Here is a 107,749-nt window from a genome sequence, read left to right on the forward strand (position 1 = left end):
TACTGCAGGGGGGACCCTGTGGGAGAGTAGGACGCCGCCGAACTAATTTTAGGGAAAACCCCCGCACCTTTGGTGCGGGGGTTTTCTGCGTTCAGCACCCTTTTTCAAAAGGCGACGTCCGCGGTTCTCACCACCTCTGCGTCCCGGCCCGGTGCGCTGTGGAATTGCCAGTACAGGTTGGTGTGCGCGATGACCTTGTCCGGGGTCGGGGCGCCGTACTGGGTCAGGTCCTCGGTGGTGTGGGCGTCGGTGATCAGGGTGGTGTCGTAGCCGCGGGTGATCGCGCCGTGCAGGGTCGAGCGGATGCAGATGTCCGTCTGGGCGCCCGCGACGACGATGCGGCCCACCTCGCGGTCCGCGAGGACGGACTCCAGGTCCGTGGCCTCGAAGGAGTCCGGATAGGTCTTGTGGACCAGGGGCTCGTCGTCGTGCCGCTTCAGCTCGGCGACGTACTGCCACTGAGCGCTGTCTCGTGGCATGTCCTCGTCCGAGTGCTGGACCCAGATTACGGGGACGGCCGCGGTGCGGGCCTTGTCGATGAGGGAGTCGATGTTCGCGATCACCTGGTCGCGGTCGTGCGCGTTCGCCATCACGCCGTTCTGCACGTCGACGACGAGCAGCGCGGTGTTCGGGCGGTCGGGGAAAATTGTCATGGAATCACAGTAGGGGCGTATTACCGTGGGCGGCATGGGAGTTGACGTTGGTCAGGGGTATGTCGTCCGGGGTGTGCGGAAGGAGGAGTGGCAGGAGGTGAAGCGGCTGCGGCTGGACGCGCTGCGGGACCCTGTCGCTCATCTCGCGTTCCTGGAGACGTACGAGACGGCCGCCGCCCGGCCGGACGCGTTCTGGAAGGAGCGGGCCGCGCAGGGCGGCGGGGTGCGGCAGTTCGTCGCCGAGGGGCCCGACGGGGAGTGGGTCGGGTCGGTGAGCGTGCTGATGGAGGAGGCCGGGGGTGAGGACTGGGCGGGGAACCCGGTCGAGCGGCGGCAGGGGCATGTCGTCGGGGTGTTCGTGCGGCCCGGTCACCGGGGGAACGGGCTGATCGGGAAGCTGCTCGACGCGGGCGTCGCGTGGGCGTGGGAGCAGGGGGCGGAGCGGGTGCGGCTCTTCGTGCACGCCGACAATCCGCGGGCCCAGGGCGCCTATCTGCGGGCCGGGTTCAAGCCGACCGGGCACGTCGTGTCGTTCTCGAAGAACGAGGACGAGCGGGAGCTGGAGTTCGCGCTAGACCGGTAGTTCCTCGTGCGGCCAGCGGGCGCGGGCCTGTTCGCGGGAGCGGACCAGGGCCAGGGTGGGGAGGCCCTGGGCCGTGCCGGTGGTCAGCAGCTCGGGGAGCCCGGGGACGGGGGCGACCGCGGCCACGTCGTCGAGGACCAGGGTGAGTGGTGGGTCGAGCCGACCGGAGGATGACCGTTCGGCCATGCGCCGGCCGTGCTCGACCACGCTGGAGACGAGGGCCGTCAGCAGGGGCATCGCGCCCGGCCGTGTCCTGGGGTCCTCGATGGGTTCACCGACCACATAGAGCGTGCCCCCCTCGTGGACGAAGGAATCCAGGGCGAGCGTGTCGGTTCGGTGTGGAGTGCACGACTCGCGGATGTTGAGCGTGGCGAGCGCGGACAGCGCCCGGCTCGTCAGTTCCTGTGCGATGTCGCGGCGTTCGGGGTGCGAGGTGAGCGCGGCCTCCAGCTCGCCGGCGGAGCCGGGGGCGGCCTTGGGGTGGGTGCGCAGGGTGCGTACCGCGTCCTGGAGCTGGTTGCCCTGGGCCCAGCGGTGGACGTGCCGGACCGTGCGGCCGTCCAGTGCGGCGGCGTGCAGGTAGCTGCGCAGCAGGGTGGTGGCGGTGTCGGTGACGGCCTGGTCGATGCGGGCCGTGGGCCGGACCGGGGCGAGGAGGGCCGTCGCCCGGGCCAGTGCGGTCGGGCGGTCCTCGCAGCCCGCCGTGGGCGACCAGTGCAGCCGGGCCGGGGTGTCGCAGCGGTGGGTGGGGTCGTAGAGGAGGACGGGGCCGAGCTTGGCCCGCGCGTCCTTGGTGTCCTGCCAGAGGGCCGGGTTCGAGGTGACGACCAGGGCGGGGCCCGGGGCGTCCTGGAGGGCCGTCAGGGCGGAGGCGTAGCGGGTCTCGGGGGTGCCGTAGACCAGGGGGCCCTGGGGGGCCGCAGGCGGGGCGGGTACGTGTTCCACGGGGGGCTGCGGGACCGGGGCCGGGGCCAGCTGTGCGGCGCGGGGTTCCGGGACCTCGTGCCGCTCCGGCTCGGGTGCCTTCGCCGAGGCGTGCTCCGGCTCAGTGACTGGCTTCGGTGCCGGTTCGGGGGGTCGGGTCGTCCGCCGTACCCGGCCCGCGCGCCAGCGGGCGAGGGTGCCGAGGACGAAGACGGTCAGGACGAGCAGGATCAGCAGCTGGCCGATGAACAGGCCCCAGAACAGGCCCCAGCCGGCGAGCTGGTCCGGCGGGGTGTCGGGCCAGGCCCCGGCGAGATCGTGCGGGCTGCCGATGAGGTGGCGTATGGCCAGCGGGGTGCGGGTGAAGGCGAGCGGGGCGGGCCAGGCGCCATGGGAGAAGAGGGCCGCCAGGCCGGTGGCCGTCCACACCAGCACCGTCATGCCGAGGAGGAAGCCGAGCAGGCCGACCAGGAGGCCGTCCGGGACCCCGCCGCCCTGGCCCGCCCCCGGGGAGTCCCGGCCGTCCCGCTGGTCCGCTCGCACGCGCTGTTCTCCCTACGCCACCGTCGACTCGGAGTCGCCCAGATGCTGTTCCACGAAGGCCGCGGCCCGCTGCTCGGCCTCCAGCTCGGCGGCGCGCAGGGCGTCGTCGGCCGCCAGGTCGTCGGAGGACTGGGTCATCGCCCGGTCGGTGAAGACCAGGGCGCGTTCCGTCTCCGTGACCAGGTGTTTGACCACCTGGACGTTGCCGTTGACGTCCCAGACCGCGATGCCCGGGGTGAGCGTCGGGATGATCTCGACGGCCCAGCGCGGCAGGCCGAGGACCCGGCCGGTCGCTCTGGCCTCGTCGGCCTTCTGGGCGTAGATCGTCCTGGTGGAGGCCATCTTGAGGATCGCGGCCGCCTCCTTCGCCGCCGCGCCGTCGACCACGTCGGAGAGGTGGTGGACGACCGCGACGAAGGACAGGCCGAGGCGTCGGCCGAACTTCAGCAGCCGCTGGAACAGCTGGGCCACGAACGGGCTGTTGATGATGTGCCAGGCTTCCTCGACCAGGAAGATGCGCTTCTTGCGGTCGGGCCTGATCCAGGTGTGCTCCAGCCACACGCCGACGATCGCCATCAGGATGGGCATGGCGATGGAGTTGCGGTCGATGTGCGAGAGGTCGAAGACGATCAGCGGGGCGTCCAGGTCGATGCCGACCGTGGTCGGGCCGTCGAACATGCCGCGCAGGTCGCCGTCGACCAGCCGGTCGATGACCAGGGCGACGTCCAGGCCCCAGGCGCGTACGTCGTCTATGGCGACGTTCATCGCCTCGGCGGACTCCGGCTCGGGGTGGCGGAGTTGCTCGACGATGTCCATGAGGACGGGCTGGCGGTCGACGATGGTCTCGTTGACGTAGGAGTGGGCGACCTTGAGGGCGAAGCCCGAGCGTTCGTCCAGGCCGTGGCCGAGCGCGACCTCGATGATCGTGCGGAGCAGCGCGAGCTGGCCCGTGGTGGTGATCGCGGGGTCGAGCGGGTTGAGGCGGATGCCGTGGTTGAGCGCGGCGGTCGGGTCGAGCCGGATGGGGGTTATCCCCAGCTCCTCCGCGATGAGGTTCCATTCGCCGACGCCGTCCTCGCCCTGGGCGTCCAGGACGACGACCTGGCGGTCCTTGAAGCGGAGCTGGCGCAGGACGTACGTCTTCTCCAGCGCCGACTTGCCGTTGCCGGACTCGCCGAGGACCAGCCAGTGCGGGGCGGGGAGCTGCTGGCCGTACAGCTGGAAGGGGTCGTAGATGTAGCCCTTCCCGGAGTAGACCTCGCGGCCGATGATGACGCCGGAGTCGCCGAGGCCGGGGGCGGCCGTCGGCAGGTAGACCGCCTGGGCCTGGCCGGTGGAGGTGCGCACCGGGAGCCGGGTGGTCTCGACCTTCCCGAACAGGAAGGACGTGAAAGCCTCGGTGACGGCGGACAGCGGATCTCGCATGGAGAGCCTCTACCTTCGGATGCCGGTGGCGAACGGGAGGGTGTTCACGAACGCGCGGTGGTGCTCGCGGTCGCACCACTCCAGCTTCAGGTACGACTTGCCCGCCGAGGCGCGGATGGTGCGCTTGTCGCGGTTGAGCGCCTCGGGGGAGCGGGCGGAGACGGTGATGTAGCCGACGAGGTTGACGCCGGCGGCGCCGCTGGCGAGGTCCTCGCCGCGCTGGTCCAGGCGGGAGTTCGCGGCGACGTCGCGCGGGTCGACGGTGCGGTTCATCTTCGCGGCGCGGGACGCCTCGGCCTCGTCGTTGGTCTTCTCCGTCAGCATGCGTTCGATGGCGACCTCGGTGGGTTCGAGGTCCATGGTGACGGCGACGGTGCGGATCACGTCCGGGGTGTGGACGAGGAGGGGGGCGAGGAAGTTGACGCCGACGGGGGTCATCGGCCACTCCTTCACCCAGGCGGTGGCGTGGCACCAGGGGGCGCGGGTGGTGGACTCGCGGGTCTTGGCCTGGAGGTACGTGGGCTCCATGGCGTTCAGCTCGGCCGGCCAGGCGTTGCGCTGGGTCATGGCCTGGATGTGGTCGATGGGGTGGTCCGGGTCGTACATGGAGTGGATCAGGGAGGACAGGCGGCCCTGGCCGAGGGGCTGGCGTACCCGGATGTCGGCTTCCTGGAGGCGGGAGCAGATGTCGGTGAGCTCGCGGGCCATGACGATGGCGAGTCCGGCGTCGCGGTCGAGCTTGCGGCCGGCCTGGGGGCGGGCGGCGCGGGCCATGGCGTGGGCCTCGGCGGCCAGGTCGCGGCTGTAGCTCATACAGGCGACGAGGTAGGCGCGGTGCTGCTCGCTGCTGGTGGAGACCATGGACTGGAGCTGGTCGTAGGAGCTCTGGAGCCACTCGGGGGAGCGGCCGTCGCCGCGCAGGACGACGTCCTTGGCGTGGGCGTCGGGGTCGGCCGGCAGGGTGCGGGCGAGCATCTGCAGGCGGGTGACGAAGCCGTCGCCGTTGGCCACGTGCTTGAGGAGGGTGCCGAAGCGGTCGACGAGGGCTTCCTGGTCCTCGGAGTCGCGCAGGCCGACGCCGGGGCCCTCGATCTCGATGGCGGCGGTGACGGTCTTGCGGTCCGCGTGCAGCAGTACGGCGATCTCGTCGGGCCCGAAGGGGGCGGCGAGCCAGGTGATGCGGCCGATGCCCGGGGGCGGGCCGATCTCGACCTCGCGGCCGTCCATGCGGGTGCCGGACTCCATGACGGGCGAGCGGTAGACGGACGCGCGCTTCACGGTGCGCTTGTAGGAGCGGTTGATCTCGAACCACTTGTAGAAGGTGCGGCGCTTGTACGGCACGTAGACCGCGGCGAGCGCGAGCATCGGGAAGCCGCTCAGGAGCGCGATGCGCAGGGGGAGGGCGGGGACGAGGAGGCCGCACATCATGCCGAGGAACGCGCCGGCGACGATCAGGGCGATCTCACCGGACTCGCGGTTGCGGCCGATGATCGCGTTGGGCCGGGCGCGGCCGATGAGATACGTACGGCGGGGCGTGACCGGATGGGACATGTGGGCCTCGGTCGTCAACGCCCTTCACCTCCAGAGCGGTTGGTGCTGCTGTTGCGGGTGTTGCCGGCGTGCGGGGTGTTGGCAGGGCTGGGCGCGCGGGGCGCCGGGGCCGCGGCGGGGGCGCTCTGGGGGGTGCGGCCGCTGTGGGCGGCGACGCCGCCGGAGGCCGGGTTGGCGGGGCGGGGCTGGCTCGCGCCCTGTCCGCCGCCCGCGTTGCTGTCGGCGCGCGCGCTGTGCGTCTTGATGCCCTGGGCGACGAGGGTGGCGGGGGAGCTGATGACGGCCGCGGCCTTGTTCTCGGCGCCCTGCATGATGCGGTTGTTGCGGGAGCCGGCGATGTCGTCGCCGAAGCCGGGGACGAAGCGGTAGATCATCGCGCTGGCGAAGATGGCGAGCAGGATGATCGACAGGCCGGAGACCACGGCGGAGAAGGCGTCCGGGCCGTTGTCGCCCGCGAGGGCGCCGGCCAGGCCGAGCACGATGACGATGACCGGCTTGACCAGGATGACGGCGATCATGATGCCGGCCCAGCGGCGGACGTGCCCCCACAGGTTCTTGTCGACGAGGCCCGCGTAGACGACGGTGCCGAGGAGGGCGCCGACGTAGAGCAGGGCGGCGCGGATGACGAGTTCGAGCCAGAGGACGCCCGCGGCGAGGATGCTGACCAGGGAGACGATGACCAGCATGATGGGGCCGCCGCCGATGTCGTCGCCCTTCTCCAGGGCGGCGGAGAAGGTGCCGAAGAACGTGTCGGCCTGGTCGCCGGTGGCTTTCGCCAGCACGTCCGTGACGCCGTCCGCGGCGGAGACGACGGTGTAGAGGATCAGGGGGGTGAAGGCGGAGGCCAGCACCGTGAGCCAGAGGAAGCCGACGGCTTCGGAGATGGCGGTGGTGAGGGGGACGCCGCGCACCGCGCGCTTGGCGACGGCGAGGAGCCACAGGACCAGGGTGAGGATGGTGGAGGCGGCGAAGACGACGGCGTACTGCTGGAGGAACTTCTGGTTCGTGAAGTCGACGTTCGCCGTGTCCTTCACCGCGTCGCTCAGCTTCCCGATCGTCCAGGAGGCGGCGTCGGCGCAGCCCTTGGCGAGGGAGGAGAGGGGGTCGAGGGAGGAGGTGAGGGGGTTGTCGGTGAGGCCCTTGCGGGAGGCTCCGCCGTTGTCCTCTTTTTCGCAGAACTGCTTGGCCGCGCCGCGGATCAGGTCGCAGGCGTCGTTGGTCGGGCTAGGTGAGGGGCTGGGCGCTGCGGCGGCGCGGGTGGCCAGCAGCACGGCGGCCGCCTGCATGGTCGTCAGGACCGCCGTGAACCTGAGGATGCGGTGGTTAGCGCGCATACGTGAACCCTCCGAACTCCTCGACGGCCTTCGTCATGTCGTTGGCGGTGGAGGCCCGCTGATCGCGTCCCACGGGGACGGGGCCGTCCTTCTGCCGGAAGTCGTTGATCTTCCAGTCGCCCTCGGTCCACCGCAGCTCGTACGTCGTGGTGTACCAGCTCTCGGTGACAGGGTTCTTCGAGGTCTCGCCGGACAGGCCGAACAGCGAGGTGTACCAGACCTCCACCGTGGCGCTGTCCTGCGCGGACGCGGTGGTCTTGGTGCCGACCGGGATGGTCCGGGAGACGAACGTCTGGCCCTTGGGGGCGCTGCCGTCCTTGGCCAGACCGATATTGGCGAGGAAGCCCTCGTCCGAGTAGGCGCGGTCCATGGCCGACTGTTTGGCCGATGCCGCGTTCGCGGCGTAGACCGTGTCCACGATCTGGTGCCGCCACCCGGTGTCGAACATCTCCGCCGACCCCAGCGCCACCGCATAGTTCGCCGCCGCGCTCTCCGCCCCCTGTTTCGTGTGGGGGAAGTTCGTGGGGATGCCGTTCTGGGTGGTGGGGACCGGGGACTGGCCCGTGGCGGCTGTGGGGGCGGCGGCGTTGTTGTTCGGGGCGCCCTGGGCGGGGGTCTCGTCGGGCGGGGAGTTGTCCCGGTTGGCGAAGGCGATGGCCGCGATGAGCAGGACCACCACGCCGACGACCATGACGAGGCTGCGGGAGGAGGAGCGCGGGCCGCGGCGGGGTGCGCCGCCGTAGGGGTCGCCCTCCGGCAGGTGGGTGCGGGTGTGCCCGGTGTCGGGATAGCCGTGCTCGCCTGAGGTGCTCATGCCGCGTACGCCCTCTCCGCCTCGTGTTCATACGACGGTAGCCGGGCTGGTTCGCGCGCGGGCGCGGTGTGGTGACTCGACATCAGGGAAACGCAACCTCAGCCGGTGGACGCGACGGACGGGTGGGGGACGGGGCGTCAGACGGCCATGCCGTACACGATGGTGAACAGCGTGCCGAGGGAGCCGATGATGAACACCCCGGTGAGACCCGCGATGATGAGTCCCTTGCCCTGTTCCGCGCTGAAGGTGTCCCGCAGCGCGGTGGCGCCGATGCGCTGTTTGGCCGCGCCCCAGATGGCGATTCCGAGGCAGAGCAGGATGGCGACGGCCATCACCACCTCGATCATCACCTTCGCCTCGTTGCCCAGGCTGCCGAAAGGCCCCCAGTCCGGAGCGATCCCGCCGATGATGGTGTTGATGTCTCCCTTGTCGGCCGCAAAGAGCATGTAAGTCACCGCCCCTGGTGGGTAGTTGTGCCGCTCCTCTGCGGTGTGCAGAGGTCAGGACTCATTGTCGCCGACAACGACGCCTTCGTATGTCGACTTGGCGGCATTCACTGGCGGGTCTCGTACATTCGGCGCGTACGGTCACTCTGTGTATCACGGCAGGTCACGCCGGGCAATGACGCGAGAGCGAAACCTGTGGCGTGGTTCCGTCGTTGAGCCCTCTTACGATCCTTCAGTTCCCGGCGCCGGTACCGGAGGCCGGCCGGGTGAGGCGTCGAGACGATGTTCTCACGGGGCGTCAGCGGGGCTTGAGTCCGTGCAGCAGCAGGTGGACGTGGGTGTCGAGCCCGGCGAGGGCCTCCTCGGCGTCCAGGGCGCAGCCGGCGATGAGGGCGGCGAGGCCGTGCAGGCTCGCGGCGGCGACGAGGGTGATGCGCTCGGGGTCGCCCTGGACGATCTCGCCGCGTTCCTGGGCGTCGGTGAAGGCGCGGGTGAGGGAGCCGAGGGTCTGGTCGACGGCGGCGGCGAGCCGGTCGGAGCTGTCGGGGTCGTGCTTGCGCGCGAACATCAGCTCCAGCAGTTCGGGATTGTCGACGGCGAAGCCGAGGTAGGCGCGGGCCAGGGCGGTCATGTGCTGCTGGAAGTCCGCGCCGGGGGCGTCGGCGCCCGCGGCGGCCAGGGCGCGGTCCAGGCGCTGGTAGCCGTCGAGGGCGAGGGCGTCGAGGAGGGCCTGCTTGTCCTTGAAGTGGCGGCCGGGGGCGGCGTGGCTGACGCCGGTCGCGCGGGCCAGCTCGCGCAGGGAGAGGGCGCCGGCGCCCTTCTCGCGCAGGGTGCGTTCCGCGCTCTCCAGCAGGGCGGCGCGCAGGTCGCCGTGGTGGTACGGGCGGCTCGTGGGGATGCGCGGCATGAGTGTCATCGTATCCCGATGTTGTCGGCGCCAGCTTTGTTGGCGGTGGCATCTTTGTTGTCGTTGACATCATTGTTGGCGTTGCCTACATTGTGGGGCATGGCCGAGACGAGCGGAGCGCGCACCGCGCGCCAGTGGAACGTTGACCGGATGCCCGACCTGAGCGGCCGTACGGCCGTGGTGACGGGAGCCAACAGCGGGATCGGCTTCGCCGCCGCCTCCGCGCTGGCGCGGGCCGGGGCGCACGTGGTGTTCGCCGTGCGGGACCTGGCGCGGGGCGCCGCCGCCGCGGGCCGGGCGGGCGGCAGTACCGAGGTGCGCCGCCTGGACCTGGCGGACCTGGACTCGGTGCGGGAGTTCGCCGGGGAGTGGGACCGCCCGCTGGACCTGCTGGTCAACAACGCGGGCGTGATGATGCTCCCCGAGGGGCGGACCAGGCAGGGCTTCGAGACCCAGTTCGGCACCAACCACCTCGGCCACTTCGCCCTGACCAACCTGCTGCTGCCCCAGGTCACCGAGCGCGTGGTGACCGTCTCCTCGGGCCTGCACCGGGGCGGCGACGGCCGGATCAGCTTCGACGACGTCAACCTGCGCGGCCGCTACACCCCGACCCGCGCCTACGCCCAGTCCAAGCTGGCCAACCTGCTGTTCACCCTGGAGCTCCAGCGGCGCCTGGCCGAGGCCGGTTCGCCGGTGCGTGCCCTCGCGGCCCACCCCGGATACGCGGCCACCAACCTCCAGAGCCACGCGGCCAGCCCGCTGGCCCGTGCCTTCATGGGCATCGGCAACAAGGTGTTCGCCCAGGACGACAAGGGCGGCGCGCTGCCCACCCTGTACGCGGCCACCGAGGACCTGCCGGGCGCGTCCTACGTCGGCCCCGGCGGCCTCGGCGAGATGCGCGGCGCCCCCGCCCTGGTCGGCCGCAGCGCGGCGGCGAGCGACCCGGTGGCGGCCCGGCGGCTGTGGACGCTGTCCGAGGAGCTGACCGGGGTGGCCTGGGGGCTCGGGGCGCCCGCGGCCGGGGACGTCGACAGGGTGTGACCGCGGGGCGGGACCGGCGCCGGCGGGGGAGCCCGGTCACCTCGCGGCCCGCTGCTCGGCGTGGTCGGGGTGCTCGGCGGGTACGAGCGGGGCGGCCGGACGGCGGACGTCTCCTGCAGCGTGGTGCTGGGGAGCGGGGCCGCCGCGCTGTACCGGAGGGCCACCGGGTCCTGACGGGGCGTCGGAGGGGCCGTGGATAGGCCGAATTGTTGGCCTGCGGCGCGGGCGCGGGCCGAAAGCGGCCTTGAACCGGCCTGTTATGGGGGAGGGTTGACCCGTGCGCAAAGTATGGGTGGCCGGGGGAGCCGCGATCGGGCTCGGTCTGAGTTTCGTGATGCTGCTCGTCGTCGGGGTGTACATCGTCGCGGGGAACCTCGCCGGCGGGATCGCCGCCGGCGGTGTCGGGCTGGCCAAGGGCGCCGTCCCGGCCGCGTACCAGACCCTGGTGCAGAAGTGGGGCAATCTCTGTCCCGCCATCAACCCCGCCCTGCTGGCGGCGCAGTTGTACCAGGAGAGCGGGTTCAACCCCGGGGCCCGCAGTCCCGCCAAGGCGCAGGGGATAGCGCAGTTCATCCCCGGCACCTGGGCGACGCACGGGGTGGACGGGGACGGTGACGGGGACCGGGACGTGTGGGACCCGGACGACGCGATCCCGTCGGCCGCCTCCTACGACTGCGAACTGGCCAAGTACGTCAAGGACGTTCCCGGTGACGTCTCGGCCAACATGCTGGCCGCCTACAACGCGGGCGCGTACGCGGTCATCCGGTACGGGGGTGTGCCGCCGTACCGGGAGACCCGGAACTACGTGAAGACGATCACGACGCTCTCCAAGAGCTTCGCCGCGCCGGTCGCCCGCGTCGACCCCTCGCGGCAGGCGGCCGGGGCCATCGCCTACGCGCAGAGCAAGCTCGGCACCCCCTACCTGTGGGGCGGCACCGGCACGAGCGCGCAGAACGGGCGCTTCGACTGCTCGGGGCTGACCCAGGCGTCGTACGACAGCGTCGGGATCAAGCTGCCCCGGGTGGCGAACGACCAGTACAACGCGGGACCGCATCCCGCGCGCAGCGAGCTGCTCCCCGGCGACCTGGTGTTCTTCTCGCACGATCCGAACGACTCGCGGGCCATCCACCACGTGGGCATCTACGTCGGCGGCGGTTACATGATCGACGCGCCGCGCACCGGCGCGGTGATCCGGTTCGACCCGATCGACGGTGGTGACTACTTCGGGGCCACCCGGGTCACCGAGGATGGCGCGAAAGCGCTGCCCACCCGGGTGTAGCTGAGCGTCAACCCACCCCCTGAGCTGCGTGTACGGGTATCTCTTCGATAACGTCTGAGTGATCATTCCGTGGAAGGTGGAACGTATTCACAGGTGCTGTGCGTTCCTGTTCACGTAGCCGAGCAGACGTCAGTGCGCCAGTGCACCGGAAGCGGATCTACGAAACACGGGGGGTTGGCGCGACGCACACTGGGTGCGTCCGGTACGACGACGAAGGGGCCGCAGCACCATGGCTGTACTCGCCGAATCCGGATCGAACCCCGACGTCGAGTTGCTCTACGACATCAACGGCCTGGCGAAGGCCGCTCCGCACTGGTTCGACCGGGTCATGGAGTTCGTCGGTGAGTACGGGCTGCCGGTGGCGATGGTCCTGCTGGTCCTGGCGTGCTGGCTGACGGTCAGGCGCAAGGGCGGCCCGGACGCGGTGGCGTCGGTGACCGCGCTGGTGTGGGCGCCGCTCGCGGCGGCCGTGGCCGTGCTGGTGAACGCGCCCATCCGGGGCTTCGTGGAGCGGCCCCGGCCCTTCCTGGACCACCAGGGGCTCGAGGTCCTCATCGCGGGCAAGAGCGACTACTCCTTCGTCAGCGACCACGCGACGATCACCATGGCCCTCGGCGTCGGCCTCTTCGTCGCCAACCGCCGCTTCGGCATCGCCGGTATCGCGCTCGCGCTGCTGGAGGGCTTCTGCCGGGTCTACATGGGCGTGCACTACCCGACCGACGTGATCGGCGGCTTCGCCCTCGGTACGGCGGTCGCGCTGCTGCTGTCCCCGCCCGCGACGGCGCTGCTCACCCCGCTGGTGCGGGCCATCGCCCGGTCCCCGCGCGCGGGATGGCTGGTGAGCGGCCGCCCCGTGGGCGGTGAGCGCGGCGGCGCGCTGTTCTCCGGCGGGCGCGAGCCGGCCGGCGCGGGGGAGAAGGACCTGGCCGCGTAGGCGGCGCACGGAGTTCGGCGGAAGGCCGCGGCGCACGCTCGCCGCGGCCTTCCGGCATGTCAGAGGCCCTGGGCGTACCCGAAGAACCGGTCGGGGTCGTAGCGCCGCTTCACCTCGACGAGCCGGGTGCCCGCGTCGCCGTAGTACGCCCGGCGCCAGTCGGTCAGGGCGGCGTCGGTGTAGTTCTGGTAGGCGGCGCCGGAGGCGTAGGGGCGCATCGCGGTGTGGGCGGAGTCCAGCCAGGAGCGGGCGGCGGTGCCGGAGGTGCCCGCTTCCCAGGAGGCGAGGTACTGGGCCAGCATCCGGGAGCGGCGGTGCACGAAGGCGGTCGCGGTGGGGGAGACGCGGTTGACGGCGCCGCCCAGCGCGGTGAGCGCCACACTGCCCGCGCCGCCGGACATCGCGGCGACCCGCTTCAGCAGCGTCGCCACGCCCGCCTCGGGCAGTGAGCGGTCGAAGAAGCCGGAGCGGGCCGCGTAGGTCTCGCGGCCGAGGGCGCCGCTCGGGGAGCGGCCCGGGGTGGTGCCGGGCAGGTGGCACCGGGCGTCGGTGGCGAAGGCCGAGCAGCCGGCGTAGACCTCCATCGCCTCCTCGTAGCCGCGGCGGCGGACGGTGACCGCCGAGGCGTCGGCGCCCGCGCGGTGGGCGAGGCGGTCCACGGCGTTCTCCAGGTCGTCCCGGCTGCCCAGCGAGAAGCAGGACAGGGAGACGGTCGGGGCGCGTCCCCGGTCGCGTTCGAGGTGCAGCGCGGACCAGATCTCGTCGGGCTGGGCGGGGCCCCACTCCTGCCAGGCCCGGAGCACCGCCGCCGCCCGCGCCCACGGCCAGCGCAGGGAGGCGGTCACCGCCTGCGGGGCGGGGTGCGTGGTGAAGCGCAGCCCGGTGACGACGCCGAAGTTGCCGTTGCCCGCGCCGCGCAGCGCCCAGAACAGGTCGGCGTTCTCGTGGGCGTCGGCGGTGAGGGTGCGGCCGTCCGCCGTGACCAGGGTGGCCTGGGTGAGGTTGTCGCAGGTCAGACCGTAGGCGCGGGAGGCGACGCCGTGGCCGCCGCCGAGGGCCAGGCCGGATATGCCGACGGTGGGGCAGGAGCCGGCCGGTATGGTCACGCCCTTCGCCGCGAGCGTCCGGTAGACGTCGATCAGCTTGGCCCCGGCGCCCACCTCGGCCTGCCCGCCCGAGACGCTCACCCGGTTCAGGGCGGAGACGTCGACGATCAGGCGGCCGTCGCCGGAGGAGTAACCGGCGTAGGAGTGGCCGCCGTTGCGGATGGCCACCTTGATCCGGCGGGCCCGGGCGAAGGCGAGCAGGGTGCGGATGTCGGCGGGGTGGGCGGCGTAGGCGACGGCGGCGGGGCGCAGGGTGTCGAAGCGGGTGTTGTAGAGGCGGCGGGCCGAGGTCCAGGCCGCCTCGCCGGGGCGGACGAGGGTGCCGTCGAGGTCGCGGGCGAGGGCGCCCCAGCCGGCGGCGGCCCGGGCGGACGCGGTACGGGCCGCGGCGGGCCGGGAGACGGCGCCGGAGCCGGTGCCCGGGCCGGAGGGGCCCGGCCGGGCGAGGTCCCCGCCGCCGGCACCGCATCCGGTGAGCGCGGTCAGGGCGGTGGCACCGCCTGTGAGAAACGTCCGCCGGTCCATGTCCCTCGCCGTCCCTCGACTTGTCCCGTACCGGGCCGGGTGGCCCTTCCTGGAGCCAGACGGCGAGCGGGGGGTCCGGGTTCCGGCGGGGGGCGGGAACGCGTCACCGCCGAGACGTCCGTGTGTCCTGGCCGTGAGGGTTCCGTCACCTCACCGGGCCGACGGCAGGGGTTCACCCCTCGTTCACTTCGGGCCATCGGCGGCTTCACCTGTTCTGCCTAATTTCGGCCGTAGCCGGTGCGGAGTGCGGACAGGATGCACTCGCGTACCACCCGACATCGCACGCCGCCCTTCGCGGCGGCTCCTGGAAGGAACTTCCGAACGTGAAGCTTCAGCGCAAGAACCGGCTGCGCGCCCTCTCGCTCGGTGCGGTCGCCGTCTCCGGTGCCCTGGCCCTGACGGCGTGCGGTTCCGACGACACGGGCACGCAGACGACCGGCGGCTCGTCCTCGGCCGCCGCCGGTTCGGTCAAGTGCGACGGTGCCAAGGGGCAGTTGCTGGCCGACGGCTCCTCGGCGCAGAAGAACGCGATCGACGCGTGGGTGAAGAACTTCTCCCAGGCGTGCGGTGTGCAGATCAACTACAAGGGCGCCGGCTCCGGTGCCGGTGTCACCTCGTTCAACCAGGGGCAGATCGCCTTCGCCGGTTCCGACTCCGCTCTGAAGCCGGAGGAGGTCGTCGCCTCCAAGAAGGTCTGCAAGGGCGGCCAGGGCATCGACCTGCCGATGGTCGGCGGCCCGATCGCGCTCGGCTACAACGTGCCCGGCGTGGACGACCTGGTGCTGGACGCCCCGACGCTCGCCAAGATCTTCGACAGCAAGATCCAGAAGTGGAACGACCCGGCCATCAAGAAGCTGAACCCCTCGGCGAAGCTGCCCGACCTGAAGATCCAGGCGTTCCACCGCTCCGAGGACTCCGGCACCACCGACAACTTCACCAAGTACCTGATCGCCACCACCCCGGACAACTGGAAGTACGAGGGCGGCAAGGCGTGGCAGGCCAAGGGCGGCCAGGCGGCCTCCGGGTCGGCCGGTGTGGCCCAGGGCGTCAAGCAGAACCAGGGCGCGATCGGCTACTTCGAGCTGTCCTACGCCAAGGACATGACCACCGTGGCCATCAACACCGGCGCCAAGACCCCGGTGAAGCCCTCCACCGAGTCCGCCACCGCCGACATCGCGGCCGCCAAGGTCATCGGCACCGGCAAGGACCTCGCCCTCCAGCTCGACTACAAGACCAAGGCCGAGGGCGCCTACCCGATCACCCTGGTCACGTACGAGATCGTCTGCGACAAGGGCAACAAGCCCGAGACGCTGGCCGCGACCAAGGCGTTCCTGACCTACCTCGCCAGCGAGGACGGCCAGAAGGTGCTCGTGGAGAACGACTACGCGCCCATCCCCGAGGAGATCATCGCCAAGGTCCGCACGACCGTCGACGGCCTGAGCTGACCTGATTCCGCGTGTGCGCTCCGGCCCCCGTCCGCGGGGCCGGGCGCACCGTCCGGTGCACCGCCGCCCGGAGCCGTACCCCGCGTACGGCTCCCGCGAGCCGCCCCGCGCGGCTCAGCAGACCGGAGAACCCGATGGACATATCGACGACCACCCACGCACCCCCCTCCGCCCCGCGGCCCGGCGCCGACGCGCGGCGGACCGCCCGCGGCGTGACCCGCCCCGGCGACCGGATCTTCCTGGCCCTCTCGCGCGGCTCGGGCATCCTGCTGCTGGTGATCATGGCCGCGATCGCGGTCTTCCTCACCTACCGCGCCTGCCTGGCGATCAGCGCCGACGACGGCAACTTCCTGACCACCTTCGAGTGGAACACCAACACCGACCCGCCGGTCTTCGGCATCGCGGTGCTGGCCTTCGGCACGGTCGTCTCCTCGGTGGTGGCCATGGCGCTGGCGCTGCCGGTCGCGGTCGCCATCGCGCTGTTCCTCACCCACTACGCCCCGCGCCGGCTCAGCGGCCCGATCGCCTACGTGATCGACCTGCTCGCCGCCGTGCCCTCGATCGTCTACGGCCTGTGGGGCGCCCTGATCCTGGTCCCGCACATGCAGGGCCTGTACGGCTGGCTGGACCGGTACCTCGGCTGGACCGGGATCTTCGCCTGGAACGGCGGCGCCCCGCGCGCGATGCTCACCGTCGGCATCCTGCTGGCGATCATGATCCTGCCGATCATCACCAACGTGAGCCGCGAGGTCTTCCGCCAGGTGCCCCGGACGCACGAGGAGGCCGCGCTGGCCCTGGGCGCCACCCGCTGGGAGGTCGTCCGCATGGCGGTGCTGCCCTTCGGGCGCTCCGGAGTCATCTCGGCCGCGATGCTCGGCCTCGGCCGCGCCCTCGGCGAGACGATGGCCGTGGCCACCGTGCTCTCCCCGAGCTACGACATCCAGGCCAGCCTGCTCGACCCCGGCGGCGGCACCTTCGCCCAGAACATCGCCTCCAAGTTCGGTGAGGCGTCCGTGCAGGGCCGGGACGCGCTGATCGCCTCCGGTCTGGTCCTGTTCGTCATCACCCTGCTGGTCAACGGCGCGGCCCGCGCGATCATCGCCCGCCGCAAGGAGTACTCGGGGGCCAACGCATGAGCACCGCACTGAATCCCCGCGACGGCGCCGGTGTGCGGCGCGGCGCCGGGCTGCCGAAGTGGTCCCTTTGGGCCGTCGCGGCCGGGTCGCTCGCCCTGGCCGCGGGCATCGGACTGGTGGCCGGACTCACCAGCCACGTGCAGTGGGGCCTGATCGCCGCGCTGCTGTTCGTCCTCGGCACCTACGTGGCCGCCGCCCGCGCGGAGGGCCGCCGACAGGCCAAGGACCGGGTCGCCACCGCGCTGGTCTGGGTGGCGTTCCTGCTGGCCGTCGTTCCGCTGGTGTCGCTGGTCTGGACGACCGTCTCGCGCGGTGTGAAGGTCCTCGACGGCTACTTCCTCAGCCACTCCATGGGCCTGGTCGCCGACTCCGAGCCCGGCGGCGGCATCTACCACGCCATCCTCGGCAGCCTGGAGCAGGTCGGCCTCGCCACCGCCATCGGCGCCCCCGTCGGTGTGCTCACCGCGATCTACCTGGTGGAGTACGGCCGGGGCCGGCTCGCCCTGGCGGTGACCTTCTTCGTCGACGTGATGACGGGCATCCCGTCCATCGTCGCGGGCCTGTTCATCCTCAGCCTGATGCTGATCCTCGACCTCCAGCCCTTCGGGTTCGCCGGTTCGCTGGCCCTGGCGATCCTGATGATGCCGGTGGTGGTGCGCTCCACCGAGGAGATGCTGAAGCTGGTCCCGAACGAACTGCGCGAGGCGTCCCTGGCGCTCGGCATCCCGAAGTGGCGGACCATCCTCAAGGTGGTCCTGCCGACCTCGCTCGGCGGCATCACGACCGGCGTCATGCTGGCCGTCGCCCGGATCGCGGGCGAGACCGCGCCGGTGCTGCTGCTGGTGTTCGGCAACCCCTTCATCAACGCCAACCCCTTCGAGGGCGCCCAGGCGTCGCTGCCGCTGTACATCTACCAGCAGTACGCGCAGAGCGCGGGCGCGGGCGCGGCCTACGACCGTGCCTGGGCCGCCTCGCTGACGCTGATCGCGTTCGTGATGATCCTCAACCTGGTGGCCCGCGGCATCGCCCGCTGGAAGGCCCCCAGGACCGGTCGCTGACCGCGGCCCCCCTCAGTGACCGACTGGAAGTAGTGAAGCAATGGCCAAGCGAATCGATGTGAGCGGACTCACCGCCTTCTACGGCGCCCACAAGGCGATCGAGGACATCTCGATGACCGTGGAGCCGCGTTCGGTGACGGCGTTCATCGGCCCCTCCGGCTGCGGCAAGTCGACGTTCCTGCGCACCCTGAACCGGATGCACGAGGTGACCCCCGGCGGCCGGGTCGAGGGCAAGGTGCTGCTGGACGACGAGGACCTGTACGGCAGCGGCGTCGACCCGGTGTCGGTGCGGCGCGAGGTCGGCATGGTGTTCCAGCGCCCGAACCCGTTCCCCACCATGTCGATCTTCGAGAACGTGGCGGCGGGCCTGCGCCTGAACGGCGGGTACCGCAAGAGCGAGCTGGACGACGTGGTGGAGAGGTCGCTGCGCGGCGCCAACCTGTGGAACGAGGTCAAGGACCGGCTGAACAAGCCCGGCTCCGGCCTCTCCGGCGGCCAGCAGCAGCGGCTGTGCATCGCGCGGGCCATCGCCGTGGAGCCCCGGGTGCTGCTGATGGACGAGCCCTGCTCCGCGCTCGACCCGATCTCCACCCTCGCGATCGAGGACCTGATCGGCGAGCTGAAGGAACGCTTCACGATCGTCATCGTGACGCACAACATGCAGCAGGCGGCGCGCGTCTCGGACCGTACGGCCTTCTTCAACCTGGCCGGGGTGGGGCAGCCGGGCCGGCTGGTGGAGATCGACGACACCGAGCGGATCTTCGCCAACCCGTCGGTGCAGGCCACGGAGGACTACATCTCGGGCCGCTTCGGCTGAGCCGGTGAGAGCCCCTCGCGGTGTTGCGTGGCGGTGCCGCCGCGAGGAAACGAGAAGGGCCCGCTCCCGGTGTTCCGGGGGCGGGCCCTTGCTCCGTCGGGCGGCCGGGGCCTACAGCACGGCCAGGTTGACCAGCTCGAAGGCGCCCGCCGCGACCAGTGCGGCGGCCGGCATGGTGATGAACCAGCCGAGCACGATGTTCTTGGCCACGCCCCAGCGGACCGCGTTGACCCGCTTGGTCGCGCCCACACCCATGATCGCCGAGGTGATGACGTGGGTGGTGGAGATCGGCGCCTTGAACAGGAACGCCGTGGTGAACATGATCGACGCGCCGGTCGCCTCGGCGGCGAAGCCCTGCGGCGGGTCCAGCTCGATGATCTTGCGGCCCAGGGTGCGCATGATGCGCCAGCCGCCGGCGTAGGTGCCGAGCGACAGCATCAGCGCGCAGGAGATCTTGACCCAGACCGGGATCGGGTCGCCGAAGGTCTCGTTGCCGGAGATCACCAGGGCGAGCACCACGACACCCATGGTCTTCTGCGCGTCCTGGAGACCGTGGCCGAGCGCCATGCCAGCGGCCGAAACCGTCTGGGCTATGCGGAACCCGCGCTTGGCCTTGTGCGGGTTGGCCTTGCGGAAGATCCACAGGATGGCCGTCATCACCAGGTAGCCGCCGATCAGACCGACGACCGGGGAGAGGAACATCGGGATGACGATCTTCTCGACGACGCCGCTCCACAGCACGTCGATGCCGCCCGCCAGCGCCGCGCCCACCATGCCGCCGAACAGCGCGTGGGAGGAGGACGAGGGCAGGCCGAAGTACCAGGTGGCGAGGTTCCAGACGATCGCGCCGATCAGCGCGGCGAAGAGGATGCCCATCCCCCTGGAGCCGTGCGGGGTCTCGATCAGGCCCTCGGAGACGGTCTTGGCGACACCGGAGCCGAGGAAGGCGCCGGCGAGGTTCATCACGGCCGCCATGGCCAGCGCGGCGCGCGGGGTGAGCGCGCGCGTCGACACCGAGGTGGCGATGGCGTTGGCGGAGTCGTGGAAGCCGTTCGTGTACGTGAAGATGAGCGCGACCCCGACGGTCACGATCAGAGCGAAGGTGTCCATCGACGCCTCAGGACTCCTTGACGGCGATGGTCTCCACCGTGTTCGCCACGTGCTCGAACGCGTCCGCCGCCTCCTCGAGCACGTCCACGACCTGCTTGAGCTTCAGCACCTCGATGGCGTCGTACTTGCCGTTGAAGAGCTGGGCGAGCAGCTTGCGGTGGATCTGGTCGGCCTGGTTCTCGAGCCGGTTGACCTCGATCCAGTACTCGGTGAGGTTGGACATGGTGCGCAGGTTCGGCATGGCCTCCGCCGTCAGCACCGCGGCCCGGGCCAGCACCTCGATCTGCTGCTCGACGCCCTTCGGCAGCTCCTCGATGTTGTAGAGGACGACGAGATCGACGGCCTCCTCCATGAAGTCCATGATGTCGTCGAGCGACGAGGCGAGGTTGTAGATGTCCTCGCGGTCGAACGGCGTGATGAAGGAGGAGTTCAGCTGGTGGAAGATCGCGTGCGTGGCGTCGTCACCGGCGTGTTCCGCGGCCCGCATACGCTCTGCGATCTCGGCTCGGGCGGAGGAGTCCGCCCCGAGCAGTTCCATCAGGAGCTTCGAGCCGGTGACGATGTTGTCCGCGGACGCGGCGAACATGTCGTAGAAGCTCGTCTCCCTGGGGGTCAGACGAAAGCGCACGTGTGGTCCTCGGGATGCTTTGGTTTCGGTCAGGCTGATGCTAGGCGCATCATCCGGCCACGGCTATCGGGCCATCCCCCAGTGTCGCCCATCGGGCACAGTGCTCGGCACGGGGGACCTTCGACCGGTCCGCTACCCCGCGAAGTTCGTTACGATATACCCACCAGGGGTATCTGTCCCCGCCCGTCCCGAGATGGAGGCCCGCGATGACGACGACCGAGGCCGGCGCCACGCACGGTTACCACCACCAGAAGGACGAGCACCTCAAGCGGCTGCGCCGGATCGAGGGCCAGATCCGGGGGCTCCAGCGCATGGTGGAGGAGGACACGTACTGCATCGACGTACTCACGCAGGTCTCCGCGTCCACCAAGGCCCTGCAGTCCTTCGCGCTGCAGCTGCTGGAGGAGCACCTGCGGCACTGCGTCGCGGACGCGGCCCTCAAGGGCGGCGACGAGATCGACGCGAAGGTGGACGAGGCGACGAAGGCGATCGGGCGCCTGCTGCGCACCTGAGGCCCAGGCGCGGTGGCCTAGGCGGCCGCCGCGCGCTCCTCGGTGACCCGGAGCACCTCGTCTATGCTCGCCAGGCTCAGCCGGTCCTCGGCGGCCGAGGCGGCGATGATCAGCTCGCCGCACAGTTCTATCTCGGCGAGGGCCACGTGGTCCTGCACCGCCGTACCGCCGACCGGAGCCACGCGCGTCACCTCATTCTGGTCTTCCCTGCCGGTACCGGCTTCCTAGAGTAGGGATCGCGCCACTCGCCGCGCATGGCACGGACGGGCTAGTCCACGCGTGACGGCACGGACTAGTCGGCCGGGACCCCCTCGCCCTCCGCGATCCGGCCCGCGTAGATGTCCGCCGGGCGGGGCAGCTCCACCTCGACCCGGGTGCCGAAACCGTGCAGCAGGGTGGTGGAGGCGACGGCCACGGCCGCGGCCTCAGGGCCGTTGACGAAGCTGAAGCTCTGGCGGAGCTTGCGGACGCGGCCCTCGTCGTCGAGATACGCGTCGAACGGGACCTCGGCGGTGGCGAACCCTTTCGCCGCCGCCGCGAGCGGGCCCCGGTTGTCCGCCGAGGCCGCGCGGGCCGCGCTCGCCAGGTCGGCGGTGCCCCGGTAGTGCCGTACGGAGGTGCCGCCGACGGTCGTGCGGCCCACGAGGACCGCCGTACGCGTCCCGCGCAGCACCTCGGCCGCCGCGTACGGGTCGGTCGCGCCGCCGGTGACCAGATTGCCGTCGGCGACCGTCGCCGTCTCCACCCGGACCCATTTGTCGGCGGGCACGCCCGCGCCCCGGTTCTTCATGAACAGGGCGCCGGGCGCGAGGAGTTCGGTGATGGGCCGGTGTTCCGGGGTGCCGGTGGGGTCGGCCGGGAGCACGACGGTCAGCCGGCCGACGCGGCGCCCGAAGTCGTAGACGCCCTCGCCCCGGATGGTGACCCGGGTGCCGCCCGTCGCCATCTCCATGGAGGTGGCGGCCCGGGCACCGCCGGCCGCGCGCAGGGTGTCGGCGGCCTGCCGGAGCACGGCCACCGGCTCGCCGCCCGCGCCGCTCACCCCCTCGGCGGCGACCCCGCTGCCGGAACACCCCGAGGCGCCCGCCCCGAGCCCGACCGTGAGTCCCATGATCCCCACCGCGACGCCCGTCCTGCCCGCGCGCGTGTGCCGCCGCCCATCCATGGCCCGCCTAACCCCCAGCCGGTTATGTCCGTCACTGGCCCCCTGTCCTTCCGGTTAACGACGGGTAGGGAGTGCCGTCACGCGCCGTCCGGTCCCTGGGGGAGGCGGGAGGGGCTCCGTACGCGCCCCGGCGCGCGGCCGGTAGCGTGGCGCCGTGGCGTCGCAGGAGGGCCCCGAGGGGGCGCGGGAACACCGTACGGAGACGGCCGAGCAGGGGCGTTTCTGCGTGGCCCGGTGCAGTTGCGGCTGGCGCGGGCCCGCGCGGCGGGCGCGCAGCCAGGCGCGGACGGACGCGGAGGGGCACCTCGGGGACGTCTGAACGCCCCGGCGCACGCCCCCGGAGCCCGGTCCGCGCGCTCAGCGGGGTCCGAGGCGCCCGGTGAGCGCGTCGAGCAGGTCCCGGTCGCGGGCGTGGGTCAGCCGGACGCGGGCCGCGGCGAGCGGCAGCCACAGCACGCGGTCCACCTCGGAATTGGGCGCGAACGCCCCGGAGACGGCTTCCGCGGCCCAGTACCGCACCTCCTTGGGGCGTCCGTCGACCGGGTACCGCAGCGTCGGCAGCTCCGCCCCCGTAGCGGCCGCGTAGCCGGTCTCCTCCCGGACCTCCCGCACCGCCGCCGCGAGCGCGCTCTCACCGCGCTTGAGCTTGCCCTTGGGATGCGACCAGTCGTCGTAGCGCGGGCGGTGCACCAGACACACCTCCAGGGCGCCGGTGCCGGGGGCGCGGCGCCACAGGACGCAGCCGGCGGCGCGGACGGTCGTGCGGAGCGCGTCGGGGCCTGTGGGCACGGGATGCTCCTTCAGGGGGTCAGGGGGTGTGCTGCCAGGTCTGCTGGAAGGCGAACCGCGCCGCCTCCACCTCGTGGCGCTGGTCGGCGTGGAGCACGCCGAGGGCGTAGGCGGTGGCCGGGGTGATGCGGGGGGTGCGGGCCGCCTGGGCGGCCTCGGCGGCGGCCTCCGAGGCGTCGCGGTGCCGGGTCAGGGCCTCGGCGGCCGGGCGCAGACGCGGGTCGGCGGGGGCGGCGCCGGGGATCTCGCCCGCGTAGCGGTGCAGGCGCAGAAGCAGGCGGACCTGGTGCCAGGGGCCGTCCTGGGGGTGCGGGGCGGGGTCGGGGGAGAGGCCGTGGACCAGGGCCTGCGCGTTGTAGGGGTCCCCGGCGGTCACCAGGGGGAGGGCGGCCACGGCGCCCGCCAGGCGCTCCGCCGCGGCGTCGGCCTGCGGGCCCAGACCGGTGGCGGAGGCGGCCGGGGTGAGCGGGACGTCGCTGGCGAGCAGCGCGACCCGGTCGGCCACCGCGTGGAAGCGGGCGGAGCCCAGCGCATCCAGCGCGGCGGAGTGGGCGCGGGTACGGGTCAGGGTGAGCCTGCGCTCCAGCAGGGCGCCCGCCTTGGCCGCGCCCACGGTGAGGCTGCCGCGCTCGGCGCCGGGGGAGGGGGCACCCGCGCGGGCGGGACCGGCGTGCGCCACGGCCCGCACCGCCAGCGGAGCGGGCCCCGACAGGCGGTGCAGCGCGAGCAACAGCCGGTCCAGCCGCGCCTCCTGGGAGTGCTCCTGCGCCAGCGTGCCCGACACCCAGGCGAGTTCGGGACGCAGGGCGTCGGCCCAGGCGGGGTCGAGCAGCGCGCGGAAGGTGTGCAGGGCGGCGCTGATCCGGCGGGCCGAGCGGCGCAGGGCGCGGCCCGCGTCGCCGGCACCCTCCGCGCCACTCGGCCCGTTCCCGGTCTCCCGGTGCGAGCGGAGCGCCCGCAGGAACTCCGTCGCCTGCGACCGGAGGTACCCGGCCAGGTCGTCCCCGGTGGGGGCCGGGACCTGGCCCGGGCGGGACCGGTCAGGGTGTTGTGCTGCCACGCCGGCGCCTCCGGGCGTCAATGAGCATCTCCTGGATGTTGCGCAGGGGGTGTCCGTCGGCGTCGGCCGCGTGCCGGGTCCACTCGCCGTCGGGGCCCAGGTGCCAGGAGGCGGTGGTGTCGGACATGCCGTTGTCCAGCAGGCGGTTGAGGGTCGCCCGGTGGCTGGGGTCGGTGACGCGGACCAGGGCCTCGATCCGGCGGTCGAGGTTGCGGTGCATCATGTCGGCGCTGCCGAACCAGACTTCGGGCTCGCCGCCGTTGCCGAAGGCGAAGACGCGGGAGTGCTCCAGGAACCGGCCGAGGATGGAACGGACCCGGATGTTCTCCGAGAGCCCCTCGACACCGGGCCGCACCGCGCAGATGCCGCGCACCCAGACGTCCACCGGCACGCCGGCCTGGGAGGCCCGGTAGCAGGCGTCGATGACGGCCTCGTCGACCATGGAGTTGACCTTGATCTTGACGAAGGCCGGGCGGCCCGCGCGGTGGTGCTGGATCTCCTTGTCGATCCGCGATATCAGGCCGTCCCGCAGGGACTTGGGGGCGACCAGCAGGCGGCGGTAGGTCTCGCGGCGGGAGTATCCGGAGAGCCGGTTGAAGAGGTCGGAGAGGTCGGCGCCGACCTGCGGGTCGGCGGTGAGCAGGCCGAGGTCCTCGTACAGCCGGGCCGTCTTCGGGTGGTAGTTGCCGGTGCCGACGTGGCTGTAGCGGCGCAGGGTGTCGCCCTCCTGGCGGACCACCAGCGACAGCTTGCAGTGGGTCTTCAGGCCGACCAGGCCGTAGACGACGTGGCAGCCGGCCTCCTCCAGCTTGCGCGCCCACTTGATGTTGGCGTGCTCGTCGAAGCGGGCCTTGATCTCGACCAGGACGAGGACCTGCTTGCCGGACTCGGCGGCGTCGATCAGGGCGTCCACTATCGGGGAGTCGCCGGAGGTGCGGTACAGCGTCTGCTTGATCGCCAGCACGTCCGGGTCCTGCGCGGCCTGCTCCAGGAACGCCTGCACGGAGGTGGAGAAGGAGTCGTAGGGGTGGTGCAGCAGCACGTCCCGCTGGCGCAGCGCCGCGAAGATGTCGGGCGCGGAGGCGGACTCCACCTCGGAGAGGTCGCGGTGGGTGCCCGCGACGAACTTGCGGTACTTCAGCTCCGGGCGGTCCAGGCTGTGGATGCGGAACAGGCCGGTGAGGTCGAGCGGCCCGGGCAGCGGGTAGACCTCGGCCTCGGAGATCTTCAGCTCGCGCACCAGGAGGTCCAGCACCTCGCGGTCGATGTCCTCCTCGACCTCCAGGCGCACCGGGGGCCCGAAGCGACGCCGCATGAGTTCCTTCTCCAGCGCCTGGAGCAGGTTCTCCGCGTCGTCCTCCTCGACCTCCAGGTCCTCGTTGCGGGTGAGCCGGAAGGCGTGGTGCTCCAGCACCTCCATGCCGGGGAACAGCTCCTCCAGGTGCGCCCCGATCACGTCCTCCAGCGGGACGAACCGGCCGGGGCTGCTCTCCAGGAAGCGGGACAGCAGCGGGGGCACCTTCACCCGGGCGAAGTGCTTGTGGCCGCTGACCGGGTTGCGCACGACGACGGCCAGGTTCAGCGAGAGGCCGGAGATGTACGGGAAGGGGTGCGCGGGGTCCACGGCGAGCGGGGTCAGCACCGGGAAGATCTGGTGCCGGAACAGCGTGAACAGGCGGGCCTGCTCCTTGTCGGTCAGCTCGCTCCAGCGGACCAGGTGGATGCCCTCCTCCGCGAGCGCGGGGGCGACGTCCTCGTGGTAGCAGGCGGCGTGCCGCGCCATCAGCTCGCGCGAGCGGGACCAGATCATCTCCAGCACCTCGCGGGGCTGGAGACCGGAGGCGGAGCGGGTGGCGACGCCGGTGGCGATACGCCGCTTCAGGCCGGCGACCCGGACCATGAAGAACTCGTCCAGGTTGCTGGCGAAGATGGCCAGGAAGTTGGCGCGCTCCAGCAGCGGGGTGGTGGGGTCCTCGGCCAGCTCCAGCACGCGCTCGTTGAAGGCGAGCCAGCTGCGCTCCCGGTCCAGGAAGCGGCCCTGCGGCAGCGGGGCGCCGTCGGTGGCCCGCTCCTCGTACACGTCCAGATCGGCGTCGAGATCGGGTTCCAGGTCGGAGACGGCCGCCGCGACGGTGTGCGGGCGGTGGGCGGCGATGGAGCCCACGGGGGGCTGCGGCCGCACGGAGGTGTCGGCGGACGGGTGGGCCGGTACCTGGGCTTCTCGCTGGCTCATGAACCCATTCTTCCGCGCCAGGGGCGTTACGGCAGCGTCTGTTTTCAAGTGATCCGCCGGAACGCGCGCACCGCCTCCGGCCCCTTCGGGGCGCGGCTCGGAGCGGGGGTCCACGGGTTCCATCGCCCGAGGGTCGCAAGCGCTTCTGAATCAAGGGTTACGAGCACATGACGTGCGGGAAATCCGGGGGCGGCCCGCAGGGGACCGCCCCGGACGGTCAGCCGGTACGGCGGCGCAGCACCGCGAAGGAGGCGGCGGTGAGCAGCGCGGTCACGACCAGCAGGACCGCGCTGGTGGTGAGCTGGAGGGGCCAGTAGTGGGAGGCGGGGTGGAAGGTCACGTAGAAGTCGGTGCCGCCGTGCTGCTCGTAGATCCGCCGGCAGACGTCCATGCTTCTCGCGTGGCACTCCGGGGTGGGGATGTGCGCTCCGGTGCGGGTGACCACGCCGTGGGACAGCTCGACCCCGGTGTACAGGCCGCGGTAACCGTCCTGGAACCGCGAGACCTCGGTCACGGGTGTCCAGAGGTGGGGCATCAGCCAGTGGGCGGCGGTGAACAGCAGCGCGGTGAGTACGAGGGAGATACCGAGGGCGGGCAGGACGCGGCGCACCACCAGCCCCGTGAGGACCCCTGTCGCCAGCGCGGCCAGGCACAGGGTGACGATGACGGGGCCGTTTCCGTAGAAGGCTCGCAGCTGCCACCAGCGGTCGGCGACGCCGACCCGGCCGTCGGCCACCGACCAGGCGTACCGGTGCAGGGCCACCAGACAGGCCGCGCCCACGGCCACCGGGGCCCCCGCGGCGGCCAGCCGGGACGCCAGCCAGCGGGCGGGGGTGGCCGCCTGAGTCCAGGCCAGTGACGCGGTGCCGGACTCCATGTCCCGGCCGGTCAGCGAGGCGCCCGCCCACCCCGCCACCAGGAACGGCAGCCCCAGCAGGATCTGGCCCAGCAGGTTGGACACGTGCAGGTAGCGCATGAAGGCGCTGTCATCGGCGTCGCACGAGGCCGCACGGCACGTGTCGTACAGCCGCCAGGCGCGTGCCGCCTCGTCCGTCAGCGGCCCCGCCAGCCACAGCAGCAGCCCGATGCCCACGACCACCAGCGCCGCCCACACGATCAGCGCCCACCGGTGCAGGCGGAACGTCCAGCGGGCGGAGGCGGAAAGAGTGCTCACGCGGCGTACTCCTCGGTCGTGCTGAGCGCCGGGGCCCCGGGGCTGCGCAGGTGGGCGAGGACCAGGTCCTCCAGGGTGGGGGTCTCGGTGCTCCAGTCGCCCCGGACCGGACCCGCCGGCCGGATCAGCGCGGAGAGCTGCCGTCCGGTGGTGCGGGACTCGACCACCGTGTGCGCGGCCAGACCCTCGGTCTCGGTGGACCCGGCGACGCGCAGGTGGGCGCCGAGCAGGTCGTCGATGTCTCCGGCCAGCCGCACCCGGCCGGAGCCGACGAGCAGCAGGTGGTCGCAGGACTCCTCCACCTCGGCGACGACGTGGGAGGACATCGCGATGGTGGTGCCGTGCTCGGCGGCCGTGCCCATGAGCACGCCCATCAGGTCGTGCCGGGCCAGCGGGTCGAGGTCGGCCATCGGCTCGTCCAGCAGCAGCAGTTCGGGCCGCTTGCCGAGCGCGAGGGCGAGCGCGACGCGGGTGCGCTGGCCGCCGGAGAGGGACCGTATCCGGGTGCCGGGGTCCAGGTCGCCCGCGGCGATGATGCGCTCCGCGCCGGCCGCGTCCCAGCGGCCCGGGTTGAGGTCGGCGCCCATGCGCAGCGTCTCCGCGACCGTGAGCTGCGGGTACAGCGGCTTGGCCTGGGCGACGTAGCCCACGCGGGGCCGGGCTTCGGCGGGTGTCACACCGAGGACGTGCAACTCACCCTCAGACGGCTGGAGAAGGCCCGCCGCGATGGCGAACAGGGTGCTCTTCCCAGCCCCGTTGGGCCCCACCACGGCACACACGCGCCCGGCGGGCAGCCGGAACGCGCAGTCGCGCAGCGCCCAGTCGCCCCGCCGTCCGTACCGTCTGCCGAGGCCGACCGCCTCGATCGCGGTGTCGCTCATGAACGTTCTCCCTGGAAGCTCTTGTCGAGTACGGCCGTGAAGAGGGCCGCCATGTCGTCCCGGTCCCAGCCGGCCCCGACCGCGCGCCCCGCCCACTCCTCCAGCTCGGCCCGCAGCGGCGAGTCGGCCGGGGCGGCGCCGAGGGAGCGGCGGACGAAGGTGCCGAGGCCGCGCCGCGCCTCCACCAGTCCCTCCCGCTCCAGCTCGCGGTACGCCTTCAGGACGGTGTTGGGGTTGATGGCGGTGGCCTCCACGACCTCGCGGGCCGTGGGCAACTGGTCGCCGGGGCGCAGCAGTCCGAGGCGCAGGGCCTGCTTGGTCTGCTGGACGATCTGGACGTAGGTGGCGACCCCGCTGTGCCGGTCGATGCGGTATTCGACCACGCGCTGAACCACCCTTTCACTAATTGAGTAGTGGAAGGGTGGTGCAGAAGAGGGGCGCCCGTCAAGTCCGGACGCCCCTCAACTCATCGCTGCTCAGGGAAGGTTCACGTCTCCGTGCGGTACATCAGGTCTGTCTCGTGGGTGGTGAAGCCCAGGCGTTCGTAGACCGAGACCGCCGCCTTGTTGTCCGCGTCGACGTAGAGCATCGCGGCCGGCAGGCCCTGGCCGGCCAGGTGGCGCAGGCCGATCGTGGTGAGGGCCTTGCCGAGGCCGCCGCCCTGGCGGCCGGGGCGCACCCCGAGGACGTACACCTCGCCGAGGCCCTCCTCGGCGTGCGTCTTGGTCCAGTGGAAACCGATCAGCTCGCCGTCCTGCTCGGCCAGGAAGAACCCGGCCGGATCGAACCAGCCCGCGGCCTCCCGGTCGTCCAGGTCGCGCCGGGTCAGCGAACCCTGCTCCGGGTGGTGGGCGAACGCGGCGGCGTTGACCGCGAGCCACGCCTCCTCGTCCCGGCCCGGCTCGAAGGCCCGTACCGTCACGCCCTGGGGCAGTACCGGGTCGGGCAGTTCGAGGCCGGTCAACGGCCTTCGCATCTGCCGGAGTTCACGGAACAGGGTCAGCCCGAGCACCTGCGCGAGATGCCGGGCCGCGGGGTGCCCGCCGTGCGCCCACACCCGCAGCCGCTTGCCGGAGGCGGCCAGGAGCGCGGTGCCCAGCGCCCGCCCGTGCCCGCGGCCCCGGTGCGCGGGACGCACCACCAGCTCGGCGGCGGGGGCCTCCACCGGGTCGGTGTCCTCCAGTTGCGCGTAGCCGACCAGGTCGTCCCCGGCGTACAGCAGCAGATGGGAGACGCCCGGGCGGGCGCCGCCGCGCAGCTGCAGCCGGCCCTGCTCGGACACCGGCTGCTGGCCGTCCTCGCGGGCGGCCTCGGCGAGGAGGGCGAGCACGGCCTCGGCCTGGCCCGGCGTGAGTGCGGCGTGCGTCTCGATGGAGCGGGCGGGGAAGGACCGTACGGAGTCGTCGCTGCTCATGCGTACGAGGGTACGGCGCGAGCGCGCGGCGCCGGGTGCTTGGGAATACCGTTTCCGCCCGGCGGGGTCCAGCGGGGAGAATGCGGGGCATGGGACATCTGGAGGCCGCGCACATCGAGTACTACCTGCCGGACGGGCGGGCGCTGCTCGGTGATGTGTCGTTCCGCGTCGGCGAGGGCTCGGCCGTCGCGCTGGTCGGGCCGAACGGCGCGGGCAAGACGACGCTGCTCAGGATCATCGCGGGCGAACTCGACGCGCACGGCGGCAAGGTGAGCGTCAGCGGCGGACTCGGGGTGATGCCCCAGTTCGTCGGCGGCGTCCGGGACGAGTCGACCGTCCGCGACCTGCTCGTCTCCGTCGCCCCGCGGCGCATCCGCACGGCCGCGAAGGCGGTCGACGAGGCCGAGCACGCGATCATGACCGTGGACGACGAGGCCGCGCAGATGGCGTACGCCCAGGCCCTCTCCGACTGGGCCGAGGCCCAGGGGTACGAGGCGGAGACCCTGTGGGACATGTGCACCACGGCGGCCCTCGGCATCCCCTACGACCAGGCCCAGTGGCGCCAGGTGAACACCCTCTCCGGCGGTGAGCAGAAGCGGCTGGTGCTGGAGTACTTCTTCCGGGGCCAGGACGAGGTGCTGCTGCTGGACGAGCCGGACAACTACCTGGACGTGCCCGGCAAGCGCTGGCTGGAGGAGCAGATCCGGGCCACCCGCAAGACGGTCCTGTTCATCTCGCACGACCGCGAGCTGCTCGCCCGCTCGGCCGAGCGGATCGTCAGCGTGGAGCCCGCCGAGGGCGGCGCCGACGTCTGGACGCACGGCGGCGGCTTCGCCACCTACCACGAGGCCCGCCGCGAGCGCTTCGCCCGCTTCGAGGAGCTGCGCAGGCGCTGGTCGGAGAAGCACGCCCAGCTCAAGAAGCTGGTGGTCACCCTCCAGCAGGCGGCCTCGGTCAGCCACGAGATGGCCTCGCGGTACGCGGCCGCCCAGACCCGGCTGCGCAAGTTCGAGGAGGCCGGACCGCCTCCCGAGCCGCCCAAGGAGCAGGACATCCGGATGCGGCTGCGCGGCGGCCGTACCGGTGTGCGCGCCATCACCTGCGAGGGCCTGGAGCTGACCGGCCTGATGAAGCCGTTCGACCTGGAGGTCTTCTACGGCGAGCGGGTCGCGGTGCTCGGCTCCAACGGCTCCGGCAAGTCGCACTTCCTGCGCCTGCTGGCCGGGACCGGGGTCGCGCACACCGGGCTGTGGAAGCTCGGCGCCCGCGTGGTGCCGGGCCACTTCGCGCAGACCCACGCCCACCCCGAGCTGGTCGGCCGGACCCTGCTGGACATCCTGTGGTCCGAGCACTCCCAGTCCCGCGGCCCGGCCATGTCCATCCTGCGCCGCTACGGCCTGGACCGGCAGGCCGAGCAGAACTTCGAGCGGCTCTCCGGCGGCCAGCAGGCCCGCCTCCAGATCCTGCTGCTGGAGCTCGCCGGGACCACCGCCCTGCTGCTGGACGAGCCCACCGACAACCTCGACCTGGAGAGCGCCGAGGCCCTCCAGGAGGCGCTGGAGGCGTACGAGGGGACCGTGCTGGCGGTCACCCACGACCGCTGGTTCGCCCGCTCCTTCGACCGCTACCTGGTCTTCGGCTCCGACGGCCGGGTCCGCGAGACCCCGGAACCGGTGTGGGACGAGCGCCGGGTGGAGCGCGCCCGCTAGTACTCCTGGTCCGCCGGGGGTGGCGTCGGTGCCCCCGGCAGCCGGACGGTGGCGACCGTGCCGCCGTCCGGGGCGCGGTCGAGGCTCACCTCGCCACCCGCCTGCTGCACCGTACGGGCCACGATCGACAGGCCGAGGCCCGAGCCGGGCAGCGCGCGGGCGCTGGGGGAGCGCCAGAACCGGTCGAAGACGTAGGGGAGTTCCTCGGCCGGGATGCCCGGACCGCGGTCGCGCACGGTCAGCACGCCGTCGGTCAGCCGCACCTCGACCGTGCCGCCCTCGGGGCTGAACTTCACCGCGTTGTCCAGGATGTTGACCACCGCGCGCTCCAGCGCGGAAGGCTCCGCCCGGACGAACCAGGGCTCCAGGTGCGCCGTGATCGTCAGCTCGGGCCCGCGCAGCCGCGCCCGCCGCAGCGCCTCCTCGACGGTCTCCTGGAACGAGAACACCTGCACGCGCTCCCCGCGCTGCCCCTCGGAGCGGGACAGCTCCTGCAGGTCGCCGATGAGCGCGGCCAGTTCGGTCATCTGCGCCTTCACCGAGGCCAGCAGCGCCTTGCGGTCGGCGGCCGGGATCGGCCGGCCGGTCTCCTCGCTGCGGGTCAGCAGCTCGATGTTGGTGCGCAGCGAGGTGAGCGGGGTGCGCAGCTCGTGCCCGGCGTCCGCGATGAGCTGCTGCTGGAGGTCGCGGGACCCGGCCAGCGCGGTCGTCATCGAGTTGAAGGACCTCGAGAGCCGGGCCACCTCGTCGTCGCTGTCCTCGGCCACCGGGATGCGGACCGCCAGGTCCTCGGTGCGGGCCACGTGCTCGACCGCCTCGGTCAGCTTGTCCACGGGCCGCAGGCCCGCCCGCGCCACCGCGAGCCCGGCCGCGCCCGCGCCCACGACCCCGATCCCGGAGACCAGCAGCAGGATCAGCGCGAGGTCGCTCAGCGTCCGCTGGGTGTCCTTCAGGGAGAACGCCACCATGACGGCGACCTCCGGGTAGGCCTGCGAGCCGGGCGTCCCGCCCACGGGCACGGCGCTGGTCATCACGCGTACGTCGTCCCCGTCGGTGTCCACCCCGTCGCGCAGGGTGCGCCGGCCGAGGGTGGCGTTGCGCGCGGCGGCCACGTCCGCCGGGGTGAGCTTCACCGTGCCCTCCGAGTACGGGGTGACACAGGTGCGGCCCTCGGCGGTCACGATCTGGAGGTAGAGGAAGGAGGGCGGGCCCTCGTCCGCTCCCGGGGACTGCGGGCAGGTCAGCAGCAGGGTGGTCACCTGGTCGGGGCTGAGCGGCCGGCCGAGGCTCTGCAGGCGCTCGTCCATCTCGCTGTAGAGCTTGCCCTGCACGATGAACCAGCAGGTCACCGACACCGCGGCCACCGCGAAGGCGACGGCCGCCGCGACCAGCATCGCCAGCCTCGCCCGGATCGGCAGCGCCCGGTAGCGGCGCATCAGCCGCCTCACTCGGCGCCGCCCTGCCGCAGGACGTACCCCACGCCCCGGACGGTGTGCACGAGCCGGGGCTCGCCGCCCGCCTCGGTCTTGCGGCGCAGGTACATCACGTACACGTCGAGGGAGTTGGAGGAGGGTTCGAAGTCGAAGCCCCACACCGCCTTGAGGATCTGCTCCCGGGTCAGCACCTGGCGCGGGTGCGCCAGGAACATCTCCAGCAGCGTGAACTCCGTGCGGGTCAGCTCCACCGGCCGGCCGCCCCGGGTGACCTCGCGGGTGGCGAGGTTCATCCGCAGGTCGCCGAAGGTGAGCGCCTCGTCCTCGCGGGCCTCGGCCGACACGCCCCCGGCGTAGGAGCTGCGCCGCAGCAGGGCCCTGATGCGGGCGAACAGCTCGTCCAGCTCGAAGGGCTTGACCAGATAGTCGTCGGCCCCGGCGTCCAGTCCCGTCACCCGGTCCCCGACCGTGTCACGGGCCGTCAGCATCAGGATGGGGGTGAGGTCCCCGGTGCTCCGGATGCGGCGGGCGGCCGTCAGGCCGTCCATGCGGGGCATCTGGATGTCCAGGACGACCAGGTCGGGCCGGTAGTCCCCGGCCTGCTCCAGCGCGTCCGCCCCGTCGACGGCGACCCTCGTGTCGTACCCCTCGAAGGCGAGGCTGCGTTCCAGGGCCTCGCGTACGGCCGGTTCGTCGTCGACGATCAGGATGCGCTGGGGATCACGGTCGCCTTCGGCGGGGCTCATCGCTCGCGGTTCCTCGTGGGTGCGGTGGGGCGTGGACGGGGCGGTTCTTCAGCCTGCCACGTTTCGGCGCCGCCGCGGCCGAAGCCGGGGTCGGACCCCGGTGGAAGCCGGGTGGTCAGACCCCGGCCGGGGTCAACCGGGTCAGGGCGGTGAGCCGGTTCAGCGGCACCTTGCGGCGGTGCGGGCGGGCGGCGGAGGTGCGCAGGCCCATGAGCTGGGGCGCGGGGGTGGCCAGTTCGGGCAGGCGGCGGCGGGGGTCGGGGGTGTGCAGCTCGTGCGCCACCTCGAGGGCGACGGCGACGTTCGCCGGTCCGGAGACAGGGGCCTGGTGCGAGACGTTCTTGATCATGACGTTCTCCCTGCTGCTCGGTGCTGCGCTGTGCCGTGGGGGTACGTGCTGTCAGCCGGTGGAACCCGACCGCAGCTTCGCCAGGTCGGCCTTGACGGTGTCGACCGGGATGGCGAAGCCGAGCCCGATGCTGCCCGCGTCGGAGGACGAGGAAGCCTGCGAACCCGAGGAGTACATGGCGGAGTTGATCCCGATGACCCGGCCGGAGGCGTCGATGAGGGCGCCGCCGGAGTTGCCGGGGTTGAGCGAGGCGTCGGTCTGGATGGCCTTGTAGGTGGTGGTGGAGGAGCCGGGGTCCCCGTTGAACTCACGGCCGCCGAACCGGAACGGCCACTGTTCGTCGCCGCCCTGTCCCTGGCCGCTCTGCCCCTCGTCGGTGGAGACGGTCACGTCCCGGTCGAGCGCCGAGACGATCCCGCTGGTCACGGTGGAGGTCAGCCCCTCGGGGGAGCCGATCGCCACGACCGTGTCGCCGACCTGGACGCCGGAGGAGGTGCCGAGCGGCGCCGCCTTCAGCCCCGAGGCGCCGTCGATCTTCAGCAGCGCCAGGTCCTTGGAGCTGTCGGTGCCGACGACCCGGGCGGTGCGGCTGGTGCCGTCGCTGGTGCGCACCTTCACCGAGGAGGCGCCGGAGACGACGTGGTTGTTGGTGATGATCTCGCCCCCGCTGGAGACGATGACGCCGGAGCCGGTGGAGGAGCCGGTCGCCAGGGACGCGTTGACCTCGACGACACTCGGGGTGAGCGCGGCGGCGATGTTCGCCACGTCGCCCTTCTTCCCGGCCGCGACCACCGGGGTGGCCGTGTCGGTGGTGGTGCTGTCGTCGCCGGTGAGCTGCTGGAAGGCGTAGGCGGTGCCTCCGCCGACCGCGGCCGCGACCAGCGCGACCGCCGCGAGCAGCGTGACCGGACCACTGGGCCGCTTGCCTCCCCGCCGGGACCCGGTCCCCGCCGCGTGGGCGGGTGCGTGGGCCGGCGGGGGCGGCCATGCGGGGTGCACGCCGGCCGCGCGGGGGGCCGCGTACTGCTGAGCGGGAGTCCCCTGCGGGTGCTCGTACTCGTGGCCGCCGCTGCGGCGCGTGCTCTCGGTCATACGAGGAGCATGTCCCGCGACCATGAGAGCTTCCTGAGCCCTGGCTGAGAAGCCGGGCAGAACCTGGTTCGGTTCCGATGAGACGCCGGACGAACGGGGGGTGACCTGCGGTTCAGCCCGCGCAGCCGCAGCTCTGGCGGACCTGGAGACGGGAGGGGAAGGTCTTCAGCCGCTCGCGTCTGGAGCCGACGACACGCAGGCCGTCGTCCAGCACGAGGTCCACCGCCGCACGGGCCATCGCCGGGCGGTCGGAGGCCACGGTGGTCAGCGGCGGGTCGGCGAGCCCCGCCTCCTTGATGTCGTCGAACCCGGCCACCGCCAGCTCGCCCGGCACGTCGATCCGCAGCTCGCGGGCGGCCCGGAGCACGCCGATGGCCTGGTCGTCGGTGGAGCAGAAGATCGCGGGCGGCCGCCGGGGCCCGGCCAGGATCTCCAGCGCGACCCGGTAGGCGTCGTAGCGGTTGTACGCGGCCTCGAAGAGCCGGCCCTCGGTCGTCAGGCCCGCCTCGGACATCGCCCGGCGCCAGCCCTCGACGTGGTCGGAGACCGGGTCGCCCACGGCCGGGGTGTCGGCGGTGCCGCCCATGCAGGCCACGTAGTCGTGGCCGTGCTCCAGCAGGTGGCGGACGGCGAGCTGGGCGCCGCCGAGGTCGTCGGTGACGACGGCGACGTCGTCGATGGCCTCCGGGCGCTCGTGCAGCAGCACCACGCGGGCGTCCCACGCCTCGATCTCGGCGGCGGCCTGGTCGTTCAGCGCGTGCGAGACGAGGATGAGCCCGGAGACCCGCATGCCGAGGAAGGCCCGCAGATAGTGGACCTCGCGCTCGGCGATGTAGTCGGTGTTGCCGACCAGGACCATCTTCCCGCGCTCGGAGGCGGCCTGTTCGACCGCGTGCGCCATCTCCCCGAAGAAGGGCTGGCGGGCGTCCGGGATGATGAGCCCTATCAGGTCGGTGCGCCGCGAGGCCATCGCCTGGGCCACCCGGTCCGGGCGGTACCCCAGCTCCTGGATGGCCGCGAGGACACGCTCGCGCGTGGCCGGGGCGACCGGCCGGGGTCCGTTGTTGATGACATAGCTGACCACGGCGGTGGAGGTCCCCGCCAGCCGTGCCACATCATCCCGAGTCACCTTCGCCACGCGCGGAGTCTACGCGGATCGACCCGCTCTGGGCAGGGCATTCGTGGCGCGGACCGCGGGCCGGCGACAGCCGGGGGTGCCCTGGCACTACCCCGGCCGCGGCGGCTTTAAGCGTCCGCCGGGACCTCGCTGCCCTCGCGGACCGCGGAGGTGTCCCCTTCCGCCGTCTTTGCCCGCCCGGACGGGGCGCGCTTGGCCCCGGAGCGTGCCTCCTCGGCGGCCCGGTCGGGCTTCTCCGGGGTGACGAAGCGGTATCCCACATTGCGGACGGTGCCGATCAGCGACTCGTGCTCCGGGCCGAGCTTGGCCCGCAGCCGCCGTACGTGCACGTCCACGGTGCGGGTGCCGCCGAAGTAGTCGTATCCCCAGACCTCCTGCAGGAGCTGGGCGCGGGTGAAGACGCGGCCGGGGTGCTGGGCCAGGTACTTCAGCAGCTCGAACTCCTTGAAGGTCAGGTCCAGGACCCGGCCCTTCAGCTTCGCGGAGTAGGTGGCCTCGTCCACGGAGAGGTCGCCGTTGCGGATCTCCATGGGGGAGTCGTCGCTGACGAGCTGCTGGCGGCCCATGGCGAGCCGGAGCCGGGCCTCGACCTCGGCCGGGCCGGCGGTGTCGAGCAGGACGTCGTCGATGCCCCAGTCGGCGGTGACGGCGGCGAGCCCGCCCTCGGTGACCACCAGGACGAGCGGACAGCCCGGTCCGGTGGAGCGCAGCAGCTGACACAGGCTGCGCACCTGGGGGAGGTCGCGGCGGCCGTCGACGAGGATGACGTCGGCGCCCGGGGTGTCGACGAGAGCGGGACCCTCCGCCGGGGCGACCCGCACGTTGTGCAGCAGCAGGCCGAGCGCGGGGAGCACCTCCGTCGACGGCTGGAGGGCGTTGGTCAGGAGCAGCAGAGAACTCATACGTCTGGTTCCTCCTCGGTCCCTGCGAGGACGTATCCGGTGCGGTACATGCTCTGCGTTCCCGTCGGCCCCGTATACCGGCGGCACGCCCGCCTCGTATACAACGCGTCCGAAAGCACAAAAGGACCCGGGGGCAACGCTGCCCGAGTCCTCTGCCCAGCAGAATAGCCCACATGAGCAACCGTCCGGCAGGTCATGCGGCACGTTCCACCATTCGTCCGAATTCCGAGACGGGCCAAGACCCCGCTGTCCGGACTTTTCTCCGTACGGCGGACGGAATTCCGGTGGATTCCGTATACGATCCCGGCCCCGCCGTATACGGAACGGGTCCCGCCGAGACCGTCTTCGTGGTGGCGCACGGCTTCACCGGGGACGTGGACCGGCCGCACGTGCGCCGGGTGGCCCGCGCGCTGGCCGCGTACGGGGCGGTGGTGACCTTCTCCTTCCGGGGCCACGGCGCCTCCGGCGGGCGCTCCACCGTGGGCGACCGGGAGGTGCTGGACCTGGCGGCGGCCGTGGAGTGGGCGCGCGGCTTCGGGCACGCGCGCGTGGTGAGCGTCGGCTTCTCCATGGGCGGCTCGGTGGTGCTGCGGCACGCGGCGCTGAACCCCGGCACGGTCGACGCGGTGGTCTCGGTCAGCTCGCCCGCCCGCTGGTACTACCGGGGCACCGCGCCGATGCGCCGGCTGCACTGGCTGGTCACCCGTCCCTCGGGCCGCCTGGTCGGCCGCTACGGCTTCCGCACCCGTATCCACCACCGCGACTGGGACCCCGTCCCGCTCTCCCCGGTGGAGGCGGCGGCCCGGATCGCGCCCGTCCCGCTGCTGGTGGTGCACGGGGACAGCGACGGCTACTTCCCGCTCGACCACCCCCGGATGCTCGCGGACGCGGCCGGGGAGGCGGGCGAACTCTGGCTGGAACCGGGCATGGGCCACGCCGAGAACGCGGCCGGGGACGAACTGCTCGCCCGGATCGGCCGATGGGCGCGGGAGCGCACCGGGCGGGGGACGGACTAGCCTTGGCGGCACCGTCTTAACCTTTCAATTTCCCGCCGTCACATGAGGAACGAGATGCCCGAGGTCACGGTGCGCTACTGGGCCGCCGCCAAGGCCGCGGCCGGGACCGCCGACGAGGCGTACGACGCCACGACGCTCGCCGAGGCGCTGGCCTCGGTGCGCGAACGGCACCCCGGCGAACTCACCCGCGTGCTCAAGAGGTGCGCGTTCCTCGTCGACGGCGCTCCCGTCGGGACCCGCGCGCATGAGACGGTACGGCTGGCCGAGGGCGGCACGGTCGAGGTGCTCCCGCCGTTCGCAGGAGGATGAGGCGTTGAGCGACCAGCAGTCGTACGAGGGCGGCCCCTACTCGGGGTACGACCCCTACGGGCAGCGGCAGGCACCGGGGAACTGGGCCCCCGCCCAGGGACAGCCGCAGTACCCGAACCCCTACGCCGAGCCCTACGGCACCCCGCAGGCGCCCTCCGGGTACGACCAGGCCGCCCAGCAGTGGCAGGGGCAGACCTGGGACACCCAGAACCACGCCCGGATGCCGGTCGCGGAGCAGCCCTACCCCGCCCCGCAGGCGCCCGGGGCACCCCGGCCGGCGCAGGCTCCCGCGGACCCCGTCCCGGCCGAGGGCCTCACCGCCGCCGACCGGGCCCGCATGGAGGGCCGCCCGCAGATCGTCGAGCCCGGCATCCAGCCCGCCGCGCTCACCGCGCTGCTCGGCGCACTGCTCGCGGTGGCCGCGCCGTTCGGCTCGTACGCCCTGGTCGTGCCGCTGGTGCTGCTCCAGGCGGTGACGGCGGCCGGGTGGTTCCGGCTGAACGGCATGTGGCCCGCCCGCCAGGGCATCGCGCTGGCCTTCCTCGGCGGTCTGGCCGCCGACGCGGCGGTGCTGGCGGCGGGCCGCGCGCACGCCCCGGCCGCGATCCTCGGCCCGCTGGGCATCTGGGTCCTGCTGTCCCTGGTGCTCCAGCTCCGCTCGCACGCCTCGCCGGACGAGCGGATGTACGGCCTGATGGTCACGGTCGTCTCCTCGGCCCTCGCCATCCTCGCCACCGGCTTCCTGGGCGCCTCCGCGCACGCGGTGTCGGTCGGCGCGGCGGCGGTCGCGGTCGCCGTCCTGGCCCGCGCGCTGCCCCTGCCGACCCCCGTCTCGGTCGTCGTCGCCCTGCTGGCCGCGGCCGGTGCCGGTCTCGCGGCCGGCGACCTGACGGGCCTGGGCACCCAGGGCGCGGCCCTCGGCGCGGGCGCGGCGGTCTGCGCGCTCATCGGCCACCGGGTCGCCTCCTACGACTACCCCTCCCGCTTCGTCCACCTGACCGCGGGCGTCGCGCTCCCGCTCGCGGCCGCGGCTCCGGCCGTCTGGCTCCTGGGCCGGGTCTTCGCCTGACCGGCCGTACGACCGGCCGCCCGGCCGGAGGGCGATTTCCGGCCGGGGCCTGACGGGAAAACGTCTGCGGCAAAGGCGGGAAAAGCCGCACTCCGCCGCCTCCCCGTCACAGGTGATCCACAATTCCCCCTGCGCCGCCCCCGGCGGGGCTACGGTTGCGGCGCCGGAACCTCCGTCGCCGTCCTCTGGGGAGAACATGCGCGCCCTGCGAATAATCCTGATACTCGTCGTGGTCCTGGGCGGGCTCTTCGTGATCGCGGACCGGGTGGCGGTGCACTTCGCCGAGGGCGAGGTGGCGGACCGGGTCCGGGCGCGGGAGAACCTCGCCTCGGCGCCGGACGTGGACATCCAGGGCTTCCCGTTCCTCACCCAGGTGGCGTCCGGTTCGCTGGACGACGTGTCGCTGGGCATCAAGGACTACTCGGCGCCCACCGGCACCGAGGGCCGCACGATCCGTATCGACGACCTGAAGGCCGACCTGAAGGACGTCGAGTTCTCCGGCGACTACTCCTCGGCCACCGCCGCCACCGCCAAGGGGAGCGCGACCATCGCCTACGACCAGCTGATGAAGGCCGCCAAGACCGAGCCGACCGAGCTGGCGCCCGGTGTCACCGCCCAGATCACCGGCCTCGGGGGCGGCGGCAACGGCAAGATCAAGGTCTCGGTGAAGCTCGGCATCCCGGCCGTCGGCATCGAGCGCACGATCCCCGTGCTCAGCTCGCTGGAGGTCAAGAACGGCAAGGTCGGGGTGCGTGCGGACTCGCTGCCCGTCATAGCGGGCGCCAACCTGGCCGACGGCACGTTCCGCCGGATCACCGACTTCCAGCAGGCGCTGGACCAGCTGCCGGGCGGGATCGCGGTGGACAGCGTGGAGGCCACGGCCGACGGCGTGCGGATCGGTGTGACGGGTTCGGACCTGAAGCTCGCCGGGCAGTAACCCGCGACGCCCCGCACCTCGCCTCGCACACCTGTCCGGCTGGCGAGACGCGCCGTCCACCCCGCAGTGGTGCGGCGGACGTGAAGACCGACGGAAGCGCCCGGCGGCCCGGTTTCCGGGCCCCAGGGCGCTTGCCGCGTTCCGGGAGGCCCGCACCCCGCTCAGCATGCGGACGATCGCGTCTCACCATGCGACACGTCGGTGACACGTGCGCCCGGACCTCCCTACGATCGACGGCATGAAGCGACAGGCGGATCTCACGAAGCGGCGGGCAGTGGACCTGTGCCGCGTTGCCGCCATGCTCTGTCGCCCCTTCTGAGCGGAAGTCACCGCACTTCCGCATCTCCCGGCCGCCCTGCTGGAAGGGCCTACGTGCGCCGCCGCCCTTTCGTGTGCGCGCACCCGTCTCACCGCACGCCACCGTGACTGCCCCGGAGGAGAAAAGCATGAGCCGCAGCGACGTCCTGGTCGACGCCGACTGGGTGCAGGAGCACCTCGACGACCCGACCATCGCCCTCGTGGAGGTGGACGAGGACACGTCCGCCTACGAGAAGAACCACATCCGCAACGCGATCCGCATCGACTGGACCAAGGACCTCCAGGACCCGGTCCGCCGCGACTTCATCGACCAGGAGGGCTTCGAGAAGCTCCTCTCGGACAAGGGCATCGGCAACGACACCCTGGTCGTCCTCTACGGCGGCAACAACAACTGGTTCGCGTCGTACGCGTACTGGTACTTCAAGCTCTACGGCCACGACAGCGTCAAGCTGCTCGACGGCGGCCGCAAGAAGTGGGAGCTGGACGCCCGCGAGCTGGTCCCCGGCGACGAGGTGCCCGAGCGGGCCAAGACCGACTACAAGGCCAAGCCGCAGAACACCGCGATCCGCGCCTTCCGCGACGACGTGGTCGCCGCGATCGGTAACCAGAACCTGGTCGACGTGCGCTCGCCCGACGAGTTCTCCGGCAAGCTGCTCGCCCCGGCCCACCTCCCGCAGGAGCAGTCGCAGCGCCCGGGCCACGTGCCCAGCGCCCGCAACATCCCGTGGTCGAAGAACGCCAACGACGACGGCACCTTCAAGTCGGACGACGAGCTGAAGGAGCTATACGCCGCCGAGGACGTCGACCTCGCCAAGGACACCATCGCCTACTGCCGCATCGGCGAGCGCTCGGCGCTCACCTGGTTCGTGCTGCACGAGCTGCTGGGCGTGCAGAACGTCAAGAACTACGACGGCTCCTGGACCGAGTACGGCTCGCTGGTCGGCGTGCCGATCGAGCTGGGCGCGGCCAAGTAAGCAACCCGACCGACCTTCTGGTCAGACCCCTTACGGAGAAAGACATGTGTGGAGCGAAGGCCGGCGGCCCGGACGCTGCGACGATCAAGCCCGGGGAGACCACGATCCAGGGGCAGGTGACGCGTGACGGCGAGCCGGTGACGGGCTATGTCCGCCTGCTGGACTCGACGGGCGAGTTCACCGCGGAGGTCCCCACCTCCGCCACGGGGCAGTTCCGCTTCTACGCCGCCGAGGGCACGTGGACGGTACGCGCGCTCGTGCCCGGCGGCAGCGCCGACCGCACGGTCGTCGCCCAGCAGGGCGGTCTGGCCGAGGTCGCCATCGCCGTCTGAGACGCGCGCGGACGCGAGGCGGCCGGGGCAGGGGCCGCGCCCACCGGGTTGGACACCTGGGGCGCGGCCCTTCCGGCTGTCCGGCCCTACTCTGGACACATGTACGCACGGCGGCGTCGCTGGTACTTCGTGATGATGGGGATCTGCGTCGTCCTCTTCGTCCTCGCCTGGGCGGTGGTCCGGCTCTGGTCCGTCCCGGCGGCGGTCGGGATGTGCCTGTTCGCCATGGTCATCCCGCCGGTCGCCGCGATGGTCGCCAACCGCCGCGGCCCCGAGGACCGCTGGTGGGACGCCCCCTCCGGGGACAAGCAGTCCGACGAGTGGTGGGACGAACTGGACGGCAAGAAGCCCCCGCGCTCCTAGACGGCGTCCTGGCGGTCGTCGAGGAAGCCGAGCAGCACGGCGGCCTCCGCGCGCAGCCGCGCGACCCGCTCCGCGTGCGCGGGCGCCGTCAGCAGCGCGGCCGCGTCCAGGCGTTCGGCGGCCTCGGCCCGCACGATCTCGCTCACGCCGCCCTCGCTCAGCTCACGCCGGGCCGCCTCGGTGGCCCCCGCTCCGGCCGGCGACTCCTCGATGGCCGCGCCCCGGACCACGGCGTCGTCCACGGGCACCGCCTCGGCGTTGTCCAGCGCGGCGAGCGTCGAGCGCAGTGCGCTCACCGCGGCCTTGTCGCGGGCACGCATCGCTTCCGGAAGGGCCTGGCGCATACGCAGACGTAGGGACATGCCGGGGACCCTAGGGCCGTGCCCGGGTCCCGCACAACGGGAAATCAGTAGACGAGGGCCTGCGTCCCGTCCGCCATGACCTCCTGCAGGAAGACCTGCGCGCCCGCGATCCGCACGCCCTCCAGGACGTCCGCCTCGCCGATGTCCCGCCGCACCGCGCACTGCGTGCACAGCGTGACCCGCCCCGCCGTCAGCACGGACTCCAGCAGGTCCTGCAACGGCGCCGCGTGCGGCAGCTCGAACTCCGCCGCCCGCCCCGGCAGCGCGAACCACGCCGACTCCCCGGTCAGCCACAGCGACACCTCGACCCCACTGGCCACGGCCACACCGGCCACGGTGAACGCCTGAGAACACCGCTCCGGGGCGTCGGCACCGGAGGTCACCTTGATCACGAGCTTGTTCGCCATGCGGCGATCGTAGTGCGGCCGGTCCCCGCGGACCCCGGGATACCGGCCCTCGCCAGGAGACTCCGGCGCAGGCCGCGTAAGCTGAGCGCGGCTCTGTCGTACGTCCACTTCCGCTCAAGGAGCACACCCGTGGAGATCTTCTTCGAACTGCTGCTGGTCCTGGTCTGCGTCGGCGTGATCGCCTTCGCCGGACTGACCGTGAAGAAGCTGTACCAGGGCCAGCGCTGAAGTAACGCCCCAGAACCGACCAGGAACGGCCGCTCATGATCGAGATCCCGTCTGACCTGCACAAGGACCTCGTCCCCCTCGCCTTTCTGCTGGGCAACTGGGCGGGCGCGGGTGTCCACGACTTCCCCGGCTCGGAGAAGTGCAACTTCGGCCAGGAGGTGACCTTCACCCACGACGGCCGGGACTTCCTGGAGTACAGCTCCCGCACCTGGGTCCTCGACAACGAGGGCAACAAGGTCCGCCCGCTGGAGTCCGAGGCCGGCTTCTGGCGGATCGACGCCGAGCGCAAGATCACGGTCACCATGACCCGCGACGACGGCGTGGTGGAGATCTGGTACGGCGAGCTGGCGGACAAGAAGCCGCAGATCGACCTGGTCACGGACGCGGTCGCCCGTACCCCGGAGTCCCCGGCGTACACGGGCGGCAAGCGCCTGTACGGCTACGTCAAGGGCGACCTGATGTGGGTCGGCGAGAAGCAGACCCCCGAGGTCGAGCTGCGTCCGTACATGTCGGCCCAGCTCAAGAAGGCCGTCACCCCCGAGGACGTCGAGCGCTGGGCGAAGGACCTGCCCGAGGACATGCCGGACGACGGCATCGCGTTCTTCAAGTAGGCCCGCGCCCACGGCCGCACGGCGCCCCGTCCGAGCGGGGCGCCCGGCCCGGTCGGCCCTACACTGCCAGTGTGGTGAGCACCGACTGGAAGACCGATCTCAGGCAGCGCGGTTACCGGCTGACGCCGCAGCGGCAGCTCGTGCTCGAAGCCGTGGACGCGCTCGAGCACGCGACGCCGGACGACATCCTCGTCGAGGTCCGCAAGACCGCCTCCGGGGTCAACATCTCCACCGTGTACCGCACCCTGGAGCTGCTGGAGGAGCTGGGGCTCGTCAGCCACGCCCACCTCGGGCACGGCGCCCCCACCTATCACCTCGCCGACCGCCACCACCATCTCCACCTGGTGTGCCGGGACTGCGAGAACGTGATCGAGGCGGACGTCGAGGTCGCCTCCGACTTCACCGCGCGGCTGCGCGAGCAGTTCGGGTTCGACACCGACATGAAGCACTTCGCGATCTTCGGCCGCTGTGCCGACTGCACGATGAAGAGTTCAACCACCCCGTCGTAGGCTGGCCCGTATGAAGAGCCCCCTGCTGTCCCTGCCCGGCGCCGTTCCCGCCGAGGGCGTGGACGAAGGCGTCGCCGCCCACTACGGCGACCTGTTCCGCGAGCAGCGCGCCCTCGCCGACGGCACCGGTTTCGTCGACCTCTCCCACCGGGGCGTCGTCGCCGTCACCGGAGCGGACCGGCTGAGCTGGCTGCACCTGCTGCTCACCCAGCACGTGAGCGACCTGCCGGCCGGCGAGGCCACCGAGGCGCTGGTCCTCTCCGCCAACGGGCACATCGAGCACGCCCTGTACCTGGTGGACGACGGCACGACCGTGTGGGCGCACGTCGAGCCCGGCACGCAGGAGGCGCTGATCGCCTACCTGGAGTCGATGAAGTTCTTCTACCGCGTCGAGGTCGCCGACCGCACCGCCGACTTCGCGGTGGTCCACCTCCCGGCCGGCTCCATCGCCGCGGTCCCCGACGGCGCGGTGGTCCGCGAGACCCCGTACGGCCGTGACCTCTTCCTGCCGCGCGAGGAGCTGGAGGAGTTCGCCGCCCGCTCCGGCCCGGCCGCCGGCATCCTCGCCCACGAGGCGCTGCGGGTCGAACAGCACCGGCCCCGCCTCGGCTTCGAGACCGACCACCGCACCATCCCGCACGAGCTGGGCTGGATCGGCACCGCCGTCCACCTGCAGAAGGGCTGCTACCGGGGCCAGGAGACGGTCGCCCGCGTACAGAACCTGGGCAAGCCGCCGCGCCGCCTGGTCTTCCTCCACCTCGACGGCAGCGACGTCCACCTGCCCCCGGCCGGCACCGAGATCCGCCTCGCGGACGACGGCCCGGACGGCCGCAAGATCGGCCTCGTGACCACTTCCGTACGCCACCACGAACTCGGCCCGGTGGCCCTCGCCGTCATCAAGCGCAACACCCCCACCGACGCCCGCCTCCTGGCCGGAGACACGGCAGCGGCCCAGGAGACGGTGGTCGAGCCGTAGGTGAGCGGCAGAACGGTCCTGCGGCACCTCGGGGACATGTGTCCGCCGGGCGGCGCCGTCCGCTGACCCCGCCTAGGGCCTGTCTTCCGGATCTTGCCGGGGTCGCGGGCCCTGGCACGCACGTCTGCCGCGTTGTCGTCGGTTGCCGACGCTCCGCGTCGACGCCCTCCTCCGCCTTGCAGCCGCACGCACCAGACCCCGCTCGGGTCGGCCCGAAGGCACCGTCGGCCCGAGCCGGCCTGATCCGGAAGAAAGGCCCTAGACCTCGACCAGGATCGTGAACGGGCCGTCGTTCACCAGGGACACCCGCATCTGGGCGCCGAAGCTGCCCGTGGCGACCGTCGCGCCGAGGGTGCGGAGCTGGGTGACGACCTCGTCCACCAGGGGCTCGGCTACCGGGCCGGGGGCGGCCGCGTTCCAGGTGGGGCGGCGGCCCTTGCGGGCGTCCCCGTAGAGGGTGAACTGGCTGATGACCAGCAGCGGGGCGTCGATGTCGCTGCATGATCTCTCGTCGGCCAGCATCCGCACCGACCAGAGTTTGCGGGCCAGTTGGGCCGCCTTCTCCTTCGTGTCCTCGTGGGTCACGCCGACCAGGACGCACAGGCCCTCGCCCTCGATCGCGCCCACCGTCTCGCCGTCCACGACGACGCTCGCGCCGTCCACCCGTTGCACCACCGCACGCATGCGCCCCATCATGCCGTGCGGCCGGGCCGCGCCCGTCCAGGGGGCCCGCAACAGATCAATACCCCCCATCCAGGGCCGTTCGGGGGCAGTCGGTCACATAGCGGCCACCGGGGGTGGCACGATGCTCCCACACGCCGGTCGAGGGGACGGTCCACCGCACATGAGCACACCGAGCACCAGTGGTCCGGTCACACACAGGCCGCCCGCACAGCGCGCCGACAGCCCGCCGAGCCCGCCGCCCGAGGAACCGGCCCCCTCCGTCCTCGCCCCGCTGAGCCTGCCCGAACTGCGCGCCCTGCGCCGGGACGCCCAGCGCGACGAGGCCGACCTGAGCTATGTCCGCCGGCTGCTCCAGGGCCGGATCGACATCCTGCGGGCCGAGCTGGCCCGGCGGGGCGGGGCCCGGGTGCCGGAGCCGGTGGACGGGTCCGTGGTGGAGCGGCTGTCGGAGATCCTCGCCGACGGCCCGGCCCGCCACCGCTCCTCCGCCCGCCACGTCACGCTGGGCACCCCGCACAGCGAGGAGTTCGGCAGGCTCGCGGCGGAGATGCTCGCCGAGGTCGAGCTGTCCGACCTCACCGCCCGCACGAGCGCCGAACTCACGGACGCGATGGCCCGGCTGACCCGGTACGAGCAGGAGATCTCCCTCCGCCGCCAGGGACTCCAGCGCACCGCCGACGACTGCGGGGGCGAGATCGCGCGCCGGTACCGGGCGGGCGAGGCCCAGGTGGACGACCTGCTGGCCTGAAGGGCCGGGGCGGCGGGAAATGCGGGCGACACGGGGCGGCCCCGCGCCTACGGTGACCCCATGATCGACGTACGCCCCGCCGCCGAGGACGATTTCGACAACTGGCACCGCGCCCTGGACACCGGATTCCTCCAGGACCCGGTGATCACGCCGGAGCAACGAGCCGCCAGGCTCCGTCAGTTCGAGCCCGGAAGGCTGCTCGGCGCCTTCGACGCCGGCCGCTGTGTGGCCACCTTCCGCTCCTTCGCGCAGGAGGTCACCGCGGTCGGCGGCGCGTACGTCCCCGCGAACGCGATCTCCAACGTCACCGTCTCCCCGACCCACCGCCGCCGGGGCCTGCTCACGCGGATGATGCGCGAGGACCTGGCGGCCGCGCGGGAGCGCGGTGACGTGGTCGCCACCCTGATCGCCGCCGAGTACCCGATCTACGGCCGGCACGGCTTCGCCCCGGCGACCTGGGCCACCAACTGGACGGTGGACGTGAGCCGTTCGGGGCTCGACCCGCGCTGGTCGGGCCCGGAGGACGGCGGCCGGATCGACCTCGTGGACGGTGCCGACGTCCGCGCGCTCGGCCCGAAGCTGTCCGAGCGGGTGCGCGCGGTCACGCCGGGCGCGATCGGGCGGGACGAGCTGTGGTGGGACGCCCGTACCGGGGTGGCCCGCTTCGGCCGGGACTGGACCGAGCCGTTCTTCGCGGTGTACCGCTCGGCGTCCGGCGAGGTCGAGGGCATGGTGTCGTACCGCAGCGAGAACAAGTGGGAGGGGCAGCAGCCGTACGTCGCGGCCAAGGTGGAGTGGCTGACCGCCGCGACCCCGGCCGCCGAGGCCGCGCTGTGGCGGTACCTGTGCGCGATCGACTGGATCACCCACGTCAAAAGCGGCTGGCGGGCCCCCGACTCCCTGCTGCCGTTCCTCCTGCCCGACGTGCGCGCGGCCCGCGTCGAGACGTACACGGACTGGCTGTGGCTGCGGCTGCTGGACGTCCCGCGGGCGCTGGAGGCGCGGACCTACGAGCGGTCCGGCTCACTGGTGCTCCAGGTGCTGGACGAGGACGGCACATCGGGCGGGCGGTACCGGCTGGAGACGTCTCCCGAGGGCGCCTCGTGCACCCCGGAGGCCGGTGCGTCCGCCGACCTGACCCTGCCGGCGGCCGAACTCGCCTCGGTGTGGCTCGGGGACGGCTCGCTGACCCGGCTGGCGGCCCTCGGCCGCGTCCAGGAGGAGCGGGAGGGCGCCGCCCGTACGGCCGACGCCCTCTTCCGCACGTCCGGGCGGCCGTGGTGCCCGGACTCCTTCTGACCGCGATCGGCGGTCGCTCATCCGCGGCGTGCCGTGCTGATGTGCCGGTATTCGGTTGTGGCTGTGCGCGTGTTCAGTTGTGACTGTGCACTCCCGTGGCCGCCGCTGCGCCGGGCTTCCCGGCTCCCCTCCGGAAGGGGAGCCCGGCATGCCGCGGCCACCGGGAGTCTTCCCAGCTGAGTGGGCTGACCAACGTACGCGGAAACAGAGCCGTCCGGGAGTGGTATCAGGCCAACTCCTCAGCAGATAATGCAAGATGACGTGAATTCACGGTATTCCGGCAACGGGCCGTGATGCCCATGGGGCGGGTCGTCCTCCCGGTCCCGATGGGCCGCGCCGGAACGGATTCCCGCTGCTCGCCTCGACGGGCGGTCGGGCCAACGCGACGCCTCCTTCGTGGAACAGTCCCGGAACTGGTTCGAGGCCCTCTGGGAAACCATCGCCACGGACCTGACACTCTCCTGGTGACTTCTGAGACGACGGAGACGACGCCGCACGAGCCGGCGACGACCGAGAAGGCCGGGAAGCAGACCGCGGACGAGACCGCGAGGCTGAGGGAACTGACCGGCGCGCGGGCCGTGCTCTGGGACTTCGAGGGCCCGGTCTGCCGCCTGTTCGCCGGGCGCCGGGCGCGGGAGATCGCGGCCGGTCTGGTGGAGTGGCTGGCCGGGCGCGGGCTGGACGGGCTGCTCACCGAGGAGGAGCGCGCCACCTCCGACCCGCAGGTGGTGCTGCGTGCCGTGGACCGCCGTCACCCCGGCAGCGACCTCGTCACCGAGCTGGAGGAGCACCTGACCCAGGAGGAGCTGCGCGCCGCCGCCACCGCGTGGCCGACCGCGTACGCCGATCCGCTGATCCGGACCTGGAGCGCGGTGGGCGCCAGGCTGGCCGTCACCACCGGGTACTCCTCCCGCGCGGTGAGCACGTACCTCGCCGGCCGGGGCCTGAGCGACTGCTTCGCCCCGCACGTCCACGGCCGCACCACCGGGCCGGACCACCTCACCTCCGACCCGCACCGGCTGCGCGAGGTCCTGCGCGCGCTGGACGTGGACGCCGCCGGTGCCGTGCTGATCGGCAGTACCCCGCAGGCCGTCTCCGCCGCGGGCGAGGCGGGCGTCCGTTTCCTCGGTCACGCGGCCAACGAGGACGGGGAGCGCCTCCTGCGCGCGGCGGGCGCGGACCTCGTACTCACCAGCCTGGAGCCCCTGCTGAGGGCGCTGAGGGACGCGGGCTCGGCCGTGAACGGCTCGGCCTCCGCGCATCGGACGGGCCGCGCCCGGGGCTGACACGGCCGAGGTCTCCCCGTGCCGCGGCGACATGGGGAAGGGCCGGCTTCCCGGCCCGACCGGCCGCCGGGCGCCGAGGGGCGGCCGCGGCGCGCCGTCCTCCGGGCGAAGCCGCCCCCCATGCCCGATGCTGAAGGGTGATGCTGCTCTTCCTCGACATCGACGGCCCCCTCATCCCCTTCGGCGCGCCGGACGCCTCGTACCCGGTGTTCGGGCGGGGGGCCGGTGTGCCGCCGGGCGGGGGTGGGCATCCGTTGCTCGGCCGGGTCGATCCGGGGCTCGGGCCGAGGCTGGCGGCGCTGGGGTGCGAGCTGGTGTGGGCGTCGACCTGGATGGACGACGCCAACGCGGTGCTCGCGCCCTGGCTGGGGCTGCCGCCGCTGCCGGTCGTGCCCTGGCCGGACGAGGTGGAGCCGCCCGCGCTCATCCACTGGAAGACGCGCCCGCTGGTCGACTTCGCGGCGGGGCGGCCGTTCATCTGGATCGACGACGAGATCACGGAGGCGGACCGGGCGTTCGTCGCCGTCCACCACCCCGCCCCGGCCCTGCTGCACCGGGTGGACCACGACTACGGGCTGACGGCGGCGGACTTCACCACCCTGCGGGAGTGGCTCGCGCGGCACCCGTCGGACTGACGCTCAGGCGGCCGACCGCTCCCCGGCCCACCGGCGCCGCAGGTGGGCCTCGGTGATCGCGGGCGGGGCGTACTCCATGTCGAGGGCGCCGACATCGGTGCCGGGCGGCACGACCGCGTCGATCCGGTCCAGGATCTCGTCGGACAGGGTGACCTTGTCACCCGCGAGGAGATCGTCCAGCTGCTCCATCGTGCGCGGGCCGATGATCGCGGAGGTGACGCCGGGGTGGCTGATCACGAAGGCCAGCGCGAGGTGCGTCAGGGACACCCCGGCCTCCTCGGCGACCGGGATCAGCCGCTCCACGGTGTCCAGCCGGCGCTCGTCGCGCAGGTACCGGAAGCCGTAGGTGGAGCGGTGGGTGTCGGCGGGCCGGTCCTTGCGGTAGCGCCCGGTGAGCATGCCCCCGGCCAGCGGGCTGTAGATCAGCGTGCCCATGCCGTACCGCTCGCACACGGGCAGGACCTCGCGCTCGATACCCCGGTTGAGCAGGGAGTACGTCGGCTGTTCGGTACGGAAGCGCTGGAGCCGGTGGTGTTCGGCGACCCACTGCGCCTCGACGATGTCGGAGGCGGGGTAGCCGGAGGTGCCGATCGCGCGGACCTTGCCCGCGCGCACCAGGTCGGTGAGGGCGGAGAGGGTCTCCTCGATGTCGGTGTCCGGGTCGGGGCGGTGGATCTGGAAGAGGTCCACGTGGTCGGTGCCGAGCCGGCGCAGCGAGTCGTCCAGCGCCCGGGTCAGCCAACGCCGGGACGCGCCCTGCATGTTGGGGTCGGCGCCGTCGGCGTTCATCGGCAGCCGCGCCTTGGTGGCCAGCACGACGGAGTCCCGCCGCCCCTTCAGCGCCTTGCCGACGATCTCCTCCGACTCCCCGTACGAGTACATGTCGGCGGTGTCGATGAAGTTGATCCCGGCGTCCAGCGCCTTGTGGATCATGCGTACGGAGTCGTCGTGGTCCGGGTTGCCGACGGCGCCGAACATCATCGCGCCCAGGCAGTACGGGCTGACCTTCATTCCGGTGCGGCCCAGCGTGCGGTACTTCATGAGTCTCCTCCCATCCGCGGTGGCCAGGGCCCGCCGCGGCGCGTTACGCTCACGAAAACGGAACGGTGTTCCGCAATGAACGATACGGAACGCTGTTCCGGTTAGCAAGTGGAGGTCTGGCATGACCGACGCCGAGCCGTCCCGCCCGCGCCTGAGGGCCGACGCGCGGCGCAGCATCGACACGCTGCTCACGGCCGCCGCCGAGGTGTTCGCCGAGTCCGGTGTCGACGCGCCCGTACGGCAGATCACCGCCAGGGCGGGCGTCGGCGCGGGCACCCTCTACCGGCACTTCCCGCAGCGCTCCGACCTGATCGCGGCCGTCTTCCGCCACGAGGTCGACGCCTGCGCCGAGGCCGCGCCCGCGCTCGCCGAGGCCCACGAACCCGTCGAGGCCCTCCGCCTCTGGCTGCTGCGCTTCACCCGCTTCATCGCCACCAAGCGCGGCCTCAGCGCCGCCCTGCACTCCGGCGACCCGGCCTACGACAGCCTCCCCGCCTACTTCCAGCACCGCCTGGTGCCCGTGCTGGAGGGCCTGCTCGGCGCGGCGGTGGAGGCGGGCCGTGTCCGCGGCGACGTCGGCCCGGACGACCTCCTGCGCGCCGTGGCCAACCTGACCGTCCCGGCCCAGGACGACGACGGCCACACCGCCCGCATGCTCGCGCTGCTGATCGACGGGCTGCGCTACGGGAGCGGGGCGGCCTGATCGCGGAGGGCCGGCGGGCGCTGCCGGACCGCTTCCCGGCCGCCCCCGTGACACCGGCCCGCCCCGCGCGCCCCGCGCCGCCTTACTCCGGCGCCGTCGACGTGAAGTCGTACGCCGCCCAGTCGAACAGCTCGCGGTAGCCCAGGCGTTGGTAGAGGGCGTTGCTGGTGGGATTCGAGCGGTCGGCGAAGAGGACGACGTCCTGGGCGCCGGCGGTCCGGGCGGCCCGGCTGACCGCGGTGGTGACGGCGGCCGCGTAGCCGTGGCCGCGCAGGTGGGCCGGGGTGTAGACGATGTCGACCTGGATCTGGCCGCCGATCAGCGGGTTCATGCCCGCGACCGAGACCGGGGTGCCGTCCGGGGTCTCCCAGAGGGTGTAGCGCTTGTCGGCGTAGCGGGTGTCCGGCCAGGACCCGGCGTCCACGGTGACGTCCTCGCCCACGGCGGCGGCGAACGCGGCGCACCAGTGGACGGCCTCGTCGAGATCCCCTTCGCCCAGGACGCGCGCCCGGCCCGCCGGGTGCGGCTCGGGCGGGGTGAGGGTGCCGAGCCGGTAGAGGCGGAGCCGCACGTCACGGGGGGTCGCCGCCGCGCCGGTGTGCCGCTCCCACGCCTCGGCGAAGGCGGTGGCGGTGTCGTGGTCCGCGCTGACGGAGGCGGGGCTGTGGCCGAGAGCGGCCAGGCGGGCGGCGAGGGAGTCGGCCTGTGCGGAGGTGAGCGGGGAGAGGCCCAGGGCGCGCGGCGGCAGCAGGTAGAAGGTGCCCGTGACCTCGCCGTCCTCCTCCAGCGTCCCGAAGAGGGGCGGCCGGGCGAACGACTCCGCCCCGCGCACCCGCACCCGCTCGGCCCAGGTGAGCTGCATCAGGTGCTCTCCGGGCCGGGACCGCAGGAACCCTCCGGCCCGGGCGAGGAATTCGTCGACGTCGTCGGTGAGGTGCCAGTCGCTCGGTCGCATGCCTCATGCTTCCGCACCCGCGGCGGGGGGCGGGCGGTTTCCCGCCAGGGCGTAACCCCTCCGTCACGCCCCCGGTACAACACTTTTGCAAGCAGGTGCTTGCAAAAGTTAGCGAGAGTCGGCATGGTGGAGGCATGGCATCGCTCAACGTCGGCAATCTCGGTGAGTACCTGCGCGAGCAGCGGCGCAACGCACAACTGTCGCTGCGGCAGCTCGCCGACGCCGCCGGGGTGTCGAATCCGTACCTGAGCCAGATCGAGCGCGGGCTGCGCAAGCCCAGCGCGGAGGTCCTGCAGCAGGTCGCCAAGGCGCTGCGGATCTCCGCCGAGACGCTGTACGTCCGCGCGGGCATCCTCGACGCCGAGCGGGACCGGGACGAGGTCGAGACGCGCGCCGTCATCCTCGCCGACCCCTCGCTCGACGAGCGGCAGAAGCAGGTCCTGCTCCAGATCTACGAGTCCTTCCGCAAGGAGAACGAACTCGGCGGCGAAGGCCCCGCAAGGTCCGGGGAGCCCGCAGGCACGGAAGCGCAGCCGAGCGACACCCCCGTGGGCGGCACCCGCACGGACGGCGGCAGCGATGCCGGTCCGCGGCGGACGGCCGGATGAAGCCGGACCAGGGCTCCGGCCACCGCACGCGGACCACACCGACCTCAGCCGAACGCGAATCCGGGAGGACCCTCACCATGGCCATCACCGACGACCTGCGCAAGACCTTCAGCGACCCGACTCCGCTCTACTTCGCCGCCGGTACCGCCGATCTCGCCATCCGGCAGGTCCGCAAGGTGCCCGGTCTGGTCGAGCAGCTCCGTGCCGAGGCCCCGGCCCGCATCGAGCAGGTGCGCGGCACCGACCCGAAGGCCGTGCAGGAGCGGGCCACGGCGCGCGCCAAGGAGGCGCAGGAGACCATCCAGACCAAGGTCAACGGGTTCATCGGCACCCTCGACGTCGACCTGAAGAAGGTCGGCGAGACCGCCCAGGACCTCGCCCTGCGCGGTGTCGGCGTCGCCGCCGAGTACGCCGTCAAGGCCCGCGAGGCCTACGAGAAGGTCGCCGAGCACGGCGAGCAGGCCGTGAAGACCTGGCGCGGCGACGCGGCCGAGGAGATCGAGGACCTCGCGATCGCCGTCGAGGGCCGGCCCGAGCCCGGCACGGTCAAGGAGGCCCCGAAGCCGGCGGCCGCCACCGGTCCGGCCGTCACCGAGCCCGCCGCCAAGAAGCCCGCGGCGAAGAAGCCGGCCCCGGCCGCCGCCCGCAAGCCCGCCCCGGCGAAGAAGCCGGCGCCCCCGGCCAAGTGACGGCGCAGGGCGGCAGAGGTACGGGCCGGGCACCATCGGGGTGCCCGGCCCGTTCTGCGGGTAGCGTGACCGCGAGACACAGGCAGCGATCCAGAAGGCAAGGGCGGTGGACGACGTGCTGATGTTGGGCTTCGAGGGGTTCCTGGGACTCCTGAAGATCGTCCTCATGGCGCTGGCCGCGTTCGGACTGATCGACGCGGCCTTCCGGCGTGAGGACGCGTTCCGTGCGGCCGACAAGCAGAACAAGATCTTCTGGCTGATCATCCTGGGCATCGCCCTCGTGGTCAGCTACCTGTTCTCGCTCCTGTCCATCCTGCCGATCGCGGGCGCCATCGCCAGCATCGTCTACCTGGTGGACGTCCGGCCCGCCGTGAAGCAGCTCTCCGGCGGCGGCCGGGGCGGCTGGCGCAAGGGCAGGGGCCGGGGCGGCAGCAGCAGCGACGGCCCGTACGGCCCGTACAACGGCGGTCGCTGAGCGGCCCGCAGGCCCGGCGGGAGCACTTGCGCCAGCCGCCCCGGCGGCGGACCCGCTAGGCCACGCGGTCCAGCAGGACCACGGCCACGTCGTCCGTCAGCTCGTCGCCGTTGAGGTGCCTGACCTCGCTCACGGCGGCGCGCAGCAGTTCCTCGCCGCGCAGCCCCTCGGAGAGCTGGCGGCGGATCATCTCCACCATGCCGTCCTGGCCCAGGCGGGGGCCGCCGGGGGAGACGCGGCCCTCGATGAGGCCGTCGGTGTAGAGCATGAGGCTCCACTCGGCGCCCAGCTCCACCTGGGTGCGCGGCCAGCGCGCGCCCGGGAGCAGGCCGAGGGCGGGGCCGTTGTTGTCGAACGGCAGCAGCCGGGGCGCCGGGGACGCGCCGGGGCGGATCAGCAGCGGGGCCGGGTGTCCGGCCAGGCAGAGGCCCGCCCGGCGGCCGTCGGGGGCTATGTCCACCGTGCAGAGGGTCGCGAAGATCTCCTCGTCGGAACGCTCGTGCTCCAGCACCTCCTGGAGCGTGCCCAGCAGCTCGTCCCCGCACAGCCCGGCCAGGGTCAGCGCCCGCCAGGCGATGCGCAGCTCCACGCCGAGCGCGGCCTCGTCCGGGCCGTGGCCGCAGACGTCGCCGATCATGGCGTGCACGGTGCCGTCCGGGGTGCGGACCGCGTCGTAGAAGTCGCCGCCCAGCAGTGCGCGGGAGCGGCCGGGGCGGTAGCGCGCGGCGAAGCGCAGCGCGGCGCCCTCCAGCAGCGGCGTCGGCAGCAGCCCGCGCTCCAGGCGCCGGTTCTCCTGCGCGCGCAGCCGGCCCTCGGCCAGCCGCCGCTCGGCGGTGTCGGAACGCTTGCGCTCCACGGCGTACCGGATGGCGCGGCTGAGCAGCCGGCTGTCCAGCTCGTCGCGGAAGAGGTAGTCCTGGGCGCCCACGCGCACGGCCTCGGCGCCGCGCTCGGCGTCGCCGGAGGCGGTCAGCGCGATCACGGCGTGCCGCGGCGCCAGCTGAAGCACCTGACGGAGCACGGCCAGCTCGTCGCCGTCCTCGGTGTCGGCGCAGCCGGCGGCCGGGAGGGCGAGGTCGAGCAGGATGCAGTGCACGTCCGGGGTGAGCAGCCGGCCGGCCTCGGTGAGGTTGCGGGCGGTGCGGACGCGGATCGGCCGGCCGGCCGAGTCCCGCAGTTCGGGGACCAGTGCGCCGGACGGGTCGTCCTCGACGAGCAGCACGGTGAGCGCCACGCCGAGGGCGGCGGTGTCGCGGTGCGCCTCTTCGGTGAGGGCTACGGCGGAGACCTGCGCCGGTCCGCACTCGGCGGCCGGGACTGCTCTCTGCCGCGGTACGGGTACGGGCATCGTCCTGGTTCCTTCCCTCCCCCCGAGGGCACGGCTCGAGGGTCCTCGGGCCGCCGTCGGGTGACCCTAGCGGTACCGGGCGCCGGGACGGAATGGGGCGGGCCGTGGCCGGATCGCGTAGACCGCTGTCATATGCCTTGTTCCGTACGGCGGTTGGGCCGCCGGGGCGGGGGTGGGAGATGACGAAGCTCACTTGGTTCCACCCCGCCCCCGTGCGGTTGGTCACAGGGGGCGGTCCGGTGTGGCGGGGGTCACGCGTCGGGGCGTACGACTCCCAGGATCGGCATGGTGCCCGCGCCCGTCACGGTGACCGTGCGGCCGGGGCGCGGAGCGTGGATGATCTTGCCGTCGCCCACGTACATCCCGACGTGGGTGGCGTCCGCGAAGTAGATGACGAGGTCGCCCGGGCGCATCTTCGTCACGTCCACGTGCCGCAGATGCTTCCACTGCTCCTGCGAGGTGCGCGGGATCACGGTGCCCGCGTCGGCCCACGCCTGGGACGTCAGGCCGGAGCAGTCGAAGGAGTCGGGGCCCTCGGCGCCCCAGACGTACGGCTTGCCGAGCTGGGCGGTGGCGAAGGCGACCGCCCTGGCGCCGCCCGCGGAGGCGCTGTCGCGGGCCTTCTTCAGGACGCCGCTGTCCAGCCAGGCGGTCTGGGCGCGGTGGGCGGCCCGGCGCTCCAGCTCGGCCAGCCGCTCCATCTCCTGCTTCTGCAGCCGGGATTCGAGCTTCTCGGCGTCCTTGATCCGCTCCCGGACCGTCTTCTGCGCGGCCGCCTTGTCCTTGCGGTCCCGCTCCAGCTTCTTCCAGCGTGCGGCCGCGTCGTCGGTGTCCCGCTGCAGCTCCCGCTCCAGGCGGTCCGTCTCGGCGATCAGCTTCTTGGTGGCCCGCGCGCCGTTCAGCAGGGTGCCGGCGCCGTCCGCGAAGCGTTCGGGGTTGTCGGTGAGCAGGAAACGCGCCATGGGCGGCAGGCCGTTGTCCCGGTACTGGGCGCGGGCGGCGGCCCCCGCCTGGTTCTTCAGGTCGGCCAGCTCCTGGCGAGCCGCGTCGGTGCGCTTGTGGAGCGCGGCGAGCTGCGCGGACTGCTTGCGCACCTTCTCCTCGGCCGCGTTGTAGGCGTCGGTGGCGACGGCCGCGTCGTGGTAGAGGCTGTCGAGCTCCGCGCGGACCTTCTCCAGCTCCCGGTCGGGAACGGGCGCGGGGGCCGGGGTGGCGGGGGCGGGGGTCCGGGGGGTCGTGCGCGGGGAGGGTTCGGCGGGCGCGGCCGGTACGGAGGCGAACGCCGTGCCGGGCACCGCCAGTACGGTCACCGCGCAGACGACGGTCACGGCCGCGGCCAGCAGTCCGCGCTTGCCCCTACCCATCACGAGCCCCCCAAGCTGATTTACCGTCAGTAACTTACGGTCCGTCCGCAGGATCGTGCCACGATCCCGCGCGAAGTGACAGAGGTCGTACGAAGTCGTACTTCCCGGCCCTCCGCGTCTCCCGCGATCTTCCCGCCCGTGTGACGAACGAGGCGCGGTGAACGTTCCCTCGGGGCTCGCGTCGTGCGGTGATTCCCTCGAACAGGTGAGTCAGCGTCAGCGGGGCGCCAACGCGTCCCAGCTCAGTGTCACTTCGCCCTGCCGCCAGCGCGCGGGGCCGTCCGTGACCGGCCAGTCGGCCTTCAGGTCCCGGACCGCGCGCATCCAGCGCTGCCGGGCGCCGTAGGAGGCGTAGGGCGCGGCGGCCGCCCAGGCGCGGTCGAAGTCGCGCAGGAAGGCGTGCACCGGCTCGCCCGGCACGTTGCGGTGGATCAGCGCCTTCGGCAGCCGCTCGGCCAGGTCGGAGGGGCGCTCCAGCGAGCCGAGCCGGGTGGCGAAGGTGACCGTGCGCGGGCCCTCGGGGCCGAGCGCCACCCAGACGTGGCGCCGCCCGATCTCGTCGCAGGTGCCCTCCACCAGCAGCCCGCCGCGCGAGCCCGCGCCCGCCGGGGCCAGCCGCGCGCACAGGCCCTGCCACACGGCGGCGACCTGCTCCTCGTCGTACTGGCGCAGCACGTTGGCGGCCCGGATCAGCGCCGGGCGGCCGGGCACGGGGATCTCGAAGCCACCGTGCCGGAAGGTGAGCCCGTCGCGCTCGTAGGGCCTGGCCGCGGCGACCCGCTCCGGTTCGATCTCGACGCCGACCACGCGCGCGTGCGGCGCGACGGTACGGAGCCTGCCGAGCAGCTCCACGGCGGTCCAGGGCGCCGCCCCGTACCCGAGGTCGATGGCCAGGGGGTCTGCGGCGCGGCGCAGTTCGGCGCCGTGCGTGGCCGCGATCCAGCGGTCCATGCGGCGCAGCCGGTTGGGGTTGGTCGTCCCGCGCGTCACGGTGCCCTGGGGGCGAGAGGTCGTGCGGGATGCCATGTCTACGAGGGTAAGCGGGCGGAGCGACGACCTTCGACCGAACGGTTGAGCGAGTGCGGGTCATGATTGGGTAAAACCGCTTGATCGGGAAATGGGAAGAACCCCCTCCGCTGTTGCACCCCTCGGAGGACTCGGACAGTCCCCCGGCAGGCGTGCCCGACCGAGGAGGAAGCCCAGTGAGCCAGTACGTCAGCAGGCTCGGGCGGCGCTCCCCGGCGACGCCCCCGCGGCTGAGGCTGCACCGCAGGCCCCGCCGGGTCGCCATGCTCTCCGTGCACACCTCGCCCCTGCACCAGCCCGGCACCGGCGACGCGGGCGGCATGAACGTCTACATCGTCGAGCTGGCCCAGCGGCTGGCCGCGATCAACATCGAGGTGGAGATCTTCACCCGGGCCACGTCCGGCGACCTCGCCCCCAAGGTGGAGCTCGCCCCCGGCGTCCTCGTCCGGCACGTCGACGCCGGGCCCTACGAGGGCCTGGCCAAGGAGGAGCTGCCCGCCCAGCTCTGCGCCTTCACCCACGGCGTGATGCAGGCGTGGGCCGGCCACCGCCCCGGCTACTACGACCTCGTCCACTCCCACTACTGGCTCTCCGGCCACGTCGGCTGGCTCGCCGCCCAGCGCTGGGGCGTGCCCCTGGTGCACGCCATGCACACCATGGCCAAGGTCAAGAACGCCAGCCTGGCCCACGGCGACACCCCCGAGCCCGCCGCCCGCGTCATCGGCGAGACCCAGATCGTCTCCGCCGCCCGCCGCCTCATCGCCAACACCACGGAGGAGGCCGCGGAACTCGTCCGGCACTACGACGCCGACCCGGCCAAGGTCGCCGTCGTCCACCCCGGGGTCAACCTCGACCGCTTCCGCCCCCTCGACGGCCGCGCCGCCGCCCGCGCCCGCCTCGGGCTACCCCAGGACGCGCTGATACCGCTCTTCGCGGGCCGGATACAGCCGCTGAAGGCCCCTGACGTGCTGCTCCACGCCGTCGCCCGCCTGCTGGAGGAGCGGCCGGAGCTGCGCCGCAACATCGTCGTGCCCGTCGTCGGCGGCCCCAGCGGCAGCGGTCTCGCCAAGCCCGAGGGGCTCCAGAAGCTCGCCGCCCGGCTCGGCATCGCGGACGTCGTGCGGTTCCGGCCGCCGGTCGGGCAGGAGCAGCTCGCGGACTGGTTCCGGGCCGCGTCCGTGCTGGTCATGCCGTCCTACAGCGAGTCCTTCGGGCTCGTCGCCATCGAGGCGCAGGCGGCCGGCACCCCGGTGCTCGCGGCCGCGGTCGGCGGTCTGCCGGTGGCCGTGCGCGACGGCGAGACCGGCTTCCTCGTCCAGGGCCACGACCCGGCCGACTACGCGCGCGTGCTGCGCCGCTTCGCCGACGACCCCGGCCTGTCCGGCCGGACCGGCGCGGCCGCCGCCCGGCACGCCCTCGGCTTCGGCTGGGACGCCTCGGCCGCCGCCACCGCCGACGTCTACGCGGCCGCGACCCAGTCCCACCGCCGTCGCGTACGCTCGCAGCATGGCTGAGACCGAGGCGACGGAGCGGGCCGCGCGAACCGTCGAGGACGCGCTGAAGGACGCCGGGCTGGAGTGGGAGAGCCCCAAAGCGGGCTCCTACGTCGTCAAACTCCCCGGCACCGCCAAGCTCTCCACCACCGTCTCGCTGCTGGTGGGCCGTCACACCCTCTCCCTGAACGCCTTCGTCGTCCGGCACCCCGACGAGAACGAGGCGGGCGTCCACCGCTGGCTCCTGGAGCGCAACCTCAAGCTGTACGGCGTGAGTTACGCGGTCGACCGGCTCGGCGACGTCTACGTCACCGCCCGCCTCCCGCTCGCCGCCGTCACCCCGGAGGAGATCGACCGCCTGCTCGGCCAGGTGCTCGAAGCCGCCGACGGCGCCTTCAACACCCTGCTCGAACTCGGCTTCGCCTCCGCGATCCGCCGCGAGCACGCCTGGCGCGTCTCACGCGGCGAGTCCACCCGGAACCTGGACGCCTTCGCGCACCTGCTGCGCGACAACTGAGGCTCTTCTAGCGGCTGTTGCGGTAGCGCCCCGGGGTGACCCCCACCAGCTTCTTGAAGTGCCGGGTCAGATGGGCCTGGTCGTAGAACCCGCTGGCCACCGCCACCTGGCCCGGCGTCATCCCGTCCAGCAGCAGCCGGCGGGCCCGGCCGATCCGGCGCGAGGTCAGGTACCGGTGCGGGGCGATGCCGTAGGCGGCACCGAACGCCCGCACCAGATGGGCGGGATGGGCGTGCAGCAGCCCGGCCGCGTCGGTCAGGGTGAGGCCGTCGGTGAGGTGCGCGTCGAGGAGTTCGCGCAGCTCGCGTGCCAGTACGGGATCGGGGCGCGGGGGTTCGGGGTCGCGGTGGCGCAGGTGGTCCCGCAGGCGCTCGCCGATCAGCGCCAGCCCGCTCTCCGCCGCCAGTTCCTCGCCCGGCACGGCCAGCGCCCGGTGCAGCCGCCCCACCCGCGCCCGCAGTTCCGGGTCGCGCAGGTCGGGCCCGTCGACGGCGGGGCCGATGAGGTCGTGGCTGAGGCGGCTGCCGTCCAGATAGAGGACCCGCTTGCGGAAGCCGTGCGGGGTGGCGGGGGAGCCGTTGTGCGGGACGTGCGGCGGCAGCAGCGTGACCGTGTCGCGCGGGGTGCCGTGCTCGTGCCGGTCCAGGTCGTACCGTACGGCGCCGTCGTCGACGATCAGCAGCGTCCAGGCGTCGTGGACGTGCATCGGGTACGCGTACTCGGTGAACCGGGCGTGGAAGACCTCCACGACACCCGGCACGGACGGGCGCCACGCGGAGACTTCCGGCTGGTGAGCGGGCTGGTGAGCGGGCTGGTGTGCGGGCTCGTGAGCGGGCTGATGTGCGGCCACGCAAGAAACGTACAAGACCCGGCGGGCCGGCGGTCGGCAGTCTCGGGGGCATGAGTGAACAGCCCCTGCGTTTCGACACCAAGATCGCCGTGCTCCTGCGGGACGACCTCGCCCCCTGGCAGCGCCTCAACGTCACGTCGTTCCTGGTCAGCGGCCTGGGAAGCCAGGTCCCCGAGGTGATCGGCGCCCCGTACGAGGACGCCGACGGGGTCGGCTACCTGCCGATGTTCCGCCAGCCGGTCCTGGTCTTCGAGGCGACCAAGGAGGTCCTGCGGGCCGCCCACACGCGGGTGCTGAGCCGCTCGCTGCCCCGCGCGGTCTTCACCGCCGACCTCTTCTCGACCGGCAACGACACCGACAACCGGGCGGCCGTACGGGCCGTACCCACCGCCGACCTGGATCTGGTCGGCCTGGCGGTGTACGGCCCGAAGGGCGGCGTGGACAAGGTGGTGAAGGGGGCGCGGATGCACCCGTAGCCCGGCCGCCCGGGGTCAGGCGGCCTTCTCGACGGAGGGGCGGGCCGGGGCGGCCGCCACCGTGGTGATCTCCGCCGTCTCCACCGGCAGCCCGCGCATCAGCACCGCGTACCCCAGACCCGCCGCCGTGCCGATGACGGCGCACGCCCCCCAGAGCCACCGCGCGCCGAAGTGGTCGATGACCGCGCCGGACATGAGCGGGGCGACGAGGGCGGCGACCGACCAGGAGAGGCTGTAGACGCCCTGGTAGCGGCCGCGCCCGTGGACGGGGGAGAGGCGGACGACGAGACCGGTCTGGGTGGGAGCGTTGACGATCTCGGCGAGGGTCCACACGCAGACGGTGAGCGCGAAGACGCCGACCGACCCGGCGAAAGCGGTGAGGCCGAAGCCGTAGCCCGCGAGCACCGAGGAGAGCACGAGCAGCCGGCGCGGATCGCGGTGCTCGATGAAGCGGGTGACCGGGATCTGCAGGGCGACGATCAGGACGCCGTTGACGGCGATGGCGGTGCCGTAGTCGGCGGGGGTGAACCCCGCCTGCCCCATGGCGACCGGGAGGCCGACCGAGCCCTGCTGGAAGACGAGGGCGACGAGGAAGCACAGGCCGACGACGGCCATGTAACGCCGGTCGCGCAGCACGGTGCCGAGACCGACCTCGGGCTGCCCGGCCTCCTCGGCGGCGGGCGCGGGCCGGGACTCGGGCAGCTTGAGGAAGACGAGGACCGCGCAGGCGAGCGTCATCCCGGCCTCGATGAGGAAGCCGGCGAGATAACTGAACTCGGCGATGAACCCGGCGGCGACGGAGGAGACCGCGAAGCCGAGGTTGAGCGCCCAGTAGTTCAGCGAGAAGGCCCGCACCCGGTCCTCCGGGCGCACGATGTCGGCCATCATCGCCTGCACCGCGGGCCGGGAGGCGTTGGAGGCGGCGCCCACCAGGAAGGCGACGGCGGCGATGGCCACCGGGTCGTGCATGAAGCCGAGCAGCGCGACGGACGCGGCGGTGCCGAGCTGGGCGATCAGCAGGGTGGGCCGGCGGCCGAGCCGGTCGGCCATGACCCCGCCGCCGAGCGAGGAGACGACCCCGCCCAGGCCGTGCAGGGCGGCGACGAGACCGGCGTAGGAGGCGGAGTAGCCGCGGTCCAGGGTGAGGTAGAGCGCCATGAAGGTGGCGACGAAGGCGCCGAGCCGGTTGACCAGCGTGCTGGCCCACAGCCACCAGAAGGCGCGGGGCAGACCGGAGACGGAGGACCGTACGGCGGCGACGAGCCGGCCCGGTGCGGCGGTGGACATGGACGGGACCCCCCGGTAAGTGGCGCTTGCGGTAAGCGGAACTTACTCCCGCGGGGTTGTCGGAGGCCACTCAATTAACAGAAGCCGTCAAGTGTCAGCGGCCCGCCGGCGCCCCGGAGGGGTGGATTACGCTCTGAGGCATGGCCGACGCACCGTACAAGCTGATCCTCCTCCGCCACGGCGAGAGCGAGTGGAACGCGAAGAACCTGTTCACCGGCTGGGTGGACGTCAACCTCAACGAGAAGGGCGAGAAGGAGGCGGTCCGCGGTGGCGAGCTCCTGAAGGACGCCGATCTCCTGCCCGACGTGGTCCACACGTCGCTCCAGAAGCGCGCGATCCGCACGGCCCAGCTCTCGCTGGAGGCCGCGGACCGCCACTGGATCCCGGTCAACCGCAGCTGGCGCCTGAACGAGCGCCACTACGGCGCCCTGCAGGGCAAGGACAAGGCGGCGACGCTGGCCGAGTTCGGCGAGGAGCAGTTCATGCTCTGGCGCCGCTCCTACGACACCCCGCCGCCGCCGCTCCCGCGCGACGCGGAGTACTCCCAGTTCGACGACGCCCGCTACGCGGACCTCCCCCCGGAGATCCGTCCGCAGACGGAGTGCCTCAAGGACGTCGTGGAGCGCATGCTCCCCTACTGGTACGACGACATCGTCCCCGACCTCCTCGACGGCCGCACCGTCCTGGTCGCCGCCCACGGCAACTCGCTGCGCGCCCTGGTCAAGCACCTGGACGGCATCTCCGACGAGGACATCGCGGGCCTGAACATCCCCACGGGCATCCCGCTCTACTACGAGCTCGACGCCGACTTCAAGCCGCTCACCCCCGGCGGCAAGTACCTCGACCCGGAAGCGGCCAAGTCCGCGATCGAGGCCGTGAAGAACCAGGGCAAGAAGAAGTAGGCCCGCACGAACAAGCCCCCTAGTCGCGATTTCTCCGCGAGTAGGGGGCTTGTTGCTGCTTCACGTCGGTGCTGGTGGGCGCCGTCGTCACGGTGACGCACCGGACCGGGACGGCGGCCCGGCGGACGGCGTGAGCGGGGCCGGGTGTCCGCGCGGGCCGTACGCGGGTCAGATCTGGAGCGGTACCGGGTGCACCTCGTCGGGGCTGTGCCCGGTGCGCTCGTGGATGCGCTGGACCGCCTCGGCCGAGGGGGCCTCGGACAGGCAGTAGACCGTGCCCGACTCCGGGTCCGCCCAGGCGGCCTCGAAGTGCACGTTCTCCTCCTGCTCGATGTCGAGGTCGGCCTGGTGGGCGCGTGCCAGTTCGTCGGCCGTGATGCCTTCCATGCCGTGGTGGACGTCCATGAACTTGCTCATGGTCACACCTCCTTGCGAAGTCCCTCCCTCCACTCTGGGCCCGCACGTCCACCGGGGCGACTCGTTCACCGGTACCGACGCGTCCACCGGTACGCCGAGGGGCCCCGGACTCCTCCGGGGCCCCTCGACCGCCCTCGTCCTCAGCCGCACTGGCAGGGCGCGCCCTGCTGGCAGCCGCAGCCGCAGCCCGAGCCGCAGCCGCAGGCGGCCACCAGCGGCAGGCTTCTGGGCCGGGCGGCCTGGTCGGTGTCGCGGTCCTGGGCGGGGTCGGGCGTGGTGCTCGGGGATTCGGGCATGGCTCCTCCTCGACACGGGGGCCAGGTGCCCCCGCCCATTTCATGCCCGCCGTACTGGGCGCATCAACGGCGCACGGATGCGCCCGCACGCCGCGCCCCACCACCGCAAGCCCCCTGCGCGCGTGCTCCCTGGCGTGGAGAGCGGCCGCTCTCAGCAGTTCGCGCTGTACCGGACACACCCCGGTGCCGAGTGGCTCTTCTCCCAGTCGTGATGCTCGCTCGCCAGCACACCGCCCAGCAGGAGGGCGAGCAGCAGGTGGGCGATCGCCGTCCAGCGGGCGCGGAAGACCGCCGCGAGGACGGCCAGGACGACCACCACGATCCGCCACACCTGCAGACGGTCGATGAACGCGAGGTGGGCCGCGTCGATCCGCGCCTGGTCACCCTGCGCCGCCCACACCTCCAGGCCGACGCCGTATATCGCGTCCAGCACCACCCAGGCGGTCTCCAGCAGGAAGAGCGGGATGGCAAAGGCGAGATCGACACCCAGGCGTGTCCTGCGCGACCAGGGGAGCCGGCGTCTCGGCGCCGGACGGGATTCGGTCATGGACGCAGAGTGCGGGGGACGGCGGAGCCGCACAGGAGTACGGGTACTCAACCCGCCCCCGGCACCGCCCGGCACCCCCCGGCACCGCCCGGCACCCGTCCGGCACCCGTCCGGCCCCCCGGAGGGCGTCTCAGCCAGCCGTCCCCTCCTGCTGGATCTCGTCCGCGTGTTCGCCCGTCACCAGGTACACCACCCGCTTCGCCACGGCCACCGCGTGGTCCGCGTAGCGCTCGTAGTAGCGGCCCAGCAGGGTCACGTCGACCGCCGTCTCGATGCCGTGCTTCCAGCGGTCGTCGATCAGGTGCTGGAAGAGGGTGCGGTGCAGCAGGTCCATCTCGTCGTCGTCCTGCTCCAGCTGGAGCGCGAGGTCGACGTCCTTGGTGATGATGACCTCCGCCGCCTTCGCCATGAGGCGCTGCGCGAGCTGGCCCATCTCCAGGATGGTGGCGTGCAGGTCCTGGGGGACCGCGCGCTCGGGGAACCGCAGCCGGGTCAGTTTGGCGACGTGCTGGGCCAGGTCGCCCGAGCGCTCCAGGTCGGCCGACATCCTCAGCGAGGTGACGACGATGCGCAGGTCCGTCGCCACCGGCTGCTGCCGCGCCAGCAGGGCTATCGCCCGCGCCTCCAGGTCGTGCTGGAGTTCGTCGACCCGCTGGTCGGCCTCGATCACGCTCTCGGCCAGCTTCAGGTCGGCGTCCAGGATGGCGGTGGTGGCGCGTCCGATGGCGGAGCCGACCAGCCGGGCCATCTCCACCAGACCGTCGCCGATCGAGTCCAGTTCCTCGTGGTACGCGTCCCGCATCAGGTTCCCTCTCCTACTACGTGTCGTCAGGGGCCCCAAGTACCTGGCCGGAACCCACGCTCCCACGTTCCGGCCCGCACGCGTCCGTTTCCGCCCTCCGGAATGAACCGGCACTGGATGGAAGGTGAACTCTGGGCGACGAGTGCCCGAGGCCGCACCACGGCGGCTGTGGTCAGGGCGTACGTCATGCCTAACCTTGTGACATGGACGTGAACGCGGCGGTCGCCGCAGTGGCGGCGATCGGTGGGGTGCTCACCGGTGTCATCGCCATGCTGGCGTTCCGCTGGAGCGAACGCGACCTGAAGCGCCCCACCCGTACCTCCCTGCACACCGACGCGGTGCTGCCGCCCGGCGTGGACACCGTGCTGTCGGTGCTCCGCTCCTCCGCGGTCGTCCTCGACGAGGCCGACGCCGTGGTCAAGGCCAGCTCCGCCGCGTACGCCCTCGGCCTCGTCCGGGGCGGCAAGCTCGCCGTCGAGCCGATGCTCCAGATGGCCCGCGACACCCGGCGCGACGGGGAGATACGCCAGGTCGAGCTGGACCTGCCCCGGCGCGGCACCGGACGGGGCGAGGCCCTGGCGGTGTCCGCCCGCGTGGCCCCGCTCGGCTCCCGGCTGGTGCTGCTGCTGGTCGAGGACCTGACCGAGGCCCGCCGCATCGAGGCGGTACGCCGTGACTTCGTGGCCAATGTGAGCCACGAGCTGAAGACCCCCGTAGGAGCGCTCTCGCTGCTCTCCGAGGCCGTCATGGACGCCTCCGACGAGCCGGAGGCGGTCCAGCGCTTCGCCGGGCGCATGCAGATCGAGGCGACCCGGCTGACCAACCTGGTCCAGGAGCTGATCGACCTCTCCCGGGTGCAGAACGACGACCCGCTGGAGGACGCCGAGCCGGTGCGTGTGGACGAGCTGGTCGCCGAGGCCGTCGACCGCTGCCGCCACCAGGCCGGTACGAAGCAGATCAACATGGCCACCGCCATCCAGGACCCGGCACGGGCCGACCAGGCCCGCGCCGGCCTGCACGTCTGGGGCAACCGGGGTCAGCTCGCGGCCGCCCTCGGGAACCTGGTCGAGAACGCCGTCAACTACTCCCCGGCCCACACCCGCGTCGGCATCTCCGCCCGCCGGGTCGCCGCCCCCGGCGGCGACCTGATCGAACTCGCCGTCACCGACCAGGGCATCGGCATCACCGACAAGGACAAGGAGCGCATCTTCGAGCGCTTCTACCGCGTCGACCCGGCCCGCTCGCGCGCCACCGGCGGCACCGGCCTCGGCCTCGCCATCGTCAAGCACGTGGTCGCCTCGCACGGCGGCGAGGTCACGGTGTGGAGCGCCGAGGGCCAGGGCTCCACCTTCACCCTCCGGCTGCCGGAGGCGGGCGTCGCCCGCGACCGCGCGGCCAGGCACCCGGATCTCGACGACGAGTCCGGTAGCGCCGATCCTTCCCCGTACGCTCCGCTTCCCTCCCCGGAGGTCCTTCCGTGACCCGAGTGCTCGTCGTCGAGGACGAGGAGTCCTTCTCCGACGCCCTGTCGTACATGCTGCGCAAGGAGGGCTTCGAGGTCGCCGTCGCCGCGACCGGCCCCGACGGCCTGGACGAGTTCGAGCGCAACGGCGCCGACCTGGTCCTGCTCGACCTGATGCTGCCGGGGCTCCCCGGTACGGAGGTGTGCCGTCAGCTGCGCGGCCGCTCCAACGTCCCGGTGATCATGGTGACCGCCAAGGACAGCGAGATCGACAAGGTCGTCGGCCTGGAGATAGGGGCCGACGACTACGTGACCAAGCCCTTCTCCTCGCGTGAGCTGGTCGCCCGTATCCGGGCCGTGCTGCGCAGGCGCGGCGAGCCGGAGGAGGTCACCCCGGCCGCGCTGGAGGCGGGCCCGGTCCGGATGGACGTCGACCGCCATGTGGTGACGGTGTCCGGGGCCAAGGTCGACCTGCCGCTGAAGGAGTTCGACCTGCTGGAGATGCTGCTGCGCAACGCGGGCCGGGTGCTCACCCGGATGCAGCTCATCGACCGGGTGTGGGGCGCCGACTACGTGGGCGACACCAAGACCCTCGACGTCCATGTGAAGCGGCTGCGCGCCAAGATCGAGCCCGACCCCGGCGCCCCGCGCTATCTGGTGACGGTGCGCGGGCTGGGCTACAAGTTCGAGCCGTAGACCGCGGGCGGACCGGGGATACGAACGAGGGGGCACCCGGACCGGGTGCCCCCTTCGTGTTCGGTGTGCGCGCGGCTCAGTTGCCGGCGGCCGACTGCGACGCGGAGTCGCTCGGGGACGCGGCCGAGCCGCCGGCTGCCGGGGCGGAGGCCGAGGCCGGGGCGCTCGCCTTGTCACCCTCGGGCTTTCCGCTCGCCGAGGGGGAGCCCGACGGGGAGGAGCTCGCGGCGGCCGGCGCGGACGGCACCTCGCTCGGGCCCCAGCCGCTGAAGTAGCTGGTCGCCGGGACGACGAAGGCGCGCAGGCTGACCGCGCCGGTCTGGCTGAAGGTGAAGGTGATCTTCTGCGCGTTGCCGTTCTGGACCGACTCGCGGCCGCTGGCCAGGATCGCGGAGGCGTTGTCCTTGCCGCCGACGACGAGCCGGCCGTGCGCCGGGACGACCAGCTTCTGGCCCTTGGCGGGCTTCAGCTCGACCTTCTGGTCGCTGCCCTCGACGGCGACCGACTGGAGGGTCTGGTCGGTCGTGCCGTCGTTGAACAGCGTGGCGGCCACGGCGGCCGGGCCGTCGGCCTTGGCGTCGGGCTGAGTGATCACCAGGGCGTTCTGGACCTTGATGACGCCGACACTGGTCGCCGCGTTGTCCGGCTTGATCTCCAGGGTCTGCGCGTTGTTGCCGGCGCCGCACGCGGCGAGCGAGGCGATCGAGAAAGCGATGGCGGATGCGGCGAGGGCGCCGCGTCGAAGGCTGCTGCTCACGGCGGCGGCAACTCCTTGAACGCAGGGGCAGCTTGTCTTGTAAAGCCACCTTAAGGATCTGTCAGCGCCCTCAGGCTACCGAGCCGTTCACGAGCCGTGGCACCCGACCCTCCCCAAGTGTCCGGCTTCCCTTCCGGCGGAGGTGTCCGCGGCGCCGCGGGACGCCCCCGGGAGGCATTGCCCGAACGCCTGTCCGTCATTCGGATAACCCCGGGGAGTGCCGTCGACGGCATCCGGGTGACACTCCGCGACACTCCCGGCGGCATTTTCGTGAAGGAATACGCGCGTGTCCGGAATTGATCACAGCCCGGTGGCGTGATCAATTCCGGATTCGTCTCGTACCCGACTCCGGTCATCGAACGCAGGGACGGAAGTCGTACGCTTGGAAGTGGGCAAAACGGGACATTCGACCGATCGGAGCGGCTCTCTGGGGCGCGTGACGTACATGTTTCACCGCGCGCACAGAGCTGCCCCCACCTGCGAATTCCCGGTTCCGGGAGTGGTCCGCAGCACGTCCGTGTTGGTGTTGTCAAGCCCCGAGATATGCCCTGACCTGCGAAAACGCCATTCAGAAGACGCCGTATCCGTGTTACCCTGGATAGCCACGGAAGGGGTACCTGTCACATGACGTTCAAGGTTGGCGACACCGTGGTCTATCCCCATCACGGGGCCGCGCTGATCGAGGCTATCGAAACTCGTCAGATCAAAGGCGTGGACAAGACCTACTTGGTGCTGAAGGTCGCCCAGGGCGACCTGACGGTACGTGTGCCAGCGGACAATGCGGAGTTCGTCGGCGTGCGTGATGTGGTCGGTCAGGACGGGCTGGACCGGGTCTTCGAGGTGCTGCGCGCGCCGTACGCCGAGGAGCCCACGAACTGGTCGCGCCGCTACAAGGCAAATCTGGAGAAGCTGGCGTCCGGCGATGTCATCAAGGTCGCGGAAGTCGTGCGTGACCTGTGGCGCCGTGAGCGCGAGCGCGGTCTCTCCGCCGGTGAGAAGCGCATGCTCGCCAAGGCCCGCCAGATCCTGGTGAGCGAGCTGGCCCTCGCGGAGAACACCAACGAGGACAAGGCCGAGGCCCTGCTCGACGAGGTACTCGCCTCCTGACGCGTGAGCGGGCGGTGTGCCCCGCCTGCTCCACAGTCCGGCGCAGCAGAAATGCCGTGGTGCCCGATGACACTCACCCTGTCGCCGGGCGCTGCGGCATATTCGTCCCCCCAAGCGTTCCCCCCGCACCCGGCTGCACTCGATGCGGTTTCCGTACCGTGTTCTGCCCCTGCTCATCGCGCCTGGGGCGGACGGCTCGACCGCGGTCACGGAAAGGGTCGGCCGAGGCGTCACGTCCAGGCGCTCCTCCAGGCCATACCCACCGGGCCCGAGCACACAAACCTGACAGGAACCGATGTCTGACGAAACGCGCCCCGCGCACGCCGAGCCGCGCCGGGACAGCCGTGTCGCCGCCGTGATTCCCGCCGCCGGCCGGGGCGTACGCCTCGGACCGGGCGCTCCCAAGGCACTCCGCGCGCTGAACGGCACGCCCATGCTGATCCACGCGATCCGCGCCCTGGCCGCCTCCCGGCACGTCTCCCTCGTGGTCGTCGTCGCCCCGCCGGACGGCGCCGCCGAGGTCAAGTCGCTGCTGGACGCGCACGCGCTGCCCGAGCGCACGGACTTCCTGGTCGTCCCCGGCGGGGAGAGCCGCCAGGAGTCGGTCCGCCTGGGCCTTAACGCCCTGCCGCCCGACTACGACGTCGTCCTCGTGCACGACGCGGCCCGCCCCCTCGTCCCCGTCGACACCGTGGACACGGTCGTCGAGGCGGTGCGCGACGGCTCCCCGGCCGTGGTCCCGGCGCTGCCGCTGGCCGACACCGTCAAGGAGGTCGAGCCCGCGGGCACCCCCGGCGAGCCCGAGCCGGTGCTCGGCACGCCCGAGCGGGCCCGGCTGCGCGCCGTACAGACCCCGCAGGGCTTCGACCGGGCCACCCTGGTGCGCGCCCACGAGAGCGTCACCGAGGACGTCACCGACGACGCGAGCATGGTCGAGCGGCTGGGCGAGCGGGTCGTGACCGTGCCCGGCCACGAGGAGGCCTTCAAGGTCACCCGTCCCCTCGACCTCGTCCTCGCCGAGGCGGTCCTGGCCCGCAGGAGGCTCAACGATGGCTTCTGAGATCCCCGCGCCGGCGCCCGCCCTGCCCCAGGTGGGCATCGGCACCGACATCCACGCCTTCGAGGACGGCCGCGAGCTGTGGTGCGCCGGGCTCAAGTGGGAGGACTCCGGGCCGGGCCTGGCCGGGCACTCCGACGCGGACGTCGTCGCGCACGCCGCCTGCAACGCGCTGTTCTCCGCCGCCGGGCTCGGTGACCTGGGACAGCACTTCGGCACCGGCCGGCCCGAGTGGTCCGGCGCGTCCGGGGTCACCCTGCTCACCGAGGCCGCCCGGATCGTGCGGGAGGCGGGCTTCGCCATCGGCAACGTCGCCGTGCAGGTCGTCGGGCCGCGCCCGAAGATCGGCAAGCGGCGGGACGAGGCGCAGCAGATCCTCAGCGCCGCCGCCGGCGCCCCGGTCTCCGTGTCCGGCGCGACCACCGACGGGCTCGGCTTCCCGGGCCGGGACGAGGGACTGATGGCCGTCGCCACGGCTCTCGTGCTGCGCGTGTCGTAAGGGACGTGTGCGGGTACCCGCACAGCCATCGTCGATTGAGGAGGATCTTCATGTCCGCAGCCCTGTCCGACCGGCTCAAGTCCCTGCTGGACACCCGCGTGTTCATCGTCGTGGGAACCGTCCAGCCCGACGGCAGCCCGCAGATGTCACCGGTGTGGGTGAAGCGGGACGGGGACGACGTCCTCGTCTCCACCACGGTCGACCGGCGCAAGGAGAAGAACCTCAGGCGCGACCCGCGGGTCACCGTCGTCGTCGTGGACCCGGAGAACCCCTACATGTACGCCGAGATCCGCGGCACCGCCGAGATGACCACCGAGGGCGGCCAGGCGCTCATCGACGAGCTGTCGCTGAAGTACACCGGCAAGAAGTACGCGGAGTTCAACCCGGCCTCCGTCCACGACGCCGAGCGGGTCGTCGTGCGGATCACCCCGCGCAAGGTGGTCGGCAGCCTCTGAGAGGCGGCGCGGGACGGCGGTTTTCCCGTCCGGGCGCATTGCATCGCAATGCGCCTACTACCCTGGTGTGGTGACCATTCGCCTGTACGACACCAGCGCCCGGCAGATCCGCGACTTCACCCCGGTCCGGCCGGGCTGTGTCTCGATCTACCTGTGTGGCGCCACCGTGCAGGCCGCACCGCACATCGGGCACATCCGCTCCGGCCTGAACTTCGACATCATGCGCCGCTGGTTCGAGTACCGCGGCTACGACGTGACGTTCATCCGCAACGTCACGGACATCGACGACAAGATCATCGCCAAGGCCCGCGAGCAGAAGCGCCCCTGGTGGGCGATCGGCTACGAGAACGAGCGGGCGTTCAACGACGCGTACGCCGCCCTCGGTTGCCTGCCGCCCACCTACGAGCCCCGCGCCACCGGCCACATCACCGAGATGATCGAGATGATGCGGGGCCTCATCGAGCGCGGTCACGCCTACGAGTCCGAGGGCAACGTCTACTTCGACGTGCGCTCCTTCGCGGACTACCTGGAGCTGTCCCGGCAGGAGCTGGACAACCTGCTCCAGCCGTCGGGCGAGGGTGAGACCGGCAAGCGGGACCCGCGCGACTTCGCCATGTGGAAGGCGGTCAAGCCGGGCGAGCCGAGCTGGCCGACGCCCTGGGGGCCCGGCCGCCCCGGCTGGCACCTGGAGTGCTCGGCCATGGCGCACAAGTACCTGGGCACCGTCTTCGACGTCCACGGCGGCGGCCTGGACCTGATCTTCCCGCACCACGAGAACGAGATCGCCCAGGCCAGGGCCTTCGGCGACGAATTCGCGCGGTACTGGGTGCACAACGCGTGGGTGACCATGGCGGGCGACAAGATGTCCAAGTCGCTCGGCAACAGCGTGCTGGTCTCCGAGATGGTCAAGCAGTGGCGTCCCATCGTCCTGCGCTACTACCTCGGCACCCCGCACTACCGCTCGATGATCGAGTACAGCGAGGAGTCGCTGCGCGAGGCCGAGGTCGCGTTCGCGCGCATCGAGGGCTTCGTCCAGCGCGCGCTGGAGAAGGCCGGGGGCGAGGTCGAACCGGCCGCCGAGGTGCCGCCGGCCTTCGCCGAGGCGATGGACGACGACCTGGGCGTGCCGCAGGCCCTGGCCGTGGTGCACACCACCGTCCGGCAGGGCAACAGCGCCCTGGCCGCCGACGACAAGGAAGCGGCCGTCGCCCGCCTCGCCGAGGTGCGGGCCATGCTCGGCGTGCTCGGACTCGACCCGCTGGACCCCCAGTGGGCCGGTGAGGGCGGCGAGCGCGGCGAGGACCTCCACGGCGTCGTGGACAGCCTGGTCAGGCTCGTCCTGGAGCAGCGGGAGTCCGCCCGCGGCCGCAAGGACTGGGCCACCGCCGACGCCATCCGCGACCAGCTCGGGCAGTCCGGGCTCGTCGTCGAGGACAGCCCGCAGGGCCCGCGCTGGAGCCTCGGCCCGCGCTAGCAAGCGGCTTGATCGAGTGTGCCGCCCGGCGATCCGGGCGCCACACTGCATACATACGTACGAACGCTCACGGAGAACGGGTAACTCATGGCGAACAACCGCCGCATGTCAGGCAAGAAGGGTGCCCAGGTCGGCAGCGGCGGCCAGCGGCGCCGTGGCCTGGAGGGCAAGGGCCCCACGCCGCCCGCCGAGGCACGCAAGGGCCACGCCAAGCAGCGCGCCGCCGCCGCCAAGGTCCGCCGCGCCCAGGGCCGCCCGCAGCAGCGCAAGGGCGGCGGCCGGTCCACCTCCGAGCTGGTCGTCGGCCGTAACCCGGTGTACGAGGCGCTGCGCGACGGCGTGCCCGCCACCATGCTCTACGTCCAGCAGTTCATCGACAACGACGAGCGCGTCCGCGAGGCCCTCCAGCTCGCCGCCGAGCGCGGCAACATCCACCTCATGGAGGCCCCGCGCCCCGAGCTGGACCGCATGACGAACGGCCTGAACCACCAGGGCCTCGTCCTCCAGGTCCCGCCGTACGAGTACGCGCACCCCGAGGACCTGCCCGCGGCCGCCTACGACAACGCCGAGGACCCGCTGATCGTCGCCCTCGACGGCGTCACCGACCCGCGCAACCTCGGCGCCGTCGTCCGCTCCGTCTCCGCCTTCGGCGGGCACGGCGTGGTCGTGCCCGAGCGCCGCTCGGCCGGTATGAGCGCCGGTGCCTGGAAGTCGTCGGCCGGTGCGGCCGCCCGTACGCCGGTCGCCCGTGCCACCAACCTCACCCGGACCCTGGAGCAGTACAAGAAGGCCGGGATCACGGTGGTCGGCCTGGCCGCCGACGGCGAGGCCGAGGTGGGCGACCTGGCGGCGCTGTCCGGCCCGGTCGTCATCGTGGTCGGCAGCGAGGGCAAGGGCCTGTCCCGCCTGGTCGGCGAGACCTGCGACCACCGGGTCCGCATCCCCATGCCGGGTGGCGCGGAGTCCCTCAACGCCGGTGTCGCGGCCGGTGTGGTGCTGTACGAGGCGTCGCGCCGCCGCTCCTGAACGACCGTTCGGCCATGCCCCCGGATGCGGTAATTCCGGGGGCTGTCGGGCTTTCGCGACGACTTTGACGCGGCCCGGACACATCGGGCCGGTCAAAGCAGTGTCCTAACTCGGCGTCACTCGGTTAGATGAGTGTGGACACCAGAACACCCCGCACACCCACGGGGGACCGCTCGTCGGGATTCGACGACGCTCCCGCGCTGAGCATGGTGAAGGTGCCGAGCGATCCGGCGCAGGTCATCGTCAATCACGCCAGCTTCCGCGTGCAGTTGGGAACGGCCGGCAGGCGCGCGCAGTCCCCGAGAATCGCCCGGCATCTGAGCGCCGCCCAGGACACCGCCGGCATGTCCGCCGTGGGCGGGGCGGCCGGCCGCCGCCGCCCGGTCGTCTGGAGCGGCCGGTCCGCGCCCGACGACACCGGTACCCACCGTCTGCTCCAGGCCGTCCGGGGCAGCAGCGTCCGCCACCCCGAAGAGCCGGCCGGGGCCACCCAGGTCATCCCGCGCCTCGACCAGGGTCACACCGGTTACGCGGACGCCTACGACCAGCTCGACGCCACCGTCGAGACCCCGGTCCTCGGCCACCAGCGCACCGGCCCGGACGGCGGCACCCGGCTGCTGCCCCACATGCGCCCGGTCGGCAGCGCGTACGACGAGCCGCCGTACGACGAACCGCCTTACGAGGGCGACGACTTCGCCCCCGAGGAGCCGCCCGTCCGGCCTCCGGGCTCGCGGGCCGCCCGCCGACACGGGGACGACCTGGCCCGGCACGCGTACTACCCGGGCCGCCGGATGAACCTCGGCGTCGTCCTGCTCCCGCTGCGGGTCTTCCTCGGCTTCATCTCGATCTACGCGGGCATGGGCAAGCTGTGCGATCCCGTCTACTTCGACGGGGGCGAGCGCGGGTCCATGGTCAAGTGGCTCAACGCCCTGCACCCGTGGGACGTGGCCGAGCCGCTGCGCCAGTTCGCCCTGCACCACCCGGTGGGCTCCGGGCTGGTCATCGCGTTCCTCCAGGTCGTGGTCGGTGTGCTGACCATCCTCGGCTGCTGGCAGCGGGTCGCCGCCGCGGTGGGCGCGCTGCTCTCGGCCGCGCTCATCGTCACCGTCAGCTGGCGGACGCTCCCGGCCTACGACGCGCCCGACATCATCTACCTGGCCGCCTGGTCCCCGCTGGTCATCGCGGGCGCCCCGGTCTACTCCGTCGACGGCAGGCTCGCGGGCAGCGCCTGGCGCACCCTCGGCCCGCGCGCCGCCCTCTGGGACCTGCGCCGGTACGTACTGCGCCGGGGCGCGCTGATCACGGCTGTCACGGTCGGCCTGACCCTGCTCGTCGGCTCGCTGCTCGGCGGCGCGGTGCGCGACTCCAGCCGGGTCGTCGTGCCCGGTCCCGGTGAGGCGCCGCGCAACAACCAGCCCGGTGCCCCGCTGCCCTCCGAGCCCGGCACCCAGCGCCGGCAGGCCAGCCCCTCGGCGACCAGCTCGCCCACGGGCGGCGCCTCGGCCGGGGCGAGCCCGTCCGGCGCGGCCGGCACCCCGGGCGCGGACCGCCCGGCCGGCACGGCTCCGGCGGCGCCCAGCCAGACCCAGGGCACCTCGGGTCAGGCCCCGCCCCAGCGGACCGTTCCGACCACGGGCGGCGGCGGTGCCCCCAGCAGCACGGCGGGCCCGACCGGCACGGGCGGGACCACGGCCGGCGGCACCGGCACCGCCACGACGACCGGCGGGAGCGACTCGGGCGGCGGCAGCGACTCCGGCGGTTCCGCCGCGGGTCAGCCCGGCCTGGTGGGCGGTCTGTTCGGCAACTGACCCGGCGACAGCAAGGGCCCCGCACCTCGGCGCGAGGTGCGGGGCCCTTGGCGTCGCCGCGGGGTCCGGCTAGGGCCTTTCTTCCGGATCAGGCCGGTTCGGGCCGACGGTGCCTTCGGGCCGACCCGAGCGGGGTCTGGTGCGTGCGGCTGCAAGGCGGAGGAGGGCGTCGACGCGATGGGGGTCCCCCCGCGCGAGCGCAGCCGAGCGTGGGGGAGTCGGCAACCGACGACAACGCGGCTGGGGGTCCCCCCTGCTCGCAGAGCTTGGGGGAGGGCGTGCCAGGGCCCGCGACCCCGGCAAGATCCGGAAGACAGGTCCTAAGCGCGCTCGCCGTCCAGTTCCTTCGCGGCCTCGGTCAGGTCCTTGACCGTGTCGATGGCCCGCCAGTACGCGCCCTGGGGCAGCGGGAACCCGGCGAGCTTCCGCTCACGGGCGAGGCGCGGGAAGGTGGCGCGCTCGTGGTCGCCGCGGTCGGGCAGCAGGTCGCGGAACTCGGGGGAGAAGACGTACACACCGGCGTTGATCTCGACGGTGGAGGGCGGGGCCTCGATGAAGTCGGTGATGTGCCCGAAGCCGTCCGTGCGCACGGCGCCCCAGGGGATGCGCGGCCGGGCCAGCGCGAGGGTGGCCACCGCGTCCCGCTCGGTGTGGAAGTCGGCCATGTCCCGCAGGGAGAAGCGGGTCCAGATGTCGCCGTTGGTGGCGTACCAGGGCCGGTCGGGGCGGGGGAGGTGCGCGGCGGCGTACTTCAGGCCGCCGCCGCGGCCGAGCGGCTCGGTCTCCACGACCGTGGTGACGGACAGCGGCAGATCGGCCGTGGCGAGCCACTTCTGCAGGACCTCGGCGAGATGGCCGCAGGAGACCACCACGTCCGTGACGCCCTCTTCGGCCAGCCATTCCAGCTGGTGGCCGATGATCGGGGTGCCCGTGCCGGGGATCTCGACCATCGGCTTGGGCCGGTCGTCCGTGTAGGGGCGCAGCCGGGAGCCCTGGCCGCCGGCCAGGACGACGGCTTGGGTGGGGCGCGCGGCGACGTTCGGATGGGTCATGCCCCGAACTGTACGTGTCGCCCCGGCCGGCGCCAGGGCCACGACAGGCCGCTCCCGCGGCCCCCGTTCCCCATGGCACGGCCGGCGGTGTGCGGGGCGGCCGCCTGCGGCCGACCCCGGCCCGCTCAGCTGTGTGCGGCCAGCACACCCGTGGCGAAGGAGGTGTCGCACACCGGGCGGGCGTAGGACTGGGCGCGGGAGGCGCCGTAGAGGCGGACCGCGGCCTTGCCCAGGGTGCGGGCGATCGAGGTGCAGTGCTCGGCGAGCGCCGGGTGCCCGTTGACCGCCTGCTGGAGGTGGGTGAGGACCACGCCGGGGTTCTTGTCCTGAAGCTCGGTCAGCAGCCGTTCGCGCAGGACCTCCTGGGGCGCGGCCTTCTTGGCGGTGACCGTGCGGGCGGTGCCGGCCTTCACGGGAGCCTGGGCGACGTCCGAAGCGGTGAGCACCGAGCCTTCGGAGTCCCCGGTCCAGTTGACCCGCGTGACCGCGAGGGTGCCGGAGAGCACCAGGACGACGGGCAGGACGAGGGCGAGAGTGCGGCCGACCCGGCGGGCGGGGCCGCCCCGGTGGCTGCGTCGCGTCTGAGGGGTGGTGGAGTGCGTCACGCGAGTGAGGGTAGCGCCCGGTGATGATTTGGCGACATTTAGTCACCCTCACGGGGGATGAAGTCGTGCTTCTTTCTGGGTAAGGGGTTGACGCCGGGCGCCCGAATCGACCCCTGTGCCGGGATATCCGCCGAACCGCGCCCCGAACGGCGGGAGGGGGCCCGCGGGCCCCCTCCCCGAACGCTTCCGTGCTCCCCGGTCAGTCGGAGAGGCGCTCACCCGTGGACGTCGAGAACACGTGGATCTCGCCCGGCCGCGGCACGACGTGCAGCGTGGAGCCCTTCTCCGGCACCTGACGCCCGTTCACCCGGACGACGAGGTCCCGCACCTCACCGCCGACCTCGACGGCGCCGTAGACGTAGCCGTCGGCGCCCAGCTCCTCGACGACGTTCACCGAGACGGCGAGGCCGGCCGGGGCGTCGGCGCTGTCCTTGGTCAGCGTGGTGGCCGCGGCGCCGCCGCCCAGCTCGACCACGTCGAAGTGCTCGGGGCGGACGCCGACCGTGACGGTGGTGTCGCCCTTGTCGGCGGCGGCCGAGAGCGCGTCCCGGCTCACCGGCACCACGCTGTTGCCGAACTTCACGCCGCCGTCGGTGATCGGCACCTCGACCAGGTTCATGGCGGGGGAGCCGATGAAGCCGGCGACGAAGAGGTTCGCGGGGCGGTCGTACATGTTGCGCGGGGTGTCGACCTGCTGGAGCAGACCGTCCTTGAGCACGGCCACCCGGTCGCCCATGGTCATGGCCTCGACCTGGTCGTGGGTGACGTAGACGGTGGTGATGCCGAGGCGCCGCTGCAGGGAGGCGATCTGCGTGCGGGTGGAGACGCGGAGCTTGGCGTCCAGGTTGGACAGCGGCTCGTCCATGAGGAAGACCTGCGGCTCGCGGACGATCGCGCGGCCCATGGCGACACGCTGGCGCTGACCGCCGGAGAGCGCCTTCGGCTTGCGGTCCAGGTACTCGGTGAGGTCGAGGATCTTGGCGGCCTCCTCGACCTTCGCCCGGATCTCCGCCTTGTTGACGCCCGCGATCTTCAGGGCGAAGCCCATGTTGTCCGCGACCGTCATGTGCGGGTAGAGGGCGTAGTTCTGGAACACCATGGCGATGTCCCGGTCCTTGGGCGGCAGGTGGGTGACGTCGCGGTCGCCGATGCGGATGGCGCCGCCGTTGACGTCCTCCAGCCCCGCGAGCATGCGGAGCGAGGTGGACTTGCCGCAGCCGGACGGGCCGACCAGGACGAGGAACTCGCCGTCCTCGATCGCGATCTCCAGCGCGTCGACGGCGGGCTTGGTCGAGCCGGGGTAGATCCGGGTCGCCTTGTCGAACGTGACAGTGGCCATGGTGAGTGGGCCCCCTTCTACCGGCAGGAACGTGCCGGACGATCCGTTGTAGGAAGGTGGTTCGTCGGTTCACCCAGGTGAACTGGCAGGACCGTACCCGTCCCCGACCTGCCCTGTCAGTACCTGGACGCCCCCGAATTTCCCCCACCGCCCCACACCCCCGCATGGGTACACTGCACACACGGGCCCACCGGCCCCCGCCTCCTTAGCTCAGTCCGGCCAGAGCAACGCACTTGTAATGCGTAGGTCGTCGGTTCGAATCCGACAGGGGGCTCCGTCGAAGCCCAGTCCGGACCCTGTCCGAGCTGGGCTTTCGCGTGTTTGCACAACCCCGAGGGGCCGGTGGGAGTCTCACTTCGACGACGTGCGGGTCCTGGTCGTCGTGTGTGCCGTGGGAGGGGGCTCTGTGCCTACGTGGGGATCGAAGTTCTCCGGCATCGCCGTCGTGGTCGTGCTGCTCGCCGGCTGTGGGTCCGGCGGCACGACGGAGCCGGCGCCGACGCTGCCGCCCGCTCCGCGGAGCGAGCTGGTGGACGTGTTCGAGAAGCTCCCGCCGGGCGGCCTCATGCTCATCGACTATCTCGACCTGCGCACGGTCCGGCCACTGATGGCCCGGGACAAGGGGTTGTACGCCTTCCCGCCGTACTACTACATCCATGACATGTACGACTTCCGGTACCCGTCGGAGAGCGGGGACGAGTTGCTGGAGATCAAGCCGACGGCCAGGGAGACGTACGGGTACGACGCGACGGATGTGGACACCGCGGTCTCGTACGAGAGCGACGGGAACTACCTCACGGGCCGCTTCGACAGGAAGGCGATCGCCGCCTCCTCCAGCAGGGGAGCAGGGCTGGAACCGCTCACGGACAGCGTCATCTATCGCGGGATGAGTCCGCCCGAGGGCAGGAGCCTGGCCGACGACCCGTCGTACGTCGCCGTGGCCAACTGCCTCGGCGACGTCTTCACGGCGAACTTCGACCGCAGATACGCGCGCAACAGCAGAGCGCTGCTGGCGGCCGTCGGCACCCGGACGGGCGCCGACGGCAAGCCGGTGTCGAAGCTGTGCGCCCTGAGCGGCTCGCGCGAGGACGCCGACGAACTGGCCCGGATGCTGCGTGCGTTCACCGCGAAGGGCAGGTTGTTCGAGGGCTCGACCGTCGCGGTCGAGGAACGGGCCAAGCCGATGGTCGTGATGAGCTGGAAGAACCAGGCGCGGCTCGGACTCCGGGTCGGCCAGCACCCGCTGCTCGGCTACGGCAAATGGAGCGACGCCCGGAGCCAGCCCGAGGTCACCCTGACGGACGATCCGGAGTGCGCCGCGTCTCCCCGCCACCCTTGGTGTCACCGGTGAGACGTCGGCCTCCGCGTGCTGCTTCACCTGGCCGAAGGTGGTGACGTGTTCGGCGCCGGCGTTCGCCATGCGGGCCACCGACGGGGTTTTGACCAGGCCGTTCGAGTAGCGAGGCCCTGAAGCCGGACATGACGAAGGCCGCCCGCACCGGCGAGGTGCGGGCGGCCTTCGAGGATGCTCAGGCCGGCGTCAGCAACGACGTCAGGGCCTCGCGGAGGACCGCGTCCGGGTCCGCTGCCGCGCTGGTGGCGCGCCAGGCCACGAAGCCGTCGGGGCGGATGAGGACCGCGCCGTCCGCCGTGGTGCCGTGGGCCTCGGCCCAGTCGGTGCCCTCGGTGTCGTAGGAGAGGTCGGCGTCCGGGCCGGGGCCCACGCGGAAGGCGTCCAGGGCGATGCCGTCCTCGGCGGCGACCCGGCGGGCCGCCGCGTACCAGCCGGCGTCGTCGGGGGCGTCGGTGAGCAGGACCATCGAGCGCTCGTACAGGTCGAGCGTGGACAGGCGCAGGCCGCCCCGGCGCACCCACAGGTGCGGGGCGCGGCTGCCGGGGCGGCCGTCCAGGGCGAGGCCGTCGGGGACGACCGGGGCCTCGGGGTCGGCTCCGGCCACGGCGCCGGCCGGGTAGCGGTAGCCGAGGACGACGTTGAGGATGCCGCCGCGCTTGGCGCCGCCGACCCCGGGGGCGGGCGCGAAGCCGGGGTGGCTGTGCTCGACGGAGCGGGCCGAGGCGCGGGCGCTGGTGGCGGCCGCGACCGGGCGGCGCTCGGCGCCGTAGGTCTCCAGCAGGCCGGGACCGGCCCAGCCGGACAGGACGGCGGAGAGCTTCCAGGCGAGGTTGTGCGCGTCCTGGATGCCCGTGTTGGAGCCGAAGGCACCGGTGGGGGACATCTCGTGGGCGGAGTCGCCGGCGAGGAAGACCCGGCCCGAGGAGTAGAGGTCGGCGACGCGTTCGGCGGCACGCCAGGAGGCCATACCGGTGATCTTCACGTCCAGTTGGTCCACCCCGACCGCCCGGCGGATGTGGTCGCGCAGCCGCTCCTCGGTGAAGTCGTCCAGGGTCTCGCCGCGCTCGGGGTGCCAGGGGGCGTGGAAGACCCAGTTCTCCTTGTTGTCCACCGGCAGCAGCGCGCCGTCCGCGTCCGGGTGGGTGAGGTAGCAGCAGATGAAGCGGCGGTCGCCGACCACGTCCGCCAGCGCGCTGGAGCGGAAGGTCACGCTGACGTTGGCGAAGAGGTCGCCGGGCCCGCTCTGGCCGATGCCGAGAGCACGCCGTACGGGGCTGCGGGGGCCGTCGGCGGCGACGAGGTAGTCGGCGCGGACGGTGTAGCGCTCCTCGGTGTCCCGGTCGAGGACGGTGGCCGTCACTCCGTCGGCGTCCTGCTCGAAGGACTCCATCTGGTGGAAGTACCTGAGGTCGCCGCCGAGTTCGCGGGCGCTGTCCACGAGGACGGGTTCGAGGTCGTTCTGGCTGCACAGGCACCAGGCGGTGGGGCTGAACCGGGCCAGGCCGCCGCCGGGGTCGATGTTCCGGAACAGCCATTCCCCGGCGTCACCCACGAGAGTGGGCGCCTGGAGGATGCCGTGGTTGTCCGCGAGGAGCGAGGCGGCCGCCCGGATGTCCGGCTCGACCCCGGCGACCCGGAACAGCTCCATGGTGCGGACGTTGTTGCCGCGTCCGCGCGGGTGGTGCGAGGTCCCGGAGTGCCGCTCGACGAGCATGTGCCGCACACCGAGACGGCCCAGGAACACGGACATGGACAGGCCCACCAGTGAGCCGCCCACGATGAGGACGGGGACCCGGTGGTCGGCTTTCTGATGCATCGAAGCCTCCAGTGGCAGGGGGTGGGCGCGTGGGGCGCCCGTGACTCTTCACTTCCCGGTGGCGGCGGCTCCGCGTGCCCAATCACCCACGTGGTTCACAGGAGTCGCGGGCTCGTGGGGACCGGCACAGGATCAAGGAACGCTGCCGGACCCGATCGACGGCCGGCACCGGTGCTGCCCCGCGAAGGAGATGTGTGCAGGATGACCACCACGTCTGAACGTCCCTCAGAAACGGCGACACGCGAAGTGTCCAAGCGTGTCTCCCAGTCCGTGTTCGACGGCTCCCCGCTGCGGGTCGTCCTTCTGGTCGAGGTGTACGACGGCGCTCAGCAGCAGTTCCTGGAGGCGTACGAGCAGCTCTGCGCCCAGGTCGCGCAGGTTCCCGGTCACGTCAGCGACCAGCTCTGCCAGTCCATCGAGAACCCCTCGCAGTGGCTGATCACCAGCGAGTGGGAGAGCGCCCCGCCGTTCCTCACCTGGGTGAACAGCGAGGAGCACGTGCACATGGTGGAGCCGCTGCACTCCTGCGTCCGCGACACCCGCTCGCTGCGCTTCCACATCGTCCGCGAGACGGGGGGCCCCGCGGTCCCCGCCGAGTCGGCCCCCGGCCGCCGTCTCCAGGCGCACCCGCGCATCGGCGACGGAGTCATCCGGCACGCGCTCACCTTCACGGTGAAGCCGGGCACCGAGGAGAAGGTCGCGGCGATCCTCGCGGACTACGCCTCGCCGAAGGCCCGCGTCGACGACACCACGCAGCTCGTGCGGACCTCGCTGTTCATGCAGGGCAACCGGGTGGTGCGGGCCATCGAGGTGCGCGGCGACCTGCTGGCGGCGCTGCGGCACGTGGCCCGGCAGCCCGAGGTGCGGGCGGTCGAGGAGGCCATCAACCCCTACCTGGAGCAGGACCGGGACCTGGACGACCAGGAGTCGGCCCGCATGTTCTTCACCCGTGCGGCGCTCCCCGCGGTGCACCACGTGGTCGCCGACGACCAGGCGGAGGGCAACCGTCTCGCGCTGTACTACCCGGCGCGCGCCGGCCAGGGCATGCGGCTGGCCGAGCTGATCTCGCAGCACGACCAGACGGCGGCCGAGGACCCGGCCAGCGAGGTGCTGCGCAGCACGGTGTTCCAGCGCGACGACGTGGTGGTGCGCCTGGTGGACGTGCGCGGCCGGAGCGCCGAGGCGCTTCCCGAGGACGCGCGTGCGGCCGCCGAGGTCCGCGGGCTCCTCGACGCCGAGGCGGTCCGGATGGACCTGGTCACCGACCGCCGCGCCTCGGACGCCTGACCAGGTGCCCGCACACCACCCCGCGACCGCCGACGCGGCACATCCGGACGCGGCACATCCAGACGCGGCCCATCCAACGGAGGAATCTGTGACCAAGAACCGTCCCAAGATCGTGGACCTGAAGGACACCGAGCACAACACCCGGCGCGGCGGTGACCTGCGCGCCATGCTGACCCCGGCGACCGTCGGCTCGACCAGCGGCTTCATGGGCGTGGCCATCGTGCAGCCCGGCGACCGCATCGGCGAGCACTACCACCCGTACTCCGAGGAGTTCGTGTACGTGATCTGCGGCCGGCTGGAGGTGGACCTCGACGGCGAGGCGCACCACCTCAAGCCGGAGCAGGGGCTGCTGATCCCCGCCCACATGCGGCACCGGTTCCGCAACGTGGGGGACGAGGAGGCGCGCATCGTCTTCCACCTGGGTCCGCTGGCGCCGCGTCCGGAGCTGGGGCACGTGGACACCGAGGAGACGGACGTCATCGGGGCCGCCGCGGTGATGACGGAGGCCGGAGGTGCCGTCGCCGCCGGCCGGGACCAGGTGCGCTCATGACCCGGCGGGTGGCGGTCACGGGCATAGGCATCGTGGCTCCGGGCGGGATCGGTGCGCCCGCGTTCTGGGACCTGCTGTCCAACGGCCGGACCGCGACGCGCGGCATCACCTTCTTCGACCCCTCGGGGCTGCGTTCCCGGATCGCCGCCGAGTGCGACTTCGACCCGGCGGCCTACGGTCTGGACGCCGAGCAGGTGGCGCGCTCGGACCGGTACATCCAGTTCGCGCTGGTGGCCGGCGACGAGGCGGTGCACGACTCGGGTCTCGACCTGGCGGCCGAGGACCCGTGGCGGATAGCCGTGTCGGTCGGCACCGCGGTCGGCGGCACCACGCGGCTGGAGAACGACTATGTGCTGGTCAGCCATGGTGGCCAGCGCTGGGATGTGGACCACACCCAGGCCCGGCCCGAACTGCACCGGGCGTTCTCGCCCAGCACGGTCGCCTCGTCGGTGGCCGAGCGGTTCGGCGCGCGGGGCCCGGTGCAGACGGTCTCCACGGGCTGCACCTCGGGCCTGGACGCCGTCGGGTACGCCTTCCACACCGTGCAGGAGGGCCGGGCGGACATATGCCTGGCCGGCGCCTCCGACTCGCCGATCTCGCCGATCACGATGGCGTGCTTCGACGCGATCAAGGCGACGTCCCCGAACAACGACGACCCGGCGCACGCCTCCCGCCCCTTCGACAACGACCGTGACGGGTTCGTCATGGGCGAGGGCGGAGCGGTGCTGGTGCTGGAGGAGCTGGAACACGCGCGGGCCCGCGGTGCGCACGTGTACTGCGAGCTCAGCGGGTACGCCACGTTCGGCAACGCGTACCACATGACCGGTCTGACCCCCGAGGGCCTGGAGATGGCCCGCGCGATCGAGACGGCCATGGACCAGGCCCGGATCGACCCGACCGCGATCGACTACGTCAACGCGCACGGTTCCGGCACCCGGCAGAACGACCGCCACGAGACGGCCGCGGTGAAGCGGGCGCTCGGGCAGCACGCCTACGACACCCCGATGAGCTCCATCAAGTCGATGGTGGGGCACTCCCTCGGGGCGATCGGGGCCATCGAGGTGGTGGCGTGTGTGCTGGCGCTCGCCAGACAGGCCGTACCGCCGACCGCGAACTACGAGACCCCCGACCCCGAGTGCGACCTGGACTACGTCCCGCGCGAGGCACGGGAGCGGAAGCTGAACGGCGTGCTCTCCGTGGGCAGCGGGTTCGGCGGTTTCCAGTCCGCGGTGATCCTGACCCGGCCGAGGGAGTGAGGACACGATGAGCGCAACGGACGAACGGCGCGCGGCCGTCACCGGTATCGGGGTGGTCGCGCCGAACGGCATCAGTACCGAGACCTTCTGGAAGTCCACCCAGGAGGGCGTCAGCGTCCTGGACCGGGTGACCCGTGAGGGCTGCGAGGACCTGCCGCTGAAGGTCGCGGGCGAGGTCCGCGCCTTCGACCCGGCGGTGGTCGAGGAACGCTTCCTGGTGCAGACCGACCGGTTCACGCACTTCGCCATGGCGGCGGCGGACCTCGCCCTGGAGGACGCCCGGCTGGGGCAGGCCGACACGTCGGCCGACCCCTTCTCCATCGGGGTGGTCACGGCCTCCGGCTCCGGCGGCGGCGAGTTCGGCCAGCGCGAGCTCCAGCAGCTGTGGGGCAAGGGCAGCCGGTTCGTCGGCCCGTACCAGTCCATCGCCTGGTTCTACGCGGCCAGCACCGGCCAGATCTCCATCCGGCGCGGCCTCAAGGGGCCCTGCTCGGTGGTCGCCTCCGACGAGGCGGGCGGTCTGGACGCCCTCGCGCACGCCGCCCGCGCGGTGCGCCGGGGCACCGATGTGATGGTGGCCGGCTCCACCGAGGCGCCGCTCGCGCCGTACTCGGTGGTCTGCCAGCTCGGGTACGGGGAGCTGAGCGGTCAGAGCGACCCGGCGCGCGCCTACCGTCCCTTCACCGAGGAGGCGTGCGGGTTCGTGCCCGCCGAGGGCGGCGCGATGCTCGTGATCGAGGCGGAGCGGTCCGCGCGGGAGCGCGGGGCCGAGGTCCGGGCGTACGTCGCGGGACACGCGGCGACGTTCACCGGGGCCTCCCGCTGGGAGGAGTCCCGCGAGGGGCTGGCGCAGGCCATCCGGGCGGCGCTGGCCGAGGCCGGCTGCGCGCCGGAGGAGGTCGACATGGTCTTCGCCGACGCCCTCGGGGTGCCGGAGGCGGACCGTGCCGAGGCGCTGGCGCTGGCGGACGCGCTCGGTGCGCACGGCCGCCGGGTGCCGGTGACGGCGCCGAAGACCGGCATCGGCCGCGGCTACTGCGCGGCACCGGTACTGGACGTGTCGGCGGCGGTGCTGGCGATGGAGCACGGCCTGATCCCGCCGACGCCCAACGTGGCGGGCAGCTGCCACGACATCGACCTCGTGACCGGGAGCGCCCGGGTGGCCGAGCCGCGCACGGCGCTGGTCCTCAGCCGGGGCCTCATGGGGTCGAACTCGGCGCTCGTGCTCCGGCACGGCGCCCGGTAGGCGAACAGCAAAGGAGAGAACGGCATGAACGCGCAGATCACCGAAGAAGAACTGGCCGCCCTCATGAAGAAGGCGGCGGGCATCACCGTCGCCCCCGAGGTGCTGCGGGAGCAGCCCGGCACCCCCTTCGAGACGCTCGGTCTCGACTCGCTCGGCCTGCTGGGCATCGTCGGCGAACTGGAGAACCGGCACGGCACCCCGATGCCCCCGGACGCCGAGCGCTGCAAGACCCCGCAAGCCTTCCTCGACCTCGTCAACAGCGCACTGATGGCAGGAGCCTGACATGGCCGGACACACCCGGAACGAGATCACGATCGCCGCTCCGCTCGACCTGGTCTGGGACATGACCAACGACCTGGAGAACTGGCCGCAGCTGTTCAGCGAGTACGCGTCCGTCGAGGTCATCAAGCGTGAGGGCCGCAAGACGACGTTCCGGCTGACCATGCACCCGGACGACAACGGCACCGTGTGGAGCTGGGTCTCCGAGCGCGAGCCGGACCGCGAGAACCTCACCGTCCGCGCCCGCCGGGTGGAGACGGGCCCCTTCGCCCACATGGACATCCACTGGGCCTACGAGGAGGTCCCGGCCGGCACCCGCATGGTGTGGACGCAGGACTTCGCCATGAAGCCCGAGGCGCCGGTCGACGACGAGTGGATGACCGACAACATCAACCGCAACTCCAAGGTCCAGATGGCCCTCATCCGGGACAAGATCCAGAAGTCCGCCGGGGACCGCCCCGCCCCGGCCCTGGCCGACTGAGCGCCGAGCGGCCCGAGAGGCCAGAGAGGAAACCCCCCATGCACCAGGGACTGATCGTGGCCCGGATGGCACCGGGCTCGGCCCAGGACATCGCCAAGATCTTCGCGGAGTCGGACCGGGGCGAGCTGCCGCACCTCGTCGGGGTGCGCCGCCGCAGCCTGTTCCAGTTCGGCGACGTGTACATGCACCTCGTCGAGTCGGACACCGACCCGGCCCCGGCCATCGCCAAGGTGGCGGGCCACCCGGAGTTCCGCGGGATCAGCGAGCGCCTGTCGGCGTACGTCAGCGCGTACGACCCGGAGACCTGGCGCTCCCCGAAGGACGCGATGGCCGAGCGCTTCTACGTGTGGGAGCGCGACTGACCGTCCGACTCCCCCCGACAGGACCACCGGCCGCCGGGCCCGCAGCGTCGCGGGCCCGGCGGCCGGTTCCCGGGTGCCTGTGGGTGCCTGTCTCCGGTCAGCCGGCGACGTGGCACTCGAAGGCGTGCAGGTACGGGTTGACCGGACGGATGTCGTCCACGACCAGGCCCGCCGAGGTCAGCCGGCCCACCATGGACTCGGTGGTGTGCTTGGCGCCGCCCACGTTGAGCAGGAGCAGCAGGTCCATCGCGGTGCTGAAGCGCATCGAGGGGGTGTCGTCGACGAGGTTCTCGATGACGATGACGCGGGTGCCGGGGCCGCCCGCGGCGGCGACGTTGCCGAGCAGCCGGGCGGTGCTCTCGTCGTCCCACTCCAGGATGTTCTTGATGACGTAGACGTCGGCCTTGACCGGGACCGAGGCGCGCACGTCGCCGGGCACGATCTCGGCGCGGCCGGCGAGGTCGCCGGTACGCAGGCGGGGCAGGGCGTTCTCCACCACGCGGGGCAGGTCCAGCAGGCTGCCGCGCATCGTCGGGTACTTGTCCAGCAGGCAGGCCACCACGTGGCCCTGGCCGCCGCCGCAGTCCGCCACCGAGGAGGCGCCGGACAGGTCGAGCAGGGCGGCGACCTCGCGGGCCGACTGCTCGCTGGAGCGGGTCATGGCCTGGTTGAAGACGTCCGCGGACTCGGGGGCGTCCTCGTTGAGGTAGGTGAAGAACTCCTTGCCGTAGAGGGACTCCACGACGTTGTCCCCGGTGCGCACGGCCTCGTCCAGCCGGGGCCAGGCGTCCCAGGTCCACGGCTCGGTGCACCACAGGGCGATGGCGCGCAGGCTGTTGGGGTCGTCCTCGCGCAGCAGGCGGGACATGTCGGTGTGCGCGAAGGTGCCGTCCGGGCGCTCGGCGAAGACGCCGTAGCAGGACAGGGCGCGCAGCAGCCGGCGCAGCGGCTTGGGCTCGGTCTTCACCGAGGCCGCCAGGTCCTCCACGGGCTTGGGGTCGTCACCGAGGGCGTCGGCGACGCCGAGCCGGGCGGCGGCCCGGACGGCGGCGGCGCAGGCCGCGCCGAACACCAGCTCGCGCAGGCGCATGGGAGGTGGTGGGGCTGTCTCAGCGGTGGTCATCTGCCGCCCTTTCTCGTTCTTCGGCCTTCTTCGGTCTTCGATGGGCAGCGGGCGGGCGGTCAGCACAGGCCCGCGGGCTTCGAGGCCCGGCAGGAGTTGCGCGCGAAGGTGTTGCCCTTGCCCGTGTCCGTGTTCACCAGGTCCGCGGGGGCGTTGGCCGACAGCGTGTTGCCGTCGATCAGGTTCATCTCGCCGGTGGCGCCGACCATGCTCTTGAAGAGCACGATGCCGCCGGACAGCGGGGACTTGCCCGCGTTGCCGCGTACGTGGTTGCCGGTCACGCGGGTCTTCTCGACGCCGGTCAGCACGATGCCGGAGCCCTGGAGGGCGGGCAGCCGCTCGGTCTTCGGGCAGGACCTGTTGTTCTGCGAGACGCGGTTGCGGGAGACGGTCAGGTGACCGGCCTTCGGCGCGTTCTCGTCGCCGACGACGAACACACCGGCGCAGTTGCCGCTGATGCCGTTGTCGGAGACGGTCACGTTGCGCAGCCGGCGGACGGTGACGCCGATGCGGTTGTCCTGGAGCCGGTTGTGCTCGACGAGGGTGCGCCCGGCGTCGTACGCGCCCGCCTCCTCCTTGATGGTGTTGGCGAGGAAGAGGCCCGCGTCGCCGTTGCGCTCGGCGACGTTCTCGCGGAACACACCGCCCGTGGAACGCTCCTGGGCGATGCCCCAGGTGTCGTTGTCGACGGCGTGCACGTGGCGGACCGTCATCCGGTCGGTCGCCATGCCGAACACCCCGGCGCGGGCGAACCCGGTGACGGTGAGGTCGGCGACGGTGACGCCCTCGACGTCCTGGGTCTTGGTGCCCAGCACGCAGATGCCGTTGCCGTTCTCGGCACAGCTGTTGGCGTCCTTGCCGGTCTTGGTGGCGGCGGGCTTGACGATCGTGCGGGCGCCCGCGCCGCGCAGGGTCAGGCGCGGCGTGCCGATCTGCACGCTCTCGTGGTAGGTCCCGGCGAGCACCAGCACGGTGTCACCGGCGTGGGCGGCGTCGACGGCCTTCTGGATCGACTCGCCCGGGCGGACCACGAGGGTCTGGTGGGCGGCGGCCGCGGGGACCGCCCCCGCTCCCGCTGCCACGAGGGCCGCGGCGCAGGCGAGATAGGCGATGTGGCATCTCTTCATACCGCGTACGGTATGACCGTTTAATCCGGTATCCCGGCGATGGTCCGTCCGGGGGCGTGTCAGCCTCCGCGCGCTGTCACCCGGCCGGCGCGGTCGGAGCGGGACCGCTTCCGCGGCGCCGCCGACCATACTGGCGGACGTGAACCCGGGCGGCCGAGTGCGTCGAGGATGCCGGGCGGTGGTGGCCTATGTGCGCTCCGCTCCGGGGACGTATGTGTGGCTCGCCGTGCTCTTCGTCACCACAGTGGCGCTGCACCATATGTCGCCGGAGTTCGAGAAGGAGTTCCTGCGGCAGCGGTCGACCAACATCCACGAGTTGTCGCAGAACCCGGCGCGGGTGCTGGTCGCCAGCGCGATGTGGATCGACGGCGGGCACTGGCTGCCGTACGCCGCCGCGTACACCGTGTTCCACGCGCAGGCCGAGCGGTGGCTCGGGACCGTCCGCTGGCTGGTGGTGTGCGCGGCCGCGCACGTGCTGGCCACGCTGATCAGCGAGCTGGCCCTGCTCCAGGCCGTGAACGACGGGCACGCTCCCGCCTCGGCGGTCAACACCCTGGACATCGGCGTGAGTTACGCGCTGGCGGGGGTGATGGGCGTGCTGACGTACCGGATCGCGCCGCGCTGGCGGTACCCGTACCTGGTGCTTCTCCTCGCCGTCTACGCCGTCCCCCTCGCCGACGGGCGCACCTTCACCGACGTCGGCCACGCGCTCGCCGCGCTCATCGGGCTGGCCTGCTTCCCGCTCGTCCAGGGCCGGACCTGGAGTCCGCGCGAGGCGCTGCCCGAGCCGCGGGGCTGACCCCGCTCAGCCGACCGACTCCCGCACCCGCGCCTTCGCCGGCAGGCCGTGCCGAGGGGGCTTCGCCGTCACCATCAGCCCCGCGACCAGCCCGGCCAGCAGCATCACCGCCGCCGCCCACCAGATGGCCACCGTGTAGCCGTGCACGGTGGCCGCCGGGACGACGGTGGCGCGGTCGGCCGGGGTGCGCAGGTGGGCGGTGACATAGGCGGCGGCGCTGGTGGTGGCCACGGTGTTCAGCAGCGCCGTACCGATGGAGCCGCCGACCTGCTGGGCGGTGTTGACGGTGGCGGAGGTGACCCCGGAGTCGCGCGGGGCGACCCCGGCCGTCGCGGTGGCGAACACCGGCATGAAGGTCAGGCCCATGCCCAGCCCGAGCAGCAGCAGCGCGGGCAGGATCTCCGCGGTGTACGAGGAGTGCACCGTCATCCGCGTCAGCAGGAGCAGCCCGCCGGCGGCCAGCAGGGTGCCGGGCACCATCAGCAGGCGCGGCGGGACCCGGTTCAGCAGCCGGGCCGATATCTGGGTCGAGCCGATGATGATGGCGGCCGTCAGCGGCAGGAAGCCCAGCCCCGCCCGGACGGGGGAGTAGCCCAGGATGACCTGGAGGTAGTAGGTCATGAACAGGAACAGCCCGAACATGCCGGTCACCGCGAGCAGCATGGTCAGGAAGCAGCCGGCGCGGTCGCGGTCGCGCACGATGTGCAGCGGCAGCAGCGGGTCCGGCGCCCGGTTCTGCCACCACGCGAACACGGCCAGCAGCACGATCCCGGCCGCGAACAGGGCCAGTACCAGCGGATCGGTCCAGCCGCGCGGCTCGGCCTCGCTGAAGCCGTAGACGACGGCCACCAGACCGCCGCAGCCCAGCAGCGCGCCGCGCACGTCCAGCCGGGCCGCGCCGCCGTGGCCGGGACGGTCGCGCAGCAGCGCGAACGCGCCGAGCACGGCGGCGACGGCGATGGGCACGTTGACGTACAGGCACCAGCGCCAGTTCAGGTACTGGGTGAGCAGCCCGCCCAGGATGAACCCGATCGCCGAGCCGCTGCCCGCGAGCGCGCCGTAGATGCCGAACGCCTTCCCGCGCTCGCGCGGGTCGGTGAACGTCGTGGTCAGCAGCGACAGCGCGGACGGCGCGAGCAGGGCGGCGAAGACGCCCTGGAGCGCGCGGGCGCCGAAGAGCATGCCGGAGCTGCCCGCCGCGCCGCCCAGCGCGGAGGCTCCCGCGAAGCCGATCAGGCCGATGACGAAGGTGCGTTTGCGGCCCACCAGGTCCGCGACCCGCCCGCCCAGCAGCAGAAGCCCGCCGAAGGCCAGCGTGTAGGCCGTGATGACCCACTGCCGGTTGCCGTCGGACATGTGGAGGGCGGCCTGCGCGGAGGGGAGGGCGATGTTCACGATCGTCGCGTCCAGCACCACCATCAGCTGGGCCAGCGCGATCACGACCAGGCCCCACCAGCGGCGGGGATCGGCTGCCTCGGCTCCGGCGGGAACCGGACCGGGCTCACCCGTTCGGCCGATGCTCATCTCGCCAGAACACCATGGATCGGGAGGCACCGCATCCGGGTCCGCTGTCAGTGGCCGGGTGCAGCATGGGCGCATGGCGACGAGGCGGACGACGGACACGGGCGGCACCACGGCGGTACGGGGCGCGCGGCGCCCGGAGCTGCGGCTGCCGCCGCTGGCCCCCTGGGCGGACACGGAACTCCAGCGGGACGGGGACTACGACGGGCTGGACTTCCGCGAGGCGGACCTGTCCGGGCAGCACGGCGGCGGCGCCCGCTTCATGGACTGCGCGCTGACCGGCTGCGTGCTGGACGAGACCCGGCTCGGCCGGGCCCGGGTGCTGGACTCGGTGCTCGACGGGGTGCGCGGCGTCGGCACCCAGCTCGCCGAGGCCGCCTTCCGGGACGTGGAGTTCCGTTCGCCCCGGCTCGGCGGCACCCAGCTGCACGGCGCGGTGCTGGAGCGGGTGGTGGTGCGCGGCGGCAAGCTCGACTTCCTCAACCTGCGCGAGGCCCGGCTGAAGGACGTGGTCTTCGAGTCCTGCGTCCTGGTGGAGCCCGACTTCGGCGGGGCCCGGCTGGAGCGGGTGGAGTTCGTCGACTGTGCCCTGAAGTCCGCCGACCTCTCCCGCGCCACGCTGAAGGACGTCGACCTGCGCGGGGCCGCCCCGCTGGAGATCACCCGCGGGCTGGACCGGCTGTCCGGGGCGCTGATCGGCACCGGCCAGCTCCTGGACCTCGCCCCGCTGCTGGCGGCGGAGCTGGGGATCAGGGTGGAGTGAGGCGCGGGTGGCGGGAGATCCGCGGGTCAGGAGAGGCGGGGATAGCGGGCCATGAGGGTCCAGATCGCCGGGTTCTCCGCCAGGTCCTCGTGCATGTCGGTCAGGTCCGCGATGACGTCGTGCAGGAAGTCGCGGGCCTCCCGGCGGAACTCGGCGTGGGAGAAGTTCAGCGGGGGCTCCTCGGCGGGCATCCAGTCCGCCTCGATGTCCACCCAGCCGAAGCGGCGCTCGAAGAGCATGCGGTCGGTGGACTCGGTGAAGTCCAGCTCCGCGCGCTGCGGGCGGGCGGCACGCGAGCCCATGGGGTCCTTGTCCAGCTGCTCCGCGATGTCGCACAGCGCCCACGCGAAGTCCAGCACCGGCACCCATCCCCAGGCTGTGGACAACTCCTGGTCCGACTTGGTGTCGGCCAGGTAGACGTCACCGCAGAACAGGTCGTGCCGCAGCGCGCGGACGTCCGCCCGGCGGTAGTCCGTCTGCGGGGGGTCCGGGAAGCGGTTGGAGAGGGCGTAGCCGATGTCGAGCACGTCAGAGATGGTCCCACGCCGGGGTGGGGTCAGCCCGTCCACCCGGTCAGCAGGCGGGCCAGGTCCGGGGGCCACACCGGCTCGGCGGAACCGGCCAGCTGGTCCGGGGTCCACCAGCGCCAGTCGAGGATGCCCTCGGCCGGGTGGGCGGTGAGCGCGGACGCGCCGGGCTCGCGGCGCGGGCCGCGGGCCGCGTAGACGTGCTCGTGCTGGCGGACCGGGACGCCCGCGCGGGTGAAGTCGTGTTCCCAGGTGCACAGCAGCGGGCCGGGCGCCAGGTCGGTCCAGCCGGTCTCCTCCGCCAGTTCCCGCGCGGCACCCTCGCGGGGGCTCTCCCCCGGCTCGATGCCGCCGCCGGGCAGCGCCCAGTGCGGGCCGGTCTCGATGTTCTCCTGGCGGAACAGGAACACCGCGCCGTCCGGCGCGATCACCGCCGTACGGGCGGCCCGCCTCGGGGTGCGCGTCAGCACCTTGCGCAGGACGGCGCAGGGGCGGCCCAGCTCGCGGTCGCGGCGGTGGTCCACGGTCGTGTAACCGAGGGTGTGCCAGAAGGCGAGGCCCGCGCTGTTGCCGTCGAGCACGGCGAGCCGGACGGCACGGTGGCCGGCGTCGCGCAGCCGGTCCTCGGCCAGTCCGGCGGCCCGGCGCCCGAACCCCCGCCCCTGCAGGGCCGCGTCGACCATCAGCAGTCCGATCCACGGATCGGGGTCGGCCGGATCGGGGTGCCGGGCCAGCGTGCTCACCACGGCGACCGGCCGGCCGTCCACCCGGGCGAGCAGCATCTCCGCGCCGGGGACGGCGAGTTCGGCCGCCACCGCGTCCGCCACCTGCCCGGGCCGGATGTCCGCCGGGTCCGGGAACTCCCCGCTGAGCGTGTGGAACGCCCGCTGGGAGGCGTACAGCGCGGTCAGCTCGGCGAGCACCGGGGCCGGGAGGACGCCGTCGGCGGGCAGGGGTTCGAGGATCACCCGAGGCACGCTAACGCCTGCGACCGCCGCGGCACGGGGGAACGGGGCAACCCCGCGCCCCGGCTCCGGGGCGGACCCGGAGCCGGTGGCAGCCGGTTCTCAGACGTTGACGCCGAAGTCCTGGGCGATGCCGACCAGGCCGGAGGCGTAACCCTGGCCCACCGCGCGGAACTTCCACTCCGCGCCGTTGCGGTACAGCTCGCCGAAGACCATGGCGGTCTCGGTGGCCGCGTCCTCGGAGAGGTCGTAGCGCGCCAGCTCGGCGCCGCCCGCCTGGTTCACGATGCGGATGTAGGCGTTGCGCACCTGGCCGAAGTTCTGGTTGCGGTTCTCGGCGTCGTAGATGGAGACCGGGAAGACGACCTTCTCGACGTCGGCCGGGAGGGCGGCCAGGTTGACGTTGATCGCCTCGTCGTCGCCCGCGCCCTCGCCCGTGCGGTTGTCGCCGGTGTGGACGATGGAGCTGTCCGGGGTCTGCTTGTTGTTGAAGAACACGAAGTGCGCGTCGGAGTAGACACGGCCCTGGTTGTTGACCGCGATGGCGGACGCGTCCAGGTCGAAGTCCGTGCCGGTGGTGGTGCGGACGTCCCAGCCCAGGCCCACGGTGACGGCGGTCAGGCCCGGAGCCTCCTTGGTCAGCGAGACGTTGCCACCCTTGGACAGGCTTACAGCCATGATCGGGAGTCCCTTCCCTTTTGGGTAATCAGTGACGACGAAGCTACGTCACCGGTAAGAACGGCGGGAGGGGGGCCATAGGTTCCTGCCCGCTTTACCTTTTTTACCGAGCTGTTCCGGTGACACCCGGACGGCCGCCGTAAATGGGGGTGACTCGAAGGGCCCGGAGCCGGGAACATGGAGGGCATGTCCGGGCCCTATTTCATCCGCGGTTCGGTCTCGCTCCCCGAGGCCGAGCTGACCTGGCGTTTCTCGCGCTCTTCCGGGCCCGGTGGCCAGCACGTCAACACCAGCGACTCCCAGGTGGAGCTGCGTTTCGACCTCGCCCGCACCGAGGCCCTGCCCCCGGTGTGGAAGGAGCGGGCGCTGGAGCGGCTGGCCGGGCGGCTGGTGGACGGCGTCGTGGTCGTACGGGCGTCCGAGCACCGCTCGCAGTGGCGCAACCGCGAGACCGCGGCCGTACGCCTCGCCGCCCTCCTCGCCGAGGCCACCGCGCCCCCGCCCAAGCCCCGCCGCGCCACCCGCGTCCCGCGCGGTATCAACGAGCGCCGTCTGCGCGAGAAGAAGCAGCGCGCCGACACCAAGCGGGGCCGCTCCGGGCGGGACTGGGGCTGAGTCAGGTCCTCCGGGCCGCCGGGGTCGCAGGGCGGCCCGGCCGGCGCTGAGCCGGCGCATGCTCAGTCCCTCCACCAGCGCGGTGAGCCGCTCGGCCGCCGAGCAATCGTGCCCGTCGTGACCGACACCATCGCCTCGGGCGGCGGCGACATCCACTGCTCGACCCACGACCAGCCGGGCAGGCCCGTCGACTGACCGCAGATCCCCCTAGGCGAGGTCGAGCACGCCCACCGTCTGGCCGCCGCTCGTCTCGTCGGTCGTGCGGAAGCCCAGGCGGCGGTAGAACTCCCCGGGGCCGTCCGCGCCGGGATGCCAGGTGACGTACAGCTCCGCGCACCCGCGGCGGCGCAGTTCCGCCGCGACGGAGTCCACGGCGAAGCGTCCGTACCCCTTGCCCTGTTCGCCCGCGTCGATGTTCAGCCGCCACAGGCCGGAGCGCCGCACGCTGCCGCCGTCCGCGCGCCAGTCGATGTCGAGGAAGGCCATCAGGAAGCCGACGGGCCGGTCCCCGTCCATGATCAGCCGGGGCCAGGCGACACCCGGCGGGCGCACGTACGCCTCGGCGAGGGAGTGCGCGACCGGCTCGACCGCGTGCTCCTGGTCCGCGCGGACGCGGACGGCCAGGGCTGCTTCCAGGTTCTCGGGCGTGATCCCGGCCAGGTGCGGTGACATCCCGGCAACCTACGAGCCCCGCCGCTCCGCCACCACTGGTTTCCGGCGCAGCACCGCGGCCGCCCCGGCGCCGGCCGCCGGCGCGCACACGGTCAGGCAGAGGTAGATCATCGGGTTCACCCAGAACGGGACCAGTTCCGTCGCCGCGCCCGCCTCGGTCACGCACCGCGCGCTGACGGGCAGCGCCTCGTGCGTGACGATCATGTCGCCGGACACGCCCTGGGCGGCGCACATCTGATCCGGGTCGAGCCAGTAGAAGCCGCACCACACCCCGTACCCGAAGAGGCCGAAGGCCGTGGCCGCGGTCATGAGCGCCAGCAGGAAGCCGGGGGCGCGGTCGGGGGCGTACCAGGCGCGGCCCCAGGTGCCGGTGCGGATGCGCACCCAGAGCGTCACGGCCGCCGGGACGGCCACGCAGGGCATCAGCACCGGGGCGACGAGCACGGCCAGGTGGACGACCAGGGGGATGCGGTCGGGGGAGTGGGTCACGTCTGTGGTGACCGTCCCCGCCCCCGGACGGTTGCGCTCAGCCCAGGTGTCGGTAGCGGCCCCGGTAGTACAGCAGGGGGCCGCCCTCCGCGCCCGGCACGCGGGCGGTCAGGACGCGGCCGATGACCAGCGTGTGGTCGCCGGCCGGCACCCGTCGCTCGGTGCGGCACTCCAGGGCGGCCAGCGCGTCGGGGATCAGGGGAGCGCCGGTGATCTCGCCGCGCTCGGGGGAGAGGTCGGCGAAGAGCAGGCGGTCGCTGACGCGGCCCTTCATGGCGAAGCGGCCCGCGATCTGCCGCTGGTTCTCGGCCAGCACCGAGACCGCCCACAGCGGCTGCTCGTCCAGCAGGTCGTCCATGCGGGAGCCGGTGCGCAGGCTGACCAGCACCAGCGGCGGGTCCAGCGAGACGGACATGAACGCGGTCGCGGTCATGCCGGCGTCCTCCGTGCCCGGCGCGTGCGGGTCGTCGGGGTCCAGCGGCGGTTCCTGCGCGGTCACCAGCACCACGCCCGCGGCCAGCCGGGACATCGCGGCCCGGAACTCGTCGTCGCTCACCCCCTCAGCATGCACAGAAGCGGCCGCGGCGGTGGGGGAGGGAGGGTTCAGCACGCCGGAAACGCTAGCTCCCGGCCGCGGCCCGCCACATCGGGCCTCCGGCCGAGCCCGGACCTAGGTCCAAAGGACCGGACCTGTGACGGAAGGGCACGCCGCGGACCGGCCAGCGGCATATGCGCAACTTCGCAGCCTTTGCGATCGGAGAACGCAACGGGAAAGTGCGGAAACTGCACTCAATTGTTCAAGTTCTTCTGTGACTTGAGTCACAAGGAGTACGGAATTGTTGACCCTGTGTACCGAGTGAGCAGCGCGCTGTGATTCAGTGGCGGGAAAGCCTGTGGACAGCAGGGGGAGGGCGAGCATGGAGACCGATCAGGAGCCGTACGTCCCTCTGACGTCACTGCGTCAGTTGCACCAGGTCATGGCCGACATGAACACGGCACGCAGCCAGGCCGACACCCTGCAGATCGTCGCCGACGGCGCGGTCGGCGCCCTCGGGTACGAGATGGCCTGCGTGAACCTCGTACGCCCCGACGGCGATCTCGTCGTCGCGGCGGTCTCCGGCAACTCCGCCGCCGAAGCCCTCATCACCGGCCGCACCGGCTCCCGCGAGTCCTGGGACCGCCGGCTGGGCATGGGCGAGGTGTGGGGCGACCTCGTGTTCATCCCCCACACCGAGGGCTGGGTCCTCGACGACGACGACGTCCCCCAGTGGTACAGCGACGGCCCCGAGCCCCGCTTCCCCGACGAGTGGCACCCCGGCGACCGGCTCTTCGCCCCGATGTACGCCCCCGGCGGCCAGGGCGGCGCCCGCGGCGGACTGCTCGGCGTCATATCCGTCGACCGCCCGCTCACCGGACGGCGCCCCGGCGCCTGGGGCCGCGAGGCCCTGCAGATGTACGCCTTCCAGGCCGCCATCGCCATCAGCAACGCCCATCTGCGCGCCAACATGCAGCGCGCCCTGGTCCGCCTGGAGCGGGACCAGCAGGCCCTGCGCGCCAGTGAGGAATCCTTCCGCCAGGCCTTCGAGTACGCCCCCTCCGGCATGGCCATCGCCGAGATGGGCGGCGACCAGCACGGCCGCATCCTGCGCACCAACGACGCCCTGTGCCGCCTGCTGGGCCGGCCCGCCTCCGCGATGCGCCGCTACTCCTTCTCCGACCTCGTCCACCCCGAGGACATCGGCACCCTGCTGCGCACCTCCGCCGAGGGCGGCCGGGCCGAGCTGCGGCTCGCCCGGCGCGACGCCAGCTATGTATGGGTGTCGCTGCGCAACTCCGTCGTCGCGGACGCGGCCGACGGCCCGCGCTTCCTGCTCACCCACGTCGAGGACATAGAGGAGCGCAAGCGCCGCGAGCTCCAGCTCGCCCACCGCGCCTCCCACGACTCGCTGACCGGGCTGCCGAACTCCGCCGAGCTGCGCTCCCGGCTCGCCGCCCGGCTGTGCCGCCGCCCCGCCCACCTCGACGCCACCCAGTCGCTGGACGCCGCCTACGGCCACCCGGCCGGGTCCGGTGACGCCCACGGCTTCGACTTCGCGCCCGGCGCGGAGGTCTACGACGCGTTCGACCACCATGTGCACACCGTCGCCCCCGAGCCGGGCGCCGACGACGGCACCAAGGGGCTCGCGGTCCTCTTCTGCGATCTGGACGGCTTCAAGTCGATCAACGACCGCTTCGGGCACAACGCGGGCGACGCGGTCCTCATCGAGGTGGCCCGCAGGCTCGGCGGGGGAGTGCGCGACGGCGACACGGTGGCCCGGCTCGGCGGCGACGAGTTCGTGATCCTCGCCGACGGCCTCGGCCTGGCCGACGCGGCCGACCTCGCGGTGCGGCTGCGCGGCGAGATCATCCAGCCGATCCGGGCCGAGGGCCGGGCGGTCCGGGTGGGCGCCAGCTTCGGCATCGGCTGGGCGCACTGCGGGATGACGGCGGACGAGGTGCTGAAGTCCGCCGACGAGCGGATGTACGTTGAGAAACGATCTCGTCCCAAACAGCATCGGCGTGCCGGGTGAAGCGCAGGTCAGTGCGCTGACATCGCCGGGAAACGGGCTTCGGGCGTCCGTTCGGGGGTCCCCCGTCCGAGCGAACGGGGGTGTGCGGGAGGGTAGGCTCGCCATTCAAACCCCTTACCGCATCCGCCCGCACCTGTTGAGGAGTACCCAGGGATGACGCCCGGCGACAACGGCGCGAGCAAGCCCGAGGAAGACGACCCGTTCGGCTACCTGTACGCCGACGGCCAGGCCAGGGGGGCCCAGCCGCCGTCCGGTGGTTACGGCTATCCCAACGCGGTCAACCGGGTGCGCGCGGTCGGCGAGCGCAAGTACGGCGCGCCGCAGCAGACCGCCCCGACGCAGCAGGGTTCCTACGGGCAGCCGAACCACCACCAGGCGCCGGAGGCGATGCCCGGCGGTGCTCCCACCTCCCGGCAGGCGATGCACTCCGGCGGTGGCGGCGGGCGGCGCGGGCCGAACACCAAGGGTCTGCTGATCGGTGCCATCGCGGTGGTCGCGGCGGTCGTCATCGGCATCAGCGTGGCGATGCTCAACGGCAACGACGACGACGGCAAGAACGGCAACCAGGCGGACGCGTCCCCGACCCAGTCGCAGGAGGCGCCGCCGAGCCCGAAGGCGACCAGCACCGCCGAGGCGGGCGAGCTGCCGAAGGCCGACGCGGTCGACGACGCGGTGCAGCTCGCGGGCGGCGCCGCCCCGGCCTCCGCCGTCAAGGGCTCGAAGTCGGCGGGCGGCTCCTACGTGGGCGGCCTGAACCAGGTCGGCGCCTCGGTGACCTGGACGGTCGACGTGCCCAAGCCCGGCAAGTACACCCTGAACGTCGGCTACGGCGTGCCGGGCAAGGACGCGAACGCCACTCTGACGGTGAACGGCACCTCGCAGAACCGTCCGCTGAACCTGTCCAACTTCGCCCATGCCCCCGAGGGCGACTGGGAGCGCGGCTGGACCCACACCTGGGCCAACCTCGAACTCCAGAAGGGTTCCAACACCCTCAGCATCTCCTGCGGCAGCGGCAACCAGTGCGACGTCAACCTGGACCAGTTCTGGCTGGAGAAGGGCTGGAAGTAGCCCGCTCCCGTCAGGCGGCCGGGTCCTCCTCGGTCACCGCGGCCTCGTCCAGCAGGCGTTCATAGGCCGCCGGGTCGAACTCCCCGGCCGCGGGGGCCAGTACGGCCGCCGCCGACAGGGCGGTGGCCCGGGCCAGACGGTCGGGCCAGGGACGGCCGTCCACCAGGGCCGAGAGCACGCCCGCGACCGCCGCGTCGCCCGCGCCGGCCGGGTTGCCGCGCAGACGGCCGGGCGGCGCGGCCCGCCAGCGGCCCTCGGGCGTCTCGGCCAGCAGGCCGTCCGGGCCCAGTGAGGCGACCACCGCCTGGGCACCCCTGCGGCGCGCGTCCCGGGTGGCGCGGGCCGGCTCGTGCGAGCCGGTGAGTTCCGCGAGTTCCGAGGCGTTCGGCTTGATGATGTCGGGCCGGGCCGCGATCCCGCGCCGCAGCGGCTCCCCGCCCGTGTCCAGCAGGACCGGGACCCCGGCCGACCGGGCCACCCGTATCAGCCCCGCGTACGCGCCGACCGGCACGCCCGGCGGCAGGCTGCCGCACAGGGCGACCGCCGAGGCGTCCGGCAGCAGGGCGTCGTAGGCGCGCAGGAAGCCGGACCACTCGGCCGGGGTGATGTGCGGGCCGGGCTCGTTCAACTGGGTGGTGTCGCCCGTGAGTTCGTCCATCACGGCGACCGTGCGGCGGGTCGCGCCGGTCACCGTGACCAGCGCGTCGGTGACCCCGGCGGACGCCGCCAGCCCGTCGCGCAGCAACCGGCCGGTCGGGCCGCCCGCGAGACCGGTGGCCGTCACCTCGTACCCGAGCGCGGCGAGCACCCGGGCCACGTTGACGCCCTTGCCGCCGGGCCGCTCCACGACCTCCGACACCCGGTGCTCGGCGTGCGGCCGCAGCGACCGTACGCGGTAGGTGATGTCGAGAGCGGTGTTCAGCGTGACCGTGAGGATCACCCGGTCCGACCTCCCTCGATGTCCGTACGCCTCGTCCTGTGGGGCCCTGATCATGCCAAAGAGACGGCGTCCGGCCCAGTTGGGGACCGGACGCCGTCTGGCGAAGCGGGGTACGGATCAGGGCAGTTGGGGCGTGACGACCCATTCGCCCCGGCGCATGACGCCCTTGAGGGTGAAGTCGGCGTCCAGCAGCACCAGGTCCGCGTCCTTGCCGGGTTCCAGCGAGCCGGTCCGGTCCGCCAGGCCGAGCAGCCGGGCCGGGTTGGCCGACAGCGCCGCCACCACGTCCGTGACCGGCAGCCCGTCCACGGTGACCGCCCGCCGGAAGGCGCGGTCCAGGGTCAGCGTGGACCCCGCGATGGAGCCGCCCTCCACCAGCCGCGCCACGCCGCCGCGTACCTCGACCTCCAGCGGGCCGAGCAGGTAGCGGCCGTCGGCGGAGCCCGCCGCGTCCATGGCGTCGGTGATGAAGGCGACCCGGCCGGCGCCCGCGTGGTGGAACGCCAGCTGGAGTGCGGCCGGGTGCAGGTGCGTGCCGTCGTTGATCAGCTCGACGGTGACCCGCTCGTCCTCCAGCAGCGCGGTGATCGGGCCGGGGTCGCGGTGGCCGATCGGGGGCATCGCGTTGAAGAGGTGGGTGGCGACGGTGGCGCCCGCGTCGATGGCGGCGACCGTCTGCTCGTAGCTCGCGTCGGTGTGCCCGACGGCCGCGATCACGCCCTGCTCGGCCAGGAGGCGCACGGAGTCCAGGCCGCCCGGCAGCTCGGTGGCGAGGGTGACCATCCTCGCGTGGCCGCGCGCGGAGTCGACCAGCTTGCGCACCTCGGCCGGGTCCGGGTCGCGCAGCAGCGCCTCGGAGTGCGCGCCCTTGCGGCACGGGGAGATGAACGGGCCCTCGAAGTGGACGCCCGCGATGTCGCCCTGCTCGGCCAGCTCGGCGAGCAGCCCGGCCTGGCGGGCCAGCACGTCCAGGTCGTCGGTGACGGTGGAGGCGACCAGCGTGGTGGTGCCGTGCTCCCGGTGGGTGCGCACGGCGGTGAGCGCGTCCTCGGCGCTGCCGGAGAAGGCGGCTCCGCCACCGCCGTGGTTGTGCAGGTCCACGAAACCGGGGACCACCCAGTGGCCGGTCACGTCGAGCACGTCGGCGCCCTCGGGCGCGGTCCGCGCGATCCGGCGGCCGTCGACGACGACCCGCCCGCCGGGCACCTCGCCGGTGGGCAGCACCACGGTGCCACCGGTCAGCACCAGCGGGCGGCCGCCGACCGGTGCATTGTTGTCGGCCATCAGGTGCTTACCTCCGTGGTCTGGGGGGTGGACTCGATCAGGTCCCGGGCGAGGAGCGCCGCGCCCAGGCATCCGGCGCCGTCGCCGAGCGCCGCCGGGACGATCACGGGCGCGCTCTGGAAGGTGATCCGGCGTTCGACGGCCGCGCGCAGCGGGCGGAACAGCACCTCACCGGCCTCGGCCAGCCCGCCGCCGACGATCAGTGTGCCGGGGTCGAGGAGGGTGAGCGCGGTGACGAGGCCGTCCGCGAGCACGTCGACCGCGCCGGACCACACGCGCTCGGCGCCGGGGTCCCCGGCGGCGACGGCCCGCGCGCAGTCGGCGGCGTCCGCGTCCGCGCGGCCGCTCGCCCGCGCCCAGGCGGTGCCGACGGCGGCCGCGGAGGCGTACCGCTCCAGACAGCCCGCCTGCCCGCAGGGGCAGGGGTCGCCGCCGGGACGTACGACGATGTGCCCGATCTCCCCGGCGAAGCCGTGCGCGCCCGCCTCCACCCGGCCGCCCAGGCCGATCGCCCCGGCGATCCCGGTGCCCAGCGCCACGAACAGGAAGCGGTCGGCGCCCCGGCCGGCTCCGGCGCGGCCCTCGGCGAGGCCGCCGGTGCGCACGTCGTGGCCGAGGGCGACGGGCATGCCGAGCCGCTCGGTGAGCAGGGCGCGCAGCGGTACGTCGCGCCAGCCGAGGTTGGCGGAGTACAGGGCGGTGCCGGCCGCCTCGTCGACGGTGCCGGGGACGGCGACCCCGGCCGCGAGGGCGGGGGCGCCGAGGTGGGCGGCGCCGTGCGCGCGCAGCTCGGCGGCGAAGGAGAGGAGGTTCTCGACGACGGCCGCGGCCCCGCTCTCGCGGTCCGTCGCGCGGCGGGCGCGGTGCAGCACCGCGCCGTCCTCGCCGACGAGCGCGGCCTTCATCGAGGTACCGCCCACGTCCAGGGCGATGACATGTCTCACGGGCCCAGTGTGACGCCCTGACCCGCGAGAGGTCTAGTCCACTTACGTGGTGTAGACCTTATGCGTTCGAAATCGAATGGTCTGACCAAGGGGATAGGGGCTTTGAGGGTGCGTCGGCGTACAGCAGGAACGATCGCGGTGGTGTCCGCACTGGGCATGACGGCGATGCTCGGCGGCTGCGGGAGCACAGGCTCCTCCGAAGTGACCCTGAAGCTGGTGGCCGCCGACTACGGCGACTCCGCCGCCAACAGCTCCAAGAAGTACTGGGCCGCGCTGGTCGACGCCTACGAGGCGAAGCACCCCGACGTGAAGGTCCAGGTCAGCGTCTACTCCTGGAACGACGTCGACGCCAAGGTCAAGGAGATGGTGGACGGCGGCAACGCCCCCGACATGGCCCAGATCGGCGCCTACGCCGACTACGCGGCCTCCGGGAAGCTCTACCCGATGTCCGACACCCTCTCCATCGGCACCCAGGCCGACTTCGTGCCGCAGCTCGCCGAGGCGGGCGACTGGGACCACACGCCGTACGCGATGCCGTTCGCGGCCTCCACCCGCGTCCTCTTCTACAACAAGTCGCTCTTCCAGCAGGCCGGCATCACCCCGCCCACCACCTGGGACGAACTCGCCGCCGACGCCGAGGCGCTCAGGGCCAAGGGCGTGAAGTACCCCTTCGCGCTGCCGCTCGGCCCCGAGGAGGCGCAGGCCGAGACCATGCAGTGGCTGCTCAGCGGCGGCAGCGGCTACACCGACGACATCGGCACCTACACCATCGACTCCGCGGTGAACGGCGAGACGTTCACCTGGCTCAAGGACGACCTGGTGGGCAAGGGGCTCACCGGGCCCGTCGCCCCCGGCCGCCTCAACCGCGCCGCCGCCTTCGCCGCGTTCGCGGACGGCCAGGTCGGCATGCTCAACGGCCACCCCACGCTGATCGGGCAGGCCGAGGCCAAGGGCGTGAAGTTCGGCATGGTCCCGATGCCGGGCCGCACCGGCAAGGCCCGGGCCGCCATGGGCGTCACCGACTGGATGCTGGCCTTCAAGCAGCACGGCCACGCCGCCGAGATCGGCAGCTTCCTCGACTTCGTGTACGACCAGGAGAACGTCCTCGACTTCTCCCGCAAGTACGGCCTGCTGCCCGTCACCACCTCCGCCTCCGAGGAGATGAGCCAGTCGCGGTCGGCCGCCGACCTCCCGCTGCACGCCTTCCTCCAGCAGATGCCGACCGCCGAGCAGTACCCGGTCAACAAGACCTCCTGGGCCGCGGTCAGCGCCGCCGTGAAGAAGAACATCGGACAGGCCGTCGCCCCCGGCGGCAGCCCCGCGGGCGTGCTCACCCGGCTCCAGGCCGCCGCCGCGGCCGCCGACAGCACGGCCACCTCCCAGGGCTGACCCCGCCCTGTCGGTGGCCGGAGTTACGGTTGCCGGCATGGAACTCGGCAGCCGTGAGAAGGCCATCCTCGCGCTGGAGCGCCGGGGCATCGACGGCCCCGGCGCGAAGGAGCGCGCCATCCGCGAGCAGCTCGGCCTCGCCCCGGTGCGCTACTACCAGCTCCTCAACGCCCTCCTGGACGACGAGCGCGCCCTCGCCCACGACCCGGTGACGGTCAACCGCCTGCGCCGGGTCCGCGAGTCGAGACGGTCCGAACGCTGAAGGCGTGAGGAGGCCCCGGCGCGGATAGTGTCGCTCTATGGGCATCCCTGAGACGGACTCCGCCACCCCGCAGGACCCCCCGCTGCCGGTCCCGGTCACCCAAACAGGCCGCGAGGCTCTGCGGGCCCTGCTGGACCGGCCGCGCACCGCGGTGATCGGCCTGGACTTCGACGGCACGCTGGCCCCCATCGTCGCCGACCCCGACCAGGCCCGCGCCCACCCCGGCGCCGTGCCCGCCCTCGCCGCCCTCGCGCCGAAGGTGGCCTCCGTCGCCGTCGTCACCGGCCGCCCGGCCGGAGTCGCCGTACGGCACGGCGGCCTCGCCGGGGTCCCCGGCCTCGGACACCTGGTCGTCCTCGGCCACTACGGCGCCGAGCGCTGGGACGCCGCCACCGGCACCGTCACCGCGCCCGCCCCGCACCCCGGCATCGCCGCCGTCCGCGCCGAACTCCCCGGCGTCCTGGACCGGGCCGGCGCCTGGCCCGGCACCTGGATCGAGGAGAAGGGACGCGCGGTCGCCGTCCACACCCGACGCGCCGAGGACCCCGAAGCCGCCTTCGACACCCTCCGCGGCCCCCTCACCGACCTCGCCACCCGCCACGGCCTCATCGTCGAACCCGGCCGCCTCGTCCTCGAACTCCGCCCGCCCGGCATGGACAAGGGCGTCGCCCTCCTGGACCACCTCCGTGCCACCGGCGCCGAATCCGTCCTCTACGCCGGCGACGACCTCGGCGACCTCCCCGCCTTCGCGGCCCTGGAGAAACTCCGCTCCGACGGCGTCCCCGCCCTCCTGGTCTGCAGCGGCAGCAGCGAGGTCACGGAACTGGCCGAGCGGGCGGACCTGGTGGTGGACGGCCCGGAGGGCGTGGTGGAACTGCTCGCGAACCTCGCGGCGCACCTCGCCTGACACCCGCGGCCCTTCAGGACGTCGGTCCTGAAGGAGTTCAGCCCCGCAGCGCGTTCAGCTGGTCCAGGAACCACTTGGCCGGGGGGAGGGCCGTCGCCGCCGCGGCCAGGTGCTTGGAGCGTTCGGCGCGGGCCGGGGCCGGGAGGGTCAGCGCCTCGTGGAGGGCCTCCGCGGTGCCGACGACGTCGTACGGGTTGACCGTGATCGCGTGCTCGGCGAGCTCCTCGTAGGCGCCCGCCTCGCGGGACAGCACCAGGGCGACCCCCTCGTCCGAGACGACCGGGACCTCCTTGGCCACCAGGTTCATGCCGTCGCGGATGGGGTTCACCAGGGCCACGTCGGCCAGGCGGTACGCGGCCAGGGAGCGGGCGAAGTCGTCGTCGAGGTGGAGCAGGACCGGGGTCCAACCGGGCGTGCCGTACTCGGAGTTGATCTCCTCCGCGACCCGGCGTACCTCCTCCGTGTAGGAGCGGTACAGGGCGAGGTCCTGCCGGGAGGGGTAGGCGAAGGCCACGTGGACCACGCGCTCGCGCCACTCGGGGTGGTCCTCCAGCAGGCGCCGGTAGGCCAGCAGCCCGCGCACGATGTTCTTGGACAGCTCGGTGCGGTCCACCCGGACGATCGTCCGGCGCCCCTCGCCGATCTGCTCCCGCAGCACCGCCATCCGCTCGTCCACGTCCGGCCGGTGCGCCCGCTCCCGCAGGAAGTCCGCGTCCGCGCCCAGCCCGTGCACCCCGATCTCCGTGCCCGAGGGGATGCCGGGGCCCAGCACCGCGTGGCAGCAGTCCGTGAACGCGTCCGCCCAGCGCCGGGTCAGGAAGGCCGCCCGGTCCGCGCCCAGGATGCCGGTCAGCAGCTCGGCCGCGATGTCGTCCGGGAGCAGGCCGAAGTAGTCCCGCGGCGCCCAGGGCGTGTGCGAGAAGTGCCCGATGCGCAGGTCGGGCCGGAGCTTGCGCAGCATCCGGGGCGCCAGCGCCAGGTGGTAGTCCTGGATCAGCACCGCCGCTCCCGGCGCGGCCTCCTCGGCCAGCGCCTCGGCGAACGCCTGGTTGTACGCCCGGTAGGCGTCCCACTGCCGCCGGAACTCCGCGTCGAAGACCGGCTCCAGCGGCGTCTGGTACATCATGTGGTGCACGAACCACAGGGCCGAGTTGGCGATGCCGTTGTACGCGTCGGCGTAGACACCGGCGTCGATGTCCAGCATCCGCACCCGCTGTCCGCCGGTGTCCGCCTCCGGCAGCAGCCCGCCGCCCGCGCGCCGCACCGCCTCCCGGTCGCCGTCCCCGAGCGCGGCGCACACCCACACCGCGTCGGTGTCCGGCCCGATCGCCGACAGACCGGAGACGAGACCGCCGCCGCCCCGCCGGGAGCCGAGCGCCCCGTCCGGACCCACCGTGTACGAAACCGGGCCGCGATTGGACGC

General features: G+C 72.6%; 117 protein-coding genes, 1 tRNA gene and 2 pseudogenes (1 of these 120 cut by a window edge). 62 read left to right on the top strand and 58 right to left on the bottom strand.

The features are described 5' to 3' along the window. Positions 1-104: 104 nt before the first annotated feature. The gene (locus ABZ898_RS21775; RefSeq protein WP_361661270.1) at positions 105-653 is read right to left on the bottom strand and encodes an isochorismatase family protein; all 549 of its coding nucleotides are present in this window, start codon (positions 651-653) and stop codon (positions 105-107) included. A 34-nt stretch (positions 654-687) separates the two neighbouring features. On the opposite strand from ABZ898_RS21775, the gene ABZ898_RS21780 reads away from it, so the two are divergent. Next, a complete protein-coding gene (locus ABZ898_RS21780) occupies positions 688-1,236 on the top strand; it encodes a GNAT family N-acetyltransferase (RefSeq protein ID WP_361661273.1) in 549 nt (182 codons plus the stop codon). Here the strand turns inward: ABZ898_RS21780 and ABZ898_RS21785 are convergent. The 7 genes from ABZ898_RS21785 to ABZ898_RS21815 form a co-directional block, all read right to left on the bottom strand. Then, positions 1,225-2,703: a type VI secretion protein gene (locus ABZ898_RS21785; RefSeq protein ID WP_361661276.1), complete on the bottom strand. Its 1,479-nt coding sequence runs from the start codon at positions 2,701-2,703 to the stop codon at positions 1,225-1,227. The two genes, ABZ898_RS21780 and ABZ898_RS21785, sit on opposite strands and share 12 nt — an antisense overlap. A 12-nt stretch (positions 2,704-2,715) precedes the next feature. After that, complete coding sequence (locus ABZ898_RS21790) at positions 2,716-4,128, bottom strand: ATP-binding protein (RefSeq protein ID WP_361661279.1); 1,413 nt, start codon at positions 4,126-4,128, stop codon at positions 2,716-2,718. A gap of 9 nt (positions 4,129-4,137) precedes the next feature. After that, positions 4,138-5,697, bottom strand: a complete 1,560-nt coding sequence (locus tag ABZ898_RS21795; protein ID WP_361661282.1) for an SCO6880 family protein — start codon at positions 5,695-5,697, stop codon at positions 4,138-4,140. Continuing rightward, on the bottom strand, positions 5,694-7,013 hold the full coding sequence (locus tag ABZ898_RS21800) for a hypothetical protein (RefSeq protein WP_361661285.1): 1,320 nt from the start codon (positions 7,011-7,013) through the stop codon (positions 5,694-5,696). Before ABZ898_RS21800 ends, ABZ898_RS21795 begins: the two co-directional genes overlap by 4 nt. Then, positions 7,003-7,827 (bottom strand): hypothetical protein, encoded by an 825-nt coding sequence (locus ABZ898_RS21805; protein ID WP_361661288.1) that lies wholly within the window; start codon positions 7,825-7,827, stop codon positions 7,003-7,005. The genes ABZ898_RS21800 and ABZ898_RS21805 overlap by 11 nt, the downstream gene beginning before the upstream one ends. Before the next feature lie 137 nt (positions 7,828-7,964). Continuing rightward, positions 7,965-8,273 (bottom strand): hypothetical protein, encoded by a 309-nt coding sequence (locus ABZ898_RS21810; protein ID WP_003991275.1) that lies wholly within the window; start codon positions 8,271-8,273, stop codon positions 7,965-7,967. 298 nt (positions 8,274-8,571) lie between these two features. Beyond that, positions 8,572-9,180: a TetR/AcrR family transcriptional regulator gene (locus ABZ898_RS21815; protein ID WP_361661291.1), complete on the bottom strand. Its 609-nt coding sequence runs from the start codon at positions 9,178-9,180 to the stop codon at positions 8,572-8,574. A 99-nt stretch (positions 9,181-9,279) separates the two neighbouring features. Between ABZ898_RS21815 and ABZ898_RS21820 the strand changes: the two genes are divergently transcribed. From ABZ898_RS21820 to ABZ898_RS21835, 4 genes and pseudogenes are all read left to right on the top strand, one after another. Continuing rightward, positions 9,280-10,221, top strand: a complete 942-nt coding sequence (locus ABZ898_RS21820) for an oxidoreductase (RefSeq protein WP_361661293.1) — start codon at positions 9,280-9,282, stop codon at positions 10,219-10,221. 60 nt (positions 10,222-10,281) lie between these two features. Then, positions 10,282-10,395, top strand: a pseudogene (locus ABZ898_RS21825) (serine protease); the annotation flags it as partial. Between the two features lie 103 nt (positions 10,396-10,498). Then, complete coding sequence (locus ABZ898_RS21830; RefSeq protein ID WP_361661296.1) at positions 10,499-11,500, top strand: bifunctional lytic transglycosylase/C40 family peptidase; 1,002 nt, start codon at positions 10,499-10,501, stop codon at positions 11,498-11,500. 229 nt (positions 11,501-11,729) lie between these two features. Then, the gene (locus ABZ898_RS21835) at positions 11,730-12,434 is read left to right on the top strand and encodes a phosphatase PAP2 family protein (RefSeq protein WP_361661299.1); all 705 of its coding nucleotides are present in this window, start codon (positions 11,730-11,732) and stop codon (positions 12,432-12,434) included. Positions 12,435-12,493: 59 nt separating this feature from the next. On the opposite strand, the gene ABZ898_RS21840 is transcribed toward ABZ898_RS21835, so the two are convergent. Next, complete coding sequence (locus ABZ898_RS21840) at positions 12,494-14,065, bottom strand: FAD-binding oxidoreductase (protein ID WP_361661302.1); 1,572 nt, start codon at positions 14,063-14,065, stop codon at positions 12,494-12,496. Between the two features lie 323 nt (positions 14,066-14,388). Between ABZ898_RS21840 and pstS the strand changes: the two genes are divergently transcribed. From pstS to pstB, 4 genes are all read left to right on the top strand, one after another. Continuing rightward, a complete protein-coding gene (gene pstS / locus ABZ898_RS21845) occupies positions 14,389-15,510 on the top strand; it encodes a phosphate ABC transporter substrate-binding protein PstS (RefSeq protein WP_361661305.1) in 1,122 nt (373 codons plus the stop codon). 134 nt (positions 15,511-15,644) lie between these two features. Continuing rightward, a complete protein-coding gene (gene pstC / locus ABZ898_RS21850) occupies positions 15,645-16,646 on the top strand; it encodes a phosphate ABC transporter permease subunit PstC (RefSeq protein ID WP_361661308.1) in 1,002 nt (333 codons plus the stop codon). Next, positions 16,643-17,704 (top strand): phosphate ABC transporter permease PstA, encoded by a 1,062-nt coding sequence (gene pstA, locus ABZ898_RS21855; protein ID WP_361661311.1) that lies wholly within the window; start codon positions 16,643-16,645, stop codon positions 17,702-17,704. Before pstC ends, pstA begins: the two co-directional genes overlap by 4 nt. Before the next feature lie 40 nt (positions 17,705-17,744). Further along, a complete protein-coding gene (pstB, locus tag ABZ898_RS21860) occupies positions 17,745-18,521 on the top strand; it encodes a phosphate ABC transporter ATP-binding protein PstB (RefSeq protein ID WP_361661313.1) in 777 nt (258 codons plus the stop codon). A 111-nt stretch (positions 18,522-18,632) separates the two neighbouring features. On the opposite strand, the gene ABZ898_RS21865 is transcribed toward pstB, so the two are convergent. Next, positions 18,633-19,631: an inorganic phosphate transporter gene (locus ABZ898_RS21865; RefSeq protein ID WP_361661316.1), complete on the bottom strand. Its 999-nt coding sequence runs from the start codon at positions 19,629-19,631 to the stop codon at positions 18,633-18,635. Positions 19,632-19,638: 7 nt separating this feature from the next. After that, positions 19,639-20,259 (bottom strand): DUF47 family protein, encoded by a 621-nt coding sequence (locus ABZ898_RS21870; RefSeq protein WP_030804247.1) that lies wholly within the window; start codon positions 20,257-20,259, stop codon positions 19,639-19,641. A 206-nt stretch (positions 20,260-20,465) separates the two neighbouring features. Between ABZ898_RS21870 and ABZ898_RS21875 the strand changes: the two genes are divergently transcribed. Beyond that, positions 20,466-20,771, top strand: a complete 306-nt coding sequence (locus tag ABZ898_RS21875) for a metal-sensitive transcriptional regulator (protein WP_361661319.1) — start codon at positions 20,466-20,468, stop codon at positions 20,769-20,771. A gap of 17 nt (positions 20,772-20,788) precedes the next feature. On the opposite strand, the gene ABZ898_RS21880 is transcribed toward ABZ898_RS21875, so the two are convergent. Further along, positions 20,789-20,953 (bottom strand): hypothetical protein, encoded by a 165-nt coding sequence (locus ABZ898_RS21880; protein ID WP_165425657.1) that lies wholly within the window; start codon positions 20,951-20,953, stop codon positions 20,789-20,791. A gap of 110 nt (positions 20,954-21,063) precedes the next feature. Then, on the bottom strand, positions 21,064-21,936 hold the full coding sequence (locus tag ABZ898_RS21885; RefSeq protein ID WP_361661322.1) for a hypothetical protein: 873 nt from the start codon (positions 21,934-21,936) through the stop codon (positions 21,064-21,066). A gap of 154 nt (positions 21,937-22,090) precedes the next feature. On the opposite strand from ABZ898_RS21885, the gene ABZ898_RS21890 reads away from it, so the two are divergent. Further along, entirely contained in the window at positions 22,091-22,255 is a 165-nt protein-coding gene (locus ABZ898_RS21890; protein ID WP_361661325.1) for a hypothetical protein, read from the top strand. A 38-nt stretch (positions 22,256-22,293) separates the two neighbouring features. Here ABZ898_RS21890 and ABZ898_RS21895 read toward each other — a convergent pair whose 3' ends face one another. The 7 genes from ABZ898_RS21895 to mshD form a co-directional block, all read right to left on the bottom strand. Next, the gene (locus ABZ898_RS21895) at positions 22,294-22,725 is read right to left on the bottom strand and encodes an NUDIX hydrolase (protein ID WP_361661327.1); all 432 of its coding nucleotides are present in this window, start codon (positions 22,723-22,725) and stop codon (positions 22,294-22,296) included. A gap of 19 nt (positions 22,726-22,744) precedes the next feature. After that, complete coding sequence (locus tag ABZ898_RS21900; protein WP_361661330.1) at positions 22,745-23,785, bottom strand: CHAD domain-containing protein; 1,041 nt, start codon at positions 23,783-23,785, stop codon at positions 22,745-22,747. Further along, entirely contained in the window at positions 23,766-26,018 is a 2,253-nt protein-coding gene (locus tag ABZ898_RS21905) for an RNA degradosome polyphosphate kinase (protein ID WP_361661333.1), read from the bottom strand. The genes ABZ898_RS21900 and ABZ898_RS21905 overlap by 20 nt, the downstream gene beginning before the upstream one ends. A gap of 217 nt (positions 26,019-26,235) precedes the next feature. Beyond that, positions 26,236-27,192, bottom strand: coding sequence for an ABC transporter permease (locus ABZ898_RS21910; protein WP_361661336.1), 957 nt, complete (start codon positions 27,190-27,192; stop codon positions 26,236-26,238). Then, positions 27,189-28,073 (bottom strand): ABC transporter ATP-binding protein, encoded by an 885-nt coding sequence (locus ABZ898_RS21915; protein WP_361661339.1) that lies wholly within the window; start codon positions 28,071-28,073, stop codon positions 27,189-27,191. Before ABZ898_RS21915 ends, ABZ898_RS21910 begins: the two co-directional genes overlap by 4 nt. Further along, positions 28,070-28,456, bottom strand: a complete 387-nt coding sequence (locus ABZ898_RS21920) for a GntR family transcriptional regulator (protein WP_361661341.1) — start codon at positions 28,454-28,456, stop codon at positions 28,070-28,072. Before ABZ898_RS21920 ends, ABZ898_RS21915 begins: the two co-directional genes overlap by 4 nt. Before the next feature lie 104 nt (positions 28,457-28,560). Then, entirely contained in the window at positions 28,561-29,487 is a 927-nt protein-coding gene (mshD, locus tag ABZ898_RS21925) for a mycothiol synthase (protein WP_361661344.1), read from the bottom strand. A gap of 89 nt (positions 29,488-29,576) precedes the next feature. Between mshD and ABZ898_RS21930 the strand changes: the two genes are divergently transcribed. Beyond that, complete coding sequence (locus tag ABZ898_RS21930) at positions 29,577-31,196, top strand: ATP-binding cassette domain-containing protein (protein WP_361661347.1); 1,620 nt, start codon at positions 29,577-29,579, stop codon at positions 31,194-31,196. On the opposite strand, the gene ABZ898_RS21935 is transcribed toward ABZ898_RS21930, so the two are convergent. The 6 genes from ABZ898_RS21935 to ABZ898_RS21960 all read right to left on the bottom strand — a co-directional run bounded on the left by ABZ898_RS21935 (position 31,193) and on the right by ABZ898_RS21960 (position 36,856). Continuing rightward, positions 31,193-32,632 (bottom strand): HAMP domain-containing sensor histidine kinase, encoded by a 1,440-nt coding sequence (locus ABZ898_RS21935; protein WP_361661350.1) that lies wholly within the window; start codon positions 32,630-32,632, stop codon positions 31,193-31,195. The two genes, ABZ898_RS21930 and ABZ898_RS21935, sit on opposite strands and share 4 nt — an antisense overlap. Before the next feature lie 8 nt (positions 32,633-32,640). Further along, the gene (locus ABZ898_RS21940; RefSeq protein WP_361661353.1) at positions 32,641-33,375 is read right to left on the bottom strand and encodes a response regulator transcription factor; all 735 of its coding nucleotides are present in this window, start codon (positions 33,373-33,375) and stop codon (positions 32,641-32,643) included. A 115-nt stretch (positions 33,376-33,490) separates the two neighbouring features. Further along, the gene (locus tag ABZ898_RS21945) at positions 33,491-33,724 is read right to left on the bottom strand and encodes a hypothetical protein (protein ID WP_361661356.1); all 234 of its coding nucleotides are present in this window, start codon (positions 33,722-33,724) and stop codon (positions 33,491-33,493) included. Positions 33,725-33,775: 51 nt separating this feature from the next. After that, a complete protein-coding gene (locus tag ABZ898_RS21950) occupies positions 33,776-34,816 on the bottom strand; it encodes a trypsin-like peptidase domain-containing protein (RefSeq protein WP_361661359.1) in 1,041 nt (346 codons plus the stop codon). Positions 34,817-34,928: 112 nt separating this feature from the next. After that, entirely contained in the window at positions 34,929-35,954 is a 1,026-nt protein-coding gene (locus tag ABZ898_RS21955) for a LacI family DNA-binding transcriptional regulator (protein ID WP_361661362.1), read from the bottom strand. Positions 35,955-36,061: 107 nt separating this feature from the next. Beyond that, positions 36,062-36,856: a response regulator transcription factor gene (locus ABZ898_RS21960; protein WP_361661365.1), complete on the bottom strand. Its 795-nt coding sequence runs from the start codon at positions 36,854-36,856 to the stop codon at positions 36,062-36,064. A gap of 173 nt (positions 36,857-37,029) precedes the next feature. On the opposite strand from ABZ898_RS21960, the gene ABZ898_RS21965 reads away from it, so the two are divergent. From ABZ898_RS21965 to ABZ898_RS22000, 8 genes are all read left to right on the top strand, one after another. Continuing rightward, positions 37,030-37,872 (top strand): alpha/beta fold hydrolase, encoded by an 843-nt coding sequence (locus ABZ898_RS21965; RefSeq protein ID WP_361661368.1) that lies wholly within the window; start codon positions 37,030-37,032, stop codon positions 37,870-37,872. A gap of 54 nt (positions 37,873-37,926) precedes the next feature. Then, on the top strand, positions 37,927-38,181 hold the full coding sequence (locus tag ABZ898_RS21970) for a MoaD/ThiS family protein (RefSeq protein WP_361661650.1): 255 nt from the start codon (positions 37,927-37,929) through the stop codon (positions 38,179-38,181). 4 nt (positions 38,182-38,185) lie between these two features. Continuing rightward, positions 38,186-39,250 (top strand): hypothetical protein, encoded by a 1,065-nt coding sequence (locus tag ABZ898_RS21975; RefSeq protein ID WP_361661371.1) that lies wholly within the window; start codon positions 38,186-38,188, stop codon positions 39,248-39,250. A gap of 196 nt (positions 39,251-39,446) precedes the next feature. Beyond that, the gene (locus ABZ898_RS21980; protein WP_361661374.1) at positions 39,447-40,187 is read left to right on the top strand and encodes a DUF2993 domain-containing protein; all 741 of its coding nucleotides are present in this window, start codon (positions 39,447-39,449) and stop codon (positions 40,185-40,187) included. A gap of 238 nt (positions 40,188-40,425) precedes the next feature. Next, positions 40,426-40,506, top strand: a complete 81-nt coding sequence (locus ABZ898_RS21985; protein WP_350751515.1) for an Ms5788A family Cys-rich leader peptide — start codon at positions 40,426-40,428, stop codon at positions 40,504-40,506. 127 nt (positions 40,507-40,633) lie between these two features. Beyond that, a complete protein-coding gene (locus ABZ898_RS21990) occupies positions 40,634-41,479 on the top strand; it encodes a sulfurtransferase (protein WP_361661377.1) in 846 nt (281 codons plus the stop codon). A 44-nt stretch (positions 41,480-41,523) separates the two neighbouring features. Beyond that, the gene (locus tag ABZ898_RS21995) at positions 41,524-41,811 is read left to right on the top strand and encodes a DUF1416 domain-containing protein (protein ID WP_361661379.1); all 288 of its coding nucleotides are present in this window, start codon (positions 41,524-41,526) and stop codon (positions 41,809-41,811) included. A gap of 99 nt (positions 41,812-41,910) precedes the next feature. Next, complete coding sequence (locus tag ABZ898_RS22000; RefSeq protein ID WP_361661382.1) at positions 41,911-42,174, top strand: DUF3099 domain-containing protein; 264 nt, start codon at positions 41,911-41,913, stop codon at positions 42,172-42,174. Here the strand turns inward: ABZ898_RS22000 and ABZ898_RS22005 are convergent. Both ABZ898_RS22005 and ABZ898_RS22010 read right to left on the bottom strand, forming a co-directional pair. Beyond that, on the bottom strand, positions 42,171-42,494 hold the full coding sequence (locus tag ABZ898_RS22005) for a hypothetical protein (RefSeq protein ID WP_361661653.1): 324 nt from the start codon (positions 42,492-42,494) through the stop codon (positions 42,171-42,173). The two genes, ABZ898_RS22000 and ABZ898_RS22005, sit on opposite strands and share 4 nt — an antisense overlap. Positions 42,495-42,580: 86 nt before the next feature. Continuing rightward, positions 42,581-42,943, bottom strand: a complete 363-nt coding sequence (locus ABZ898_RS22010; protein WP_361661384.1) for a DsrE family protein — start codon at positions 42,941-42,943, stop codon at positions 42,581-42,583. A gap of 263 nt (positions 42,944-43,206) precedes the next feature. Here ABZ898_RS22010 and ABZ898_RS22015 point away from each other — a divergent pair, with 263 nt between their 5' ends. From ABZ898_RS22015 to ABZ898_RS22025, 3 genes are all read left to right on the top strand, one after another. After that, positions 43,207-43,782: an FABP family protein gene (locus tag ABZ898_RS22015; protein ID WP_361661387.1), complete on the top strand. Its 576-nt coding sequence runs from the start codon at positions 43,207-43,209 to the stop codon at positions 43,780-43,782. Between the two features lie 71 nt (positions 43,783-43,853). Next, the gene (locus ABZ898_RS22020; protein WP_361661390.1) at positions 43,854-44,291 is read left to right on the top strand and encodes a Fur family transcriptional regulator; all 438 of its coding nucleotides are present in this window, start codon (positions 43,854-43,856) and stop codon (positions 44,289-44,291) included. Positions 44,292-44,301: 10 nt separating this feature from the next. Further along, entirely contained in the window at positions 44,302-45,267 is a 966-nt protein-coding gene (locus ABZ898_RS22025) for a folate-binding protein (protein ID WP_361661393.1), read from the top strand. A 258-nt stretch (positions 45,268-45,525) separates the two neighbouring features. On the opposite strand, the gene dtd is transcribed toward ABZ898_RS22025, so the two are convergent. Beyond that, positions 45,526-45,951 (bottom strand): D-aminoacyl-tRNA deacylase, encoded by a 426-nt coding sequence (dtd, locus tag ABZ898_RS22030; protein ID WP_361661396.1) that lies wholly within the window; start codon positions 45,949-45,951, stop codon positions 45,526-45,528. A gap of 160 nt (positions 45,952-46,111) precedes the next feature. Between dtd and ABZ898_RS22035 the strand changes: the two genes are divergently transcribed. From ABZ898_RS22035 to ABZ898_RS22055, 5 genes and pseudogenes are all read left to right on the top strand, one after another. Next, positions 46,112-46,699 (top strand): aerial mycelium formation protein, encoded by a 588-nt coding sequence (locus ABZ898_RS22035; RefSeq protein WP_361661399.1) that lies wholly within the window; start codon positions 46,112-46,114, stop codon positions 46,697-46,699. A gap of 60 nt (positions 46,700-46,759) precedes the next feature. Then, positions 46,760-47,998, top strand: a complete 1,239-nt coding sequence (locus tag ABZ898_RS22040) for a GNAT family N-acetyltransferase (protein ID WP_361661401.1) — start codon at positions 46,760-46,762, stop codon at positions 47,996-47,998. Positions 47,999-48,367: 369 nt separating this feature from the next. After that, positions 48,368-48,466: pseudogene (locus ABZ898_RS22045) on the top strand (GntR family transcriptional regulator); the annotation flags it as partial. Continuing rightward, positions 48,463-49,284, top strand: a complete 822-nt coding sequence (locus tag ABZ898_RS22050; RefSeq protein ID WP_361661404.1) for an HAD family hydrolase — start codon at positions 48,463-48,465, stop codon at positions 49,282-49,284. The pseudogene ABZ898_RS22045 and the gene ABZ898_RS22050, both read left to right, overlap by 4 nt. 140 nt (positions 49,285-49,424) lie before the next feature. Then, a complete protein-coding gene (locus tag ABZ898_RS22055) occupies positions 49,425-49,919 on the top strand; it encodes a hypothetical protein (protein WP_361661407.1) in 495 nt (164 codons plus the stop codon). A gap of 3 nt (positions 49,920-49,922) precedes the next feature. Here the strand turns inward: ABZ898_RS22055 and ABZ898_RS22060 are convergent, their stop codons facing one another. Continuing rightward, positions 49,923-50,960, bottom strand: coding sequence for an aldo/keto reductase (locus tag ABZ898_RS22060; RefSeq protein WP_361661410.1), 1,038 nt, complete (start codon positions 50,958-50,960; stop codon positions 49,923-49,925). Between the two features lie 121 nt (positions 50,961-51,081). Here ABZ898_RS22060 and ABZ898_RS22065 point away from each other — a divergent pair, with 121 nt between their 5' ends. Then, the gene (locus tag ABZ898_RS22065) at positions 51,082-51,663 is read left to right on the top strand and encodes a helix-turn-helix domain-containing protein (protein WP_361661413.1); all 582 of its coding nucleotides are present in this window, start codon (positions 51,082-51,084) and stop codon (positions 51,661-51,663) included. 82 nt (positions 51,664-51,745) lie between these two features. On the opposite strand, the gene ABZ898_RS22070 is transcribed toward ABZ898_RS22065, so the two are convergent. Continuing rightward, the gene (locus ABZ898_RS22070) at positions 51,746-52,618 is read right to left on the bottom strand and encodes a GNAT family N-acetyltransferase (protein WP_361661416.1); all 873 of its coding nucleotides are present in this window, start codon (positions 52,616-52,618) and stop codon (positions 51,746-51,748) included. Between the two features lie 134 nt (positions 52,619-52,752). Between ABZ898_RS22070 and ABZ898_RS22075 the strand changes: the two genes are divergently transcribed. The 3 genes from ABZ898_RS22075 to ABZ898_RS22085 all read left to right on the top strand — a co-directional run bounded on the left by ABZ898_RS22075 (position 52,753) and on the right by ABZ898_RS22085 (position 54,390). Further along, a complete protein-coding gene (locus ABZ898_RS22075; RefSeq protein WP_361661418.1) occupies positions 52,753-53,226 on the top strand; it encodes a helix-turn-helix transcriptional regulator in 474 nt (157 codons plus the stop codon). A gap of 77 nt (positions 53,227-53,303) precedes the next feature. Continuing rightward, positions 53,304-53,915 (top strand): hypothetical protein, encoded by a 612-nt coding sequence (locus ABZ898_RS22080; RefSeq protein ID WP_361661421.1) that lies wholly within the window; start codon positions 53,304-53,306, stop codon positions 53,913-53,915. Between the two features lie 106 nt (positions 53,916-54,021). Then, entirely contained in the window at positions 54,022-54,390 is a 369-nt protein-coding gene (locus ABZ898_RS22085; RefSeq protein ID WP_361661424.1) for a DUF2516 family protein, read from the top strand. Positions 54,391-54,445: 55 nt separating this feature from the next. On the opposite strand, the gene ABZ898_RS22090 is transcribed toward ABZ898_RS22085, so the two are convergent. From ABZ898_RS22090 to ABZ898_RS22100, 3 genes are all read right to left on the bottom strand, one after another. Further along, positions 54,446-55,738, bottom strand: coding sequence for a SpoIIE family protein phosphatase (locus ABZ898_RS22090; RefSeq protein WP_361661426.1), 1,293 nt, complete (start codon positions 55,736-55,738; stop codon positions 54,446-54,448). Positions 55,739-55,989: 251 nt separating this feature from the next. Beyond that, positions 55,990-57,102 carry an NlpC/P60 family protein gene (locus ABZ898_RS22095; RefSeq protein WP_361661429.1) on the bottom strand — a complete coding sequence of 371 codons (1,113 nt, stop codon included), beginning with the start codon at positions 57,100-57,102 and terminating at the stop codon, positions 55,990-55,992. A 216-nt stretch (positions 57,103-57,318) separates the two neighbouring features. Further along, the gene (locus ABZ898_RS22100; protein ID WP_361661432.1) at positions 57,319-58,128 is read right to left on the bottom strand and encodes a class I SAM-dependent methyltransferase; all 810 of its coding nucleotides are present in this window, start codon (positions 58,126-58,128) and stop codon (positions 57,319-57,321) included. A gap of 176 nt (positions 58,129-58,304) precedes the next feature. Between ABZ898_RS22100 and mshA the strand changes: the two genes are divergently transcribed. Together mshA and ABZ898_RS22110 are read left to right on the top strand one after the other, a co-directional pair. Further along, positions 58,305-59,642, top strand: a complete 1,338-nt coding sequence (gene mshA, locus ABZ898_RS22105; protein ID WP_361661435.1) for a D-inositol-3-phosphate glycosyltransferase — start codon at positions 58,305-58,307, stop codon at positions 59,640-59,642. After that, positions 59,635-60,138 carry a YbjN domain-containing protein gene (locus tag ABZ898_RS22110; protein WP_361661438.1) on the top strand — a complete coding sequence of 168 codons (504 nt, stop codon included), beginning with the start codon at positions 59,635-59,637 and terminating at the stop codon, positions 60,136-60,138. Before mshA ends, ABZ898_RS22110 begins: the two co-directional genes overlap by 8 nt. Before the next feature lie 7 nt (positions 60,139-60,145). Here the strand turns inward: ABZ898_RS22110 and ABZ898_RS22115 are convergent, their stop codons facing one another. Then, positions 60,146-60,898: an AraC family transcriptional regulator gene (locus ABZ898_RS22115; RefSeq protein WP_361661656.1), complete on the bottom strand. Its 753-nt coding sequence runs from the start codon at positions 60,896-60,898 to the stop codon at positions 60,146-60,148. A gap of 140 nt (positions 60,899-61,038) precedes the next feature. On the opposite strand from ABZ898_RS22115, the gene ABZ898_RS22120 reads away from it, so the two are divergent. Further along, entirely contained in the window at positions 61,039-61,464 is a 426-nt protein-coding gene (locus tag ABZ898_RS22120) for a DUF2000 domain-containing protein (RefSeq protein ID WP_361661441.1), read from the top strand. A gap of 15 nt (positions 61,465-61,479) precedes the next feature. Here the strand turns inward: ABZ898_RS22120 and ABZ898_RS22125 are convergent, their stop codons facing one another. Continuing rightward, entirely contained in the window at positions 61,480-62,751 is a 1,272-nt protein-coding gene (locus tag ABZ898_RS22125; RefSeq protein WP_361661444.1) for an MFS transporter, read from the bottom strand. A 140-nt stretch (positions 62,752-62,891) separates the two neighbouring features. Between ABZ898_RS22125 and ABZ898_RS22130 the strand changes: the two genes are divergently transcribed. Next, positions 62,892-63,653, top strand: a complete 762-nt coding sequence (locus ABZ898_RS22130) for a phosphoglyceromutase (RefSeq protein WP_361661447.1) — start codon at positions 62,892-62,894, stop codon at positions 63,651-63,653. Positions 63,654-63,821: 168 nt separating this feature from the next. Here ABZ898_RS22130 and ABZ898_RS22135 read toward each other — a convergent pair whose 3' ends face one another. From ABZ898_RS22135 to phoU, 4 genes are all read right to left on the bottom strand, one after another. Further along, positions 63,822-64,070 carry an SCO4226 family nickel-binding protein gene (locus ABZ898_RS22135; RefSeq protein ID WP_361661450.1) on the bottom strand — a complete coding sequence of 83 codons (249 nt, stop codon included), beginning with the start codon at positions 64,068-64,070 and terminating at the stop codon, positions 63,822-63,824. A gap of 140 nt (positions 64,071-64,210) precedes the next feature. Continuing rightward, positions 64,211-64,366 carry a hypothetical protein gene (locus ABZ898_RS22140; protein ID WP_361661453.1) on the bottom strand — a complete coding sequence of 52 codons (156 nt, stop codon included), beginning with the start codon at positions 64,364-64,366 and terminating at the stop codon, positions 64,211-64,213. 151 nt (positions 64,367-64,517) lie between these two features. Then, the gene (locus ABZ898_RS22145; RefSeq protein WP_361661456.1) at positions 64,518-64,913 is read right to left on the bottom strand and encodes a DUF6234 family protein; all 396 of its coding nucleotides are present in this window, start codon (positions 64,911-64,913) and stop codon (positions 64,518-64,520) included. Between the two features lie 130 nt (positions 64,914-65,043). Further along, complete coding sequence (gene phoU / locus ABZ898_RS22150; RefSeq protein WP_361661459.1) at positions 65,044-65,715, bottom strand: phosphate signaling complex protein PhoU; 672 nt, start codon at positions 65,713-65,715, stop codon at positions 65,044-65,046. Positions 65,716-65,918: 203 nt separating this feature from the next. Between phoU and ABZ898_RS22155 the strand changes: the two genes are divergently transcribed. Both ABZ898_RS22155 and ABZ898_RS22160 read left to right on the top strand, forming a co-directional pair. After that, positions 65,919-67,196 (top strand): ATP-binding protein, encoded by a 1,278-nt coding sequence (locus tag ABZ898_RS22155; protein WP_361661462.1) that lies wholly within the window; start codon positions 65,919-65,921, stop codon positions 67,194-67,196. Beyond that, positions 67,193-67,873, top strand: coding sequence for a response regulator transcription factor (locus ABZ898_RS22160; RefSeq protein WP_031183999.1), 681 nt, complete (start codon positions 67,193-67,195; stop codon positions 67,871-67,873). Before ABZ898_RS22155 ends, ABZ898_RS22160 begins: the two co-directional genes overlap by 4 nt. Positions 67,874-67,949: 76 nt before the next feature. Here the strand turns inward: ABZ898_RS22160 and ABZ898_RS22165 are convergent, their stop codons facing one another. Next, complete coding sequence (locus ABZ898_RS22165; RefSeq protein ID WP_361661466.1) at positions 67,950-68,630, bottom strand: DUF461 domain-containing protein; 681 nt, start codon at positions 68,628-68,630, stop codon at positions 67,950-67,952. Between the two features lie 624 nt (positions 68,631-69,254). Here ABZ898_RS22165 and ABZ898_RS22170 point away from each other — a divergent pair. From ABZ898_RS22170 to ABZ898_RS22200, 7 genes are all read left to right on the top strand, one after another. Then, positions 69,255-69,737: a CarD family transcriptional regulator gene (locus ABZ898_RS22170; RefSeq protein WP_003953493.1), complete on the top strand. Its 483-nt coding sequence runs from the start codon at positions 69,255-69,257 to the stop codon at positions 69,735-69,737. A gap of 295 nt (positions 69,738-70,032) precedes the next feature. Next, positions 70,033-70,797, top strand: coding sequence for a 2-C-methyl-D-erythritol 4-phosphate cytidylyltransferase (ispD, locus tag ABZ898_RS22175; protein WP_361661469.1), 765 nt, complete (start codon positions 70,033-70,035; stop codon positions 70,795-70,797). Further along, entirely contained in the window at positions 70,787-71,293 is a 507-nt protein-coding gene (gene ispF, locus ABZ898_RS22180; protein ID WP_361661472.1) for a 2-C-methyl-D-erythritol 2,4-cyclodiphosphate synthase, read from the top strand. Before ispD ends, ispF begins: the two co-directional genes overlap by 11 nt. Before the next feature lie 50 nt (positions 71,294-71,343). Beyond that, entirely contained in the window at positions 71,344-71,748 is a 405-nt protein-coding gene (locus ABZ898_RS22185) for a PPOX class F420-dependent oxidoreductase (protein WP_361661475.1), read from the top strand. A gap of 70 nt (positions 71,749-71,818) precedes the next feature. Next, the gene (gene cysS / locus ABZ898_RS22190; protein WP_361661478.1) at positions 71,819-73,222 is read left to right on the top strand and encodes a cysteine--tRNA ligase; all 1,404 of its coding nucleotides are present in this window, start codon (positions 71,819-71,821) and stop codon (positions 73,220-73,222) included. An 87-nt stretch (positions 73,223-73,309) separates the two neighbouring features. After that, positions 73,310-74,248: a 23S rRNA (guanosine(2251)-2'-O)-methyltransferase RlmB gene (gene rlmB / locus ABZ898_RS22195; protein WP_361661481.1), complete on the top strand. Its 939-nt coding sequence runs from the start codon at positions 73,310-73,312 to the stop codon at positions 74,246-74,248. 128 nt (positions 74,249-74,376) lie between these two features. Next, complete coding sequence (locus ABZ898_RS22200) at positions 74,377-76,056, top strand: DoxX family membrane protein (protein WP_361661483.1); 1,680 nt, start codon at positions 74,377-74,379, stop codon at positions 76,054-76,056. Between the two features lie 320 nt (positions 76,057-76,376). Here ABZ898_RS22200 and ABZ898_RS22205 read toward each other — a convergent pair whose 3' ends face one another. The 3 genes from ABZ898_RS22205 to ugpC all read right to left on the bottom strand — a co-directional run bounded on the left by ABZ898_RS22205 (position 76,377) and on the right by ugpC (position 79,052). Next, entirely contained in the window at positions 76,377-77,108 is a 732-nt protein-coding gene (locus ABZ898_RS22205) for a nucleotidyltransferase family protein (RefSeq protein ID WP_361661486.1), read from the bottom strand. 125 nt (positions 77,109-77,233) lie between these two features. Next, positions 77,234-77,713, bottom strand: a complete 480-nt coding sequence (locus ABZ898_RS22210) for a hypothetical protein (protein WP_361661489.1) — start codon at positions 77,711-77,713, stop codon at positions 77,234-77,236. A 199-nt stretch (positions 77,714-77,912) separates the two neighbouring features. Then, positions 77,913-79,052: a sn-glycerol-3-phosphate ABC transporter ATP-binding protein UgpC gene (gene ugpC / locus ABZ898_RS22215; protein ID WP_361661492.1), complete on the bottom strand. Its 1,140-nt coding sequence runs from the start codon at positions 79,050-79,052 to the stop codon at positions 77,913-77,915. A 199-nt stretch (positions 79,053-79,251) separates the two neighbouring features. On the opposite strand from ugpC, the gene ABZ898_RS22220 reads away from it, so the two are divergent. Then, positions 79,252-79,326 (top strand) — tRNA-Thr (locus ABZ898_RS22220). 132 nt (positions 79,327-79,458) lie between these two features. Then, positions 79,459-80,403 (top strand): hypothetical protein, encoded by a 945-nt coding sequence (locus ABZ898_RS22225; protein ID WP_361661495.1) that lies wholly within the window; start codon positions 79,459-79,461, stop codon positions 80,401-80,403. Positions 80,404-80,581: 178 nt separating this feature from the next. On the opposite strand, the gene ABZ898_RS22230 is transcribed toward ABZ898_RS22225, so the two are convergent. After that, entirely contained in the window at positions 80,582-82,222 is a 1,641-nt protein-coding gene (locus ABZ898_RS22230) for an FAD-dependent monooxygenase (protein ID WP_361661497.1), read from the bottom strand. Between the two features lie 201 nt (positions 82,223-82,423). On the opposite strand from ABZ898_RS22230, the gene ABZ898_RS22235 reads away from it, so the two are divergent. The 7 genes from ABZ898_RS22235 (at position 82,424) to ABZ898_RS22265 (ending at position 87,683) form a co-directional block, all read left to right on the top strand. Continuing rightward, entirely contained in the window at positions 82,424-83,509 is a 1,086-nt protein-coding gene (locus tag ABZ898_RS22235; RefSeq protein WP_361661500.1) for a SchA/CurD-like domain-containing protein, read from the top strand. An 88-nt stretch (positions 83,510-83,597) separates the two neighbouring features. Next, positions 83,598-84,059 (top strand): cupin domain-containing protein, encoded by a 462-nt coding sequence (locus ABZ898_RS22240; protein WP_361661503.1) that lies wholly within the window; start codon positions 83,598-83,600, stop codon positions 84,057-84,059. Next, positions 84,056-85,315: a beta-ketoacyl-[acyl-carrier-protein] synthase family protein gene (locus tag ABZ898_RS22245; protein WP_361661506.1), complete on the top strand. Its 1,260-nt coding sequence runs from the start codon at positions 84,056-84,058 to the stop codon at positions 85,313-85,315. Before ABZ898_RS22240 ends, ABZ898_RS22245 begins: the two co-directional genes overlap by 4 nt. Before the next feature lie 7 nt (positions 85,316-85,322). Then, a complete protein-coding gene (locus ABZ898_RS22250) occupies positions 85,323-86,561 on the top strand; it encodes a beta-ketoacyl synthase N-terminal-like domain-containing protein (RefSeq protein WP_361661509.1) in 1,239 nt (412 codons plus the stop codon). Positions 86,562-86,585: 24 nt separating this feature from the next. Next, positions 86,586-86,843, top strand: a complete 258-nt coding sequence (locus ABZ898_RS22255) for a phosphopantetheine-binding protein (RefSeq protein ID WP_361661512.1) — start codon at positions 86,586-86,588, stop codon at positions 86,841-86,843. Position 86,844: 1 nt separating this feature from the next. After that, the gene (locus tag ABZ898_RS22260; RefSeq protein ID WP_361661515.1) at positions 86,845-87,321 is read left to right on the top strand and encodes an SRPBCC family protein; all 477 of its coding nucleotides are present in this window, start codon (positions 86,845-86,847) and stop codon (positions 87,319-87,321) included. A gap of 38 nt (positions 87,322-87,359) precedes the next feature. Next, a complete protein-coding gene (locus tag ABZ898_RS22265) occupies positions 87,360-87,683 on the top strand; it encodes a TcmI family type II polyketide cyclase (RefSeq protein ID WP_217461386.1) in 324 nt (107 codons plus the stop codon). Between the two features lie 97 nt (positions 87,684-87,780). Here the strand turns inward: ABZ898_RS22265 and ABZ898_RS22270 are convergent, their stop codons facing one another. Continuing rightward, positions 87,781-88,806 carry a methyltransferase gene (locus ABZ898_RS22270; protein ID WP_361661518.1) on the bottom strand — a complete coding sequence of 342 codons (1,026 nt, stop codon included), beginning with the start codon at positions 88,804-88,806 and terminating at the stop codon, positions 87,781-87,783. Between the two features lie 59 nt (positions 88,807-88,865). Beyond that, positions 88,866-89,933, bottom strand: a complete 1,068-nt coding sequence (locus ABZ898_RS22275; RefSeq protein WP_361661521.1) for a right-handed parallel beta-helix repeat-containing protein — start codon at positions 89,931-89,933, stop codon at positions 88,866-88,868. 178 nt (positions 89,934-90,111) lie between these two features. On the opposite strand from ABZ898_RS22275, the gene ABZ898_RS22280 reads away from it, so the two are divergent. Further along, positions 90,112-90,732 (top strand): rhomboid-like protein, encoded by a 621-nt coding sequence (locus ABZ898_RS22280; RefSeq protein ID WP_361661524.1) that lies wholly within the window; start codon positions 90,112-90,114, stop codon positions 90,730-90,732. Between the two features lie 6 nt (positions 90,733-90,738). Here the strand turns inward: ABZ898_RS22280 and ABZ898_RS22285 are convergent, their stop codons facing one another. Beyond that, positions 90,739-92,256: a DHA2 family efflux MFS transporter permease subunit gene (locus ABZ898_RS22285; protein WP_361661527.1), complete on the bottom strand. Its 1,518-nt coding sequence runs from the start codon at positions 92,254-92,256 to the stop codon at positions 90,739-90,741. 73 nt (positions 92,257-92,329) lie between these two features. Between ABZ898_RS22285 and ABZ898_RS22290 the strand changes: the two genes are divergently transcribed. Continuing rightward, positions 92,330-93,016 (top strand): pentapeptide repeat-containing protein, encoded by a 687-nt coding sequence (locus tag ABZ898_RS22290; protein WP_361661529.1) that lies wholly within the window; start codon positions 92,330-92,332, stop codon positions 93,014-93,016. A 26-nt stretch (positions 93,017-93,042) separates the two neighbouring features. On the opposite strand, the gene ABZ898_RS22295 is transcribed toward ABZ898_RS22290, so the two are convergent. From ABZ898_RS22295 to ABZ898_RS22305, 3 genes are all read right to left on the bottom strand, one after another. Then, positions 93,043-93,543: a hypothetical protein gene (locus ABZ898_RS22295; protein WP_361661532.1), complete on the bottom strand. Its 501-nt coding sequence runs from the start codon at positions 93,541-93,543 to the stop codon at positions 93,043-93,045. 29 nt (positions 93,544-93,572) lie between these two features. Beyond that, on the bottom strand, positions 93,573-94,511 hold the full coding sequence (locus ABZ898_RS22300; protein WP_361661535.1) for a bifunctional GNAT family N-acetyltransferase/NUDIX hydrolase: 939 nt from the start codon (positions 94,509-94,511) through the stop codon (positions 93,573-93,575). A gap of 99 nt (positions 94,512-94,610) precedes the next feature. Further along, a complete protein-coding gene (locus ABZ898_RS22305; protein ID WP_361661538.1) occupies positions 94,611-95,186 on the bottom strand; it encodes a TerD family protein in 576 nt (191 codons plus the stop codon). A gap of 177 nt (positions 95,187-95,363) precedes the next feature. Between ABZ898_RS22305 and arfB the strand changes: the two genes are divergently transcribed. Then, positions 95,364-95,801, top strand: coding sequence for an alternative ribosome rescue aminoacyl-tRNA hydrolase ArfB (gene arfB, locus ABZ898_RS22310; protein WP_361661541.1), 438 nt, complete (start codon positions 95,364-95,366; stop codon positions 95,799-95,801). Between the two features lie 207 nt (positions 95,802-96,008). Here arfB and ABZ898_RS22315 read toward each other — a convergent pair whose 3' ends face one another. From ABZ898_RS22315 to ABZ898_RS22325, 3 genes are read right to left on the bottom strand one after another with little or no spacing between them, the layout of a single operon-like run. Continuing rightward, positions 96,009-96,473 (bottom strand): GNAT family N-acetyltransferase, encoded by a 465-nt coding sequence (locus ABZ898_RS22315; RefSeq protein ID WP_361661544.1) that lies wholly within the window; start codon positions 96,471-96,473, stop codon positions 96,009-96,011. A 9-nt stretch (positions 96,474-96,482) separates the two neighbouring features. After that, positions 96,483-96,962, bottom strand: a complete 480-nt coding sequence (locus tag ABZ898_RS22320) for a hypothetical protein (RefSeq protein WP_361661547.1) — start codon at positions 96,960-96,962, stop codon at positions 96,483-96,485. 37 nt (positions 96,963-96,999) lie between these two features. Continuing rightward, positions 97,000-97,572: a flavin reductase family protein gene (locus tag ABZ898_RS22325; protein ID WP_361661550.1), complete on the bottom strand. Its 573-nt coding sequence runs from the start codon at positions 97,570-97,572 to the stop codon at positions 97,000-97,002. Positions 97,573-97,879: 307 nt separating this feature from the next. On the opposite strand from ABZ898_RS22325, the gene cdgB reads away from it, so the two are divergent. Next, positions 97,880-99,532, top strand: a complete 1,653-nt coding sequence (gene cdgB / locus ABZ898_RS22330) for a diguanylate cyclase CdgB (RefSeq protein WP_361661553.1) — start codon at positions 97,880-97,882, stop codon at positions 99,530-99,532. Positions 99,533-99,685: 153 nt separating this feature from the next. Next, on the top strand, positions 99,686-100,600 hold the full coding sequence (locus ABZ898_RS22335) for a CBM35 domain-containing protein (RefSeq protein ID WP_361661556.1): 915 nt from the start codon (positions 99,686-99,688) through the stop codon (positions 100,598-100,600). A gap of 10 nt (positions 100,601-100,610) precedes the next feature. On the opposite strand, the gene ABZ898_RS22340 is transcribed toward ABZ898_RS22335, so the two are convergent. From ABZ898_RS22340 to ABZ898_RS22350, 3 genes are all read right to left on the bottom strand, one after another. Then, positions 100,611-101,540: a 1-phosphofructokinase family hexose kinase gene (locus ABZ898_RS22340; RefSeq protein ID WP_361661559.1), complete on the bottom strand. Its 930-nt coding sequence runs from the start codon at positions 101,538-101,540 to the stop codon at positions 100,611-100,613. Positions 101,541-101,657: 117 nt separating this feature from the next. Beyond that, positions 101,658-102,824 carry an N-acetylglucosamine-6-phosphate deacetylase gene (gene nagA, locus ABZ898_RS22345; RefSeq protein WP_361661562.1) on the bottom strand — a complete coding sequence of 389 codons (1,167 nt, stop codon included), beginning with the start codon at positions 102,822-102,824 and terminating at the stop codon, positions 101,658-101,660. Further along, positions 102,824-103,768 carry an ROK family protein gene (locus tag ABZ898_RS22350; protein WP_361661564.1) on the bottom strand — a complete coding sequence of 315 codons (945 nt, stop codon included), beginning with the start codon at positions 103,766-103,768 and terminating at the stop codon, positions 102,824-102,826. The genes nagA and ABZ898_RS22350 overlap by 1 nt, the downstream gene beginning before the upstream one ends. 138 nt (positions 103,769-103,906) lie before the next feature. On the opposite strand from ABZ898_RS22350, the gene ABZ898_RS22355 reads away from it, so the two are divergent. The 3 genes from ABZ898_RS22355 to otsB are packed head-to-tail and all read left to right on the top strand — an operon-like array spanning position 103,907 to position 106,326. Continuing rightward, entirely contained in the window at positions 103,907-105,157 is a 1,251-nt protein-coding gene (locus ABZ898_RS22355) for an extracellular solute-binding protein (protein ID WP_361661566.1), read from the top strand. Between the two features lie 37 nt (positions 105,158-105,194). Next, the gene (locus ABZ898_RS22360) at positions 105,195-105,419 is read left to right on the top strand and encodes a DUF3263 domain-containing protein (RefSeq protein WP_361661569.1); all 225 of its coding nucleotides are present in this window, start codon (positions 105,195-105,197) and stop codon (positions 105,417-105,419) included. 37 nt (positions 105,420-105,456) lie between these two features. Then, positions 105,457-106,326, top strand: a complete 870-nt coding sequence (gene otsB, locus ABZ898_RS22365) for a trehalose-phosphatase (RefSeq protein WP_361661571.1) — start codon at positions 105,457-105,459, stop codon at positions 106,324-106,326. 37 nt (positions 106,327-106,363) lie between these two features. On the opposite strand, the gene ABZ898_RS22370 is transcribed toward otsB, so the two are convergent. Continuing rightward, positions 106,364-107,749: the 3' portion of a trehalose-6-phosphate synthase gene (locus ABZ898_RS22370; protein ID WP_361661574.1), read on the bottom strand. Its footprint extends 33 nt past the window's final position; 1,386 of the gene's 1,419 nt are visible here — the last part of the coding sequence; its start codon lies beyond the right edge, outside the window; its stop codon occupies positions 106,364-106,366.

The sequence above is a fragment of the Streptomyces sp. NPDC046860 genome, assembly GCF_040645115.1.
In the GTDB taxonomy this organism is placed as follows: domain Bacteria; phylum Actinomycetota; class Actinomycetes; order Streptomycetales; family Streptomycetaceae; genus Streptomyces.

Coding starts and splice junctions, on each gene's coding strand:
- cdgB (WP_361661553.1), top strand. CDS start 97,880: ATGGAGACCGATCAGGAGCCGTACGTCCCTCTGACGTCACTGCGTCAG.
- ABZ898_RS21985 (WP_350751515.1), top strand. CDS start 40,426: ATGAAGCGACAGGCGGATCTCACGAAGCGGCGGGCAGTGGACCTGTGC.
- ABZ898_RS22095 (WP_361661429.1), bottom strand. CDS start 57,102: ATGGGTAGGGGCAAGCGCGGACTGCTGGCCGCGGCCGTGACCGTCGTC.
- ABZ898_RS22205 (WP_361661486.1), bottom strand. CDS start 77,108: ATGACCCATCCGAACGTCGCCGCGCGCCCCACCCAAGCCGTCGTCCTG.
- ABZ898_RS22000 (WP_361661382.1), top strand. CDS start 41,911: ATGTACGCACGGCGGCGTCGCTGGTACTTCGTGATGATGGGGATCTGC.
- ABZ898_RS22200 (WP_361661483.1), top strand. CDS start 74,377: ATGAGTGTGGACACCAGAACACCCCGCACACCCACGGGGGACCGCTCG.
- ABZ898_RS22130 (WP_361661447.1), top strand. CDS start 62,892: ATGGCCGACGCACCGTACAAGCTGATCCTCCTCCGCCACGGCGAGAGC.
- ABZ898_RS22125 (WP_361661444.1), bottom strand. CDS start 62,751: ATGTCCACCGCCGCACCGGGCCGGCTCGTCGCCGCCGTACGGTCCTCC.
- ABZ898_RS21915 (WP_361661339.1), bottom strand. CDS start 28,073: ATGAGCGACACCGCGATCGAGGCGGTCGGCCTCGGCAGACGGTACGGA.
- ABZ898_RS21905 (WP_361661333.1), bottom strand. CDS start 26,018: ATGAGCCAGCGAGAAGCCCAGGTACCGGCCCACCCGTCCGCCGACACC.
- ABZ898_RS21970 (WP_361661650.1), top strand. CDS start 37,927: ATGCCCGAGGTCACGGTGCGCTACTGGGCCGCCGCCAAGGCCGCGGCC.
- ABZ898_RS22305 (WP_361661538.1), bottom strand. CDS start 95,186: ATGGCTGTAAGCCTGTCCAAGGGTGGCAACGTCTCGCTGACCAAGGAG.
- ABZ898_RS22290 (WP_361661529.1), top strand. CDS start 92,330: ATGGCGACGAGGCGGACGACGGACACGGGCGGCACCACGGCGGTACGG.
- ABZ898_RS21995 (WP_361661379.1), top strand. CDS start 41,524: ATGTGTGGAGCGAAGGCCGGCGGCCCGGACGCTGCGACGATCAAGCCC.
- ABZ898_RS22040 (WP_361661401.1), top strand. CDS start 46,760: ATGATCGACGTACGCCCCGCCGCCGAGGACGATTTCGACAACTGGCAC.
- arfB (WP_361661541.1), top strand. CDS start 95,364: ATGGAGGGCATGTCCGGGCCCTATTTCATCCGCGGTTCGGTCTCGCTC.
- ABZ898_RS21865 (WP_361661316.1), bottom strand. CDS start 19,631: ATGGACACCTTCGCTCTGATCGTGACCGTCGGGGTCGCGCTCATCTTC.
- ABZ898_RS22360 (WP_361661569.1), top strand. CDS start 105,195: ATGGAACTCGGCAGCCGTGAGAAGGCCATCCTCGCGCTGGAGCGCCGG.
- ispD (WP_361661469.1), top strand. CDS start 70,033: ATGTCTGACGAAACGCGCCCCGCGCACGCCGAGCCGCGCCGGGACAGC.
- ABZ898_RS22080 (WP_361661421.1), top strand. CDS start 53,304: ATGGCCATCACCGACGACCTGCGCAAGACCTTCAGCGACCCGACTCCG.
- rlmB (WP_361661481.1), top strand. CDS start 73,310: ATGGCGAACAACCGCCGCATGTCAGGCAAGAAGGGTGCCCAGGTCGGC.
- ABZ898_RS22275 (WP_361661521.1), bottom strand. CDS start 89,933: ATGAAGAGATGCCACATCGCCTATCTCGCCTGCGCCGCGGCCCTCGTG.
- ABZ898_RS22015 (WP_361661387.1), top strand. CDS start 43,207: ATGATCGAGATCCCGTCTGACCTGCACAAGGACCTCGTCCCCCTCGCC.
- mshD (WP_361661344.1), bottom strand. CDS start 29,487: ATGAGCAGCGACGACTCCGTACGGTCCTTCCCCGCCCGCTCCATCGAG.
- ABZ898_RS22260 (WP_361661515.1), top strand. CDS start 86,845: ATGGCCGGACACACCCGGAACGAGATCACGATCGCCGCTCCGCTCGAC.
- ABZ898_RS21935 (WP_361661350.1), bottom strand. CDS start 32,632: ATGCGCCGCTACCGGGCGCTGCCGATCCGGGCGAGGCTGGCGATGCTG.
- ABZ898_RS21840 (WP_361661302.1), bottom strand. CDS start 14,065: ATGGACCGGCGGACGTTTCTCACAGGCGGTGCCACCGCCCTGACCGCG.
- ABZ898_RS21875 (WP_361661319.1), top strand. CDS start 20,466: ATGACGACGACCGAGGCCGGCGCCACGCACGGTTACCACCACCAGAAG.
- ABZ898_RS22315 (WP_361661544.1), bottom strand. CDS start 96,473: ATGTCACCGCACCTGGCCGGGATCACGCCCGAGAACCTGGAAGCAGCC.
- ABZ898_RS21885 (WP_361661322.1), bottom strand. CDS start 21,936: ATGGATGGGCGGCGGCACACGCGCGCGGGCAGGACGGGCGTCGCGGTG.
- ABZ898_RS21950 (WP_361661359.1), bottom strand. CDS start 34,816: ATGACCGAGAGCACGCGCCGCAGCGGCGGCCACGAGTACGAGCACCCG.
- ABZ898_RS22185 (WP_361661475.1), top strand. CDS start 71,344: ATGTCCGCAGCCCTGTCCGACCGGCTCAAGTCCCTGCTGGACACCCGC.
- ABZ898_RS21980 (WP_361661374.1), top strand. CDS start 39,447: ATGCGCGCCCTGCGAATAATCCTGATACTCGTCGTGGTCCTGGGCGGG.
- ABZ898_RS22265 (WP_217461386.1), top strand. CDS start 87,360: ATGCACCAGGGACTGATCGTGGCCCGGATGGCACCGGGCTCGGCCCAG.
- ABZ898_RS22270 (WP_361661518.1), bottom strand. CDS start 88,806: ATGACCACCGCTGAGACAGCCCCACCACCTCCCATGCGCCTGCGCGAG.
- ABZ898_RS22140 (WP_361661453.1), bottom strand. CDS start 64,366: ATGCCCGAATCCCCGAGCACCACGCCCGACCCCGCCCAGGACCGCGAC.
- nagA (WP_361661562.1), bottom strand. CDS start 102,824: ATGGCCGACAACAATGCACCGGTCGGCGGCCGCCCGCTGGTGCTGACC.
- ABZ898_RS22055 (WP_361661407.1), top strand. CDS start 49,425: ATGCTGCTCTTCCTCGACATCGACGGCCCCCTCATCCCCTTCGGCGCG.
- pstC (WP_361661308.1), top strand. CDS start 15,645: ATGGACATATCGACGACCACCCACGCACCCCCCTCCGCCCCGCGGCCC.
- ABZ898_RS22155 (WP_361661462.1), top strand. CDS start 65,919: ATGGACGTGAACGCGGCGGTCGCCGCAGTGGCGGCGATCGGTGGGGTG.
- ABZ898_RS22170 (WP_003953493.1), top strand. CDS start 69,255: ATGACGTTCAAGGTTGGCGACACCGTGGTCTATCCCCATCACGGGGCC.
- ABZ898_RS21810 (WP_003991275.1), bottom strand. CDS start 8,273: ATGCTCTTTGCGGCCGACAAGGGAGACATCAACACCATCATCGGCGGG.
- ABZ898_RS22075 (WP_361661418.1), top strand. CDS start 52,753: ATGGCATCGCTCAACGTCGGCAATCTCGGTGAGTACCTGCGCGAGCAG.
- ABZ898_RS21965 (WP_361661368.1), top strand. CDS start 37,030: ATGAGCAACCGTCCGGCAGGTCATGCGGCACGTTCCACCATTCGTCCG.
- dtd (WP_361661396.1), bottom strand. CDS start 45,951: ATGCGTGCGGTGGTGCAACGGGTGGACGGCGCGAGCGTCGTCGTGGAC.
- ABZ898_RS21805 (WP_361661288.1), bottom strand. CDS start 7,827: ATGAGCACCTCAGGCGAGCACGGCTATCCCGACACCGGGCACACCCGC.
- ABZ898_RS21820 (WP_361661293.1), top strand. CDS start 9,280: ATGGCCGAGACGAGCGGAGCGCGCACCGCGCGCCAGTGGAACGTTGAC.
- ABZ898_RS22065 (WP_361661413.1), top strand. CDS start 51,082: ATGACCGACGCCGAGCCGTCCCGCCCGCGCCTGAGGGCCGACGCGCGG.
- ABZ898_RS22010 (WP_361661384.1), bottom strand. CDS start 42,943: ATGGCGAACAAGCTCGTGATCAAGGTGACCTCCGGTGCCGACGCCCCG.
- ABZ898_RS22025 (WP_361661393.1), top strand. CDS start 44,302: ATGAAGAGCCCCCTGCTGTCCCTGCCCGGCGCCGTTCCCGCCGAGGGC.
- ABZ898_RS22090 (WP_361661426.1), bottom strand. CDS start 55,738: ATGCCCGTACCCGTACCGCGGCAGAGAGCAGTCCCGGCCGCCGAGTGC.
- ABZ898_RS22100 (WP_361661432.1), bottom strand. CDS start 58,128: ATGGCATCCCGCACGACCTCTCGCCCCCAGGGCACCGTGACGCGCGGG.
- ABZ898_RS21780 (WP_361661273.1), top strand. CDS start 688: ATGGGAGTTGACGTTGGTCAGGGGTATGTCGTCCGGGGTGTGCGGAAG.
- ABZ898_RS21930 (WP_361661347.1), top strand. CDS start 29,577: ATGGGACATCTGGAGGCCGCGCACATCGAGTACTACCTGCCGGACGGG.
- ABZ898_RS21800 (WP_361661285.1), bottom strand. CDS start 7,013: ATGCGCGCTAACCACCGCATCCTCAGGTTCACGGCGGTCCTGACGACC.
- ABZ898_RS21815 (WP_361661291.1), bottom strand. CDS start 9,180: ATGCCGCGCATCCCCACGAGCCGCCCGTACCACCACGGCGACCTGCGC.
- ABZ898_RS22335 (WP_361661556.1), top strand. CDS start 99,686: ATGACGCCCGGCGACAACGGCGCGAGCAAGCCCGAGGAAGACGACCCG.
- ABZ898_RS22110 (WP_361661438.1), top strand. CDS start 59,635: ATGGCTGAGACCGAGGCGACGGAGCGGGCCGCGCGAACCGTCGAGGAC.
- ABZ898_RS22145 (WP_361661456.1), bottom strand. CDS start 64,913: ATGACCGAATCCCGTCCGGCGCCGAGACGCCGGCTCCCCTGGTCGCGC.
- pstB (WP_361661313.1), top strand. CDS start 17,745: ATGGCCAAGCGAATCGATGTGAGCGGACTCACCGCCTTCTACGGCGCC.
- ispF (WP_361661472.1), top strand. CDS start 70,787: ATGGCTTCTGAGATCCCCGCGCCGGCGCCCGCCCTGCCCCAGGTGGGC.
- ABZ898_RS22230 (WP_361661497.1), bottom strand. CDS start 82,222: ATGCATCAGAAAGCCGACCACCGGGTCCCCGTCCTCATCGTGGGCGGC.
- ABZ898_RS21940 (WP_361661353.1), bottom strand. CDS start 33,375: ATGAGCCCCGCCGAAGGCGACCGTGATCCCCAGCGCATCCTGATCGTC.
- otsB (WP_361661571.1), top strand. CDS start 105,457: ATGGGCATCCCTGAGACGGACTCCGCCACCCCGCAGGACCCCCCGCTG.
- ABZ898_RS21835 (WP_361661299.1), top strand. CDS start 11,730: ATGGCTGTACTCGCCGAATCCGGATCGAACCCCGACGTCGAGTTGCTC.
- ABZ898_RS22135 (WP_361661450.1), bottom strand. CDS start 64,070: ATGAGCAAGTTCATGGACGTCCACCACGGCATGGAAGGCATCACGGCC.
- ABZ898_RS22250 (WP_361661509.1), top strand. CDS start 85,323: ATGAGCGCAACGGACGAACGGCGCGCGGCCGTCACCGGTATCGGGGTG.
- ABZ898_RS21960 (WP_361661365.1), bottom strand. CDS start 36,856: ATGAGTTCTCTGCTGCTCCTGACCAACGCCCTCCAGCCGTCGACGGAG.
- ABZ898_RS21945 (WP_361661356.1), bottom strand. CDS start 33,724: ATGATCAAGAACGTCTCGCACCAGGCCCCTGTCTCCGGACCGGCGAAC.
- ABZ898_RS21790 (WP_361661279.1), bottom strand. CDS start 4,128: ATGCGAGATCCGCTGTCCGCCGTCACCGAGGCTTTCACGTCCTTCCTG.
- ABZ898_RS22035 (WP_361661399.1), top strand. CDS start 46,112: ATGAGCACACCGAGCACCAGTGGTCCGGTCACACACAGGCCGCCCGCA.
- pstA (WP_361661311.1), top strand. CDS start 16,643: ATGAGCACCGCACTGAATCCCCGCGACGGCGCCGGTGTGCGGCGCGGC.
- phoU (WP_361661459.1), bottom strand. CDS start 65,715: ATGCGGGACGCGTACCACGAGGAACTGGACTCGATCGGCGACGGTCTG.
- ABZ898_RS22255 (WP_361661512.1), top strand. CDS start 86,586: ATGAACGCGCAGATCACCGAAGAAGAACTGGCCGCCCTCATGAAGAAG.
- ABZ898_RS21775 (WP_361661270.1), bottom strand. CDS start 653: ATGACAATTTTCCCCGACCGCCCGAACACCGCGCTGCTCGTCGTCGAC.
- ABZ898_RS21990 (WP_361661377.1), top strand. CDS start 40,634: ATGAGCCGCAGCGACGTCCTGGTCGACGCCGACTGGGTGCAGGAGCAC.
- ABZ898_RS22005 (WP_361661653.1), bottom strand. CDS start 42,494: ATGCGTGCCCGCGACAAGGCCGCGGTGAGCGCACTGCGCTCGACGCTC.
- ugpC (WP_361661492.1), bottom strand. CDS start 79,052: ATGGCCACTGTCACGTTCGACAAGGCGACCCGGATCTACCCCGGCTCG.
- ABZ898_RS22285 (WP_361661527.1), bottom strand. CDS start 92,256: ATGAGCATCGGCCGAACGGGTGAGCCCGGTCCGGTTCCCGCCGGAGCC.
- ABZ898_RS22235 (WP_361661500.1), top strand. CDS start 82,424: ATGACCACCACGTCTGAACGTCCCTCAGAAACGGCGACACGCGAAGTG.
- ABZ898_RS22060 (WP_361661410.1), bottom strand. CDS start 50,960: ATGAAGTACCGCACGCTGGGCCGCACCGGAATGAAGGTCAGCCCGTAC.
- ABZ898_RS22070 (WP_361661416.1), bottom strand. CDS start 52,618: ATGCGACCGAGCGACTGGCACCTCACCGACGACGTCGACGAATTCCTC.
- ABZ898_RS22245 (WP_361661506.1), top strand. CDS start 84,056: ATGACCCGGCGGGTGGCGGTCACGGGCATAGGCATCGTGGCTCCGGGC.
- ABZ898_RS22120 (WP_361661441.1), top strand. CDS start 61,039: ATGAGTGAACAGCCCCTGCGTTTCGACACCAAGATCGCCGTGCTCCTG.